The organism is Acinetobacter towneri, assembly GCF_001758345.1.
Lineage (GTDB): Bacteria > Pseudomonadota > Gammaproteobacteria > Pseudomonadales > Moraxellaceae > Acinetobacter > Acinetobacter towneri_A.
The window spans coordinates 1-82,010 of the sequence record NZ_MKQS01000015.1 but is presented as its reverse complement, the minus strand read 5'-3'; the positions used below and the strand labels follow the sequence as shown (position 1 = coordinate 82,010).

72 protein-coding genes, 2 rRNA genes, 3 pseudogenes and 1 riboswitch are annotated in these 82,010 nt (G+C 42.0%); of the genes and pseudogenes, 43 read left to right on the top strand and 34 right to left on the bottom strand.

Going from position 1 to position 82,010, the window contains the following annotated elements; all coding sequences use genetic code 11:
• The 6 genes from BJN41_RS09460 to BJN41_RS09435 form a co-directional block, all read left to right on the top strand.
• Positions 1-265, top strand: a 23S ribosomal RNA gene (locus BJN41_RS09460); the annotation flags it as partial.
• A 212-nt stretch (positions 266-477) separates the two neighbouring features.
• Positions 478-592: ribosomal RNA gene (gene rrf, locus BJN41_RS09455) — 5S ribosomal RNA — on the top strand.
• Positions 593-876: 284 nt separating this feature from the next.
• Entirely contained in the window at positions 877-2,226 is a 1,350-nt protein-coding gene (locus tag BJN41_RS09450) for an MFS transporter (protein ID WP_070154784.1), read from the top strand.
• A 423-nt stretch (positions 2,227-2,649) separates the two neighbouring features.
• Positions 2,650-3,858, top strand: a complete 1,209-nt coding sequence (locus tag BJN41_RS09445; RefSeq protein ID WP_070154782.1) for an MFS transporter — start codon at positions 2,650-2,652, stop codon at positions 3,856-3,858.
• A 194-nt stretch (positions 3,859-4,052) separates the two neighbouring features.
• Positions 4,053-6,425, top strand: a complete 2,373-nt coding sequence (locus BJN41_RS09440) for a YgiQ family radical SAM protein (RefSeq protein WP_070154780.1) — start codon at positions 4,053-4,055, stop codon at positions 6,423-6,425.
• Between the two features lie 345 nt (positions 6,426-6,770).
• Positions 6,771-7,307 carry a DUF2726 domain-containing protein gene (locus tag BJN41_RS09435; protein WP_070154777.1) on the top strand — a complete coding sequence of 179 codons (537 nt, stop codon included), beginning with the start codon at positions 6,771-6,773 and terminating at the stop codon, positions 7,305-7,307.
• A gap of 117 nt (positions 7,308-7,424) precedes the next feature.
• Here the strand turns inward: BJN41_RS09435 and BJN41_RS09430 are convergent, their stop codons facing one another.
• From BJN41_RS09430 to mdtD, 5 genes are all read right to left on the bottom strand, one after another.
• Complete coding sequence (locus BJN41_RS09430; protein WP_070154775.1) at positions 7,425-7,781, bottom strand: RidA family protein; 357 nt, start codon at positions 7,779-7,781, stop codon at positions 7,425-7,427.
• A 464-nt stretch (positions 7,782-8,245) separates the two neighbouring features.
• Positions 8,246-9,301 (bottom strand): DNA polymerase IV, encoded by a 1,056-nt coding sequence (dinB, locus tag BJN41_RS09425; protein WP_070154773.1) that lies wholly within the window; start codon positions 9,299-9,301, stop codon positions 8,246-8,248.
• 45 nt (positions 9,302-9,346) lie between these two features.
• Positions 9,347-9,607, bottom strand: coding sequence for a hypothetical protein (locus BJN41_RS09420; protein WP_070154772.1), 261 nt, complete (start codon positions 9,605-9,607; stop codon positions 9,347-9,349).
• A gap of 231 nt (positions 9,608-9,838) precedes the next feature.
• Positions 9,839-10,630 (bottom strand): GH25 family lysozyme, encoded by a 792-nt coding sequence (locus BJN41_RS09415; RefSeq protein WP_167562404.1) that lies wholly within the window; start codon positions 10,628-10,630, stop codon positions 9,839-9,841.
• Positions 10,631-10,709: 79 nt separating this feature from the next.
• Positions 10,710-12,101 carry a multidrug transporter subunit MdtD gene (mdtD, locus tag BJN41_RS09410; RefSeq protein WP_070154770.1) on the bottom strand — a complete coding sequence of 464 codons (1,392 nt, stop codon included), beginning with the start codon at positions 12,099-12,101 and terminating at the stop codon, positions 10,710-10,712.
• 183 nt (positions 12,102-12,284) lie between these two features.
• Here mdtD and BJN41_RS09405 point away from each other — a divergent pair, with 183 nt between their 5' ends.
• The gene (locus BJN41_RS09405; protein ID WP_070154768.1) at positions 12,285-14,171 is read left to right on the top strand and encodes a choice-of-anchor I family protein; all 1,887 of its coding nucleotides are present in this window, start codon (positions 12,285-12,287) and stop codon (positions 14,169-14,171) included.
• 162 nt (positions 14,172-14,333) lie between these two features.
• Here BJN41_RS09405 and BJN41_RS09400 read toward each other — a convergent pair whose 3' ends face one another.
• Positions 14,334-14,960: a TIGR00730 family Rossman fold protein gene (locus BJN41_RS09400; protein WP_026438242.1), complete on the bottom strand. Its 627-nt coding sequence runs from the start codon at positions 14,958-14,960 to the stop codon at positions 14,334-14,336.
• A gap of 333 nt (positions 14,961-15,293) precedes the next feature.
• Here BJN41_RS09400 and BJN41_RS09390 point away from each other — a divergent pair, with 333 nt between their 5' ends.
• From BJN41_RS09390 to BJN41_RS09375, 4 genes are all read left to right on the top strand, one after another.
• Complete coding sequence (locus BJN41_RS09390) at positions 15,294-16,877, top strand: TerC family protein (RefSeq protein ID WP_070154766.1); 1,584 nt, start codon at positions 15,294-15,296, stop codon at positions 16,875-16,877.
• A 141-nt stretch (positions 16,878-17,018) separates the two neighbouring features.
• Positions 17,019-17,486, top strand: a complete 468-nt coding sequence (locus tag BJN41_RS09385) for a YchJ family protein (RefSeq protein WP_070154764.1) — start codon at positions 17,019-17,021, stop codon at positions 17,484-17,486.
• Positions 17,487-17,551: 65 nt separating this feature from the next.
• Positions 17,552-18,196 carry a trimeric intracellular cation channel family protein gene (locus tag BJN41_RS09380; RefSeq protein WP_070154762.1) on the top strand — a complete coding sequence of 215 codons (645 nt, stop codon included), beginning with the start codon at positions 17,552-17,554 and terminating at the stop codon, positions 18,194-18,196.
• A 153-nt stretch (positions 18,197-18,349) separates the two neighbouring features.
• Positions 18,350-19,669 carry an MFS transporter gene (locus BJN41_RS09375; RefSeq protein WP_070154760.1) on the top strand — a complete coding sequence of 440 codons (1,320 nt, stop codon included), beginning with the start codon at positions 18,350-18,352 and terminating at the stop codon, positions 19,667-19,669.
• Positions 19,670-19,736: 67 nt separating this feature from the next.
• Here the strand turns inward: BJN41_RS09375 and BJN41_RS09370 are convergent, their stop codons facing one another.
• The gene (locus BJN41_RS09370; protein ID WP_070154759.1) at positions 19,737-21,473 is read right to left on the bottom strand and encodes a hypothetical protein; all 1,737 of its coding nucleotides are present in this window, start codon (positions 21,471-21,473) and stop codon (positions 19,737-19,739) included.
• Between the two features lie 329 nt (positions 21,474-21,802).
• Here BJN41_RS09370 and parC point away from each other — a divergent pair, with 329 nt between their 5' ends.
• Positions 21,803-24,022: a DNA topoisomerase IV subunit A gene (gene parC, locus BJN41_RS09365; RefSeq protein ID WP_070154757.1), complete on the top strand. Its 2,220-nt coding sequence runs from the start codon at positions 21,803-21,805 to the stop codon at positions 24,020-24,022.
• Positions 24,023-24,170: 148 nt separating this feature from the next.
• Positions 24,171-25,847: an AMP-binding protein gene (locus BJN41_RS09360; RefSeq protein ID WP_070154755.1), complete on the top strand. Its 1,677-nt coding sequence runs from the start codon at positions 24,171-24,173 to the stop codon at positions 25,845-25,847.
• 108 nt (positions 25,848-25,955) lie between these two features.
• Here the strand turns inward: BJN41_RS09360 and BJN41_RS09355 are convergent, their stop codons facing one another.
• Complete coding sequence (locus BJN41_RS09355) at positions 25,956-26,336, bottom strand: hypothetical protein (RefSeq protein WP_070154753.1); 381 nt, start codon at positions 26,334-26,336, stop codon at positions 25,956-25,958.
• Between the two features lie 104 nt (positions 26,337-26,440).
• Here BJN41_RS09355 and BJN41_RS09350 point away from each other — a divergent pair, with 104 nt between their 5' ends.
• Together BJN41_RS09350 and ppa are read left to right on the top strand one after the other, a co-directional pair.
• Positions 26,441-26,839: an MAPEG family protein gene (locus BJN41_RS09350; RefSeq protein ID WP_070154751.1), complete on the top strand. Its 399-nt coding sequence runs from the start codon at positions 26,441-26,443 to the stop codon at positions 26,837-26,839.
• A 124-nt stretch (positions 26,840-26,963) separates the two neighbouring features.
• Complete coding sequence (gene ppa / locus BJN41_RS09345) at positions 26,964-27,500, top strand: inorganic diphosphatase (protein ID WP_019838157.1); 537 nt, start codon at positions 26,964-26,966, stop codon at positions 27,498-27,500.
• 98 nt (positions 27,501-27,598) lie between these two features.
• Here the strand turns inward: ppa and BJN41_RS09340 are convergent, their stop codons facing one another.
• Positions 27,599-28,930: an OprD family outer membrane porin gene (locus tag BJN41_RS09340; protein ID WP_070154749.1), complete on the bottom strand. Its 1,332-nt coding sequence runs from the start codon at positions 28,928-28,930 to the stop codon at positions 27,599-27,601.
• Between the two features lie 1,142 nt (positions 28,931-30,072).
• Between BJN41_RS09340 and BJN41_RS09335 the strand changes: the two genes are divergently transcribed.
• Positions 30,073-30,855 (top strand): TorF family putative porin, encoded by a 783-nt coding sequence (locus tag BJN41_RS09335; RefSeq protein WP_070154747.1) that lies wholly within the window; start codon positions 30,073-30,075, stop codon positions 30,853-30,855.
• Positions 30,856-30,975: 120 nt separating this feature from the next.
• On the opposite strand, the gene BJN41_RS09330 is transcribed toward BJN41_RS09335, so the two are convergent.
• Together BJN41_RS09330 and BJN41_RS09325 are read right to left on the bottom strand one after the other, a co-directional pair.
• Positions 30,976-32,463 carry a YifB family Mg chelatase-like AAA ATPase gene (locus BJN41_RS09330; RefSeq protein WP_070154745.1) on the bottom strand — a complete coding sequence of 496 codons (1,488 nt, stop codon included), beginning with the start codon at positions 32,461-32,463 and terminating at the stop codon, positions 30,976-30,978.
• 72 nt (positions 32,464-32,535) lie between these two features.
• On the bottom strand, positions 32,536-32,763 hold the full coding sequence (locus tag BJN41_RS09325) for an accessory factor UbiK family protein (RefSeq protein WP_019838153.1): 228 nt from the start codon (positions 32,761-32,763) through the stop codon (positions 32,536-32,538).
• A gap of 275 nt (positions 32,764-33,038) precedes the next feature.
• On the opposite strand from BJN41_RS09325, the gene glnK reads away from it, so the two are divergent.
• From glnK to BJN41_RS09290, 7 genes are all read left to right on the top strand, one after another.
• Positions 33,039-33,377 (top strand): P-II family nitrogen regulator, encoded by a 339-nt coding sequence (gene glnK, locus BJN41_RS09320; protein WP_004650081.1) that lies wholly within the window; start codon positions 33,039-33,041, stop codon positions 33,375-33,377.
• Between the two features lie 62 nt (positions 33,378-33,439).
• Complete coding sequence (locus BJN41_RS09315) at positions 33,440-34,849, top strand: ammonium transporter (protein WP_070154743.1); 1,410 nt, start codon at positions 33,440-33,442, stop codon at positions 34,847-34,849.
• 139 nt (positions 34,850-34,988) lie between these two features.
• Complete coding sequence (nrdR, locus tag BJN41_RS09310; protein ID WP_004975665.1) at positions 34,989-35,447, top strand: transcriptional regulator NrdR; 459 nt, start codon at positions 34,989-34,991, stop codon at positions 35,445-35,447.
• A gap of 36 nt (positions 35,448-35,483) precedes the next feature.
• Positions 35,484-36,587, top strand: coding sequence for a bifunctional diaminohydroxyphosphoribosylaminopyrimidine deaminase/5-amino-6-(5-phosphoribosylamino)uracil reductase RibD (ribD, locus tag BJN41_RS09305; RefSeq protein ID WP_070154794.1), 1,104 nt, complete (start codon positions 35,484-35,486; stop codon positions 36,585-36,587).
• Entirely contained in the window at positions 36,584-37,876 is a 1,293-nt protein-coding gene (locus BJN41_RS09300; RefSeq protein ID WP_019838151.1) for a DNA adenine methylase, read from the top strand. Before ribD ends, BJN41_RS09300 begins: the two co-directional genes overlap by 4 nt.
• Positions 37,877-37,910: 34 nt before the next feature.
• A complete protein-coding gene (locus tag BJN41_RS09295) occupies positions 37,911-38,570 on the top strand; it encodes a riboflavin synthase (RefSeq protein ID WP_070154741.1) in 660 nt (219 codons plus the stop codon).
• Positions 38,571-38,693: 123 nt separating this feature from the next.
• Positions 38,694-39,239 (top strand): VTT domain-containing protein, encoded by a 546-nt coding sequence (locus BJN41_RS09290; protein WP_019838149.1) that lies wholly within the window; start codon positions 38,694-38,696, stop codon positions 39,237-39,239.
• Between the two features lie 108 nt (positions 39,240-39,347).
• On the opposite strand, the gene BJN41_RS09285 is transcribed toward BJN41_RS09290, so the two are convergent.
• The 4 genes from BJN41_RS09285 to BJN41_RS09270 form a co-directional block, all read right to left on the bottom strand.
• Positions 39,348-39,566, bottom strand: coding sequence for a hypothetical protein (locus BJN41_RS09285; RefSeq protein ID WP_026438238.1), 219 nt, complete (start codon positions 39,564-39,566; stop codon positions 39,348-39,350).
• A 143-nt stretch (positions 39,567-39,709) separates the two neighbouring features.
• Positions 39,710-40,330 (bottom strand): hypothetical protein, encoded by a 621-nt coding sequence (locus BJN41_RS09280; protein WP_070154740.1) that lies wholly within the window; start codon positions 40,328-40,330, stop codon positions 39,710-39,712.
• Between the two features lie 47 nt (positions 40,331-40,377).
• Positions 40,378-40,788, bottom strand: a complete 411-nt coding sequence (locus BJN41_RS09275) for a DNA polymerase III subunit chi (protein ID WP_070154738.1) — start codon at positions 40,786-40,788, stop codon at positions 40,378-40,380.
• On the bottom strand, positions 40,781-42,229 hold the full coding sequence (locus BJN41_RS09270; RefSeq protein WP_070154792.1) for a leucyl aminopeptidase: 1,449 nt from the start codon (positions 42,227-42,229) through the stop codon (positions 40,781-40,783). Before BJN41_RS09270 ends, BJN41_RS09275 begins: the two co-directional genes overlap by 8 nt.
• 158 nt (positions 42,230-42,387) lie before the next feature.
• Between BJN41_RS09270 and lptF the strand changes: the two genes are divergently transcribed.
• The 4 genes from lptF (at position 42,388) to BJN41_RS09250 (ending at position 47,439) form a co-directional block, all read left to right on the top strand.
• Positions 42,388-43,488 (top strand): LPS export ABC transporter permease LptF, encoded by a 1,101-nt coding sequence (gene lptF, locus BJN41_RS09265; protein ID WP_019838145.1) that lies wholly within the window; start codon positions 42,388-42,390, stop codon positions 43,486-43,488.
• A 1-nt stretch (position 43,489) separates the two neighbouring features.
• Positions 43,490-44,560, top strand: coding sequence for an LPS export ABC transporter permease LptG (lptG, locus tag BJN41_RS09260; protein ID WP_019838144.1), 1,071 nt, complete (start codon positions 43,490-43,492; stop codon positions 44,558-44,560).
• A gap of 143 nt (positions 44,561-44,703) precedes the next feature.
• Positions 44,704-46,251, top strand: a complete 1,548-nt coding sequence (gpmI, locus tag BJN41_RS09255; protein ID WP_070154735.1) for a 2,3-bisphosphoglycerate-independent phosphoglycerate mutase — start codon at positions 44,704-44,706, stop codon at positions 46,249-46,251.
• Positions 46,252-46,275: 24 nt separating this feature from the next.
• Positions 46,276-47,439, top strand: a complete 1,164-nt coding sequence (locus BJN41_RS09250) for a S41 family peptidase (protein ID WP_070154733.1) — start codon at positions 46,276-46,278, stop codon at positions 47,437-47,439.
• Between the two features lie 49 nt (positions 47,440-47,488).
• Here BJN41_RS09250 and BJN41_RS09245 read toward each other — a convergent pair whose 3' ends face one another.
• The 3 genes from BJN41_RS09245 to BJN41_RS09235 all read right to left on the bottom strand — a co-directional run bounded on the left by BJN41_RS09245 (position 47,489) and on the right by BJN41_RS09235 (position 51,240).
• Positions 47,489-48,922, bottom strand: a complete 1,434-nt coding sequence (locus BJN41_RS09245) for a sigma-54-dependent transcriptional regulator (RefSeq protein WP_070154731.1) — start codon at positions 48,920-48,922, stop codon at positions 47,489-47,491.
• Between the two features lie 69 nt (positions 48,923-48,991).
• Entirely contained in the window at positions 48,992-50,554 is a 1,563-nt protein-coding gene (locus tag BJN41_RS09240; RefSeq protein ID WP_070154729.1) for a sensor histidine kinase, read from the bottom strand.
• A 50-nt stretch (positions 50,555-50,604) separates the two neighbouring features.
• Positions 50,605-51,240, bottom strand: coding sequence for a response regulator (locus tag BJN41_RS09235; protein ID WP_004975702.1), 636 nt, complete (start codon positions 51,238-51,240; stop codon positions 50,605-50,607).
• Positions 51,241-51,455: 215 nt separating this feature from the next.
• Between BJN41_RS09235 and BJN41_RS09230 the strand changes: the two genes are divergently transcribed.
• Entirely contained in the window at positions 51,456-52,544 is a 1,089-nt protein-coding gene (locus BJN41_RS09230; protein WP_141730390.1) for a serine hydrolase, read from the top strand.
• 114 nt (positions 52,545-52,658) lie between these two features.
• Here BJN41_RS09230 and thrC read toward each other — a convergent pair whose 3' ends face one another.
• The 4 genes from thrC to xerD form a co-directional block, all read right to left on the bottom strand.
• Positions 52,659-53,798 carry a threonine synthase gene (thrC, locus tag BJN41_RS09225; RefSeq protein WP_070154726.1) on the bottom strand — a complete coding sequence of 380 codons (1,140 nt, stop codon included), beginning with the start codon at positions 53,796-53,798 and terminating at the stop codon, positions 52,659-52,661.
• A 57-nt stretch (positions 53,799-53,855) separates the two neighbouring features.
• Positions 53,856-55,160 carry a homoserine dehydrogenase gene (locus BJN41_RS09220; protein ID WP_070154724.1) on the bottom strand — a complete coding sequence of 435 codons (1,305 nt, stop codon included), beginning with the start codon at positions 55,158-55,160 and terminating at the stop codon, positions 53,856-53,858.
• A 199-nt stretch (positions 55,161-55,359) separates the two neighbouring features.
• Positions 55,360-56,175: a DsbC family protein gene (locus tag BJN41_RS09215; protein ID WP_070154722.1), complete on the bottom strand. Its 816-nt coding sequence runs from the start codon at positions 56,173-56,175 to the stop codon at positions 55,360-55,362.
• 123 nt (positions 56,176-56,298) lie between these two features.
• A complete protein-coding gene (gene xerD / locus BJN41_RS09210) occupies positions 56,299-57,216 on the bottom strand; it encodes a site-specific tyrosine recombinase XerD (protein WP_070154790.1) in 918 nt (305 codons plus the stop codon).
• A gap of 184 nt (positions 57,217-57,400) precedes the next feature.
• Here xerD and BJN41_RS09205 point away from each other — a divergent pair, with 184 nt between their 5' ends.
• The 5 genes from BJN41_RS09205 to ftsW all read left to right on the top strand — a co-directional run bounded on the left by BJN41_RS09205 (position 57,401) and on the right by ftsW (position 62,531).
• The gene (locus BJN41_RS09205) at positions 57,401-57,661 is read left to right on the top strand and encodes a FeoA family protein (protein ID WP_019838134.1); all 261 of its coding nucleotides are present in this window, start codon (positions 57,401-57,403) and stop codon (positions 57,659-57,661) included.
• On the top strand, positions 57,658-59,514 hold the full coding sequence (feoB, locus tag BJN41_RS09200) for a ferrous iron transporter B (RefSeq protein ID WP_070154720.1): 1,857 nt from the start codon (positions 57,658-57,660) through the stop codon (positions 59,512-59,514). The genes BJN41_RS09205 and feoB overlap by 4 nt, the downstream gene beginning before the upstream one ends.
• Before the next feature lie 32 nt (positions 59,515-59,546).
• Positions 59,547-59,798, top strand: a complete 252-nt coding sequence (locus BJN41_RS09195) for a DUF6587 family protein (protein ID WP_070154718.1) — start codon at positions 59,547-59,549, stop codon at positions 59,796-59,798.
• Between the two features lie 170 nt (positions 59,799-59,968).
• Positions 59,969-61,315 (top strand): UDP-N-acetylmuramoyl-L-alanine--D-glutamate ligase, encoded by a 1,347-nt coding sequence (gene murD / locus BJN41_RS09190; protein WP_070154788.1) that lies wholly within the window; start codon positions 59,969-59,971, stop codon positions 61,313-61,315.
• 19 nt (positions 61,316-61,334) lie between these two features.
• Positions 61,335-62,531 (top strand): putative lipid II flippase FtsW, encoded by a 1,197-nt coding sequence (gene ftsW, locus BJN41_RS09185; protein WP_070154716.1) that lies wholly within the window; start codon positions 61,335-61,337, stop codon positions 62,529-62,531.
• An 11-nt stretch (positions 62,532-62,542) separates the two neighbouring features.
• On the opposite strand, the gene BJN41_RS09180 is transcribed toward ftsW, so the two are convergent.
• The 6 genes from BJN41_RS09180 to thiC all read right to left on the bottom strand — a co-directional run bounded on the left by BJN41_RS09180 (position 62,543) and on the right by thiC (position 67,906).
• A complete protein-coding gene (locus BJN41_RS09180) occupies positions 62,543-62,782 on the bottom strand; it encodes a zinc-ribbon domain-containing protein (RefSeq protein WP_019838130.1) in 240 nt (79 codons plus the stop codon).
• 51 nt (positions 62,783-62,833) lie between these two features.
• Positions 62,834-63,754 (bottom strand): tRNA glutamyl-Q(34) synthetase GluQRS, encoded by a 921-nt coding sequence (gluQRS, locus tag BJN41_RS09175; protein WP_019838129.1) that lies wholly within the window; start codon positions 63,752-63,754, stop codon positions 62,834-62,836.
• A 2-nt stretch (positions 63,755-63,756) separates the two neighbouring features.
• Positions 63,757-64,284 carry an RNA polymerase-binding protein DksA gene (gene dksA, locus BJN41_RS09170; protein WP_019838128.1) on the bottom strand — a complete coding sequence of 176 codons (528 nt, stop codon included), beginning with the start codon at positions 64,282-64,284 and terminating at the stop codon, positions 63,757-63,759.
• Between the two features lie 211 nt (positions 64,285-64,495).
• A complete protein-coding gene (gene cpdA / locus BJN41_RS09165; protein WP_019838127.1) occupies positions 64,496-65,302 on the bottom strand; it encodes a 3',5'-cyclic-AMP phosphodiesterase in 807 nt (268 codons plus the stop codon).
• A gap of 10 nt (positions 65,303-65,312) precedes the next feature.
• Positions 65,313-65,933 carry an NUDIX domain-containing protein gene (locus BJN41_RS09160; protein WP_019838126.1) on the bottom strand — a complete coding sequence of 207 codons (621 nt, stop codon included), beginning with the start codon at positions 65,931-65,933 and terminating at the stop codon, positions 65,313-65,315.
• A gap of 77 nt (positions 65,934-66,010) precedes the next feature.
• Complete coding sequence (gene thiC, locus BJN41_RS09155) at positions 66,011-67,906, bottom strand: phosphomethylpyrimidine synthase ThiC (protein ID WP_070154786.1); 1,896 nt, start codon at positions 67,904-67,906, stop codon at positions 66,011-66,013.
• A 4-nt stretch (positions 67,907-67,910) separates the two neighbouring features.
• Here thiC and BJN41_RS15550 point away from each other — a divergent pair, with 4 nt between their 5' ends.
• On the top strand, positions 67,911-68,048 hold the full coding sequence (locus BJN41_RS15550) for a hypothetical protein (RefSeq protein ID WP_019838124.1): 138 nt from the start codon (positions 67,911-67,913) through the stop codon (positions 68,046-68,048).
• A riboswitch (TPP riboswitch) is annotated at positions 68,009-68,156 on the bottom strand. (Overlaps the previous gene by 40 nt.)
• A 99-nt stretch (positions 68,157-68,255) precedes the next feature.
• Here BJN41_RS15550 and BJN41_RS09150 read toward each other — a convergent pair.
• The 3 genes and pseudogenes from BJN41_RS09150 to BJN41_RS09135 form a co-directional block, all read right to left on the bottom strand.
• The gene (locus BJN41_RS09150) at positions 68,256-69,320 is read right to left on the bottom strand and encodes a hypothetical protein (protein ID WP_019838123.1); all 1,065 of its coding nucleotides are present in this window, start codon (positions 69,318-69,320) and stop codon (positions 68,256-68,258) included.
• 616 nt (positions 69,321-69,936) lie between these two features.
• Positions 69,937-70,581, bottom strand: a pseudogene (locus BJN41_RS09140) (transposase); the annotation flags it as partial.
• 15 nt (positions 70,582-70,596) lie between these two features.
• Positions 70,597-71,079, bottom strand: a pseudogene (locus tag BJN41_RS09135) (IS701 family transposase); the annotation flags it as partial.
• A gap of 163 nt (positions 71,080-71,242) precedes the next feature.
• Here BJN41_RS09135 and BJN41_RS09130 point away from each other — a divergent pair.
• Both BJN41_RS09130 and phoU read left to right on the top strand, forming a co-directional pair.
• Complete coding sequence (locus BJN41_RS09130) at positions 71,243-72,580, top strand: TolC family outer membrane protein (RefSeq protein ID WP_070154711.1); 1,338 nt, start codon at positions 71,243-71,245, stop codon at positions 72,578-72,580.
• Positions 72,581-72,734: 154 nt separating this feature from the next.
• Entirely contained in the window at positions 72,735-73,457 is a 723-nt protein-coding gene (gene phoU, locus BJN41_RS09125; protein ID WP_019838121.1) for a phosphate signaling complex protein PhoU, read from the top strand.
• Positions 73,458-74,005: 548 nt separating this feature from the next.
• Here the strand turns inward: phoU and BJN41_RS09120 are convergent.
• Together BJN41_RS09120 and argH are read right to left on the bottom strand one after the other, a co-directional pair.
• Positions 74,006-74,278, bottom strand: coding sequence for an oxidative damage protection protein (locus BJN41_RS09120; RefSeq protein ID WP_026438236.1), 273 nt, complete (start codon positions 74,276-74,278; stop codon positions 74,006-74,008).
• Between the two features lie 13 nt (positions 74,279-74,291).
• Positions 74,292-75,722, bottom strand: a complete 1,431-nt coding sequence (gene argH, locus BJN41_RS09115; protein WP_171257432.1) for an argininosuccinate lyase — start codon at positions 75,720-75,722, stop codon at positions 74,292-74,294.
• On the opposite strand from argH, the gene BJN41_RS09110 reads away from it, so the two are divergent.
• The 7 genes and pseudogenes from BJN41_RS09110 to BJN41_RS15155 form a co-directional block, all read left to right on the top strand.
• Positions 75,713-76,867 carry a sensor histidine kinase gene (locus BJN41_RS09110; protein WP_019838118.1) on the top strand — a complete coding sequence of 385 codons (1,155 nt, stop codon included), beginning with the start codon at positions 75,713-75,715 and terminating at the stop codon, positions 76,865-76,867. The genes argH and BJN41_RS09110 overlap by 10 nt on opposite strands.
• A gap of 67 nt (positions 76,868-76,934) precedes the next feature.
• Positions 76,935-77,675 (top strand): LytR/AlgR family response regulator transcription factor, encoded by a 741-nt coding sequence (locus BJN41_RS09105; protein WP_070154710.1) that lies wholly within the window; start codon positions 76,935-76,937, stop codon positions 77,673-77,675.
• 122 nt (positions 77,676-77,797) lie between these two features.
• Entirely contained in the window at positions 77,798-78,718 is a 921-nt protein-coding gene (gene hemC / locus BJN41_RS09100) for a hydroxymethylbilane synthase (RefSeq protein WP_070154708.1), read from the top strand.
• A gap of 21 nt (positions 78,719-78,739) precedes the next feature.
• Positions 78,740-79,519, top strand: a complete 780-nt coding sequence (locus BJN41_RS09095) for a uroporphyrinogen-III synthase (protein WP_070154706.1) — start codon at positions 78,740-78,742, stop codon at positions 79,517-79,519.
• Complete coding sequence (locus BJN41_RS09090) at positions 79,516-80,352, top strand: hypothetical protein (RefSeq protein ID WP_070154704.1); 837 nt, start codon at positions 79,516-79,518, stop codon at positions 80,350-80,352. The genes BJN41_RS09095 and BJN41_RS09090 overlap by 4 nt, the downstream gene beginning before the upstream one ends.
• Positions 80,353-81,546: a hypothetical protein gene (locus BJN41_RS09085; RefSeq protein ID WP_070154702.1), complete on the top strand. Its 1,194-nt coding sequence runs from the start codon at positions 80,353-80,355 to the stop codon at positions 81,544-81,546. It abuts the gene before it with no gap.
• Between the two features lie 9 nt (positions 81,547-81,555).
• A pseudogene (locus tag BJN41_RS15155) lies at positions 81,556-81,711 on the top strand (acyl-CoA thioesterase); the annotation flags it as partial.
• 8 nt (positions 81,712-81,719) lie between these two features.
• On the opposite strand, the gene BJN41_RS14805 reads toward BJN41_RS15155, so the two are convergent.
• A partial coding sequence (locus BJN41_RS14805; protein ID WP_031978708.1) for an IS30 family transposase occupies positions 81,720-82,010 on the bottom strand: 291 nt, incomplete at its 5' end.

The following is an 82,010-nucleotide window of genomic DNA, read 5'->3' as shown; positions in this document are numbered from 1 at the left end:
GAGGATCTGCTCCTAGTACGAGAGGACCAGAGTGGACGAACCTCTGGTGTACCGGTTGTGACGCCAGTCGCATCGCCGGGTAGCTATGTTCGGAAGGGATAACCGCTGAAAGCATCTAAGCGGGAAGCCTACCTCAAGATAAGATTTCCCCGAGGCTTTATGCCTCCTAAAGAGCCGTTGAAGACTACGACGTTGATAGGTTGGATGTGGAAGCATAGCGATATGTGAAGCTGACCAATACTAATTGCTCGTGAGGCTTGACTATACAACACCCAAACAGTTGTATATAAAGCATCAATYGATTTCATATTGATCTAACGATCARACRAAAACTTGATTTAGTTAAGGCTAAACAATAAAATTCAGACCCAATAGCCAACCTGTTAATAACTCATTTGGAACMAAGTAAGGCATTACATGCAAAAGCATCAAGCAAAAGCAATGTAACTAAGACCCGAACAAGTCCATAACAGTTGTGCTGGCGACAATAGCAAGAGTGAACCACCTGATCCCTTCCCGAACTCAGAAGTGAAACCTCTTCGCGCTGATGGTAGTGTGGGGTTACCCATGTGAGAGTAAGTCATCGCCAGCTCATTATTCAAACACCCTCAASTARCGTTGAGGGTGTTTTTTTATGCAGGAAAGAAAATATTAAGAGGAATAATCACATTTTATTGTTTTTAAAATAATAATAAATCCATAATTAATAAAAGGTTTTAGACTAATGTTGAATTTTTATTTTTCTTGTTTTGTGTGAAAGTTACACAATCTACTTAAATAGCAAAAGTGGGCATGGATGACTGATAAAAATGAAAGTCTTCACTGTAAAAATTGCTATTTAAGCTTACTGAAACACAAACTCACAGGAGGTGAGGAATGACACATCAAGCAATTAACGTGAATGATGTCATTGATCACGCAAAATTCAAACCATTTCATTTCAATGTCGTGGCATGGTGTCTATTGATCATTTTATTTGATGGCTATGACTTGGCAATTAATGGGGTCGTTTTACCCTTATTGATGGATGAGTGGGGCTTGAGTGCTGTTCAGGCGGGGATGCTCGCGAGTACTGCATTGGCAGGTATGATGTTTGGCGCGATGATTTTTGGTTCTTTAGCCGATAAAATTGGTCGTAAGAAAGTCATCATGATCTGTATCGTTCTGTTTAGTGGTTTAACCTTTGCAGGTGGCTTCGCCTCTAATCCAACTGAGTTTGCGATTTTACGTTTCTTGGCGGGTTTAGGCATTGGTGGTGTAATGCCAAACCTTGTGGCCTTAACTTCTGAATATGCACCTAAAACCATGCGTAGCACCTTAGTGACTACTATGTTTAGTGGTTATGCTGTAGGTGGTGTAATGGCAGCCTTACTTGGCTCATGGTTTACCCCAAGTTTTGGCTGGGAAATCATGTTCTTTATTGCAGGTATCCCATTGTTTTTATTGCCTGTGATTTGGAAATTCTTGCCAGAATCTTTAACCTTTATTGTCAAAGAAAATAAGCAAGATCAAGCCCGTCCAATCGTAGCGCGTTTAGCACCAGATTTAAAAATTACCCAAGACACCACTTTTGAATTGTATCAGGTTGGTGTGCCTGAAGCTGCTAACGTGGTGAGCTTGTTCAAACGCGGTCGTGCAGTGAATACTTTATTGTTCTGGTTAGCGTTCTTTACTTGTCTATTAACCATGTATGCACTCAGCAGCTGGTTGCCAAAACTGATGATGGCGGCAGGCTATTCTATGGACAACAGCTTAATGTTCATGATGGTGATGAACGTAGGTGCAGTCGTTGGTATCGTGGGTGGTGGTATTTTAGCAGACCGTTTCCACTTAAAACCTGTATTGATGTTCTTGGGAATCATGGGTGCATTGGTGATGAGCCTCATGGGCTTCCAATCTAATCAATTCTTACTTTACATCTTAGTATTCTTGGCGGGTGCAGCATCTATTGGTTCACAAATGTTGTTGTATAGCTATGTGGCACAATATTACCCACTTGCGGTACGCTCAACAGGTATTGGCTGGTCATCTGCCATTGGTCGTATGGGTGCGATTGTGGGTCCAATTTTAATTGGCGGCTTATTGGGTATGAATTTACCTGCACACTTCAACTTTATGGCAGTAGGTTTGCCAGTTTTGATCACTGCAATTGCGGTTGCCTTGATTATGAGTGAAGATGAAGCTGAGCAAATTAAAGCAGGCAAAGCAGTTGCTGCCAAAGCTTAAACTTGTAATGTGCTAAGTTCAAAAGTCCTCAACCTTGTTTGGGGACTTTTTGATTATGGGGTGTGTAAATAGAAAGTGATGATAGATAAAGTTATATACTCAAGACACAGATAAAAAGAAACCCCATCATCCTGACGGGGTTTCTTTGTATTTCGTGTTTAGGTATAACTCCTGTCGTACCTCACGATCCTGGTGCTCAAACCTATTATTGTTGTTTTCTGTTTGGGAAACATCCTGTCTCCTTATGCTTTAAAGAATACCGTAAGCTCAAAATACTGCCTAGCCTCATTTTGCTTCAGTGCATGTAAGCAAAAACTGACAAAGTGATGAATGATACTGACGCTGTTTTTGAGCAAACGATAAAATACCGAGCTTATTTTTGTGCATAAACAGGCGTATACTGATCGCGTGATTGGAGTAAATATGTCTGATTTAGCTGTAGCATCTCATGTTCAGTATGGTACCAAGCCATTTAAAGCCATTCTTTTTTCGTTGTTTCTAGCGGGTTTCGCTTCTTTTTCGACTTTGTACTGTGTGCAACCGATGATGCCAATTTTGGCCGATTTTTTTATGGTTACGCCGACCCAAAGTAGTTTTCCATTGTCATTTTCTACTGTAGCTTTGGCAATCGGTTTGCTTTTCACAGGTTTTATTTCAGATCGTTTTGGGCGTAAACCCATTATGGTTTTGGCTTTATTTTTAGCTGCCATTTTAGTAATTCTGAGTGCTTTACTTCCAATCTGGTCATTCTTTTTAACCACACGAATTTTTATTGGCATTGCTGTGAGCGGTGTTGCTGCAGTAGCTATGACTTATATTGGTGAAGAAATTCGACAGCAAGACATTGGTTTTGCCATGGGGTTGTATATTTCGGGTACGGCCATTGGCGGCATGGGTGGACGTCTAATTGCTGGGGTCTTGGTCGATTTTATTTCTTGGCAAGCGGCAACCTTAATTATTGGTGGTTTGAATTTACTGATTGCAATCACCTTTTATATGTTACTGCCCTCATCGAAAAACTTTACAGCGTATCCGATTCGCTTCTCGCGGTTTAGAGACGCTTTTGTTGCCAATTTAGCAGACCGTAAATTAAGAATCCTTTTTTTACAGGGCTTTTTGCTGATGGGTTGTTTCGTTAGTATTTTCAATTACATCAGCTATTATTTACTAGCTAAACCATTTGAGCTTTCCCAAGTTTGGATTGGGGTGATTTCAATTGCCTATTTGGCGGGTATTTATAGTTCGCCGCGTGCAGCAAGCTGGGGCAATCGTATGGGGCGTGAACGTGTGTTGCCTATGGTGATTGTCCTCATGTTGATTGCATTGTGGTTGATGTCGATTGCACATTTAGCTGTTGTATTGGCTGCCTTAGTGTTATTTACCTTTGCCTTTTTTGCTGCACATTCTACTGCCAGTAGTTGGGTGTCGATTCAAGCCCTGCAGTATCGTGCAGTGGGATCATCATTATATTTATTTAGCTACTACATGGGTTCGAGTTTGCTCGGCAGTGGTAGCGGATTGATTTGGGAACAATGGGGATGGTCTGGTCTGACATGGGTGATGACTGCAGTCTTGGGTGTGGCGCTTTATGGTGCGTGGCGTTTAAAGCTTAAACCAACAGCGCTGCGATAAGCATTCAGGATTATTGCTTTCGGCGTAGCCGTTTATGCTTTTCTTATTTAGATACAAACTTAGGATATAAAAATAGTTTGCTGATTTTGTGTGTTTTTTAATCAAGCAAGATGAATGGAATTCATGCTAAAATAGTCGGCTTTCATCTTTGATCGACTTCTGATCTTCCATTTCCCAGCCGAGAATTGCCAGCCATGTCTACTGCTTATACTGCTCAGACCGCACCCAAAGCGTTGTTTGATTATGACAAATATTGGGCGTCATGTTTTGAGCCTGCGCCATTTTTGCCGATGTCACGCGAAGAAATGGATCAGCTGGGTTGGGATGCCTGTGATTTTATTTTAGTTTGTGGTGATGCTTATATTGATCATCCCTCTTTTGTATCGGGCGTGATTGGTCGTGTGCTTGAGGCGCAGGGCTTTCGTGTTGGGATTATTGCCCAACCAGACTGGACCAATGTGGAATCTTTTCGGGTTTTAGGGAAGCCGACCATTGCTTGGGGTGTCACCGCAGGCAATATGGACTCGATGATCAACCGCTATACCGCAGACCGTAAAATCCGTTCTGATGATGCTTATTCACCAGACAATCAGCCGAATAAACGTCCTGACCGTGCGGCTACGGTGTACTGTCAGCGTTGTCGTGAAGCCTTTCCAGATGTGCCTGTTTTACTGGGCGGGATTGAAGGCTCGTTGCGTCGTATTGCACATTATGACTATTGGTCGGATAAAGTTCGTCGCTCAATTTTAATGGATTCTAAAGCCGACTTATTGATGTACGGCAATGGTGAGCGTTCGATTATTGAAGTGATGCACCGTTTGGCTAAAGGTGAAAAAATCCACGAAATTACAGATGTACGTGGTACAGCATTTATTATCAATAAACATAACCGTGCGTCTAAAGCTCAATTTGTTGAAATTGCATCTAATGATGTAGACAGCGTAGGCCGCGTCGATCCAATCATTAACCCTTATGTGATGACCGAAGATTTAGACGGTTGTGAGATTGAAAAAGATAAGGGTAACAATCTTGCGCAATATCAAAATTTCCAGAAAGATCTGGTCAGCAATCCAATTGTTCGTGAAGGCGATCAGCTAGATGCAGATACACAGATTGTTCAATTACAGCCTGCTTCTAAAGCAATTAAACACAAATTGCCACCACGTGAATTGGCAGTGATTCGTTTACCATCTTTTGAGGAGGTGGTGAATGATCCTGTGCTGTATGCGCATGCTAACCGTATTCTGCATTTAGAAACCAACCCAGGTAATGCCCGAGCGTTGGTACAAAAGCATGGTGAACGTGATGTGTGGTTGAATGCACCACCTATTCCATTGACCACTGAAGAAATGGACTATGTGTTCGATTTACCGTATGCACGTTTGCCGCATCCAGCTTATGGTAATGCACGTTTCCCAGCCTTTGACATGATCAAGTTTTCGGTCAATATCATGCGTGGTTGTTTTGGTGGTTGTACATTCTGTTCAATTACCGAACATGAGGGACGGATTATTCAAAACCGTTCTGAAGAATCGATTTTGCGTGAAGTCGAAAAAATTCGTGRTACTGCCCCTGGGTTCACAGGCATTATTTCAGACTTGGGCGGTCCAACGGCCAATATGTATCGTTTGCACTGTAAAGACCCAGAAATTGAAAAGAATTGCCGTAAACCATCCTGTGTATTCCCAGGCGTATGCCAAAATTTACATACCGACCATGCGCCATTAACTCAGTTGTATCGCAAAGCGCGTGAGTTGAAAGGCATTAAGAAAATTCTGATTGGTTCAGGCTTGCGTTATGACTTGGCGGTGTTGAACCCTGAATATGTTCGTGAGTTGGTGACGCATCACGTGGGCGGTTATTTGAAAATTGCGCCTGAACATACCGAAAAAGGTCCATTATCTAAGATGATGAAACCGGGCATCGGAACTTATGATCGCTTTAAACAGATGTTTGATCGTTTCAGTAAGGAAGCAGGTAAAGAGCAATATTTGATTCCGTACTTTATTGCTGCGCATCCGGGTACCACCGACTACGACATGATGAATTTGGCCTTATGGCTGAAAAAGAATGGTTTCCGTGCCGATCAGGTGCAAACTTTCTATCCATCACCAATGGCGACGGCTTCAACCATGTACTACACCGGTAAAAACCCACTGGCTAAAGTGGCGCGTTATACTGAAAACGTAGATATTGTAAAAGGCGAAAAGCGTCGTCGTTTGCATAAGGCTTTCTTGCGTTACCATGACCCAAACAACTGGCCGTTGTTGCGTGAAGCTTTAAAAGAAATGGGGCGCGCTGATTTAATTGGGAACTCTAAACAGCACTTGATTCCAACCTATCAGCCGCAAGGCACAGATGGACAGTATCAAACGGCACGTAAGAAAAACTCGACTGTCGCGGGTGATTCACAAAAACGTACGGGGCAAAGTGGCAATCGTGCTCAGAACAGTAATCGTTCGAAGAAAGGACAAATTTTGACCCAGCACACAGGCTTGCCGCCACGTGAAACAGGTGAAAAACGTCCATTTTCACACAAGAAATCTAAGCCAAAATCGAAAGCTTAGTACTTAAATTAAGGTCCATCAAAAGGCGCTGCGGCGCCTTTTTTTGTTTGCTTTTCATTTCATCGGAATTGTTCGACAATCGAAATGCTTAAGCATTGCATAGTTTTTTAAGCATGTTATACAGTACAGACATACAAAGATAAAAAGCACGCTGCTATATGCTACAGCGCTTAGACAAAAGGCTAGCTTGTGAAACAAAACGTCTGTTTCTATGATGGTTTTGTGAGTGTTGCATGTAGTTTCATAAATTGAATGCTTAAATAAAAAAGCGTGTTATATACTGATTTGATGAAAAAATTGGCATGAAGCCGAAACAACTATAAAAATGATTTTAAGGATTGAATAATGACAATTTATATTTTGATTGGGGTTTTGATACTGATTTCCTTTCTCTTGATGGCGGTTAAGGGCTTGGAAAATAGAGAAAAACCTCAAGACAGTGCGCTAAAGCAACGTGCAATTTTTAGCTTAAATGAACAGCTGACGTTTACACGTTTGCAGGAAATTTTACCTCAACATACCATCTTGGCGCATGTGTCTTTTGATGCCTTGCTGACCACGAAATTTTCACGCACTCGCCACAAATACCGCAATATGATTGCCGATTTTGTGGTGTTGGATGCCAATCATCAGGTCGTTGCAATTGTGACCTTATATGATCTGTTGATGTTGAAACGTAGCCGCAATGCACAATACCAAGATGAATTGTTGCGTTTAGCGGGCTATAAAGTCCTGCGTTATGAAGAGGTGCCTGAATATCACGAATTGCGCGAAGCATTTGGGCAGTCATCGTTTACAGATTTAGATGATTTGGATACTGCGTTAAAAAAGTATGATTTTATAGCGCATTCTGTACGCCATAAAGTGAAGGTATTGGGCTAAACGCTTGCCGCTAAAGTCACTAGATAGACAATATGAATCAGCATGTCGCCATGACATGCTGATTTTTTTAATTGGCTGTGACTCTTGATTTAATCGTGTCTATTTTACGTTGGGTTGCTATTCAGGTTTGACTGCAACCACAGTCATCTCAACCAAAACGTCAGGATGGTATAACTTGGCTTCTACGCAGGTACGCGGTAAAGCTTGTATATCTGCCACCCAAGCATCCCAAACTTGATTCATTGCGGCATAATCGCGCTCAATGTTTTTTAGAAAAATCATCACCGACATGATGTGACTTTTATCTGTACCCGCATCTGCCAGTAAACGATCAATCAGGGCAAGTGTTTGTTGGGTTTGCCCCACAATATCTTGTTGTGTGTCTTCTGCCAGTTGCCCTGCCAAATGGACTAAATTTCCAGAAATTGCAATTTCAGAATAACGTTTTTGAATATGTAGACGTTGAACAGCCATTGGGTGTAATCCTCGCGCCAAGCGATTAGGTATAAAAAGCGTGAGGTATTATAGAGGCAGGCAAGCACGTGGAAAATATGCAGGCAGTAGTCTGCTAAAAAATAAAAAGTAATCGAATGGAAAATACGAGGAAAAGAGAGATGCGGTGTCAAAGCAGCGAAGTGCCAAGCGCAGAGTTGTCCTGTAATCTTCGGATTTGATCGTCACGCCAATCACAGGACAAGTATGCCAAAAGTAATGGTGATTTTTGACATCTCAGCGTATATACGGATAAATATATCGCGCGTATAGATTACTCTAAAAAGCACAACTGTGAAGGGTAAATAGTCTAATTTTTATTCTTTTGGCTGAAATTTATACAAAAATTAGCTTAAGTAGCCGTTGGTAAGTATAGGCTTGCTATGTTTTATGTAGAGCAGCAAGTTTACAGCTTTAATATCCGTGATATTTATAAGTTGTGATATTTACAGTAAAGATAGTTGCACTTGCGCATCGGCAGGGCTGAGTTGATACAGACCAACACCAATTAAACGGAATTGATCCTGTGTGGGAATATGCATTTCGTTGAGCAAAAGCTGCAGGACTTTTTCAAGATCATTTTTACTTTCAAGTGGCTGTTTAAAACTTTTGCTGTGTTGTAAGACCTGAAAATTTTTGAGTTTTAATTTGACCGATATACCACGTGCAACATATTGTTTTTTTACTAAACTATGCCAAACCTGATCAATCAAGCCAGACCAGTAAGCTGCACATTCGGCTAAGTTTAAGTCATCATCAAAGGTGATTTCTTTGGAAATTTGCTGGCGCTCACGTTCTGCCTGCACAGGACGTTCATCAATCCCTTGGGCAAATAAAAACAGGCGTTTTCCATATTTGCCAAAATGATGAATCAACAGGTTTTCTTCAATGTGTTGCAAATCGCCTAAGGTATTTAAATTCAAGCTTTTTAATTTTTCCTGCGTGACTTTACCTACGCCTGGAGTTTTCTTTAAGGGTAAGTCCTGAATAAACTGCTGCACTTGACTGGGTTTAATCACGCAAATGCCATTGGGTTTATGCCAGTCCGAAGCAATTTTGGCTAAAAATTTATTCGGTGCGACACCTGCCGAGGCCGTTAAACCTGTACTTTGAAAAATATCTGCCCGAATCCGCATTGCGACTTCAGTTGCGCTTGGAATACCTTGTAAATTTTCGGTGACATCTAAATAAGCTTCATCTAAAGACAAGGGTTCAATAAGTGGTGTATAACGCTGAAAAATCTGATGAATTTGTGTGGAAACCTCACGATAGAGTGCAAAATTGGGTTCGAGTACCACCACCTGCGGGCAGCGTTTGCGGGCTTGTGCCATCGACATGGCAGAACGTAAACCAAACTCACGCGCAGGATAGGATGCCGCGGCAATCACAGCTCGAGGATGATGCGAAGCAATCACCACAGGTAAATGCTGCAATTCAGGACGACTGCGCAGCTCAACAGAGGCATAAAAGGCATCCATATCAATATGAATGATTTTCCGCATGGCACAAACTAGATGAAGCGTTTAGATTTCAACAGTATCGCATGTTTAGGAAGTCGGTTGTAGCATCGGAGCAAGCGGATAAGGCGTGTTGCTATTCAGCAAAATCACCTGTGTCGATTGCTGTTCTGCATAGTCGATCAAACGCTGTAAACTCCGTGGGCTATGGTCGGCAATGCGGGGCAAAAACTCTAAAGGGCGCGCTAAAGGCTGGAAAAAATTATCCCAATCGATTGGAATCACAGCATCAGGACGCAATGTCCCCGCAGTTTCGTCTAAATAGTGAGGGGCGACTAAAAAATCTATCAATTAGAATCTAGTTTTCGCCATCATCAAACAATAGTGTAGATACGCCAAAATAAGGTACCTTCAAAGTAGAACTTAAAGTTTTTGTTGGATATTGCCATGCGGAAAATTACTCCAGTTTACTCGCAGGTTGTAATAGGTAAAGCAGCGTGAATCCTGAAAAATGCAGAGCGCGAGAGCAGCCCTTTAAGCAATTTCATGATGGTATTTTTTTATTGTGATACGGCTAGCATGTTATTTTTTCTGGTTCGGTTCAAATCTTGTGGGTTGAATCGCGTTGTCTGTTAAAAAACGCTGCCATTGTTGGGGGGTTCCATAAAAAACATTCAGGTCAACTGGTGTGTGAATACCTTGTATTTGACCCCGATTGGTATGTTGCCAAAACAGCCATTTTGGCTGACCTGCCAGTTGTGGTTTACCCTGATATTCTCTGACCCAAAGAGGCGTTTGCTTGAAACTTTCAGTCAATACCATATTGTAAAAGGCTTTGGATACATAAAAAATCGGTTGTTTTTCATAATGTTGATATAGCGCATCATGCATGATTTGAATTTCGTGCAGTAACTGTTCTTTGCTATAGGTGTTGATGCAGTTGCTGTCATATTCCAAGTCAATTACAGGTGGTAAACTGTCGGATTTTTTTGGAACAGTCGCAATAAAGTTTTCTGCTTGGATTGTTCCATCACGGCATAAGCGATAAAAATGATAGGCACCGACCAAAAAACCATGTTCACGGGCTTTGAGCCAGTTATCCTGAAATTTACGGTCTTTAAAATCGCCTCCTTCAGTGGCTTTTAAATAGACAAAGGCATATTTTTGTGGGGAAATTTTTTTCCACTGAACATCGCCTTGATGATGTGACACATCAAAGCCTTGAATCGGATATTCTTCGGCTACCGCAGGTTGCTGGCGCAATATGCCCAAATACAATAAAACCGCCAAAATAGTACTGCCGAGTACTGCAATCATCATACGATAGTGCGGTGTAAAAGCTGAGTTTATAGCTCGATTTGGTGGTTTGCGCATGTTGGAAAAGCTTCGCGGGGCAATGTCATATCATAACGCGCAGTGCGGTGTAGCACCATGCGCTTTCGGTAATGGCGTTTTAAACAGCCGTGTGTTTAGGAATATTCCAAAATACTAAAAATGCCAAAATATTTAATACACCCAAACAAATTAAAGTGGCATGAAAGGCACTCACTAACTGTTCTGCACCGTAATAGGCACTAAACATATTCACCAAAGTACCTGCTAATGCCACGCCAATACTCATCGACAGCATCATAATCATGGATAAAAAACTATTGCCGCTGCTGGCTTCTTGTTGAGGTAAATCTTTGAGCGTAAAGGTATTCATAGCTACAAATTGCAATGAATTGAGTACCCCAAATATAAAGAAATGTAAGGTACGTAACCAAACTGCGGTTTCGGCAGTGGTGAGCGCAAAACTGGCAATACAGGCACCGACCAATAAAGTATTGGTCAGCAAAAACTGCCGATAGCCAAAACGTTGAATTAAAGGTCGAATGATCGGTTTAGATACCAAAGAACCAAGCACAGTCGGGATCATCATCAAGCCCGTGATAAACGGTTCAAAACCAAAAGCCACTTGCAGCATGATCGGCATGATAAAAGGCATGGCATTGCCCCCGAAACGGGCAAAAAAGTTACCTAAAATACCAATGGCATATAAGCGATTTTTAAATAAATCGCTGCGGAATAAGGCATTTTGATGGGTGTGAGCATGGCGAGCATAGCATGCTGCTGCAATACCGCCAGCCAGGATTAACGCTAAACTCCAAAGCAGATTATGGTGTGGATTGGCAAAATTTTCGATGCCTAAAGATAAGCCCGCCATCGCCACAACTAATAGGATAAACCCGAGAAAATCAAAGTTTTTAACCTCAGTTTCAGTCACATTCGGCATGGCTTTGATACAAATCCAACAGCCCAAGATGCCCATCGGAATATTGATGAGGAAAATCCAGTGCCACGTGGCGACTTCGACCAACCAACCGCCCAGCGTTGGGCCAATTAAGGGGCCAATCAACCCTGCCAGACTCATCAGGCTCATGGCAGATAAAAACTGGGTGCGTGGAATAATTTTGAGCATCGCCAAGCGCCCGACAGGCAAGAGCAATGCACCACCGATGCCTTGAATCACCCGATAAAATAGTAATTCATTCAGACTCGCTGCAGCGGCACAACCCAAAGAGGCAAGGGTAAAAATAATAATCGCTGCAAAATAGATGTTGCGAACTCCAAAACGATCTGCCAGCCATCCACTTAATGGAATACACGCTGCCACCGAGAGCACATACGCCACTACCACACTGTGCATCCGCAGCGGGTCTTCCTGCAGGCTATGTGCCATTGCAGGGATTGCTGTATTCACAATGGTGGTGTCGAGCGCCTGCATAAAAAAGCCAATTGAAACCAGAAATACCAAAAGGCGGTATTCAGGATGCAGGGCTTGATGGGTCGGTGTTTGGTTCATAACTCGGCAAAATGGACATTTGGTCTAGTTTAAACCATTTTGCAATCTAACGGACTGCATCTGAAAAAACATGAAAAGTGTTCTAAAATTCAAGAAAATGCCATGAAATTGTCATTTATTTGTCACCGATTATTCACTTTGAGTTTGTAAGTTGGGTGCATTTAGAAAAATGATGAGTAATTTATGAAAACGCAAATTTCTGCATTAATGTTGGCTTTATTGTCTGTGGGGATGGTGGGATGTAATGATGATAATGATCCTATTCCTGTAAAAGAAGAAGTGGTAGAAGCAACACCAACTACAATTAGTTTGGAGCGTTTAGGGGAATACGATGCACAAGTTTTTGGTGCGAGTGCTGCGGAAATTCCTGCTTATGATGCTGAAAGCAAACGTTTATTTGTAGTCAATGCGAAAAATGGCGTGGTCGATGTACTGGATTTAAGCAACCCAAGTGCACCTGTTAAGCTGAACAGCTTGGATGCCAAGACTCATTTAGCGAATTCTGAAGTCAATAGTGTTGCGGTACATCAAGGTATTGTCGCTTTAGCTGTTCAGGCAACACCTAAAACTGATAAAGGCATCGTGGCATTTTTTAAAGCCAAAGACCTGAGCTTTATCAGCAAAGTTGAAGTCGGTGCATTGCCTGATATGTTGACTTTTACCCCAGATGGTAAAAAAGTTTTGGTTGCCAATGAAGGTGAGCCAAATGAAGGCTATGCGATTGATCCAGAAGGTTCGATCAGTATTATTAATCTGACTGATATTAACAAGCCTACTGTAAAAACTGCAGATTTTCAGGCATGGAATATACGTAAGCAGGAATTGCTTGATGCGGGCGTGCGTATTTTTGGGCCAAATGCGACTGTCGCACAAGATTTAGAGCCTGAATATATTGCGGTGAGTGACGATGGTAAAACTGCTTGGGCAAGTCTACAAGAAAACAATGCCATTGCTGTGATTGATTTGACCCAAGACCAAGTGGTCGATATTTTCCCGTTGGGTTATAAAGACTTTGGCTTAGCTGCAAATGCTTTAGATGCTGGTGATCGTGATTGTGTTGTGGGTAAACAAGATTATAACGGTAAAACGATTACAGCCTGCGCTAAAGATGAGGGATTGATTAATATTCAAGCTTGGCCTGGTTTATACGGCATGTATATGCCAGATGCAATTGCGCAATATCAAGCCAATGGACAAAGCTATTTGGTCACTGCCAATGAAGGCGATGCGCGTGAATGGTTGGTTGATGAAGACTTATATTTTGGTACAGATGATTTAACTCAAGGTTATGCAGAAGAAATTCGTGTTAAACACTTATTTAATAATAAAGGCTTCCGTAGCAATGGCGATTATGCTGCGCATTTACGTCTATTAAAGTCAGGGGTTAAAGGTGCAAAACTTGATTCAAGCATATTTAAAGCATGTACCACTACAGATCCCAATGAAGTCTGCGCAGATAATTTAATTAAAGATTCACAATTGGGTCGTTTGACGATTACTTGGACACAAGGTTACAAGAAAGATGCAAATGGTGAGCCTGTGCTAGACAGCAATGGTTTAATGACTTATGACAAATTATATGCTTATGGTGGCCGCTCGTTCAGTATTGTAGATCCTAAAACCAAGAAAATTGTTTGGGACTCAAAAAATGACTTTGAACGTAAAGCTGCTGAATTATTTCCAGAATACTTTAATACCAATCATGAAAAATTAAGTGCAGATGATCGTAGTGACAATAAAGGTCCTGAGCCGGAAGGCATCGCTTTAGGTAAAATTGGTCAAAAAACCTATGCCTTTATTGGGTTGGAGCGTATGGGTGGCATTATGGTGTATGACATTACCCAGCCGACACAAGCATCATTTGTTGAGTATTTTAATGATCGTAAGTTTGGTGAAACCCGTACATCGTTCGATGCAAAAGGTAATGTAGTGACTGTTGAAAATTCAAATCTCGGCCCTGAAGGTTTAATCTTTATTGCAGCCAAAGACTCGCCTAACGGCAAGCCACTTTTGGTTGTGGGTAATGAAGTCAGCGGAACTACTGCTGTGTACCAAATCAAGCTTAACTAACAGTATTTCAAGTACTGGAAATGTATGAAAGTTAAAAACGTATGACCCATTAAAGAGAGCACTTCGGTGCTCTCTTTTTATGCTGTAAAACCAATGAACAGTAAATAAAAAAAGTGAGTCACCGACTCGCTTTCTCTGCTATTTGATGCATCAAAAAAAAGTTTAACCCACAAAATGAGGTGGAGCATCCAAATTCTTTAAAGCATTAATAATTTTATGGGAGTGGTTACACACAATTAGTTTAGCGCGGTGTTGCGGTGGTAAAAAACCTTCGTGCACTGCATGGTCTAACTGCTGAATCAGCGCATCATAAAAGCCATTTACATTATATAAAATCATGGGTTTTTGGTGCTGATTTAATTGACCCCAAGTGGCTATCTCCAAAATCTCTTCAAACGTGCCCAAACCACCTGGTAAAGCGACAAAGGCGCTAGCACGTTCTGCCATCATCGCTTTACGTTCATGCATACTTTTGACTACGTGTAATTCAGTTAAATTACTGTGGGCAATTTCATAATCGAGCATAAATTCAGGTATCACTCCTACAGCTTGCCCACCGTGTTGCACCATGGTGTCGGCAACCAAACCCATTAAACCAATACTCGCACCACCGTAAACCATGCCAAAGCCTTGTTCGGCCAGTTTTCTTGCCAGTTGTACTGCTTTTTCCTGATAAATTGGGTTATTGCCAGCGCGCGAACCACAATACAGAGCAACCAAAGGTTGGGTGGTAAGGGGAGAGGGATGATTAATAGAAGTTGATTGAATCATTCTTGATACGCTATTCATTTATTTTCTTCACCATAGCATGTTCTTTTTGTCGGCTCTAGCTTAGTGCCCAAATATGACAAACCCGTCAATATGCAGTGTTCAATTTGCAAAGATTTGTGAAAGTGCTGCATGGGTGTGGACGATGTCTAAAAAAGGGGATGAATCTGAGCGCAAACTTTCCTATACTCAAGGCTTGTCTTACAACTATAGAATCGTCATGGACAGTGGCAGTTGTCGCACCGAACGAATATTTTTTAATGTAATGTTAAGCCTCCAAGGGCCAGCCAAGTTGGTTTTAATACAGGATATGTTTTTGGCGTATTCCGCTTCAGATATTCAGGAGAAGAACAGATGATCTTTGAATGGATGTCTGACCCCGCTGCGTGGGTTGGGTTATTGACCCTGATTGTGCTTGAAATTGTACTGGGTATTGATAACTTGGTGTTTATTGCCATTTTGGCAGAAAAACTACCGCCAGAACAACGCAATACTGCACGGGTCGTGGGCTTGATTCTTGCCTTAGGCATGCGCCTGATATTACTCGCATCTATCGCATGGGTGGTCACCCTGACCCAACCACTGTTCCATATTTTTGAACATCCTTTCTCTGGACGCGACCTGATTTTACTGTTTGGTGGTGTATTCCTATTGTTTAAAGGCACGATGGAACTGCGCGAACGCATTGAAGGCAAACCTGCACTAAAAGAAGAAAATCCTGTACATGCGACTTTCTGGATGGTGATTGTGCAGATTGTGGTGCTAGATGCAGTGTTCTCACTCGATAGCGTGATTACCGCTGTGGGCATGGTGCAGCATTTATCGGTCATGATGATTGCGGTGATCATCGCAATTGGCATTATGCTGTGGGCTTCCAAAGCGCTCATGGACTTTGTCAATAAACATCCTACCGTGGTGATTTTATGCCTGTGCTTCCTGATGATGATTGGTTTCTCATTGGTGGTGGAAGGCTTTGGCTATCACATTCCAAAAGGCTATTTATATGCCGCCATCGGTTTCTCGGTGATGATTGAATTCTTGAACCAAACTATCCGCAGAAATCAGGAAAAAACCGTGACCACCACCGATTTACGCTACCGTACTGCTTCGGCTGTGATGCGGATGTTAGGTGGCAAAAGCCAAAACACCACTGAAAGCAGCCATGTGAATGAAGATGTTTTGGCTACCCGTGCCTTTGCCGATGAAGTCTTTGACGAAGAAAATGGGGTCTATCATAGTGTGATGGTGCAAGGGGTATTGGGTTTATCTGAACGTCCTGTAAAGTCGGTCATGACGCCACGCCCTGAATTGGAATGGATTGATTTAGACGAAGATGAAGCCTCAATTCGTAGCCAGTTATTAAGCATGACCCATTCACGGGTGATTGTGGCGCGCGGTGAACTGGATAATATTTCGGGTATTGTCCTGACCCATAAAGTTATGAATCAATACATTGAAACAGGGGTGCTGGATTTTGAAACACATTTGCGTGAACCTGTGATTGTGCATGAAAATGCCCAAGTTTTGATGGTGATGGAGCAATTGCGTCAAGCACCGCTGCAAATGGCAATTGTGCTGAACGAATACGGCTCGATTGAAGGCGTTGCCACACCTATTGATATTTTGGAAGCAATTGCGGGCGAATTTCCAGATGAAGATGCACTCGAAGCCAGTGCTGAAAGTTTGGAAGATGGCACATTATTGCTAGATGGCTCTATCGACATTCGCCACGTATCTTTATTATTGGGTCGTGATTTGGTGGATGAAAGCGAGCAATATTCAACTTTATCTGGCTATATTTTATTCCATTTGGGACGTTTGCCTGAAAACGGTGAGAAGCTACTTTCCGATGGTTATATTTTTGAAATTGTGACCATGGATGGACATAAAATTGAAAAAGTGCATTTGATTCAACAGGAATCTTCAAGCGCATCATAAACTGAACGCCAAACTGCATTTCAGTCTTGTGCTTCCGCTAAAATAGCCTGCATTGTCAGGCTGTTTTGGGGCTGTTGCCATTGCAAATATAGACGAAGTGTCAACAGACCCTATTATTGATTTAAATTTCTGGAATTTTCTATGCATCACTCGGCATGTCCGTGCGGGCAAGGCGATTATCAATACTGCTGCCAACCTTTACACGTGGGGCAGGCACATGCAGAAACTGCGAGCCAACTCATGCGTTCACGCTATAGTGCTTTTGCCTTGCAACAAATTGATTATATTGTACAAACTACTGCGCTAGGACAACAGGCAAGTCTGAATGTTGACGCAATTACAGATTGGAGCAAGTCGAATCAATGGTTAAAGCTCGAAGTGCTGAATAGCAATGAAAAGCTAGATAAAAACCACGCCCAAGTTGAATTTAAAGCCCATTATCATGATGCTAAGCAGGCGCAAATTCACCATGAAGTTTCCCATTTTGTGCAACATCAGGCACGTTGGTATTTTTTGGATCCGACCACAGGGCAACAGCCGACCATGAAACAGCCGTGTATTTGTGGTTCGGGTAAAAAATTTAAGCAATGTTGTGCGCGATTTTTATAACTTTATCTTGGTTTTTCGCTTATGATAACGCACATCTTTTGACCTAGTGAAAGAAGGGCAAGTCCATGTTGTTGTTGATCATTTACTTAATCGCGATTACCGCAGAAGCGATGACAGGCGCATTGTCTGCAGGGCGTCGCAGCATGGACTGGTTTGGTGTCACCTTAATTGCTTGTGTCACCGCATTGGGCGGTGGTTCGGTGCGAGATGTATTGTTGGGGCATTATCCACTGACTTGGGTCAAACATCCTGAATATTTGGTGCTGACCTGTATTGCAGCTTTTATCACCATTTTAATTGCCAAATGGATGCGTCATTTACGTTCCATTTTCTTGGTGCTCGATGCTTTAGGTTTAATTGGCTTCACCATTATTGGTTGCCAAATTGCTTTGGAAATGGGGCATGGTTTTGTAGTGTCTGCCGTTGCAGGTGTTTTAACAGGTGTGTCAGGCGGGATTCTGCGTGATATTCTGTGTAACGATGTGCCTTTGGTGTTCCGTCGTGAGCTATATGCCAGTATTTCTTTTGTTTCCGTAATTTGCTATTGGTTGTGTATCGAAATCGGTTTATCGCTTGAATTAACCGTGATCGCAACACTTATTTTTGGTTTTACCTTGCGTTTGATTGCGATTTATTTTGGCTTAGAAATGCCTAAATTTATTTATCAGGATGATGATGAACATTCAGCATCCTCTAAAGATGAAACCTAATTGGTTATAAGAACAGTATTGAACATAAGTGAACCGATCACCAGATCGGTTTTTTTAATGCTATCCACATTCTGCCAACTCATAGTATAAAAATACAACAGTAGCTGTGTGTGGCATCGCCCATATCCTTTTAGCCAACTTAAAGAGTGTGTTATGGATTTAATTTCACGTGTGCAACGTCTACCCATTGGAAAATTCCACTATAGTCTACTGGTGGTGATTGGTCTGGGCTGGATGTTTGATGCCATGGATACAGGACTGATCTCCTTTATTTTGGCAAAAATGGCAGAAGACTGGAGCATGACCCCTGCCGAAAAAGGCATGGTGGTGTCGATTGGTTTTGTCGGAATGGCCATTGGGGCAGTCTTTTCAGGTGGTCTGGCCGATAAAATTGGACGTAAAACTGTATTTGCCACCACCTTGGTGATTTACAGTCTAGCTACTGCCGCTTGTGCCTTTGCACCGAATTTAACTTGGTTACTGGTCTTTCGCTTTATTGTCGGTTTAGGTTTGGGCGGGCAGCTTCCCGTAGCGGTGACTTTGGTCAGTGAATACATTCCTGCGCATGTGCGTGGGCGCTTTATTGTATTGCTGGAAAGTTTTTGGGGCTTGGGGTGGTTATGTGCGGCATTAGTTTCTTATTTTGTGATTCCAAAATTTGATTGGCATACAGCATTTTTAATCGGTGGTTTGCCTGCCTTATATGCCTTGGTTATCTGGAAAAAAGTCCCTGAATCTATCCCATATCTGATCAATCGTAGTCGTATTGCCGAAGCACATGCACTGGTACAAAAGTTTGAGCGTCAATGTGGGGTAGAGGTCATTGAACAAATTGAAGTTCAGCCTGTTGCCGCCAAACAGCATATTTCTTTTACTCAATTGTGGTCGGGACCATTTGCGCGTCGTAGTTTAATGCTGTGGCTGATTTGGTTTGGCATTGTCTATTCCTATTATGGCATTTTCACTTGGTTGCCTAGTCTGTTGGTGCAGCAAGGCTACAGCATCGTACAGTCATTTGAATATGTGCTGGGCATGATTTTGGCGCAATTACCTGGTTATATTGCAGCCGCTTGGTTGGTCGAAAAATTAGGGCGCAAAGCCACACTAGCAGGTTTTATTGGCATGTGTGCCGTATCGGCGTACTTCTTTGGTCAGGCGGATAGCGTGGCGATGATCATGTTCTGGGGCTGTTTGATGTCGTTCTTCAACTTGGGCGCGTGGGGTGTGCTATACACCTATACCCCTGAACAGTACCCAACCAATATTCGTGCTTTTGGCTCAGGTTGGGCTTCGGCGATTGGACGTATGGGTGGTATTGTCGCCCCAATGGTGGTCACCCACATGATGGTCATGCAAAATGGCTTTAGTTATGTTTTTATGATGTTTACAGCGGTTTTATTGGCCGTTGCTGTGGTGATTGTGGTGTTGGGTGAAGAAACTAAAGGCAGAACTTTAGAGTCGATAGGTTTGTAAGCTTAAAATAAACCCATCTTCCAACTTGAAATGACAGTAAGCGTAAACCTGTTTGAGGAATTTACGCTTACTGGCTCCAAGGTTTAGCAGTCAGAACGAATTCCTGATTTAAAGCCAAGGCGATATTTTGCATGTTAAAACTATGCCGATCTTCAGGAAGTTGTAACAATAATGGTAAGCGTGTTATACCATTTTCACCATTGGCAAAAGCATAGTGACGGATTTTAGGGTCAATTCTGCTAATGAGATTCTTGGCTTCTAAATAAACACTTTGTTGGGTTGCCTGTTTTTGAATACTAATAATTCCAATATAACAGCGATCTTGAATATCAATCAGGCTCTTTTTTAGCTTCTCTATTTTCACCTGATTATTTTCAGATTTTTTCAGCAAACGTTTAAAAAATCCCGCTTTTTCATTTGTTTGAATTTCTCGTTCGAGACTACGTATTTGTTGTTGTATATGGCGGCTCTGTTCAATCGCAGCATTCACATGCTCTCTGATCTTTTGAACAGGGGCGATTACCGCATTTAAATGTTGTTGATAGTGATATTCATCTTCAAAGAGCACAAAAACTTGTGCGCGACGCTGTACCAATAAATGCAAATATGCAATCAAACGATATTTAAAGCCGCGGGCGTAGGGATTAAATTGCAACATGGGTTCTTGAGATAAAGCTTCAAACTGATGTAAGAGTTCAGTCATTAAACGTTTCAGATTTAAATAACAAAACTCTAATTCATCAGACTGTTGCACACTTTGTTTTAAACCTCTTGCAAATGGTTCAAGCACTTGCAAACAAAGGTCTTTTTCTAAGCAATCTAAATGCTCTTTGACTAAATAATCTGTAGAAAAACCTTGAATATCCACCACTTTTTTCATTTGTGGTAAAAGTTGCTCTTGCTTATATAGGTGTAAAGATTCAATCAACTCCACAATATGCGGATTCATTTGACGTTGAATGCCGATAATTTGTGTCATTTGCTGTTTAAAATTTTCAATATAATCAATTTGATCTAACTTTTTCGGATCAAGAACTAAACCACTAATATAGAATTTATTTTCTACGCCAAAGTTTTCTTCTGTTAAAAAGCGTCGAATGGAATAAGCAGATACACGGCTGTCGTAGGAACTACTCACAATAAAATAGTAATCTGTAGCATCGATAATTTCAAAGTCACGAACATGCAGTTCATGAACAAAGTAATCCTGAAAAATTGATGGTTTTTGTTGTGCATATTCACTTGGTAAAATATAAGCAAACCAATTGCCCAAAATTTCACTTTTCATAAACACTTCAAAGATAAAACTACGAATTTGTGCTTGATCTAGATTGCGATGGTTAGTTGTAACGCTGAAGTCTAAATCACGAATAATTAAAGCAGCATCATATAAAAACGCTTTTTTGAGTAAAAGTTGGGCTTGAATATCCTGTGGCTCATGTAATTCAATTTGATTCATTTCATGAATCACCGTTTCTAGAAAATCGGCGATTTGAAAGTCGGTTTGGTAGGTTTCTAAATAGTCAAAGCTACTTTGTACGTTTTTGGCGAGTTGTAATAATTCTGGATGCTGTGTGTACTGTGGAATGTCTTGCAGACGGATGTAACCATGAAATTCAAAGGTTGCTGTAAGATAATTCCAGTGAATATTTTTGAGTTTTAAGTATCGTTCTTCTATTTTTTCATGCAGTTCTTTAGGTGTGGCGGAAAGAATTGCGTTTAGCTGCTGCTGCCATTTATTATCAAGAATAGGATCAATTTGTTTTAACTTTACCCGAAGCTGATAAGGAATATAGGTCTGCATAGCGAAATCCAAAAGAACCGTTACAATAAATTTAAACTTTAAATAAAAAACTGCAGTGTGTTTTATATCACAAAAACAGCATTTACATTGATAAAAATAAAGGAATTTTTATGTAATAAGTATTGTTTCAAACATCTGTAACGTGTCAATAGACCCTCATAGAATGACTCGTTATAATTTTATATTGCTGTTTTTTATAAAATGAATATTTTTACGGCATAAGACACAAATTGTCTCAGAGCATTCCTACTAACTCTTGTGCAGGATGCTGCTGCGGCATAGCATAAGCCGATTGATACAAAAACAAGTGATTTAGGACGACAGGTTTTATGACAAGCCTCGCGCATCATGCAACAGAAAACCGTTCCGTAGCAGAATTTACTGAACGTGCATACCTTAACTATGCCATGTACGTGATTATGGATCGTGCATTACCCCATATCAGCGATGGTTTAAAACCTGTACAGCGCCGTATTGTGTACGCCATKAGTKAGCTTGGACTCAAACACAGTGGCAAACCAAAAAAATCGGCACGTACCGTGGGGGATGTATTGGGTAAATACCATCCGCATGGTGATTCTGCTTGTTATGAAGCTATGGTGTTGATGGCGCAGCCGTTCAGTTATCGTTATCCATTTATTGAAGGACAGGGTAATTGGGGTTCGCCCGATGATCCTAAATCCTTTGCGGCGATGCGTTATACCGAAGCCAAACTATCGCAATATAGTGAAGTACTTTTGGCTGAATTGGGGCAAGGTACTTGTGACTGGCAAGATAACTTTGATGGCTCATTAAAAGAACCTGTCAATTTGCCTGCGCGTGTACCGAATATTTTGCTGAATGGCACCACCGGTATTGCAGTAGGGATGGCGACCGATATTCCACCGCATAACTTGCGAGAAGTGGTGAAAGGCACAATTGCCCTGATTCGCAACCCAAATTTAACCGATGAAAAAGTTGCAGAATATATTCCTGCGCCTGACTTACCAACCAAAGCTGAAATTATTACCCCGCCTGAAGAATTGCTGAAAATGCAAAGTACAGGTCGCGGTAGTTACCGTATGCGTGCGGTGTACAGCATTGAAAAAAATGAAATCGTGATCACAGAATTGCCGTATCAGGTTTCGGGTTCAAAAATCATTACCCAAATTGCTGATCAGATGCAGGCGAAAAAACTGCCGTTGGTGAGCGATGTGCGTGATGAATCAGACCATCAAAACCCAACCCGTTTGGTGATTGTACTGCGTTCCAACCGTATTGATGCCGAAGCAGTGATGAGTCACTTATTTGCCACGACTGACTTGGAATCGAGCTATCGTGTCAATATGAACATGATTGGCGCAGATGGTCGTCCGCAGGTGAAATCGATTCGTCGTATTTTGCTGGAATGGATTGAGATTCGTAAAAATACCGTCACACGTCGTTTGCAATATCATCTTAATAAAATCGAAAAGCGACTGCACATTTTGGCAGGTTTGCTGATTGCCTATTTAGATATTGATACCGTGATTCGGATTATTCGTGAAGAAGATCATCCTAAAGCCGAGTTGATGGCACATTTTGGTATTGATGAAATTCAGGCCGAAGCCATTTTGGAATTAAAGCTACGTCATCTGGCCAAGCTTGAAGAAATGGAAATTCGCCGTGAACAAGAAGAATTGGAAGCACGTGCCGCCATTATTCGTGAACAACTGGCTAATCCTGAATCATTGAAAAATTTAATTATCAGTGAGTTAAAAGAAGACGCGAAAAAGTTTGGTGATGATCGTCGTTCACCGATTGTATTGCGTGCCGAAGCGACTGCAATTAATGAACAAGATATGCTACCTGCCGACCCTGTAACGGTGGTATTGTCTGAAGCGGGCTGGATTCGCTGTGCTAAAGGGCATGAGGTTGATGCGGAAAATCTAAATTTCCGTGCGGGTGATCAATATCTCAGTCATGCACAAGGCAAGTCTAATCAGCGCGTCTATATTTTAGATGATACGGGGCGTAGTTATGCGTTGCCAATTAATAGCCTGCCTTCGGCACGAGGTTTGGGTGAACCATTAAGTTCAAAACTTGCTCCTGCCAGTGGTGTTGGCTTTAAACAATTGCTGATTGCCGATGATGAGGCTGAAATTCTAGCAGTCAGTAGTAAAGGTTATGGTTTTAAAACACAGGCCAAACAGTTAGATACCAGTGCTAAAGCAGGTAAAGCATTCCTGTCTTTGCCTGAACAATCGACCGTGATGAACTTGCAAATGATTGAACACGCGAGTCATGTTGCACTGCTCAGTTCAGCAGGGCGTTTACTGGTGATTGAGCTGTCAGAATTGCCAATTTTGAACAAAGGTAAAGGTAATAAATTGATACAACTTGAGGAAAAAGATCAGTTGGTGTCTATGTTACCTTTAAGTTTAGATGAAACAATTCAAGTATTTGCAGGACAGCAACAACTCAAACTCAAAGGTGATGATTTGCTGAAGTATGTGGCGAAGCGCGGCACGAAAGGTCATCTCTTACCACGCGGTTACCAAAAAGCAAATAAACTGTTAATTCAAAGATAATACTAGCGTTTTTTAAGCAAAATACGTTATATATGGTTTGTGTTCGTGAAAATGGATGCAATACAGGGCATAAACAAGCAAACAACGACGTCTTGTATTGAGAAAAATAGTTTAAAACTAAGGATTACTGATTGGAGAAATTGGCATTATGGATAAGATTTGGTTTGCTGAATACCAAAAGACAGGAATTCCAGAAACTGTAGAACTGCCTGCAGAAAATACGTCACTCGTAGACATTTTTGAACGTAATTTCCAAAAATTTGGTTCACGTGATGCCTTTATCTTTATGGATAAAGTTTTAAGCTTTAGTGAACTAGAAGAAGCTAGCCGTAAATTTGCAACTTATTTACAAAGTTTAGGTTTGGCACCAGGCTCGCGTGTTGCGGTGATGATGCCGAACGTACTTCAATATCCAGTAGTTGCATTAGGGGTGTTGCGTGCAGGCTTAGTATTGGTGAACGTGAACCCACTTTATACTTCACGTGAGTTAGAGCACCAATTAAATGACTCTGGTTCTGAAGTTTTAGTGATTATCGAAAACTTTGCATCGGTTTATCAGGCAATTATTGGTAAAACTCCTGTGAAGCATGTGGTTGTTGCTTCTGTGGGCGATATGCTAGGCGCATTAAAAGGTACGTTGGTGAATTTTGTTTTACGTTCAGTGCGTAAGCAGATTCCAGCATGGAACATTCCGGGTCACATTAAATTTAATGCGGCAATATCTAAAGTGAGCCCAAGCAACTACAAACGTCCTAACTTAACTTTAAGTGATACTGCTGTGTTGCAATACACAGGTGGTACAACAGGTGTATCTAAAGGTGCAGAATTAACGCATCGCAACCTTGTGGCAAACATGCTGCAATGTGATGGTATTTTCCAAAGTAAATTTGGTGCGAAAGATGGTCAGCCAGATGATCGTATTTTCTGTGCATTGCCGCTTTATCACATTTTTGCATTTATGGTGTGCGCGCTTTACGGCATGTACAAAGGTCAAGCAAACGTATTGATTCCAAACCCGCGTGATTTACCTGCGGTAATGAAAGAATTACGTAAATATCAACCGACTTTCTTCCCTGCGGTGAATACCTTATTCAATGCACTTGTGAACAATGAAGAGTTTAAACAGCTTGATCACAGCCGATTGAAAATGGCGATGGGTGGTGGTATGGCCGTATTGCCTTCAACTGCTGAAGCATGGAAAAAAGTCACAGGCACCAACATTATTGAAGGTTATGGCTTGTCTGAAACTTCACCCGTTGCAACGGCTAACCCACCTACATCTGACGAATTTAGTGGTACGATTGGTATTCCATTGCCATTAACTGAAGTGGCTATTTTGGATGATGACGGCAATGAAGTTGCGCTGGGTGAGCAAGGTGAAATTTCAATCCGTGGTCCACAAGTCATGAAAGGCTATTGGAACCGTCCAGATGAAACCGATAAAGTGATGATTAATGGTTTCTTCCGTACAGGTGACATTGGTATCATGGATTCACGCGGCTATGTGAAAATTGTAGACCGTAAAAAAGACATGATTTTGGTATCTGGCTTTAACGTTTATCCATCTGAAATTGAAGAAGTGATTTCGAAGCATCCGAAAGTCTTGGAAGTAGCAGCAATTGGTGTGCCAGATGAAAAATCAGGTGAAGTGCCAAAACTATTTGTGGTGAAAAAAGATCCATCATTGACCACTGAAGAAGTATTAGCATTCGCTAAAGAGAACTTAACTGGCTATAAACGCCCACGTTATGTGGAGTTTATGGAAGAATTGCCAAAATCGAACGTAGGTAAAATCTTGCGTAAAGATTTGCGTAAAACAGCGTAATTCATGTTGCTTTGAAACAAAAACGCCTCTGAAAACTCAGGGGCGTTTTTTATATGCTTATAAAAATAGATAGCTTCTTGTTCAATACAGACGAAGTGTCACCAGACCTTATTCTTTCATCAACCAACGGTCAAAGTAGCGACGCCCAACACCCACAATACCCAAGAAAATAAACATCGCACCAAATTGGCGACTAAAACCTGATTGATTAAAACTGCCATAACTTAAAATATTATCAATTAAGCAGTACACCACAATCACGATAATCCAGTGCCATAACGGTAAACGCTTAATCCCCACCGCATAAAACGCCACCCAAAGCACAACAAAGCTAAAAATGGTCGACCATACGTTCATGTTGGCACAAATTACCGTCAATAAAAATGCCACAATAGGCAACACAATTTTTAAAACACGATCCACTCGCAGTTGATGTTGGCGTTGCTTTTCAAGTATATCTAGCATTTCCTTTTGATCTGGGCTGACCATAATGGATCCTTTATACAATTGCTGAAAACATGCTATTTAACAAAATTTATTCCAGATATGCCATGTTATGATAAGTTCTCAATACAGTTTATGAGAAAAAATTGATGCAAAGCATAAGTGGAATTGTTTATCTGATTATTATTGCATGCCTATTGCCCTATGTTTTTACCGTAGTGGCCAAAATGGCAGGCGGTTTTAAACGTGAAGATAACCAAAATCCACGTGAATTTTTAGCTAAAACTACAGGTTTGGCTGCACGTGCCAACGCCGTACAACAAAACAGTTTTGAAAGCCTGCCTTTGTTTATTGCTGCAGTGCTCATGGCGGAATATATGGTCATCCCACAAGTGGTGGTGATGATGTTTGGTATTGCTTATATTGTGCTGCGCATTATTTATGGAATTTGTTATTTAGCCAATTGGGCGACACTGTGTTCAATTGTTTGGATGTTGTCTTTACTTTGCCCAATTTGTATTTTACTGATGGTGATTAAACTGACCTGATCAAGTCAGGTGTGAAAATATGTATTTTTACCTTGCAGATGTATAATCACGCAGTAATTCAGGACAGAAAACCGGTATAATTGACGCGGTTTTAAAAAGATTTAACTTGTATAAGAGTGATGCTATGAGCTACAGCAATATCCCTGCGGGTAAAGATGCACCAAATGACATCTATGTGATCATTGAAATTCCTGCCAATGCAGCGCCAATCAAATACGAAATTGATAAAGATTCTGATGCATTATTTGTAGACCGTTTCATGGGTACAGCAATGTTCTACCCAGCGAACTACGGTTATGTACCAAATACACTTTCATTGGATGGTGATCCGCTAGACGTATTGGTTGTGACTCCACACCCAGTAGAGCCAGGTTCTGTGATTCGTTGCCGCCCAGTGGGTAAACTGAACATGGAAGATGATGGTGGTGTTGATGCGAAACTGGTTGCAGTTCCGCACGAAAAATTAACCCCAATTTATAAAGATGTTCAAGAATATACGGATCTTCCACCATTATTGATCAGCCAAATTGAACACTTCTTCCAACACTATAAAGACTTAGAGCCAGGCAAATGGGTGAAGTTAAGCGGTTGGGAAGGTGCTGATGTTGCGAAACAAGAAGTATTGAACTCAATTGAAGGCTACAAAGCTGCAAATCCATAATTTGCGTAGCCTGTTCAGCATTCAAATGAAAGCTGAAATGTAAAAAAACCTGCACATATTCTGTGCAGGTTTTTTATTGGTTTTGCTATTCCGAGAAATTAGAATAATTTCACAGGAATATCTAACCAGATACGCCATTCGTTGGTTGAGCCAATAGCATTACTGACGTAATTTCCTTTCGCATTGTTATACGTATCGCTTGCACGTAAGTAAGAGTGACGTAAGCGTAAGCTTGCATCTTTGAATGCACCCGATTGAACCGTATATTTCACTTGGTTAAAGAATTCATGTTCTTCAGCTTGGTCGATAATTTGTGCTGGATTATTTTTTTCGGCTACATCAATATCCCAACCATAAACGAATGCTGTTGTCCAGTTTAGACCTGGGAGACCATAGTTTTTAAAATTATAGTTGTACTGTAAGCCAACAGATTTTTCATCGTTACCATTAAAGTCGGATAAGTATGAGTTTGGTACATAAATGCTTTGTAGACCATCTGCGTTGTAAGCATAGTCGTAACCTATGTTGCCGGCATTATCTTGGTACGCAAGCATCAAATTGTGTGCGTCCCTGTTATAGCTTGCAGATACACCCCAAATCGAGTTAGTCAATTCTTCAGTTTCAATGCGTGGATCAGTTGTTTCTGCTCCAACTTTCCATTTGGTATTGTAACCCATTGCATCTAAAGTTACGCTCGCACCATTTGCTGTAGGGAAGCTATAATTCACATTCCCATAGTGACGATCTAATTTATCTTTAACGTCTACCCCATAATAAGAGGCATTAACTTGGTCGTTAAACTTGTATTTCGCGCCCCAGAAAATAGCACTGTCCAAATTTTGTTGGTCTGAGCTGATGTCATTTGACCATTGGTTTTTAGTGAATTTACCACCGATTAACGTCAAATCTTTAATTTCGTTACTTTCAATATAAAGACCAGTGTAGTATTCAGGTGTTAAGCGTGCTGTATTGCTTGCAATTACTGGAATTTCAGATACTTGCGTACCATATTTAGCTGTTGTATTTGATACACGTGCTTTCACATAAGCACCACCACGTGCCCAGTGATCGTAAGCATCTTTGGTGCCATCAGCATTTAACTGATCATGTACAGGAATCATTTGATTGCCAGTATGCCCATTTTTGCCTAATTTAAATGAAGCATCACCAACAACACCCACACCAAAACCGACTACACCTTTGGTAAAGCCGGAATCTAATTTGACAATTGCAGTTTGCGCAAATGAACTTGTATCTGTACCAGGTTTTACATCTTTATAATCACGAGTTAAATAACCTGTACGGAATAAAACCGAACCGTTTGCGTCTTCTACAAAGCCTTTAGATTCACTTTGTTCGCTAGCAAATGTAGTTGAAACAAGCGCTGCGTTGATCAGCAACGCAAGTGTTAATTTTTTAGATTGCAGCATTGGGAGATGGCCTCATGCAGTAAATGTGTAGTTGAAACGTAGGCGAATTGTATCGCTATTTAGGCGCGAAAATATCACTTTTAAAGCACTTATGACACTAAAGTTAAGCATTTTTTCGATAAACTGTGGGGTCATTAAAAATATCGACTTTTCAAAAGTTGAATAAATATTTTATTTTTTAGTAAAAACATAAACATATTTAAACTTACTGAATCACTGAAACATAGCCAAATACAGCGCATCTGCAACTTTATTTGTAAATTGTACATTAAAAATACAGTTTGTTTAGTTTTTCAACAGCTTAGTGTATGATGAAAGGGCGTAAAACACAGCATAAACCTTTAAATAGGGTTAAGTTTTTCCAGTGATGTGGTTATCTTTTAAGTCGAATTTTGGGCAAGAGATAAGTGGAGAAATAAATTTATAAATCTTTATTTGAATTAAGAGTATAAAAATTAAATTTTTATTTAAGCTTTGAGTAATAGCTTTTGGCTATTACGGATTTCATGTGAAACATCTGTGTTTAGTTTTGGGCGTTACGATGAAAACAGAACTGTTTAAGAAGATGTTTAATACATAACTTTTATATGGTCGTTGGCTTGCGAAAATTAAAATTGATCTATCGTTTTGGTCAATGAATTATTTTTGATGTGAAGATTTAAGTGTCACGTCACATATTGATGTCAAATTTTGGTGCAGAAATATAGTGCAGTTTAGGACAGGATTTCTGTCTGTTCACTGAGTTTTGATAGTTGATAGCGCTAGGAGGAGCAGAGGATAGGCATGACTTTCGATTGTTTGATCAGGATAGGCTTGTGATTCTTGACTGCACTTTTTTAGGCATGTGATTTAGCTTTATTGCTATGCAAGGATGCAAAAAATAATCATACCGCTGTGCAAATCAATGTTTAAAGTGTAGTCCTTATATAAGATGAGAGTTGATGTACATCCAAAGTCACTGTAATTAAAATAAAAAACTATAAGAAATAATCAATATATAACAATGGCTTAATCTCAATTTTTTGAGTTTTAATGCTTAATCCCTGTTCGAAACTCTAACGTTGGCATAGGGCTTGCAATTCCCTCAATGAGTCAAGCAAAAAATAGACAACGCATCTTATCCGATGCAGGGGGAATCTAAAATGAAATTCGTACTTCAAACACTTTCTTTGGCGATGGTCGCAGCTACATCTAGTCTCAGCTTTGCTGCAGAAAATACAGCAGGTATGTCCTTTAGCGGGACAGCAGCCTTGACCAGTGATTATCGTTATCGTGGTTTAACCCAAACATTCAATGATCCCGCAGTGCAAGCAGGTTTCTTACTGAACCATGATTCTGGGGTGTATGCAGGTGTGTGGGGTTCCAATGTCGATTTTGGTGGTACGGCACATTTAGAGCTTGACCCTTATATTGGCTATACCACAAGCCTAGATTATTTTGCCAGCAAACCTGTTTTGGATGTGGGTTTGTGGTATTACGCCTACCCAAGTGAGAGCGATTTAAACTGGCTTGAAGTCTATGCAAAATTAGGTTTTAGCGATGTTTTATTTAAAGATGCCAACTTATTGACCGCAATCAACTATTCCAATGATTTCTTAGGTGGTGACACCGATGCCTGGTATTTCAATGCCACTTATACCGCACCCATTGGAAGCACGGGCTTTTCTGGGGTTGCCGGATTAGGTTACACCCAAGCAGATGACTTTGATTTTGGGGATAATAGTGACAGCTATGTAGATTGGAAAGTCGGTGTGAGCTATAACTTTGCTTCAGTTGAAGGCTTATCTGCTGAATTGGCTGCTGTAGGAACTGATATTGATACAGGTGGTTTAGATACGACCAGTGATCCCGTTGAAAATTGGTCTCATGTACGTAAACGTGGCGTTGAAACAGGAGCCGTATTCACGTTAACTAAAGCCTTCTAAAGATACGGCTACGACGATAAATAAAAGCTCCAGTACGGAGTGAAACTTAAAAACAATAAAAACAACTCGCCCATTGTAGAGGCATGGCAATGGGCTATTTTTCATTTCTTAGACTTTCAATCAGGTTTCATGGGCACGATAAGACAGTGCCTCACTCAAATGTGGACTTTGAATCTGTTCACTTTGGGCTAAATCTGCAATGGTACGCGCCACTCGTAATACCCTATGATACGCACGTGCCGATAAATTCAAACGCTGTTGTGCAATGGCTAAAATATTTTGGGCAGTATTATCTAAGCTTGCAAATTGCTCTAATTGTTTGGGGCTGAGTGCCATGTTGAGACACTCTTGACGTTGCAATTGTCGTGTATATGCTTGAATGACACGGCTTCGCACGGTTTCAGAATTTTCGACAGGTCGAGTGTCCTGCAATTCATGTGCTTGCAGAGGTGGTACATCAATGTGTAAGTCGATACGATCCAACAACGGCCCTGAAATACGGTTTTGATAGCGTTTAATACTTTCTGCTGAACATTGGCAGCGCACATCCTGATTAAAAGCATAACCACAAGGACAAGGATTCATGGCAGCAATCAGTTGAAAGTTGGCTGGGAAGGTAATTTGCCGAGAGGCGCGGGAAATCACAATTTCTTTGGACTCTAAAGGTTGGCGCAGTACTTCTAACACTTTTTTATCAAATTCAGGCAGTTCATCTAAAAATAAAACACCTAAATGTGCCAAGGTAATTTCACCTGGTTTGGGATATGAGCCTCCACCGACCAATGCCACAGCAGAAGCGGTATGGTGCGGTGCACGAAAGGGACGCTGTCCAAACGTATGCGGGCTATTCGCCACAGAATAGATGCTGGCAACTTCTAAATTTTCCTGCATATTMAATGGCGGTAAAATACTGGAAAGCCGAGATGCCAATAAGGTTTTACCTGTACCGGGTGGGCCTTTAAATAGCAGTGAATGTCCACCTGCTGCTGCAATTTCCAAAGCGCGTCGTGGGCGCAATTGGCCTTTCACATCGACTAAATCAAATGCGGAGTGTGATAACTGTGGCTGTGCAGTCGCGATGACTTTATCTAAAAGCTGGCTTTGTGCCAAATGTTCGCAAACTTGTTTTAAATGTGCGGCGGCAAAGACTTCAAAGTCTGGCAGTTGTGCAGCTTCTTGTGCGTTTTGTTCAGGTAAAACCAAACGATGCTGTGCCTGTTGGCAGGCAATCGCAATACTGAGTGTGCCTGTAGTGGGGCGTAATTGACCATCTAAAGCCAATTCTCCAATAAATTCTAAACCGTCAGTACTCTGTTCGGGCAATTGTCCCGATGCAATTAAAATACCTAAGGCGATGGCTAAGTCTAAACGCGACCCATCTTTGGGCAAGTCGGCAGGCGCTAAATTAATGGTCAGACGTTTGGTCGGAAATTGAAAACCACTATTAATAATGGCAGAGCGTACCCGATCTTTACTTTCACGTACGGCAGCTTCGGCTAGACCAACTATGGTTAAAGATGGTAAACCTTGACTTAGATGGACTTCAACTTCAATTGCAGGGGCGTGCAAGCCGAGCAGCCCCCGCGTATACACTTTGGCAAAAGACATTTTTATTATGATCCGTTTTGGTGCGTTATTTTTATAATGTTTGGTTTTTGTACTTAAGCACTCAATTGGTGCTTATTTTTTGAGTTGGATTTTCTGTTCTAGTACTTCAACCTGTTTTAACAACTCATTTAAACGTAAGTTGGCATTATTGAGCGCAGTACGTTGGCGGTCTAGCTCATCTTGCGAGACCAAATCCATTTTTGTCACGGCTTCATTCAGCAAAGCACGTAAATTATGTTCTAAATCTTTTTTGGGTTGTTCAATTTGTTCCAAAATGGCTTGTAATAAAGTTTCAATCATTGTTGTTTCCACACAGATGGACAAAGGTAGGCAGTGTAGCACTGGTCTTGAATAGACTATAGCATTTCAGACGAAATATGGATTTATTCGATGAGTAAAATCGTAAATCTTCTAGTAAATATGTCTATTTTTTGAAGATCAAAACCATATAAATGTATAAAATAAGGTATAAAGAAAACTCATGTCACGGTTTCTAATTTCCCCCGACCTTAGAACTTTGGCATGGAATTTGAACATAAAACCTTACTGGTGAATTAAGCCGAAGGAAAACAAACATGAAGCTCGTAACTGCAATTGTAAAACCCTTTAAATTAGATGATGTGCGTGAAGCATTATCTGAAATTGGTGTTCAAGGGATCACCGTAACAGAAGTCAAAGGCTTCGGTCGCCAAAAAGGTCACACCGAACTTTATCGTGGCGCCGAGTACGTCGTTGACTTCTTGCCTAAAGTTAAAATCGAAATCGCAATTAGCGATGAAATGGTCGATTCGGTGATTGAGTCAATCACTCGTGTTGCTAGTACAGGCAAGATTGGTGATGGCAAAATCTTTGTAACTAACCTCGAACAAGTCATCCGTATTCGTACAGGTGAAACGGGTGCAGATGCTGTTTAAAAGATGGCATGAAGTTTGCTGAGTACCTAATAACTCACAAAAACAAAGGTCGGGGGACACAAATGAAAAAAATGCTACTCGCGCTGAGTCTATCGGGCGCACTTCTTGGTGGTTCTGTTGCTTGGGCTGAAGAAGCCGCAACAGCCACCGCACCAACTTCAGATGTTGCAGTGCTTGAAACTGCCGAAACATCTCCTATCGAAACAACAAATGCAACAGAAGTTGCAGCTGTAGCAGAAGTCAGCACGCCTGAATCTGCTGAACCAGAAGCTGTATTAGATACAGGCGATACCGCTTGGATTTTAGTTTCGACTGCTTTAGTTTTACTCATGACCATTCCTGGTTTGGCACTGTTTTATGGCGGTATGGTACGTAAGAAAAATGTACTCAATACTATGGCTTATAGCTTTGTAGCAGCAGCCGTGGTCAGTATTGCCTGGGTGGCAGTGGGCTATAGTTTGGCTTTTGGCGAAGGCAATGCCTTTATTGGCAGCCTGGATAAAGTCATGCTGGCAGGCATTGGTACAGATGCTTTAAGCGGCAGTATTCCTGAAATTCTATTTGTGATTTTCCAAATGACTTTTGCCATTATTACTGTGGCCATTATCAGTGGTTCAATTGCAGAAAGAATGAAGTTTGGTGCCTTTGTTGCCTTTATTGCGATTTGGGTGGTCGTGGTCTATGCACCAATTACCCACTGGGTATGGGGTGGTGGCTGGTTAGGCAATGATGGTGCACTCGACTTTGCTGGCGGTACAGTCGTTCACATCAACTCAGGCGTGGCAGGTTTGGTGGCTGCATACATGTTGGGTAAACGTATGGGCTTGGGCCGTGAATCTATGGCTCCGCACAACCTGACTTTGACTGTACTGGGTGCGAGTTTACTTTGGGTGGGCTGGTTCGGTTTCAATGGTGGTTCTGCATTAGGCGCGAATGGTGCAGCGGGTTATGCCTTAGTTGTGACTCAAGTGGCAGCCGCAGCCGCAGCAATTGCATGGCTTGTGGTTGAAAAACTGGTACGTGGTAAAGGTTCTGTATTAGGTGCTGCATCGGGTGCTATTGCAGGTTTGGTCGTGATTACACCAGCAGCAGGCTTTGTGACTGTCGGTGGTGCATTAGCGATGGGTTTAATTGGTGGTGTCGTATGTTTCTGGGGGATTACTGCCTTAAAACGCGCCTTGAAAGCCGATGACTCTTTAGATGCCTTTGGTCTTCATGGCGTGGGTGGTATTGTTGGTGCAATTTTAACCGCCTTTTTTGCCAGCGAGTTTATTATGGGCGATGCTGCACCAAGCAACCTAATGAGCCAACTTTGGGTGCAAGTTGAAGGTGTGTTAGCGACTATTGCTTACTCAGCTGTACTGACTTTCATCATCTTAAAAGTAATTGATCTAACAATCGGTATTCGTGTGGCTGCAGAAGATGAGCGTATGGGACTCGACTTAAGCCAACATGGTGAGCGTGTCGAATAATCCACACAGCACATAATCAATATATTGTGTAAAACAGCCCTTTGGGGCTGTTTTTTTTCTATATATTGCGTAAAACTCTACAAAGTTGAGAAATTTTGCTACACTGCATTTTCATTCAAATTTGTGCAATTTAACCGCTATGCATTGTCCATTTTGCAACGCTGCAGACAGTAAAGTGATTGACTCACGTTTGGCGGCAGAAGGCTGTCAAATTCGCCGACGTCGTGAGTGTATTGGCTGTGGTGAACGCTTCACCACTTTTGAAAGTTATGAAGTGGTCATGCCACGTGTGATTAAATCGGATGGGAAAAGTGAACCCTTCGATGAAGCCAAGCTACGTCGTTCATTGATGCATGCTTTGCAAAAACGTCCTGTGACCCAAGAGCAAATTGAAACGGTACTCAGCGACATTCAATTACAAATTCGCCGTTTGGGTGAGCGTGATGTGAAATCACGTACCATTGGTGAAATTGTGATGCAGGCTTTATTTGCATTGGATCACGTGGCGTATGTGCGTTTTGCTTCAGTGTATCAGGACTTTCAGGATGTCGAAGCGTTTCGCCGTCAAATTGAACAAATGCAGTTACGTGAGCAATAAATTCTCATGTCAGCAAAAAGCAGACAACATCTGAATATGACTGAATTCACTTCCAATTTACCTCCCAATGATCTTTTTTGGATGCGTCGTGCGATTGAGTTGGCACGTTTGGGGCAATACAGCACCAAACCTAATCCAAATGTCGGCTGTGTGATCGTTAAAGATGCACAATTATTGGGCGAAGGGCATCATCCGCGTGCAGGACAACCGCATGCTGAAGTGTTTGCTTTGCGTCAAGCGGGTGAACAGGCACGTGGTGCAACTGCCTATGTAACTTTGGAGCCGTGTGCGCACTATGGACGCACTCCACCTTGTGCCAAAGCGTTGGTCGATGCAGGCGTGGTCAAAGTGGTAGTCGCTTGTCCAGACCCAAATCCATTGGTAGCAGGTAAGGGCGTTCAAATTTTAAAAGATGCGGGTATTCAGGTTGATGTCGGTGTGGCAGAAGCTGAAGCGCGTCAGTTAAATTTAGGCTTTTTAAAAGCCATGGCTACGGGCATGCCCTATGTGCGTTTAAAAGTAGCTTCAAGTTTGGATGGTCGCACGGCAATGGCTTCGGGTGAATCTAAATGGATTACTGGCACAGCTGCCCGTGCTGATGTGCAGCATTGGCGGGCAATCTCTGCTGCAGTATTAACGGGTATCGACACAGTGCTGGCCGATGACTGTCTGCTTAATGTACGCCACTTAGCGAGTGTAGATGACACTCACAGCGTGGTACAACCCAAACGGATTATTTTAGATCGCCAAGGCCGTTTGCCTTTGAGCGCACAAATTTTGCAGCAGCCTGAAACGGTGATGGTGATGGGACCATATCGTGCAGAGTTGGCAGCCTTAGGCGTGATACAATTGGCGGTACAGCCTTTAGAAACCTTACTTGCCCAATTGGTACAGCAACATCAAATTTATGATGTATTGATTGAAGCGGGAGCAACCTTATCGACTGCTTTCTTGCAGGAAGGTTGGGTAGATGAAGTGATCAGCTATGTGGCACCTACATTGTTAGGGAGCTCGGCTCGTACCATGTTTAATGCAGAATTTGAGCAGATGTCAGAGCAACTTCGATTTAAACTTTACGATGTCACTCAATTGGGTGATGACGTGCGCCTTAGGTTAATTCCTTCTCAAGAGACACTATGAGTTCAGAGTCAACGGTTTATCATAAACGCCGTCATGCGGCACGCACTACTGATGAGTATTTATTTCATCAGTTAGTGCCTTATTTGGGCAATAAACGCCGTTTGCTGCATCTGATTTTAGAAGCGCTTGAACAGACAGGAACGCTGCATCCTAAAAATGGTCGTGCCCCAATTTTTGCCGATTTTTTTGCAGGTTCAGGAGTGGTATCACGTTTGGCGCGCCAAAATGGTTATCGCGTGATTGCCAATGATTGGGAACCGTACAGCCATGCCTTAAACCATGCGATTTTGGCCTGCACTGAAGCACCTGCATTTAAAGAATTAGGCGGCTATCAAAAAGCCATTGATTATTTGAACCGTTTGCCTGAAGTCAAAGGCTGGGTGACGCATAATTTATGTCCGCGCAATGACGAGATTTATGACCCAAGTCGTGACCGTTTGTTCTTTAAACGTCGAAACGGCATGCGCATAGATGCGATTCGTCAACAAATTGCCACGTGGCAAGCGCAGGGTGCCATTGATGATGTCGAAATGTCAGCATTATTGGCACCGTTGCTGTATTCTGCCAGTTTTGTCAGTAATACCAGTGGCGTGTTTAAAAGCTTCCACCATGGCTGGGGCGGCAAAACTCAAACTGCGCTCGAACGAATAGAATCGTTATTGTGGCTCACGCCAAGCCGTTTTTGTGACATTGGCGAAGCCAATAAACCTGCTGCAGAAATGTGGTGTGTCGATGCACAGCATCTTGCCAATCAAATGAGTGGTTTTGAGGTGGATGTGGCGTATTTAGACCCACCGTATAATCAACATGCTTATAGCAGCAACTATCATGTCTTAAATGCCTTAACCTTATGGGATCAGGTCGACTTACCAACCCCAGACACCAAAGGCTTTAAAAGTGGTATTGACCGTGCATGGCGCAAAGAACGTCCAAGTCCATACAACTCATCCAAACATGCCAAAGAGGCGTATGAAACCTTATTGGACACCATTAATGCACGTTTTATTCTAACCAGTTATTCTACTGATGGTAATATTAGTGCCACAGACTTGTTACAAGCCAATTTAAAACGCGGTCGAGTGACGTTATTGACCCAAGATGTTCCGCGTTATCGCGTGAGTAAACAGCGCCAGTCCGAGCGGGCGCGCGTACTAGAATTTATTGTGATTACTGATACGCATGCCAAGTCCGGCCCACCTATTCGCCAGTTATTAGGACAACTCTACCACTTTGCAGAATTGGGTGGTGTAGATACCTCAGGCGTGAGTACCCAATTGGCGTTGTGGTAAATCCACAAATCCTCAGTGAATGAGAGAGAAGATTATGTTTACAGGCATTATTGAAAGTTTAGGTAAAGTAGAAAGCCTGCAAAGTGTGGGCGGTGATTTACGTTTGCGTATTCAGACCGATTTGGATATGTCGGATGTGCATTTGGGCGATTCAATCGCCACCAATGGTATTTGCCTGACTGTGATTGAATGGGGTGACAATTGGTATGCCGCAGATGTTTCCCGTGAAAGTTTAAACCGTACCACTTTAGGCACATGGAAAGTGGGGCAGCCTGTGAATGTTGAAAAAGCCATGCTGCCGACCACACGTTTTGGTGGGCATATTGTAAGTGGTCACGTTGATGCAGTCGGTGAAATTACATTGGTACGTGAAGATGCACGTTCGATTTACTATGAAGTAACCGCACCTGCAGAAATTGCCAAATACTTGGCAGAAAAGGGTTCGGTGACAGTTGATGGGATTAGCCTGACCATTAACCATTTACGCGGTAATGTCATTAGTCTGAATTTAATTCCGCACACGGCAGAGCGTACCAATATTGGCACATGGAAAGTTGGTAGCAAGGTCAACTTAGAAGTGGATGTCTTGGCACGTTATATTGAGCGTTTGCTCCTGGGCGATAAAGCGGCAGAAACAACGCAGCAGTCCAAAATTAGCATGGAATTCTTGTCAGAAAATGGCTTTTTAAAATAAGCACTGAGCCGAATGAAATTTAAACAGTCTGATTGAAAAATTAGACTGTTTTTTTGTTTTTAGGGATAATTAAAGAGATATAGATAGTTTTTTCATCATAAACACCCCTTTGGCTTAATGTAGATGATTGATTTTTTAATGAATTTGGAACACTGGCTGCCATTATTACTCGATAATTATGGTCTGTGGATTTATGCCATTTTGTTTCTGATTATTTTTGCAGAAACAGGTTCCGTGTTTATGTTTTTTTTACCAGGCGATAGTTTGCTGATCGCCATTGGTGCCTTGTGTTCCACCACCGATGTGGTGCATTTGCACTATATGGGGGTTTTGCTTTTTGTCGCTGCGGTCTTGGGGTATAGCGTCAACTATTACACTGGACGAATTCTAGGTGTGAAGTATTTCCATCAACATTCACGTTATTTCAAACCTGAATATATTGTAAAAACCAACCATTATTTTATGAAACATGGTGGCAAAACTATTTTAATGGCGCGTTTTATACCGTTTGTACGTTCATTTGCACCATTTGCGGCAGGGTCTGGGCACATGCCTTTGGCGACTTTTAGTTTTTATAATGTGGTGGGTGCTGCCGTGTGGGTTTTTTCTTTAATGGCAATAGGTTATGGTTTGGGCAATATTTTGTCTTGGTTGGGTGATTGGATTTAATTCCTAATGTTTCCTATTTTCTTATTCTAAATCAACAGCGATAACTCAAAAAAACTGATTGACGACCACAAAAAAGCCCACCGTGTGGACTTTTGGTCTGGTTCAGTTTTAGTGTTTGGTGACAATTAATTCTGTACCACCTAAGCGCGAGCTAAAAGTATCGTTTGTTTGAATTGAAAACTTACCCTTTTCCGCTTCTTTAGACAAATAAATGCTTAATGATTGGAAATCTGCACGACTGATCCATAAATCCTGAGCACGAATACTGCACTGTTCGCCCGTATTAAGATGGTCGATTTTGCCTGAAATTTTCGTCAAGATATCCATTTGAAACCCGAGATTGTCAAAGTTATTAAAGAAGATAAAAGCTGAGAATTCAACTTTTTCTGGATGACAATCATGAGACAAAATTATTTCATTTTGATGACACTTGATTTAAGGCTATGGGCGAATAGGGGGTAAAAGTAAATTTATTCTTTAGAAAAACTTGAATTTTTTAAGATATAGTCAATTTCTTCTTGAGCTGCGGCATGCAGTCGCGCACGAAAGACCGTGACCGCCTGCTCAATTTGAGTTTCGGCTTCTAGCTCTAAGCGCAAACGTACACTTTCAAGTTCAGAGGTAATTTTATCATCATTTACTGCAGTTGCGGCTTGGTTAAAAGTCACTGTAGGTAATTCAGGATTTTGCTCATAACGCGCCGTATAGTTTGAAATTTCCTGATCCAGACTTTGACGCATCAGCTCAAGTACTTGAGTTTGTTCTGCGAAGCGTTGTACTTCATCTTGTTGTAACTGTGCAGCATAAGCGGCTTGTTCTGCACGACGCTCTTCTAATTTGAGTTCAAGTGCCAATTGGCGACGTTGGCGTGCTTCTTCAATCAAACGTGCTTTTAGGTCAGCATAGGCTTGTTCAATTTTTTCCTGTGATTGTTGCTGAGCACGCTGATCTTCTGCAATCCACTGGTGTAATTGTGTTTCAGGTTGCAAGACCTCACAAATTCGATGCAGATCATCCATAAATGTCTGGCGCACAGCCTGAGGCGCAGTTAACCAGCGCTGTTTAAAATCTGAGCCGACATTTAAAGTCACTGCATCTCTCCTTATTCCGAGCTATATTTTTTTTAAAATTTTTAAAATTAAAGCTTAAACGTCTGTGGTTCTATGCCCAAACGTCGATATTGTTTGAATTTTTCACGTCCAAGCACTTTTGCTTCTTCGTGATTTTCAATAATCTCAATAATGTGACTAAATTTTGCATAGGCTTCAAGTGCCTGACTGTTAAAATTAAACACAATCCAGTCTGATTGCTGCGGTAGTTCGGCTGAAATACATACGCTAGCCTGTTTTTGGTTAATACCATGCGGAATAAAACTACTGGCATCAAAACTCCACAGATGTTCGTCCAATGTTTGCTGTAACTCTGGGTTAGGGCAATGCAGCCAAATGCGGGCGGCCTGTTGCCGCAAAATTTTGCGGCATAAGCGGCAAGTGCTTTCCACCTGCCGCTCTGGACTTTTTTCAAACAAATAAAAGCTGACTTTAGCCATTATTGCCTGCACGTTGTGCGAGGAACTGCATCAATAATGGTACAGGACGACCTGTTGCGCCTTTATTGGTGCCTGAATTCCATGCAGTGCCTGCAATGTCTAGGTGTGCCCAGCGATAGTCACGGGTAAAGCGTTGCAAGAAGCATGCTGCAGTCACTGCGCCTGCTTTAGGCCCACCAATATTGCCAATATCGGCAAATGGTGAATCCAGTTGTTCTTGATAATCGTCAATCACGGGCATGCGCCATACACGGTCAAATGCGGTGTGTCCCGCAGTCTCCAATTCCGCCGCAAGTTGGTCATCTGGGGTAAACATGCCTGTAAGTACCGAACCCAATGCAACTACGCAGGCGCCTGTTAACGTCGCAATATCAATTACCAAAGCAGGGTTGAAGCGTTTTACATAGGTCAGGGTATCGCACAGCACCAAACGACCTTCGGCATCGGTATTTAAAATTTCGATGGTTTGACCGCTCATACTGGTCACAATATCACCTGGGCGAGTGGCTTTGCCTGAAGGCATGTTTTCTGCTGCAGCAATCGTACCGACCACATGAATTGGCAAACGTGCTTCGCACAGTGCGCGCATGGTACCCAAAACTGAAGCAGAACCACACATATCAAATTTCATTTCGTCCATGCCTAAGCCAGGCTTGAGTGAAATGCCGCCAGTATCGAAAGTAATCCCTTTACCGACTAAGACCACAGGTGCTTCGTCACGCTGCGCTTGGTATTCAAGGCTAATGATGCGCCCAGGACGGTCTGAACCCTGACTGACTGCAAGGAATGCACCCATGCCCAATTCGGCCATTTCTGCTTCATCTAAAATGGTGACTTTGAGCAGATCTGGGTATTCTGCCGCAAGTGCTTGAGCTTGTTCTGCCAAATATTCAGGGAAACAAATATTGCCCGGACGGTTGCCCAAGTCGCGTGCCATGTTTTGACCCGATTGCATGGCTTCAATTAACTGCAACTGATCGGCAGTCAGTGAGCTGTCCTTGGCAATTAAGTTGATTTGTTCAAGCTGAAATTCATTTTTTTTGCTTTTATATTCATCAAAAGCATAAGCTGCTTGGGTCAAGCTGAGTGCAAATACATAATGCAGCTCGTTAGGCAGAGCAGATAAGTCAATGCTGATCTGTTTAAATTTTTTTTGTGAAGATTTGATAATGCTTTGTGCAATTTTTGCCAGCTTTGCGGCTGGTAATTCTTCAGTTTTGCCCAAACCGATCAAGTTGCTATTGGCACATTCGGCAACGCTAGCCAGCAAACTTAAACTTTCATTGAAGCCTGCTTTAAATTGTGTTGCATGAATAATGCTGTCTAAATCTTTGATTTGATAAGCAGCAGTTGCTTGTAGCACATGTTCTGCAGCCACTAAAATTGACAAAGATTCACTCGCGCTGTGTTCTTGGAATGATGGACTTAAGCTAAATTTAATCACTGGATTTTATGCCTATCTAGATGTGCAAACTATGCAACCATTGAAACATTTTTATGCGTCGAGTTTCAATGTATAACAAGGCGATAGGTTTTATATTTTCAACATTCAGGTAAACTAACGCGAATTGGATTCCCTCACATTTTGGAAGAAATAATTTGATTATTCGGCGTTATTTGGTCAAGCAAGTTGTGTCGACATCCTTGGTTGTGATTGCCTTACTGACTTTGATCATGATGGGTGGTCGCTTGATCAAGTATTTTGGCGTGGCGGCACAAGGGCGTTTGGATGCGAGTATTTTATTCAGCATCATTGGCTATCGCTTGCCTGAATTTTTGACGCTGATCTTACCTTTGGGTTTCTTTATTGGCTTGATGTTGGTATTTGGTCGTTTATATGTCGACCATGAAATGGCAGTGCTCAACAGCAGTGGCGTGAGTCGGCATCAATTGGCACGTTTATTGGTGCCAATGACGCTAGGATTTTTGATCGTCCAAGGTTTTTTAATGCTGTGGGCATCACCGTGGGGACTGCGTCAGTTTGAAGCACTGACCACCAGTCAAGCGGTACGCACAGGTTTTGACTTGGTGCGACCCAAAGAATTTATTTCTTCAGGGCCATATACCATTTACGCAGGTGATCTATCCGAAGACCGTAAAAACCTGAAAGATATTTTCTTTTATCAACGTGCAGAAAAAGCAGGTCGTCCCGATGTGATGATTTTGGCAAAAGAAGCGACACGGGTAGAATTGGAAAATGATCCTGCCAATGTGGTGGATTTGGTTGGAGGGCGTCGTTATGAAATCTTTCCAGGCACAGCCAAGTATTCACAGGCAGAATTCCAAAGTTATCGTTTACGTTTAGAAAATGACAAAGAAGCCAAATTTGAAAGTGCTGAAGTAGAAGCCTTAACCACCTCGCAACTGTGGAAAAACCGTGCAGACCCTGTGGTTGCAAGTGAACTGGGATGGCGTATTTTTGTGCCTTTTGCGATTGTAGTGGCGTTATTTTTAGCCGTGGCATTGTCAGAAGTTAGCCCGCGTCAGGGACGTTATTTAAAACTGTTTCCTGCGTTGTTAATTTTTGCCAGTTTGATTGTGGCGCTCATGGCGGTTAAAACCCGTATCAGCAAACAAGAAATGGGTATGCTTGCTTATCCGTTGGTGTTGTTGGCTTATACCATTGCCGCAGCCTTGTTCTCACGTAAACAAAAATTGGCACCTAAAATTAAGCAGCAAATTCAGCGAGTGAGGTCTTAAGATGTTGGCACGTCGAATAGTTGCAAAACACGTTACCAAGACCACTGCACTGGCGATGTTTGGTGCTACCGCAATTTTATCGGGTTTGCAGGTGTTATTTAGCTATTTGGGCGAACTGGGCTCGCTCAATGAAAACTATAGTGCATGGCAGGCATTGCTGTATGTACTGTGGGGTGCGCCTAATTATCTCTATGAAATTTTGCCTATTTCTGCCCTGATTGGTGCTGTATTGGGTTTGGGTACGTTAGCCTCTAACAGTGAATTGATTGTGATGCGTTCTGCGGGGATTAGCCTGTGGCGTATTGTGGGATGGGTCATTCGTTCCGCTTTGGTGCTGGTCGTTCTGTCGTTTGTACTCAGTGAGTGGGTGATCCCGTATACCAACGAACAGGCCAAGAGTGTTAAAAGTCATCGAAGCGTAGCGGAGTTGGGTGAAGTCCGTGGTTATTGGTCACGTGAAGGTAATCGTTTTATTTATATTGATTATGCCAATGCCCAAGGTCAACTCAAAAACGTGCAAGTGGTCGATTTTGATGATCATTATCGCTTGCGCGGCACATTGTCTGCAGATCAGGGACAGTTTGTTAAAGATGGCAGTTGGTTGCTCAATCAAACTGAACAGATGGATATTTTGCAGGCGGGTAACGCTACTTTAGCCAAAAATAGCCAGCAAGCACTGGCTTTAGCATTGCAACCTAAATATGTGCACATGGTCACTATTGACCCTGAAGATTTATCCCCAAGTCAATTGGTGAGTTTCATGAGTTATATGCATGAATACAGTCAAGTGCCAAAAACTTATCAACTGGCGTTCTGGCAAAAACTTGGTGCGCCCTTTGCTCTCATTGCTTTGGTGGTGATTGCTTGCTCCTTTATTTTTGGGCCGTTACGTCAGCAATCTATGGGTTTTCGATTGGTAATTGCCTTATTTGTGGGCTTAACCTTCTTTTATTTGCAAGATTTCTTGGGCTATGCGAGCTTGGTCTATGCACCATCGCCTGCGTGGTTCGTGTTTATCCCTATTATTCTAATGTTTGTCATCGGCGGTTATTTACTGCATCGTGCGCGTTAAGTGCGGCCGATAATGCTACATTTGCGTGTGATTGGGTAAATCTATCTGAATCAGTGACGGAACCCATCTTCTGAACATAGAGTCTTGACGCAAAATTCGTTAAGATAGCATGATTAATTTGTAGACGAAAAAGAGTATTGATTATGGCGGATGCAACTGCTGGCAAAATCMCTCACGTATTGGTGATTATGGATGGTGTGGGTCATCGCGAAGCGGTCGAAGACAACGCTTTTTTAGCAGCGAAACGACCAAATTTGACTGCTATGCAGGAAAAGCATCCGCATGGTTTGATCTCTGGTTCAGGCGAAGATGTTGGCTTGCCAGACGGTCAAATGGGGAACTCTGAAGTCGGTCACATGAACTTGGGTGCAGGACGTGTTCTGTACCAAGACTTTACCCGTATTACCAAAGACATTCGTACCGGAGCTTTCTTTGAACATGAAGTGTTGGTCGATGCGGTAGAAAAAGCCAAAGCAGCTAACGGTGCAGTGCATCTGCTAGGTTTATTGTCTGAAGGCGGTGTGCATTCGCATGAAGATCATATCGTGGCGATGGCAGAATTGGCATTAAAACGCGGTGCAAAAGTTTATCTACATGCCTTTTTAGATGGCCGTGATACGCCACCMAAAAGCGCGCAGCCTTCTTTGGAAAAACTGGACGCATTATTTGCACAATATCCAAATCAGGGTCGTATTGTCAGTCTGATTGGTCGTTACTATGCGATGGATCGTGACAACCGTTGGGATCGTGTAGAACAAGCGTATCGTTTACTTACCGAAGGTGAGGCCGTACGTACTGCCGCAACTGCAGTTGAAGGTTTGGCAGCGGCTTATGCGGCAGATGAAAGCGATGAGTTCGTTAAAGCCACTCGTATTGGTGAAATTGCCAAAATTCAAAATGGCGACAGCGTGGTGTTTATGAACTTCCGTGCTGACCGTGCGCGTGAACTGACCAAAGCTTTTGTGGAACAGGATTTTGCAGGTTTTGAACGTAAAATTGTGCCGCAATTGTCTAAATTTGTGATGCTGACCCGTTATCAAGCCAGCATTGCTGCGCCAGTGGCATATATGCCAGAAGACTTGAAAAACTCGATTGGTGAATATTTATCAGACTTGGGCAAAACGCAATTGCGTATTGCCGAAACTGAAAAATATGCACACGTGACATTCTTCTTTAGTGGCGGTCGTGAAGATGAATTTCCAGGTGAAAAACGCATCCTGATCCCATCGCCAAATGTGGCAACCTATGACTTAAAACCTGAAATGAGCGCTTATGAAGTAACCGATGAACTGGTTGCAGCCATTAACTCAGGTGAATATGACTTGTTGGTGGTGAACTATGCCAATGGCGATATGGTAGGTCATACTGGTGTGTTTGATGCAGCAGTCAAAGCGGTTGAAGCAGTGGATACCTGCTTGGGTCGTGTCTATGAAGCGGTGATGGCGAAACAGGGTCACATGATTATTACTGCTGACCATGGTAACGTCGAACAAATGCAAGACTATGACAGTGGTCAGGTACACACGCAACATACCACTGAATTGGTGCCATTCATTTATGTAGGCCCAACACAGGCGAGTATTGCAGAAGGTGGTGTGTTGGCAGACGTTGCGCCAACTTTACTGAATTTGATGCAATTGCCTGTCCCTGCAGACATGCAAGGTCGTAACTTAATTTGCCTACAGGCATAACCCTCGATACAGGTAGGTGATGGAATGACGGCTCACAAAATTTATGCGGTTGTGTTGGCAAGCGTGTTGTGTGCCAGTCATTTGAGTGTTTGGGCTGCGCCAGATTTGGAGTTGGATGGCCCTACACTACAACAGGACTATGTCGATGTGCCTGTAGAGTCAATACAGGAATTTGTGCAAATCTATGGCATTGTCAAAGACAACTATGTGACTGAAAAAAGTGATGATGCCTTGTTTCAGCAAGCCATTCGTGGCTTGGTGAGCGGTTTAGATCGTTATTCACGCTATTTAACTGCCGAAGAATATAAACAGCTTTTACAATATACCGAAGGCGATTTGGCCTCGGTTGATTTTAGTTTGCGCTATGATGTTGCCCAGCAACACTGGGTGATTCAAAATTTAAGTACCAATGCCGACTCGGCTAAACAAGGGCTAAAAAATGGCGACAGCCTCTTTAAAATTGATAACCAAGAACTGAAAAAGCTGAGTCCAGATCAGGTCAATAACCTACTCACAGGCTCGGTGGGATCGACTGTAAGCGTACAACGTGCGGTTAATCAGCCTGAAATTATGTTGGTTCGCAACAAAAAAGTAGAAACTGATCTTCAGGCACAGATGCTTTCTAATCAGGTCTTGCTGTTAAAAGTACGTGTGTTTCAGCAAGATACCGCCAATGAAATCAAACGCTTAATTGAAGAACATAGCACGCCACGCTTAAAAGCTGTCTTGATTGACCTGCGCAATAACCCAGGCGGCTTACTGTCTGCTGCGGTGGAATCTGCCGATTTATTTTTAAATCAGGGTGTGATTGTATCGACCAAAAGTCGTTCTGAAGGCGATCAACAATTTCAGGCATTACCAAGTTTTGAATTTCAAAATTTAAAAGTCGGTGTGTTGATTAATCATCGCTCTGCATCTGCTGCTGAAGTCTTTACGGCTGCTTTAAAAGACCATTCACGAGCGTGGGTAATGGGCGAAAAAAGTTATGGCAAAGGGGTGGTGCAAAAGCTGTTTCCACTCAGCGATGGTGCTGCCTTACAAATGACAGTTTCGCATTATTACACACCACGTGAACAGATGATTGAAGGGGTCGGGATTCATCCGAATCAGCAATATATTCAAAGTCCTGAAATGAAAGAAGAGGCTTATCTTGAGCACGTGGCAGATTTACTGCTGAGCCGCCGTTAAGCTTCATCTGAGTAAAACGCATTTTTAGACAGTCTTCATTGTTTAGCGTTTACTCATCTTCAGTATCTAATCCAAATTTTTTCAGACGATAACGTAAAGAACGGAAAGACATGCCCAATTTTTTTGCCGCCAAGGTACGGTTCCAATGGGTGAGGTGTAGTGCGTTCAGTAAAATGTTTTTTTCTACTTTTTCCAAATAGGCTTCTAAACCTTCTTCAGGCAGTTTACGTCCTGTCAGCAATACATCTGTCACGATCTGCTGCGAGATTTCTGCTACAGGCTGTGGTTCAGCGGTTGCTATATTGCTTATGCTGAATTGGCGTAAGGGTGCAGTTTGTAAATGTTTGAGATCAATAACATCCTCATCACTCAGGGTAATGGCACGTTCAATTATATTGCGTAATTCACGCACATTGCCCGGATAGTATTGCTCTAATAAAAATTGCTGGGCGCGTGGCGTCAGTTGTTTGGCAGGAATACCCCATTCTTGCGCAACTTTTTGAATGAAGTGGTCTGCCAATAATAGAATATCTTGTCCACGTTCACGCAGGGCAGGCAAGACCAAATCCATCACGTGAATTCGGAAGAATAAATCCTGACGGAAACGTCCTTGCTGAACCAAACTTTCTAAGTCCTGATGGCTGGCGCTGATCACTCGAAAATCGACATCAATTTCGCTATCTGAACCCACAGGACGGATGCGCTTTTCCTGAACGGCACGCAGCAGTTTGACTTGCATACTCAGTGGCAGTTCGGCAATTTCATCTAAAAATAAGCTGCCCCCATGTGCGGACTGAATTAGACCTTGTTTGTCTTGAGTCGCGCCTGTAAAGCTGCCTTTTTTGTGTCCAAATAGCTCGCTTTCCATGAGTTCGGTGGGAATCGCGCCGCAGTTAATTGCAATAAATGGTCCTTCGTTGCGGTTGCTTAAGCGGTGAACCAAATTGGCTACAACTTCCTTTCCCGTACCCGATTCGCCTGTAATAAACACAGGCGCTTGCGAGCGCGCAATTTTTTTGATGGTACTGCGTAATTGCTGAATAGGCAAAGACTGCCCAATCAACATTTTATATTCGAGCTGATCTTGGCTGTGATGATCGGTGGTGTCGAACGGTTTGTTCAGTGCTTTTTCAAGGAGTTGCTGTAAATGTATTTGATTGACAGGCTTACTGACAAAGTCAAATGCACCCGCTTTTAAAGCAGCAATTGCAATATCCATATTGCCGTATGCGGTCAACACGGCAACAGGCACATTTGGATATTGTTCGGTAATCCATTCAACCAGTTGTAAGCCATTGCCATCGGGCAGGTTTAAGTCGGTTAAGCAAGCATCATACTGATGTTCTGCCAATAACTGCTTGGCTTTTGCTAAACGATACGCGACATGGGTTTGAATCCCCATGCGTGCCAAAGTCATCTGCATGAGGGTACAAAGGTCTTCTTCGTCATCGACCAATAAAACCAAAGGTTGAACAGCGTGCATATTTTCCCCAAAACCACACAAAATTAAATCAAAACCACAGCAACAAGATTGATCCAATATCAATCGTGTTTATTCAATGGCGCGTAGACATTTCATCCTGAAACATGCGCCTTGTTCTTGTTCTACATAGCTCAGCTTGGCTTGATTGGCCTCGCAAAAACTATGCGATAAATACAATCCTAAACCAGTTCCATTGATTTCGGTACTGAAAAATGGCTGGAACAGATAGAGGATATCTTGACTGGCGACACCCGCACCAAAATCCCGCACATCTATATAAATATAAGTTGCTTGCGGATAGACCGTAATCTCAATAGGTTGGTGTGCAGTATTGTGTCGAATAGCATTACGAATCAGGTTAATCAGCACTTGGCGAAATTGTGATTCATCAAACATAATGCTCAGTGGTTCGGTCAGTGTAAGTTGAATTTGACTCGCTGCATCAGGTAAATCTTCCTGAATGAATTGCGGAAAAAAATGATTGAGCTGAATCGCGACAGGTGTAGTTTGTTTGTTTTTAACCATGCTCAGCGTATCATGAATAATTTTATCAATTCGTGTCGCTTGTTTGCTGATCATGTCGCACAGCAATTGTTGCTGGGCAGCATCACTGCCTGTAAATAAATTATTGGCTTGTACAATCGCTGCCAAAGGATTGCGAATTTCATGCGCAATACTGGCAGAGAGTTGTCCTAATGCGGCTAATTTAAGTTGCTGTACTTGTTGATTAATTTTACGTCCATCTTGCAGCACCAATAAAGTCAGCGTTTGATGTGGCACTTTGAGTTTTTGGACCTGTATGTGCACATGAAAATGACTCAGTTGAGATTCGAATTGAAATTTTTCTCCATCATGCAACTGATCAAATTTGAACAGATCAAATAAATCGGGCTGAATTTTATACAATGGATAAGTCGCGTGTGCATATTTGGGATGGATTCCGAGCAGATGACAGGCGGCAGGGTTGCTAAGGACGACATGGCAATTGTCATCTAAAACCAAATAGCCCATTTCGGTTTGTTCTAAAATATAACGGTTGATATTTTGTAGGCGGTTTAATTCCAAAGACTGTGAAAAGTTTAGATTCTCCAAAAGTTGGAAACGTCGTACAGCAATACGTCCGCTGCCATAAACCACCCCAAATAAAAATGCCAAAAGCGCACTTTGACTAATATTATTGAGTGATGAAAAGTCCAGCAAACTCCCAACAAAGTGTTGATAAATCACCATAATCATCGCGATTAGAGTGATTGCTAAGGCTTTACGCTTTTGCAGCAAGAGTGAAGCCGCAAAAATCGTGATCACAAACAGTAGGCTTAAATATAAATTGGGTCCATCACTGGCAAAAGTCAGGCTACTCAGCGCGATAATATCAACAGCAAAAAATAGGGTCAGTTGTTGCGTGATTTTAAAGGGGATGGATTTATAGCTGATCAGTTGCAAGCAGTTAAAAATAAAATAACAAACCAAGGTGTACAGATATAAACCTGGGTACTGATATTGTGTGCCAAGCTGCTGAAAGGTGAGTAGGGTAATCAGCAGCAAACAAAAGGCAATCAGCATTCGGTAAGTACCATACCACATGCCAAGATGATACTGATTTAACTCAGAATATTGTTTTAATTCTGGCATATTATAAAGGTCTTATTTTTGCATCAACAGCGTTGAAAACTCTTGAACATTTAGGGTTTAATCAGTCCATAACGAATGGCAAGGTGGGTCAGTTTGACATCACTATCAATATTTAATTTTTCGAAAATACGGTAACGATAGGTATTTACGGTTTTTACACTGACAAACAACTTATCGGCAATTTCTTGTGCGCTAATACAGTTCACCACCATCATTGCCACTTGCATTTCACGTTCTGAAAGACTATCAAAAGGCGATTGTTGTGTGTCAGATAAGTATGAACTTGCCAGTTGTTCGGCAATATCGGCACTAAAGTATTTACCGCCCTGCATGACTTTTTTAATGGCACGTACCATTTCACTGACAGGTGCGCCTTTGGTGATATAGCCTTTTGCACCTGCTTTCAGCAATAAAGAAGGGTAAGGTTCTTCTGCCAAACCGCTCACCGCCAAAACTTTGGTGTCTGGAGCAGTTTGTAGCAGACGACGTGTGGTTTCCACACCCCCAATTCCTGGCATGTTCACATCCAACAACACTACATTGGGGTGATGCTGACGCACTAAGGTAATCGCTTCTTCTCCGGATTCAGCTTGTCCAATCACTTGCACATCGGCATGGTCTTCGAGCATACGGCAAATCCCAGTACGTACCAATTCATGATCGTCGACTACTAAAACTGTGATCACCTACACTCTCCCTTTGAAAAAATCATCTTTTTTGTTACATAAAGCAAAATTAGCTTGCAATGAAACGACAAAATTAGCAATGCTATTCTTAATCTAGAATGAAAAGTTCTGCACACTATGGTGTTAAAAACGATTCATTATTGTATTTTTAAATGTAAGGCATATTTGAGGTAATACGCAAATGTATCTTACCTCCCTGAGTTGAGTAAGCAGTCGTGAAAAATTCTAAGAAGTCGTTAATGCATGTGCTGGTCGCATCTATGATGTTCAGCCTAAGTTCTGTCAGTTTTGCTGAACTTGTCATCAATCCTTCCTCTGGGAGCGACGGTCAGGCGACCTTAAGTTGGTCTTCAGAGCAAGCCGATCAACTCTTAAATGGAGATCTAGAAAGTACAAGTGCAAGCACCCAGACGAGCCTAGAGAGCTTTGTTGAACCTACACCGCCAGGTTCAACGAAAATTACCACGACAGTACGTAGTAGCAATGGTGTTGCACCTACTTCGGCTGCACCTAAAACAGTCCGTATTTTAGATACGTCTGCTTATAGTAGCCAACCGTCAGTCAATGCACGTGCAGCTTTGGTGATGGATGCACAAACAGGTGAAGTGCTGTATAGCAAAAATACCAATGTGGCATTACCGATTGCTTCTGTGACGAAGGTAATGACTGCAGTGGTGACCTCTGATGCGCGTTTGAATATGTCTGAACAAATCACTTTGCRATCGATCGATTTTGCAGGTGCGGCAGGTAAAAACTCAAGTTCAACCTTGCGTGTGGGCGACAAGTTAAATCGTGCTGAAGCGTTACTGTTTGCATTGATGAAATCTGAAAACCCTGCTGCTGCCGCGTTGGCACGTACTTATCCAGGTGGGAAAAATGCCTTTGTAGCGGCAATGAATGCTAAAGCGCGTGAATTGGGTATGCATTCTACTCGCTTTACCGAAGCAACAGGCTTAGACCCGCGTAATGTATCTTCTGCGCGTGATTTGGGTATTTTGGTCAGCACCGCTTCGCAATATGGTTTGATCCGCCAATTCTCAACCACGCCAACCTATGACTTTAACTTGGGTTATCGTGTTTTAAAATCTAACAATACCAATGCACTGGTACGTAATGGTGGTTGGAATATTAATCTGTCTAAAACAGGCTATATCAATGAAGCAGGGCGTTGTGTGGTGATGCATACCACTCTAAATAACCGTCCTGCAGTGGTGGTGCTTTTGGGTGCAGCTACTTCACAAGCACGTACCAATGACGCCACCCGCTTAATGAGCTGGGCAAGTCAGTTACCTAAACGTATTTAAGCGAACATTCAGCTTTAGTGGTGCGATGCTCACAATTAAGGCTGAAAAATCTGAATAGAAAATAAACAAGAAAAAACCCTGCCAAAGCAGGGTTTTTTTTTGACATTTCAAATTTTACATATTTGAAAGAATCGAGTCTTTTACTTGTTGCATGGTAGCATCAATAGAGAGCATCACCGCATCTGCACATTGTTTCATGGCAGTGTCAGGATCTTTCAGACCGTTACCTGTTACGGTACATACAATCACAGAACCTTCTTTAATTTTACCTACTTTGATGTCACGCATTGCACCACCAATTGATGCAGCAGATGCAGGCTCAACAAATACACCTTCATACATTGAAAGCATGCGTTGAGCTTCTAAGATTTCAGCATCAGTGAGCTCATCAAACCAACCTTCTGAATCGCGTACAACGGCTTTAGCATGGTTCCAGCTTTGTGGATTACCAATACGAATTGCAGTTGCAACAGTTTCAGGGTGTTCTACAGGCGCACCTCGTAAGAATGGCGCAGCACCAGAAGCTTGATAACCCACCATGACTGGGCGACCTTCAGGGTTTGGACCTGTGAATTTGTCCGTTGCTGCGTCATAGATCACTTGCTCGAATTGATCGGCAGGTTGGTTGGCAACTGCTTCGGTATAACCCATCCAGTGTGCAGTAATGTTTCCTGCGTTACCTACAGGCAAGCAGTGGTAATCTGGTGCACGACCTAACTCATCTACAATTTCATACGCAATGGTCTTTTGACCTTGTAAGCGGTAAGGGTTGATTGAGTTCACAATGGTCACAGGTGCATGGTCAGCAATTTCTTTGACTAGACGCATACCATCGTCAAAGTTACCGCGGATTTGCATGGTGATAGCACCGTACATCATCGCTTGTGCCATTTTACCCATGGCAATTTTGCCTTCAGGAATTAAAACGAATGCTTTGATACCTGCACGGGCAGCATAGGCAGCAGCTGCAGCAGAAGTGTTACCTGTTGATGCACAGATAATGGCTTTTGAACCTTCTTCAACTGCTTTAGTGACTGCCATGGTCATACCACGGTCTTTAAATGAACCTGTCGGGTTTAAGCCTTCATACTTCACATAAATTTCAACATCTTTACCAATAATGCGTGGAATATTCTCAAGCTTAATCAGCGGTGTGTTTCCTTCGCCTAGAGAGATTGCACGTGTGGTTGAAGACACTGGTAAACGGTCACGATAACGGTCAACTAAACCAGTATAACGATTGGCATTCGACATGATGATGTTCCAATTGTGTGTAGAGCTTGGCAAGGGGAAATACTCCCCTTCACCCGATTAATTATCAAGCGATTCTAAACGAATTCGTACAATTTCGCCATGAATGGTTGGCAATGCTTGAATTTGTTGTAACGCTTCATCCATTTTCGATTCTAGGACTGGGTCAGTCAGAATTACGATAGGAATAAGGTCTTTTAAGCGTGATTGCTGCATGATGGCATCAATACTGATTCCCGCACGGCTTAAAATCGTGGTCACATCGGCTAGTACGCCAGTTTGGTCTTCGGCATTAATGCGAATGTAGTAACCCGTAGTCATTTCTTCACGGCTTAAAATTGGCAAGTCGGTTAAGGCTTCAAATGCCAATTGTGGAATTGTACCAGCGCCATCTTCGGTATAAGAAATGTCACGGACAATATCAATGACATCGGCAACCACCGCAGAGGCTGTTGGGCCTGCACCTGCACCTGCGCCATAATAGAGCGTTGGACCCACTGCATTGGCTTGTACCAAGACCGCATTTTTTACGCCGTTAACATTGGCAATTAATTCTTCTTCAGGAATTAAGGTTGGGTGAACACGCAGTTCAATGCCTTTTTCGGTACGACGGGCAATCCCTAAGTGTTTGATGCGGAAACCGAGTTCTTCGGCATATTTCACATCTTGTGCGGTCACTTTGCCAATACCTTCGGTAAAGACCTTGTCAAACTGTAGCGGAATACCAAATGCGCATGAAGCCAAAATGGTCAGTTTGTGTGCAGCATCAATACCTTCAACGTCAAAAGTCGGATCGGCTTCGGCATAGCCTAATTCTTGTGCTTCTTTCAGTACATCTTCAAAGGCACGACCTTTTTCGCGCATTTCGCTTAAAATGAAGTTACCTGTACCGTTGATGATGCCTGCCAACCATTCAATTTTGTTGGCAGCCAAACCTTCACGGATGACTTTAATGATTGGAATGCCACCCGCAACCGCAGCTTCATAGGCAATTTGTACGGCATTATCTTCAGCCGCTTTAAACAGCTCATTACCATGTTCTGCAAGTAGGGCTTTGTTGGCTGTCACGACCTGTTTGCCGTGTTTCATGGCTTCCATGATCACGTCATAAGCAGGGTGAATACCGCCCATCACTTCAACAACTACGTCTACATCGGGTTGACGGACAATGTCCATCAGGTCTGAGCTTTGCTTGACCGATTCAGGCAAGTTTAGGTCAGGACGCGGACGGCGTGTTCCTACATAAGTGATTTCAATTTCACGACCGGTGCGACGTCTAATCTCAGCAGCATTTTCTTTTAATAGTTTAAGGGCACCACCACCCACAGTACCAAGACCGAGGATTGCCAGACGAACTGGTTTCACGTCACACTCCATATTTTAATAACTTTAAGCAAGTCTAGATCATAGCTAAAAAAACGCGCTGACTCTAGGGCAGATCGCACTTATCTTTACCGTATAAAAAAAAGTAAAATAACGCATAAGAAATCGTTATTTATAATGGCTCTATAGATGCTGCATCTTGGTTTATCGGAATGATGCAGGATCCACAGAAACTCTATTTTTAGTTGTCTAAACGCTTGATCAATTCAGCGGTAGACATATAGCCGCCTAAATATATGCCTTCGGCATTATAAATTGCAGGTGTGCCATTTACGCCCATATTTAAGCCCAATTGATATTGAGCACGAACAGGGTTTTTACAGTTGGCAGGCGCAATTGATGCACCATTCATAACCGCATTAAAGGCTGCATGACGGTCTTCGCTACACCAGATCGCTTCCATGTTCGGCATGTGCTGTTCGCCACGTGGCCAAGCAATATAACGGACTTCAATGCCTTTGCCGTTCATTTCATCCATTTGTTCATGCAGACGATGGCAATATGGGCAGCTGACATCTGTAAATACATAAATGACGTGTTTGGTTTTGCCTTTGGCAGGAAAGACCAGTAAATCTTCTTGCTTTAATTCAGCAAAGATTTTTTTGTTCACACCTGCTTGTAGGTTTTCACTGACGTTATGCAGTTCTTTGTCACCTAAACGGATCACATCACCCTGAATAATGTATTTGCCGTCACTGGTGGCATAGACCGATGACATGCCTTCAAGACTCACCCAAAATAAATTTGGAACTTCCGTGGCTTTAATGTCGGTAATTTTGGCGTTGATGCCTGCGGTTTTAAAATGTTGTTGCAAGGTCGTGCTTAATCGCTGTTGTGCATTGCGTTCAATTAGGGTTGATGCTTCACCCGTAGCAGGGGCACTAGCGGTAAGCGTGGTTTGTTTTTTATCGTCGTTGTTTGCATTTGAACATGCGGTGATTGCAAAAGCACTTGCCAGTGAGCAGGCAATCAAAAGTGTCGAGCGGGTAAATGTCATAAACAACCCTTTCTTGTTGGCAAAAAATAGAGCGCTAGCATAACAAAAAATATTCATGATCGTTAGACTCTGTTGCTATTTATAAAATGGCAACAGAGTCTATGCTTCTACGTGGTTTTTATTTTAAGCCCGTGGATGATATTGGGCATGCAATTGCTGCATACGGATTTGTGCGACGTGGGTATAAATTTGTGTGGTGGATAAATCGCTGTGTCCAAGTAGCATTTGTACCACGCGTAAATCTGCCCCATGATTGAGTAAATGTGTGGCAAAGGCATGTCTTAATGTGTGTGGCGATAACTCGGCCTGAATCCCTGCTTGCAGAGCATAGCGTTTAATGGCATACCAGAAATTTTGACGGCTCATGATGCCGCCATGCACCGTTAAAAATAGATAATCGGTGGCACTTTTATACAGTTGTGGACGTGACTCGGTTAAATATTTTTCTATCCACTCACAAGCAACTTGTCCCATAGGCACCAAACGCTCTTTATTACCTTTACCTACAATTCGTAAATAGCCTTGTTTTAGGTTGATCAATTCTAAACGTAAATTCAGTAACTCAGTAACCCGTAAACCGCAAGCATATAAGACTTCTAGCATGGCACGATCTCTTAATCCTAGTGCAGTGTTGATATCTGGGGCGTGAATTAAAGCTTCCACATCGGCTTCAGATAAATCTTTGGGTAAGGCACGACCTAATTTTGGAGTTTTATGCGCAGCAACAGGGTTGTCAGAACGTAGTTTGTGTTCTCTTAAAAATTTATAAAAAGAACGTAGCGCAGATAGGCAGCGCGCAATAGAGCGGGGGCTTTTTTGTTGTTTGGTGAGTTCGATGAGTACATCCGAAATATCGTCATGATCCCATTCAGGCATAGCTTTGCTGACATAATTGCTGCACTGAATTAAATCGGACAAATAGGCATTGCGAGTATGCGGGCTAACACTTTGTGCAATTAAATCGTTGCGATAGCCTTCCAAAAAACTCAAAGTTTCAGGAATTAATATTGCAGCAGGAATACGAGGTTTTTTGTTTAGCATAGGCATCACAGAGAAAATCACAAAATTAATTGAGAAATTTGATAATAAGCAGCGTTATTTTCTACTCTAATCCAATTCAGCAGGGCTGTCGATGTGATATAAAACATTCAAATGTAAGTTGACCTTATTTGTTAATTGTTCTCATTTGCGTATATAATGGGCAAAATAGTATAGGAATTTCACGGTGCGTTTGTCAGAACTCAAAGCAAAACAAACAGCCATCATCCGTCAGGTACTTCGGACTGCCGATGGTGCAACATCCCTAAATGATTTGGTTGCGAATCGCTTAGAAACGTTAGGCTTTGTGCCTGGGACGCCTGTGCAGGTGATCACTAAAGGTATTTTTGGTGGAGATCCAATCTTAATTCAAGTGGGATTTACCCGTTTTGCCTTGCGCAAAGTAGAAGCTCAACGCATAGAAATTGAGCAAGGAGCATCTGCATGAGTGATCCCTTACGTATCGCACTTGTAGGGAATCCAAACTGCGGTAAAACTTCTTTATTTAACCATTTGACAGGGAAGCGTCAGAAAGTTGCAAACTATGCGGGTGTTACCGTAGAGCGCAAGCTTGGGCAGTTCAGCTTGCCTTCAGGGCAGGCGGTGCGGGTTTTAGATTTACCTGGCACTTACAGCTTAGAAGCCACCAGTCCCGACGAAGCCATTACCCGAGATGTAGTACAGGGCAAAATTGCTGAAGAAGGTCAGCAAGATGCATTTTTGTGTGTGGTCGATGCGACCAACCTAAAACTGCATTTGGGTTTAGTGCTTGAAATGATTGAGTTGGGACGTCCAATTTTATTGGTGCTCAACATGATGGATGAAGCACGCCGCCGCGGGATGCAAATTAATACGCAAAAATTGTCTGAGCGTTTGGGTGTGACTGTGGTGGAAACTGTTGCGGTGCGTGATTCAGGTATTCAAAATTTAATGCACGCCTTAGATCAGGGCAAATTTGCTGTTCCGCAGACAGAATTGACAGGCCTAACAGGCAGCCAGCATCAGCGTATTCAAACCATTTTGCATGATGTAGTGCAGTTTGTAGATGAAGAAGACAAACGCTCTGATTTCCTCGATAAAATCTTTTTACATCCTGTATTTGGTTTAGTCAGCCTTGCGGTGATGATGTTTATTGTCTTCCAGGCCGYATTTGCTTGGGCTGCACCGTTTATGGATGGCATCGAAAGTTTATTTGGCTGGCTAGGTGAAGTGATTGGCGAAAACATTAGCCATCCCTTACTGAACAGCTTAATTGTGGATGGCATTATTGCAGGTGCAGGCGGTGTAGTGGTGTTCTTGCCGCAAATTTTAATTCTGTTCCTGTTTATTTTAATTCTGGAGGAATCAGGCTATTTGCCACGTGCCGCATTCTTGCTCGATAAACTGATGTTTAGCGCAGGTTTGAGTGGTCGTGCCTTTATTCCATTGCTGTCTAGTTTTGCCTGTGCAGTTCCAGGGATTATGGCCACCCGCAGCATTGCCGACCCACGCGATCGTCTAACCACGATTATGGTCGCGCCGTTAATGACTTGTTCTGCTCGCTTACCTGTATATGCCTTGCTCATCGCTGCATTCATTCCCAATCAAACCGTCTGGGGTATGTTTAATTTACAAGGCCTAGTGCTATTCAGTCTTTATATGGCGGGTATTTTWAGTGCCTTAGGCGTATCTATTKTGCTTAAATTTTTGCAAAAAGATAAATCTGAGCATGTCTTGCTGATGGAACTACCAAGCTACCGTTTTCCAGACCTAAAAAGTGTATGGATTGGTTTGTTGGATCGCGCCAAAATTTTCTTAAAGCGTGTCGGTGGTATTATTTTTGCGCTGTCGATTTTATTGTGGTTCTTGTGTACCTTCCCGCAACCGCCTGAAGGTGCGACCCTGCCTGCAATTGACTACAGTTTTGCAGGGATGCTGGGGCATGTGTTACAGCCAATTTTTGCTCCAGTTGGGTTTAACTGGCAAATTGTGATTGCCTTGATTCCTGCGATGGCAGCGCGTGAAGTGGTCGTGGCTGCCTTAGGCACAGTCTATGCCTTATCTGCAGTGAATGAAGATGCTATGTCTCAAGGCTTGGCTGCATTAATCAGTGGCGGTGGCGAACTGGGTTGGTCATTGGCAACGGGTTTGTCGTTATTKGTGTGGTTTATTTATGCACCGCATTGTTTGGCGACTTTGGCCACCGTAAAGCGTGAAACAGGTTCATGGCGTACAGTAAGTTTTATGACGGTGTATTTATTTGGTTTGGCTTATTTCATGTCATTTTTGACTTATCAAACAGCATCTTATTTTTTGGGCTAAGGCTATTTTAGGCTTCACAGGAGAATACAAACATGATTGAAATTCTGATTGTTGCTGCATTGGTGCTGTGGAGTGCTGTGGTCGTCTTTAAAAAAGTCTTTCCTCAAACCTCTAGCGCAGTTTTTCTAAAACTGTCCAATTTCTGTGCTGAAAAAGGCTGGCATGGCTTGGCCAAGTGGCTAAAACCTGCAGCAGCGGCAGGCTGTGGTGGTAGTTGTGGTTGTGATCATTCAGACCAAACCGCAGAAAAGAAAGTTGAAGTTCAAGCGGTGAAGTGGAAATAGAGTTGATTCACTGTAGGGATATTCTTTTTTAAAAAACCGTCAGCATTATGACGGTTTTTTTACGCACTGACACAAAAAATTTGCAGAAACTGCAAACAGAAAAAGCATTCAAAACAGCAAAGTGCTACCATTTTGTCAGTTTCAAAATTACCGCACAAAATGGGGCAAAAATGTTAATACAACGTGGTGGATTAAAAGTCGTTGCAGGGCTTGGTATTTCGGGTGTTGCAGCCGTTAATTTCTTACATCATCAGGGTTACCGCGTTGCTGTGACAGACTCTCGCCCCACACCTCCAGGACATGATCAAATTCCAGCCGAGGTTGAAACTCGTTTTGGGGAGTTTGATCAGGATTTATTGCTGTCTGCAGAAGAAATTGTGATTAGCCCTGGGCTAGACCCAAAATTACCTGAAATTCAGTCTGCGATGGCGCAGGGTATTCCTGTGGTGAGTGAAATTCAAATATTACGTCGTGCAACCGACAAACCTATTGTGGCTATTACTGGTTCAAATGCGAAAAGTACCGTGACCACGCTCATTGGTTTAATGGCAGAGCAGGCGGGTAAAAAGGTAGCTGTGGGTGGTAATTTAGGCCGTCCTGCGTTGGATTTGATTAAAGATGATCCTGAGCTGTATATATTGGAACTCTCCAGTTTTCAGCTAGAAACCACATCGAATTTAAATGCAGAAGTGGCGGTGGTGCTGAATATGAGTGAAGATCACTTAGACCGCCATGGCGATATGCTGGGTTATCACACTGCCAAACATCGTATTTTCCAAGGTGTCAAAAAAGTAGTGTTTAACCGTGATGATGCCTTGAGCCGTCCGTTAGTACCCGATCAAACCCCAATGCAAAGTTTTGGCTTAAATGCGCCTGACCTAAACCAATTCGGTTTATTAAAAGATGATGATGGCAGCATGTGGCTAGCACGTGGGCGTGAGCGTTTATTGAAAAGTACCGAAATGTATATTCAAGGTACGCATAACATTGCCAATGCCTTGGCTTGTTTGGCTTTGGGTGAAGCCATTGGTTTAGCTATGCACAGCATGCTGGAAACGCTGAAAACCTTTAAAGGTTTGGAGCATCGTTGTGAGTTCGTCAAAGAATTACATGGGGTGCGTTATTATAATGACTCCAAAGGAACCAATATTGGTGCAACTTTGGCGGCCTTAGATGGCTTGGGCGCAGCAATTCAGGCACAAGGTGGCAAGGTTGCGATTATTTTAGGTGGGCAAGGCAAAGGGCAGGACTTTACTGCGCTACGTCAATCATTGCAACAATATGCCAAACTGGCAGTGTTGATTGGTGAGGATGCTACGAAAATTGAAACAGCAGTTGCGGGAACAACCCAACTCTTAACTGCAGATACCTTGCAACAAGCCGTTGAAATCTGCCAACAACATACACAGGCGCATGATGTGGTGTTATTGTCACCTGCATGTGCAAGTTTTGATATGTTCTCGGGCTATCCAGAACGTGGTCACAAGTTCGTTGCTTATGTCAACGCACTGGTATAACAACAATAAGGTGTGAGATATGGCTGGCTTTGCTCAGACAACAATCAATAAACTCAATCAGGTCTATGATCGCTGGTTACCCAAACTGCCAGCGGAAGTGAATGTACGCAATGTACTGATTTTTAGCGTACTAGCGTTGTTGTGTATTGGCTCAATCATGGTGGCGTCGGCTTCGATGCCTTATGCCGAGCGTATGCATGAAAATGCCTTTCACTATGTATTGCGTCACGGCATTTCAATTGTGGTGGCATTGGGAGCTGCCGTGGTTGCCTATCGAGTGCCGCTGAATACCTGGTTTAACAACACCTTTTTTCTGTGGATTGTGACCATTGCTTTGTTAGCTGCAGTCTTGTTGGTGGGTACTGAGGTCAATGGTTCTAAACGCTGGATTCGGGTCGCAGGCTTTACCTTGCAAGCGTCCGAAGTCGCTAAAGTGATGATGGCTATTTTTACCGCTGACTATGTGGTACGCCGTGCCGAAGAAGTGCGTAATAACATTAAAGGGTTGATTCGTCTTGCTGTGATTATGGCAGTCACGGTAGGTTTGGTGATTGCAGAGCCTGACTTGGGGGCGACAGTGGTGATTGCCTTGACCATGTTGGGGGTGTTCTTTTTAGCGGGTGCACCATTAATTCAGTTTGGTATTGCTTTTGGGGCGATTATTGCCGCCTTTGTGTTTTTAGTGGTATTCGAACCTTATCGTTTTGAGCGTTTAATGTCGTTCTCAAACCCATGGAATGATCCTTTGGGTGTCGGCTATCAGTTGTCTAATGCTTTAATGGCATTTGGACGCGGTGAATGGGTAGGGGTAGGTTTGGGGCATAGTATCCAGAAAATGTCCTATTTGCCTGAAGCACATACAGACTTTATGTTGGCTGTCTTGGGTGAAGAATTTGGTTTCTTAGGCATTTTGGTGGTGCTGTGCTTCTCTTTTGCGATGCTGATTGCCTGTATTAAAATTGGTCATCGTGCCCTAAAAAACCAGTACTTACGTGCAGGGTATTTGGCTTATGGTATCAGCATTATTTTCTTATTGCAGATTATGGTGAACGCGGGCATGAACATGGGCATGTTGCCGACCAAAGGTTTGACCCTGCCTTTTATTAGTTATGGTGGTTCATCGTTAATTATGTGTGCAGTGATGGTGAGTTTGATTCTGAAAATTGAAGCCAACACGCACGAGATTAACCCAAGCCGTGAGGAATCGAATTTCTAGAATTTATTCTTCTATTTCGCTTCTTGCTGAGTATGGTGCAACACCATGCTTGGCATGACTGTGCCACAATGTAAACACTTGACCGTGGTGTTTTGCCGTCTAGACACAGGGAACAAGGCAATAAAAAATAAGGAAAAATATTGTCGTTGCTGTCTGAGTTCATAGTTACTGCAGGTGCGGCAAACGGGGCATTTAAATTGCTTTTTTTCGACTACTTTGGTTTTAGGTCCCACACCAAAAATAAAAAACATAACACAACCTCAACTGATCAATTCACTTTGAGCATAACTGAATTTTAAGTTTTATAAATAATAGCCGTGTAAAGTTGTACCTGTAGGAATACGTGAAAGATCCCATTGTTGAATGGCTTGTGCGAGCATCCGTGCAGGCGTGTCTAATTCGACAGCAACCTGATTTAATGCGCTTAAGGCGGCCTGTAGTAACTTTGGCGCTTGGGCTAAATCTAAAGCTTGTGCCAAGTTCTGTTTAGACAGTTTTTGCCCTTGCGCATTCATGGCTAAAGGCAGGTGCGTGTATGTGAGTTGAGGGTAGCCTAACAGTTGTCCCAAATAGATTTGTCGTGCTGTGTTGTCGAGTAAATCTGCACCACGAACCACATGGGTAATGCCTTGCAAATAATCATCCACCACTACTGCCAATTGATAATTGATAATGCCATCACGCCGTTTCAGGACAAAATCGCTCAAGTCTTGTGCAAGGTTGGAACATTGTTTTCCTTGCAAGCGGTCTTGAAAGCAAATTTCTTGGTCTGTGACTTTGACCCGAATCGCTTGATTGGTAAAATCTAAGCCTAAATTGCGGCAAGTCCCTGCATAAATATGATTGGAGCCAAGCATTTTACGGGTGCATTGACAGGCATAGACCAAGCCGCGTTGCTGCAATTGTTGTAATACGGCTGCATAGAGATCAAGTCGATCTTTCTGGAAAATAATTTCGGCATCGGGTTCAAATTGAAAGGCATCTATACAGCGCAAGATATTGCTTTCACTGCCTGGGTAGATGCGTGGAATGTCAGTATCTTCAATACGTACCAACCAAGTGCCGTGCTGAGCTTTGGCATCGCAATAACTGGCAACGGCAGTGATAAGAGAGCCAAAATGCAAAGGGCCAGTTGGCGATGGTGCGAACCGACCTGAGTAGCGTGTCAGCGAAATATGATCTCGCTGACGCGTATGCTCCGCTAAGGAATTTTCAACAGTCACAATTAACCGTTATTTTGCTTCTCTTTGATCTCTGCAAAAGTTTTACAGTCAATACATAGTGTTGCCGTTGGACGTGCTTCTAAGCGACGCAAACCGATTTCGATACCGCAAGTTTCACAGAAACCATAATCATCGTTTTTAATCGCTTCAATAGATTGTTCAATTTTACGAATCAATTTACGTTCACGGTCACGAGTACGTAATTCAATCGCAAATTCTTCTTCTTGTGTCGCGCGGTCATTTACATCAGGCAAAGCTGTATTTTCGTCTTGCATGGTGTTGAGTGTACGATCTACTTCTGACATTAACTCTTCTTTCCACGCCATGAGAATTTGACGGAAATGTTCGAGTTGTCCTTCAGACATGTATTCTTCATTCTTTTTCGGCTGATAAGGTGCAATACCAAATAAGCTAGCTGTAGAACCACCCTCTAAAGCCTTTGGCTTCGCCTTACGCACGCGTTTTGTAGCTTTTTCTTCTACAAGATCTGTTTGTTCGTCCAAGACTTGATTTAGGTTGTCATTCGCCATGTAGGACATTCCTCATCATATGCGTAAGATTCATACGCGAAAAATATGGTGATATGCAAGTGTTTTTATCCACTCCCTCAGAAAGAATTCTTTCTTCGGGGGACGTCATCATATAGACTTTTTTTGATTCTGGATAGTCTTTGATGTTTGGATGTGTTATCGCATTTTTTGTTGAAGGCATAAAGTAAAGCAAAAAAAATAAAATGGAAAGTTAATAACCTGAAATTTCAAAATTTATTTGTTGTTCGAAATGCTCAACCCGATGCACTTGGGTGCTATAACTGCCATCTGCATTCAAATGTAACACACGGTAACCTGGTGCTTCAGGTCCAAGCGCAAAGTGCTGGCTATGCGGTTTAAATTGCACACAGGTTGAAGGCGTAGAGTAAAACTGAATCCCTTGCCATTCATTGAGTGAGTCTTGATGAACATGCCCGCACAGTAACAATTTGACGTTGTTGTGTCGTGCCAAGACATCAATTAAGGATTCGGTATTTTTAAGTTTATGCTGATCAATCCAGTGGGACTGCATATCAAAAGGGTGGTGATGACAGGCAATAATTACCTGCTGATGGGCATGTTGCTGTAAAAGCTGATCTAATTGTTGTAATTGTGCTGCATCCATCCAACCATCGATCCGACCTTTGACCGCAGTATTGAGTAAAATGACACTCCAATTACCCAACTCAATTGCATGAACTTCATTGGACTGTAAATGAAATGGAAAAATTGCTATATCATCATGATTACCCGGAATCTGGAAATGCGGTGTATTTAAAGTCTGCATAAACTGCAAATAACGCTGATAGGTTTCAGTAACGGGTATTTGTGCTAAATCGCCCGTATGGAAAATAGCATCAAGCCGCGGGTATTGCTGTTGAATATCATGCATCACCGCATGAAAGCTACGTTCAGGATTCATATGCACAAACTCTAAATCTTCCTGATTCATGAGGTGCGTATCGGAAATTTGTACAATGGTCCAGCGTTGCTGCTGATTGTTTGAGATTAAAGTCATGCCTGACCCCTTAGACATCCTTTACGGTTTTAATTTGTTGTTGTAACCATTGCAATGCCATGATGACAGGTGCATTTTTTAGCCGACCATTGGTTAGCAAGTTTGGAATTTCCCGATAATCAATAATGTGTAATTGAATGTTTTCTCCTTCATCAGGCATACCAAACACGCCACCTTCCTGTGGTAAGGTGGTGTTCGCACTATATAAGTGGAACAATTCTGCGCATGCCCCTGCAGATGGATAAAAACTGAATAAATGTTGTAATTCTTTTAACTCGCAGCCCGATTCTTCTAAAGCTTCACGACGAATACAGCTTTCAGGTGATTCATCACCATCTAGCACCCCTGCAATCACTTCAAGTTGCCAAGGTGAGTCGTGATCATCAATTGCACCAATGCGGAATTGTTCAATTAGGGCAAATTTTTGTTGTGCTGCATCATAAATGAGTACCCCAGCCGCTTCAGGACGTTGAATGAGTTCACGCTGAAGGACTGGGGTATAGGTGGTTTGATTAAACAAGCGATGACTCAGGCTGACTTTTTCAACCTGAATAAAACCACGATACAGGTATTCACGCTGGTGAATCTGTGCATCGTGTTGTCCATAAGTTGCTTGTTGAATAATCTTCATAAATTCTCATCAGGATGAGCAAAGCATAATTTCATCCTAGCTGAGATTTTATTGAATACAAACGCTTTTTAAACAAATTAGAGCTTATGGTACAATTTTTGACCATGTTCCTGATAAGCGGTTTTCATGGCTTTGAGACCTGATTCGACCTCTGCATCCACTTGCTCCGTTTTGGTCGCAGCATTTTGATTTTGTGCATAATCTCTCACGTTTTGCGTGATTTTCATCGAACAGAACTTCGGTCCACACATCGAACAGAAGTGTGCAGATTTATGCGCTTCTTTCGGCATAGTTTCATCATGCATGCTGCGTGCAGTATCTGGGTCAAGGCTCAGGTTAAACTGATCTTCCCAGCGGAATTCAAAACGTGCTTTAGATAGGGCATTGTCACGGGCTTGTGCACCTGGATGACCTTTGGCAAGGTCAGCCGCATGGGCTGCAATCTTATAGGTGATGATGCCGTCTTTGACGTCTTTTTTGTTCGGTAAGCCTAAGTGTTCTTTCGGCGTGACATAGCACAGCATCGCAGTGCCGTACCAACCAATCATCGCTGCACCAATTGCAGAAGTAATATGGTCATAACCCGGTGCAATATCAGTGGTTAATGGGCCGAGTGTATAGAATGGTGCTTCTTTACAGACTTCAAGTTGCAAGTCCATATTTTCTTTGACCATGTGCATTGGCACGTGACCCGGACCTTCAATCATCACTTGCACATCATGTTCCCAAGCGCGGTGGGTCAATTCACCCAAAGTCCGCAGTTCGCTGAATTGTGCTTCATCGTTGGCATCTTGAATACACCCCGGACGTAAACCATCACCCAAGCTGAACGATACATCGTAAGCTTTCATGATTTCGCATATTTCATCAAAGTGCGTGTAGAGGAAGTTTTCTTCATGATGCGCCAAACACCACTGCGCCATGATTGAACCGCCACGCGATACAATACCTGTTAAGCGATTGGCTGTGAGTGGTACATAACGCAATAACACACCTGCGTGAATGGTGAAGTAATCTACACCTTGTTCAGCTTGTTCAATCAGGGTGTCTTTAAAGATTTCCCAAGTCAGGTCTTCAGCAACACCGTTTACTTTTTCTAAGGCCTGATAAATAGGAACAGTACCAATTGGTACAGGTGAATTACGGATAATCCATTCACGGGTTTCATGGATGTTCTTACCTGTCGATAAGTCCATGATGGTATCTGCGCCCCAACGGGTCGCCCAAGTCATTTTTGCGACTTCTTCATCAATACTTGAACCTAGTGCCGAGTTACCAATATTGGCATTGATTTTTACCAAGAAATTGCGACCAATAATCATGGGTTCACATTCTGGATGGTTAATGTTGGCAGGAATAATTGCACGACCTTCTGCCACTTCCTGACGTACAAATTCAGGCGTGATTTCAGTGAGGTTTTTAGCCCCAAAGTTTTGCCCTGGGTGCTGACGCATATCGACACCTTCGCGTTGGCGTTGGTTTTCACGAATCGCGATATATTCCATTTCTGGAGTGATGATGCCTTGTTTGGCATAGTGCATTTGGGTGACGTTTTTACCCGCTTTGGCACGGCGCGGCTTTTGAATATGGGCAAAACGAATCTCTGCAGTTCGGATATCGCGTAAACGCTCTTGCCCAAATACAGAGCTGAGGGTTTCTAGTTTTTCGGTGTCTTGACGCTCTTCAATCCATCTTTCGCGAACGTTTGGCAAACCTTTGTTTAGATCAATTTCAACATTAGGATCGGTGTATACACCTGAAGTGTCATACACCATAAGTGGTGGATTGTGCTCACCGCCTAAACCTGTTGGGGTGTCGGTCAGTTCAATTTCACGCATTGGTACCTGAATGTCTGGGCGTGAGCCTTGAATATAGACTTTTTTTGATGCAGGCAAAATACGGGTTAAATCTTTGGCATCTTGCTCGTGTTGAGCAGAAATGTCAGCAGGGGATAGATTCGTTAATTGGTTCATTGCAATGATCCTGAAGAATGAAATCAACGAATCAAGCACGACCAAAAACATTGCAATTGAGTGGTTGAAACTTTTACAGCTCAACATTAACCGTTTGGCGAGGTTTTTAGGTGGCTTGATTCCTACGCAGGTTTTAACCTGATCAGGTTCAACGGTACTTGAGTTTAAATCTGTGTTGCAGGCCACTGAGCAAGCAACAAAGAATGGACACAATCTCAGCGAGGAATTACTCGCGCTCCGTCAAGCTGTATAAATAGTAGCACGTTGTCGGTATAAAAGCAGACTTCACGTGGCTTTTATTCTCTAGCACTTCCTGACAAGGCTTTGAGGCTTGAGTGACTTTGGACAATTAACGAGTAATGCAAATGGCGTCGCTAAAGCAATCACGTTTAGCATCGATTGAGATATTTTTTAAATTTAAATATTGATTCAACTGTGCATGGACCAAGGCATAATCACCGTAATCACGCTGTTCACGTGCAGTGGGCTGTACTGCAATTTCAGTGAGTCGTTGTTCACTGCTCATGTGTATAAAAGCAAGAAATTTACGCGCTTGTTCTGCTAAGGGTGATTTTTGCAACTTTACCAGTTTTTTAACTTCAAATAATACGGCGGGTTGGATACTGGATTCATCGACATAGTCCTGTGAAACAGGATTATTGATTGTGCCTTTAAACAGCAGCATGGCATACACTTTGGCTAGGTAACGTGCATCGCGTATAAAGTGACTTTTAGGATAACGCTGCACGTAATCTTCCCAAAATAAGGCGCGTTCAGCCAAATCGGTAGCATCAAGGGTGAGCCCACCATCACGCAAACTATGCTGCATATTGTCTTTAGCCATTCTTTCAATAAAAATCTGCTCGGCATCGGGCATGTACGGGGCAAAAATAATGGCTAAATATTGCGGGCTACGGCGATAAACCTGTTGTGCTTCACCAGCATCGTATAGCTCTAAATAGGCTTGTCCTTTGTGTTTCAATAAATATTGATCGCGTAAAGCAAAGTTTTCAAAATGACTTTGCTGAATGGTCGGATGCTGTGCCATATCAAAAGCATGTTGATCAAAAGCTGCTTGTTCTGCAGCGCTGCGTTCCACATGCAAAAAACGCTGATACATTTGGGTCGAAAGATTAAGCAAATTTAATTGCTCATTTAAAGGCAGCAAGGGTAGGCAGACTTTTAAATCCTGATTGATTTGTTCTAGCGCAAACGTGGTGCGAGTATTGTCAATTTGCTGCATATTGTGCTGAATGTTTTCACACATTTGGGTCAAATCTACAGGTTCGCTAGCACTGGTCTCTACCTTTGGTGGTTCAGGTACGGGAGGTGTATCTGAATTTTGGCAAGCGAGCAAACACAGACAACTCCCAAGCAGCAGGGCAAGTTTACTGGCGTGAAGAAATTTAACCATTACAGCAATTCAACATGAGTATTCATTCATCATCTAGTACCTTCATTTCAGGCACAATGGATTCCAAAAATTCAAAATGAGTCATTCATACCAAAATTCTAAATTTCAAATATTCTCTGCGAAGCACACAGTTTTAGAAACTTGGATCGAAGGACGAAGGGAGAGCTTGTATTGTAAAGTCAAAGCCACGGAGTACATTGTAGTATTCTGCTAGAGTTTGGTTACATGACTGTGAGTAAGTACCACTTTATGCAGCGATTGTTAGTATGTGTATGGCTTTGCTTATGTATTGCAATGAATTGAAATAATATGAAAAATTTTCAAAATTAATTAGGACTTACGCACTATTATTTAAAGATTCTCTGTGGTAGCAGATGATTTTTATCGAGAATAAAGTCATCAATGAAGTTTTTGATAACTGGTCTAAATAATTTCTTCTGCCAACGATATACATTTTCAAAGATCCGCTCAAACTGGTTCTTTTGTATCTCGACGTAGGCCATCAAGGCTGAAAAAATATGATTCAAAATCAGTTTAGATCGTCTTACTTGAAACTTTTCAATATGACAAACCTGTTTAATCACCCGGTGATATTGCTCTATTTTCCAATGACTTGAATGTAATTCATGAATTTCTTCTGCCAACGATATACATTTTCAAAGATCCGCTCAAACTGGTTCTTTTGTATCTCGACGTAGGCCATCAAGGCTGAAAAAATATGATTCAAAATCAGTTTAGATCGTCTTACTTGAAACTTTTCAATATGACAAACCTGTTTAATCACCCGGTGATATTGCTCTATTTTCCAATGACTTGAATGTAATTCATGAAAACCCTCAAAGGACAATAAATCATCTTCATCTTGATGCACAATATAAAACCTCTGCTGTTCTTTTAACTGAGTCTTAAATAATTGTACAAAGCCAAAATCTTTGAGCCAGACCACTTGACCCTGATGGAAATTTGGCAATAAACGCAGTTGAAACCATTGTCCTTTTTCTGGGGAAACCTTACGGTTACAGTCGATACCAAACATAAATCGAATACCATATTTTCTTATGGTTTTTAGATTTCCAGTCGATGAATACCAACTATCACCTGTAATAAATTGAATCTTTGCACCCCAACTGAGTACTTCACTTAACATATCCATAAAGTAATCATTCTTGGTTTTACTTTCAGATTTGTCATAAATTCGGAAATTAATTGGAATATTTTGACCATTTTGATCTGTCGCATACAAGGTAATGAGATTAATACCCTATGAATACCAACTATCACCTGTAATAAATTGAATCTTTGCACCCCAACTGAGTACTTCACTTAACATATCCATAAAGTAATCATTCTTGGTTTTACTTTCAGATTTGTCATAAATTCGGAAATTAATTGGAATATTTTGACCATTTTGATCTGTCGCATACAAGGTAATGAGATTAATACCCTTGACGGATCGGTGGTGTTTGCCTGACCAAAAATAGCTAACCAAGTCCATATGTTGACTATATGGTTTATCTAAAACAGTATCATCAATACTGACTATAAGTTTATTATTATCAATATKTTGAATTGATTCTTGATATAGGTCGTGAGGTGTGTAGTCTTCACGCTCTAGAAAGCGATTTACACTATCATGCGAGATATTATAAGTCTCGGCAAGTTGTGTGCAGCTAATAGAGTTCGGTTCTGTCATGAGAAAGCCCATATAAATGGGTAATGTACAAGTTGCTGTAGAAGCATGTTTAATTCGTCTGATCACAGATACTTTATAAAGTATTTTAATACTTTTTTGAATCCGTCAATGCGTAAGTCCTATTAATGAAAATCATACGAAAAAAATGCAAATTCGCTTTAGTATGGGCGGTGTAAAAATACATTGCAGTAGGATTGATGAATTTACACAGTGGGTTGATCGAATAATAATGAAAAAAATGATGTTAGTGACATGCTTATGTTGGATGAGTTCAAGCGCTTTTGCTTTGGATTTAATGCAAGCCTATCAGCGTGCTCAAAATAGCGATCCAACTTGGCGCGCACAACAATTACAATATCAGGCCGATCAATTGAATTTAGGGCTTGCGCAAGGCAATTTACTGCCAACTGTGACTCTGTCGGGCAATATCACCCGTAAAAGTCAGGAAATGAGTCGAGTCAATATTGCCAGTTCCTCGCCAGAGCTTTTAAGCAGTTCATCTTCAACTTCACGTCAAGTCGCGTTAACAGCACGTCAGCCTTTATTTCGTTGGGATGCTTGGCAAGCCCTGAAACAAGTCAAAACCTCGTTAAGCCTGAGTGAAGTCACCTTACGTTTACAACAACAGCAACATATTTTGAATGTATCAGAAGCGTATTTTAACGTGCTGCGACAACAGTCTTTAACAACAGCATATTTACAAGAAGAAAAAGCTTTGCTTGAACAGCTCAATATGATGAATGCCAAACTGCGCGAGGGTTTGGTAGCTAAAAGTGAAGTTAGTGAAGCCAATGCACAATATCAAAATGCACGGGCAAACCGGATTGCCACACATGTGCAGTTGGTTTTGGCACAAGAGCAGTTGGCACAATTGATTGGACCGTATCACGAAAGTTTGGCAGTTTTACGAGATGACTTTCAATTTCAAAAACCTGTGCCTGAAAGTTTAGAGTCATGGTCACAATTGGCACAAACTCAAAATTTGGCCATTCAGCAGGCACGTTTACAGCGACAATATGCCGAAGATGCACGTCGAGTTGAGCAAGCGGCACGTTATCCGCAGGTAGAAGCTGTGGGCAGTTATGGTTATGCCAAACAAAGCCCTGAAAGTATCATGTCGCCCGATGGTCAGTTTGATCAGGTCGGGATTGAGATGAACTGGAATGTGTTTAGCGGTGGCCGGGTCAATAAAAATGTGCAAAAGGCAGCAGTTTTGGTACAAAAGTCTGAAGCTGAATTAGATGCTGCGATTCGTAAAGCCAATACCGATGTGAAACAGGCGTATTTACAAGTCGAAACTGATCAAGCCAAATTGCAGGCGCGGCAAGCTGCAATGAATTCTGCAGATTTGGTGGCACGAGCATCCAAAGCGCAATATCAGGAAGGTTTAAAAACTATGGTAGATGTACTGTTGGCACAGCGTAACGCCTTTTCTGCCAAACAGGATTATCTCAATGCGCAGTATGATTATTTAAAGCATGTGCTACAGTTAAAAGCAGCAGTTGGGCAGTTGATCGAACAAGATGTACAGGAAATGAATGCTTGGTTGATTCAGAAATCTGCATAAAATCATTTTGTCATCTGTATAAGGTATGTTGTTTAAAGACGGAAACGATCAGACTTGAGAGTTTGGTGAGAAAATGTCATAAAAGCGTCATCATTGCTATGCTTTAATATTCAATTATTGCTTCAGTCTATCCTTTTGTTGTGGAGTGTATTCCTTGAGTACGAATAATCCTGTGTTAAGTCACCATATTTCTTCTCAGTTCAATGAAGATTTACAGGATGTAAATACCAAATTTATGACCATGGGTGGTTTGGTAGAGCAGCAGGTTGCCAACTCGATTCATGCACTCTTGGATACCGATGCAGCTTTGGCGGTAGAAGTTCAGTTCCAAGATAATGCTGTCAACCGCATGGAAACCGAAATTGATGAAGCCTTAACATTAATTTTGGCGCGCCGTCATCCTGCCGCAATTGACTTGCGTATGGTGATTGCCATGTCTAAAGCCAATACTGACTTAGAGCGTATTGGTGATGAAGCTGCAAAAATTGCCCGTATTGCTCAAAACTTATGTGAAGAAGGCGGTTCACCACGTGGCTATATGGAAACACGTCATATTGGTAACCAGGTGCGTGTCATGATTCATGATGCACTAGATGCTTTTGCGCGTTTAGATGTCGATCAAGCACTACGTGTTTTACTTGCCGATGCTGATATTGATCGTGAATATCAATCTGCAACACGTACCCTGATGACCTATATGATTGAAGATCCACGACATATTTCACGTGTGATTAATGTGATGTGGGTTTTACGTTCATTAGAGCGTATTGGTGACCACGCACGAAATATTTCAGAGCAAGTGATTTATATGGTGAAAGGTTTGGACGTACGTCATACCAGCGTTAAAGAAATTGAAGAAAAAGTACAGGAACGCTAAGTACAGTTTTTTTGAATATTCAGCCTCATCGGACGATGGGGCTTTTTTTTGCTTAAATTATTCTTCTAGATTTTGGGTGATCTTTAAGATTTGAAACAGCCTGAATTTTGGATAAAAAAATCTCAGACTTTGGGGGAAATCTGAGATTGAAATCGAGAATATTTATTATAGCGAGAGATCCTTGCTTATCTCCTCAAAATAAGTATAGAAAAATCACACGCAAGAATCATGTGGTATATTGTAGTGGAATGTAGCGTTTTATGTACAAATGTATTTTGGAATTACATTGTTATTCGTGTGATTTATTTTTTATGATTTTATTTGAAATCATCGCCTAAGCCACTATTTTTAGGGCTTAAAAATGTAAATGTTCATCTTTAAAAAATCAGCAACAGCTTTCATTTTTTGAATCTTCTTTCAGTTGTTTTGCTGCATGGCAGTAGGTCATGCAAAAAAAGGCATAAAAAAGAGCCTTCGTGAAGACTCTTCTTTGGTATTAGTGCGTGATCTCAGTATCGCATGATGCAAGTGCAAATACTGGTTTGGAATTAGTTTTGAGGTTTTAAACCTTCAGCGACTTCTAAGCTAGCATCATTGTTCAGGAATTTTTCACGCTGTTCTTCAAGAAACTTTTTCGCATCGGCCTCAAACACATTTAAACGCTTTTCGTTAATGAGTGTAGTTTGGTGTTTGAGCCATTCTTGCCATGCCTGCTTAGACACGGTTTCAAACAGTTCTTGACCTTTTGCACCTGGAAATGGTGCAAAATCCATCGCATCCATTTCCTTTTGATATTTACGACAAAACACTTGTTTAGACATAGCGACTTCCCGGTTAGGCATAAAGTTGGGCAAGACGTGCTTGAGCACGTTCAATTGCTGCAGCGACTTGTGCAGGTGCAGTACCACCAATATGATCACGTGCATTTACAGAAGCTTCAAGGGTTAAGGCTTTTTCAAATACATCGGCTTGAATCAAGTCAGAGAATTGTTGTAATTGCGCTAAGCTCAGTTCAGACAGGTCTTTACCTTCTTGAACACCCAAGGCTACGGCTTTACCTACAATTTCATGCGCATCACGGAAGGCTACGCCATTTTTCACCAAGTAATCTGCAAGGTCGGTTGCGGTAGAGAAACCACGCAATGCTGCTTCACGCATTTCTGCAATATTCGGTACTAAGGCAGGAATCATGTCGGCAAATGCCATGAGCGAGCCGCGTACAGTATCAATTGCATCAAACAATGGTTCTTTGTCTTCTTGGTTGTCTTTGTTGTAGGCAAGCGGTTGACCTTTCATCAGGGTCAATAGACTCATTAAATCACCATAAACACGACCTGTTTTACCACGCACCAATTCAGGCACGTCTGGGTTTTTCTTCTGCGGCATAATAGATGAGCCAGTGCAGAAACGGTCGGGAATATTCACAAATTTAAACTGTGCCGATGTCCACAAAATCAATTCTTCAGACATGCGCGACAAGTGCATCATAATTAAAGATGCAGCGGCGTTAAACTCAATTCCGAAATCACGGTCAGATACGGCATCTAACGAGTTTTCAGATACAGCTTCAAAGCCCAATAATTCTGCGGTAAAAGCGCGGTCAATTGGGTAAGTAGTCCCTGCTAAAGCAGCAGAGCCTAAAGGCATGCGATTAACACGCTTACGGCAGTCAATTAAACGCTCAGAGTCACGTACCAGCATTTCAAACCACGCCATAAGGTGATGACCAAAAGTCACAGGCTGTGCGGTTTGTAAATGGGTGAAACCAGGCATAATGGTATGGGTGTTTTTGGCTGCCAAGCTCAAAATGCCGTGTTGTAATTTTTTTAATAATTCTAAAATGGCATCAATTTCGTCACGGACATACAAACGAATATCGGTTGCTACTTGGTCGTTACGGCTACGACCTGTATGTAATTTTTTACCTGTAATGCCAATACGCTGAGTAAGACGTGATTCGATGTTCATGTGGACATCTTCAAGATCAATACGCCATTCAAATTGACCTGCTTCAATTTCAGCCTGAATGGTATTTAAACCTTGAATAATATCGTCACGCTCTTCAGTTGTAAGTACGCCTACTTTGGCAAGCATCGTTGCATGCGCAATTGAGCCAGCAATATCTTGTTTATAAAAGCGTTGGTCAAATTGAACAGATGCTGTAAATTCAGCAACAAAAGCATCAGTCGCTTCAGAGAAACGACCGCCCCACATACCCGAAGTTTGGGCTTGTGACGGATTTGAGGAATTAGAAGATGTGGTCATATCGGCTCAATAAAGTAAAAAGCGGTGATTTGGACAAGAGTATAACAAATTCAGATTCACTTGCCGAAGAACAAGCCAATCAAACTTATGCTGATACGCAGGCAGAACAACATGAGCTGTATTTTTTTACGAAAATAGGACGTTGGCAATATCTAATTGAATTATTTATTGGCAGTAATGCCTTGGCGATGGTCTTGGCATTGGCTGAAGCTCAAGGTTGGCACGGCTTAAGTTTTGCTCGGGTGCTGCAATACGTGCTTTACATCAATTGGGTGGTGTTATGTTTTGCGGCCTTGGTGGAATTTTTTCAAGCACGTTTTTTACGCATGGGCTTGAGTTTATCTTTTTTGGTCAGCTTTTTGCTGCTGCAAGGCATCGTGTTGCTGACCACACTCAGTTTAAATACATTGTTGCATTTTGGGCAAAAATTTCATCTACAACAATTTGGTATAGATGATCTGTTACATGGTGTCGGACTGCATTTGAGTTATGGTGTATTATTGGGCGCATTTTGCTTTCGGTATATTTATGTACGTGAACAGGCAATTCAGCAACAGCACAGTGAATTACAAGCGCGGGTACATGCCATGCAGGCGCGTATTCATCCACATTTTTTATTCAATAGTTTAAATAATGTGATTAGTCTCATTGCCATAGATCCCGATAAAGCCGAGCAAATGCTGCTCAATTTATCACGTTTATTTCGTGCCAGTTTGCAAGAATTAAAACTGGTAAGCCTGAAAGATGAAATTGAACTTTGTCAGCGATATTTAGATATAGAACAAATTCGTTTAGGTGAACGACTGACCGTAGAATGGAAAATTGAACAACCGCAACTGCTCAGTCAGGTACAAATTCCCTTATTAACTTTACAACCCTTGTTAGAAAATAGTATTTTTCATGGAGTTGAAAAAGTTTTAGCAAAGAGTACGATAAGTATATTGATCGAAATATTGCAAAACCAAGTCAATATTGTCATTACAAATCCGTATGTCAGCGATAAAATAAATTTAAGACAAGGACACGGTATTGCGCTACAAAACGTGAAACAGCGTTTACAGGCTTATTATGGACGAAGTGTCACTTTTCAAAGTTATGCAGGGAAAGGTATGTACACAACGGTATTGCAATATCGCTATAAATAAAAATTGTGATTGTTCAAATTTTTCTTAACTTGATAAAAATAAAGTATTCAAATCATAAGGAGGGGAAATGGACATCCTAATTTGTGATGATGAGCCTCTAGCAAGAGAGCGATTATCACGTTTGGTCACTCAATTGGGGCATCATGTAGTAGCAACGGCAGCTCATGGGCAACAGGCGATTGAACTGGCAGATGAACATCAGCCGGATGTCATATTATTAGATATTCAAATGCCGGGAATGGATGGTTTAAGTTGCGCTCAACATTTGCGTGAGCTTGACCCAACGCCAGCCATTGTGTTTTGTACCGCCTACGATCAACATGCACTTGAGGCATTTAAGTCCCATGCGGAAGGCTATTTGTTAAAACCTATTATGCAACAGGAATTGCAACAGGTTTTAGATCATTTAACAAAACTCACGCAAGCGCAGATGAGTCATTTAAAACAAAAAGAAAATATGGACGAATTAAAAATAAAACGTCACCAAATTGCTGCGAAAACCTATCGTGGTGTAGAGTTGGTGCCTCTAGAAAATATCTATTATTTTTTAGCCGATCAGAAATATGTCACGGTGCGTCATAAAAATGGCAGTGTCTTGATTGATGAAACGCTGAAAGATTTAGAAAGCGAATTTGGTGATCAATTTATTCGCATTCACCGAAATGCTTTGGTCTCGATTCAGTTTTTGGAGGGGCTAGAAGTGGTCAATTCAGGACAGTATCAGGTGCGTTGCCGCGAGCTAGATGAGCGTTTGGCTGTTAGTCGACGACATTTACCTTTATTGCGAGAACGCATCCAAAAACTCTAATTGATCATTCTCATCGCAGATGAATACGCAACAGATTGATAAATCAGTAAAGAAATAGGCTTGCATTTTTAGGGGATCAGGTTAAGTTTAGATGAACTTATTTATCTTGCTTAGCTGTTATGATGAAAACCCTGAAAATTGCCACTCGACAAAGCCCGCYTGCGTTATGGCAGGCTGAACACATTCGTGCCCGCTTAGAGGCGATGCATGCCGATTTAACTGTTGAGTTGGTGACTTTTGTCACACAGGGCGATAAAATTTTAGATACCCCACTGGCAAAAATTGGGGGGAAAGGCTTATTTGTCAAAGAATTAGAAGCTGCTTTAATGGATGGTCGTGCCGATTTAGCCGTACATTCCATGAAAGATGTACCCATGGCATTGCCTGAAGGGTTAAGCTTGGCGGTCATTTGTGAGCGTGAAGACCCGTTCGATGCCTTTGTATCGAACCATTATGCCAGTTTTGCAGATTTACCACAGGGCGCTAAAGTCGGAACCTCAAGCTTGCGCCGCAAATGTCAAATTTTAAAAGCACGTCCAGATTTAGAGATTATTGATTTACGTGGCAATGTGGGCACGCGCCTGTCTAAGCTAGATGATGGTCAGTATGACGCAATTATTTTAGCCAGTGCAGGATTAAGGCGTTTGGGCTTGGCAGAGCGCATTCGCCATACTATTCAGCCGGATGTGAGCCTACCTGCAGTGGGGCAAGGGGCTTTGGGTCTGGAATGTCGTAGCCAAGATCAGGCGGTTCTGGATTTGATTTTGCCGTTAATGCATGCTGAAACCACTGTGTGTGTACGTGCCGAACGTGCTTTTAATGCTTACTTAGAAGGCGGTTGTCAGGTACCAATTGCAGGCTATGCAACTTTGCAGAATGGTCAATTGCAGATTGAAGGTCGTGTTGGTAGTGTCGATGGGCGAACCATTCTTAAAGCTGTGCAACATGGTGCACCTGAACAGGCTGAAATGCTAGGTGAAGAATTGGCAAAAGCTTTATTGGCACAAGGTGCGGGTGAATTACTGAAAGCCTTGTATCAATAGTCCATATTGCGCCAGAAGCCCATGCTATTCATTAATACCCGACCTAAAGATCGTGCAGAGGTCTTAACTCAGGCTTTGCAACAACAGCATATTGAGGTCATTGACTTGCCCTTGTTGCAGCTTACTGCACAGCCGTGGTCAGAGCAACTGGCTAATTTATACACTCAGTTGCCACATACACATATTATTGTGGTGGTCAGTCCTACTGCAGTCGATATTGGGATGAAATATTTAACCCAAAGCCAAATATCCTTGCAGGATTTGCAACATATACGTTGGGTGGCTGTGGGTGAGAAAACTGCAGAAGTTTTACGCGGATATGGTGTTCATAGCGAAGTCCCGCAGGTTGAAACCTCCGAAGGGATGCTGAGTTTGCCGTGTTTGCAAAATTTAAAAGTGGGCACACAAATTGCTTTTTGGCGTGGTGAGGGCGGTCGGCAATTTATGATGCAAACGCTGCTTGATCAGGGGATGCAGATCCATAATTTTGTGTTGTATCGGCGGGAATGTCCTGCCAGTTCTATTGGAAAAATGCAGGCAGTACGCGCACGTTTAATACAATCTTCAGAATTTATCATGATGATTAGCAGTGAAGCCAGTTGGTTAAACTGGCTGAGCTTGATTCAGCAGGAATTTGATTTACTGAACAGAGGATATTATTGGGTATTAGGTGATCGTTTAGAGAAAATTTTACTCGATTATCAAACGCAGCATCATGCAAAATATAAAGTATTGAAGTTGACCCATTTAAAAACAGAATTAATATTGCAGCACATGATGCTCATGCAAGGAAAGCTATGAAAAAACTGGTTGTGATCGTGATGTTGATTGCGTTGATTTGGATCGTTAAATTAAGTTTTGATGTGATGCAAGTTTCGACGCAACAACAGCAACTCAGTCAAAGTTTGCATTTAGTAGAAAAAAATATTGCCAATTTAAATGATCAACTGGTGGCTTTACAGCGACGTAATTATACACAAGGTGCAGCAGAACAGCCCGCAGTATCCAGCGCTGCGCCGCAAGAAGATGCTATTCAGCCAATGGAGATGGTGGCGCAGCAATTGGACTTGGTGGAATTTTCCTTACAACAACAACAGTTTCACTATGCGACTGAAAAACTGGCAAATTTAGATCGTGAGTTGAACGAATATGCTTTAGCCCCTGCTTTGAAACAAAGTTTGCACCAAGTCATTCAGCAAGATCAGAAACAAATTCAACAATTCATAACAACACGTGATGCGCAATATCAACAAGTAAGTCAGTTGTTGCAGCAATTAGATCAACAATTAAAACAGCAAGCTCAACAGCCTGAGCTGAACCCTGCCGATGTCGATGATCGTTTTTTTTGGCAAAAATGGCTGAGTATTGAATCTGCCAAGCAACCTGCGACACAGTTGATGCAGCGCCAGATTATTTTAAAAGAAGCACAATTGCGTCTATTGCTGGCTCGACAAATCTTTATACAAGGTCAATATGTGCAATATCAACAAGAAGTGAATGACATTATTCAGTTATTACAACAATTGCCTGATCAGAAAGCACAGCAATTGGTTCAGCAATTAGAAAAAATTAAAAATTTAAATATCGTTCCAACGCCAAGTTTAAAAACACGTGCTTTATTGGGGGCGGTATAAATGAAACAGATTTTACTCGCCTATGTGGTGGTCAGTATTGTACTGGTCGCTTTGCTGAGCGTACTGAGTTATGGGTATGGTTCAGGCTATGTTTATGTGTATTGGCGCCAATGGCAATTACAAACCAATATTTGGTTGTTGTTGTTCTTTTTCTTATCGATCAGTGTTTCACTACAAATTTTATGGTTGTTGTTAAAGCGCTATTTTAGCCGTGAGCAGCGTAAGGTTGAAACAGTATTTAACTTTAAAAATCTGCATCCTTATGAGCAATTCGCGGTCATTTGGTTGCTAGATGCTGCAGAAGATCAACACCAGTTTATTCGACAGGTGTTTGCCCAGTCAGGCTTGCTGAAAGGGGTGATGGAAGCACGTATGTACTCCATTCAACAGCAATATCCGCAAGCATTGGCTGCTTTAAATCAAAGCAGTGCCATGGCGTTTGAGTTGGCAGAAATACAGCGTATTGAAATTTATTTGGCGCAGCAACAACCTGAACAAGCTTTGACGCATTTAGAGTTTTTGAATCAGCACGAATTATCGCCGTGGTTATTTAAAGTCAAAACGGCTTATCAAAAGCGTCTAATTGCCTTGTGGGGCGAATTTGCCACGCAATATCCTTGGCATTATTTACGTTCGACCAAATACGGGCATTTAGATGCAGACACCAAGCAAAAGTGGCTGACTGAGTTATTAACCCAATTTGAGCAGGCTGATGCAGAAAATTTACAGGCTTTGCAGCAGCGTTATAGTGATTTAAGTGAGCAGATTTTCAGTCAGTCTTATGCCATTCAGGTGTTGTGGTTGAAGTTATTGTCGCGTCTGCCTGATTTGGCCGCACAACATGAACGTCTTGCGGTACAGATGTTGAGTGAACAGTTTAATCAGGAAGTGTTTTATTTATGGTTCCAACAGCAGTTGTTAAAACAACAACCTGATTATGCCAAAATTGAAAAGCAAATAAATCTGTGGGAACAGAAATACCCTGCATTACCTGTATTTAGTTTTGCCAAATGGCATATTTTTACAGCAACAGCGCGTTATTCAGAAGCCGAGCAATTACTGGATTTATATCCTGAACACGTATTAATGAGTTATTTAAGAGTTAAATCTAATTTAAAAGATCAGCCTGAATTATTAAAACAGTTAAATTTAATCTTTGAAAATAATTCTAATTTTGTCGAAATTAAAATTTAAGGGTGAGTTGTGTTAACACTAGCAGATTATCCAATTGTTTTTGAGCAGCGTGTTGCATGGGGAGATATGGATGCTTTTGGGCATGTCAATAATGTGATCTATTACCGTTATATTGAAAGTGCGCGTTTATATTATTTAGACCATTTAAAAATTTTACAGCAAGATGGGCGAATTCAAACATGAGGTGCGACAGTTTGAAAAGTCTTATGATAATCAACAAGCTGAGCAAATTTCTCTAATGGTGTAAGCCAATCTAACGCTTTTCTAGGACGAGTATTCAGTGACATGGCAACTTGATTTAAATAATGCTGATCTGCCTGATTTAAATCAATCCCTTTAGGTAAATATTGCCTAATTAAACCATTCATATTTTCGCATGTGCCTTTTTGCCAGGGTGAATGTGGGTCACAGAAATATACATCTATGCCTAAATCTTCTTCAAGTATTTTATGTTCTGCCATCTC

Excerpts from the sequence above, each read along its gene's own strand:
- BJN41_RS09450 (WP_070154784.1), top strand. The coding sequence starts at position 877 with ATGACACATCAAGCAATTAACGTGAATGATGTCATTGATCACGCAAAA.
- BJN41_RS09445 (WP_070154782.1), top strand. The coding sequence starts at position 2,650 with ATGTCTGATTTAGCTGTAGCATCTCATGTTCAGTATGGTACCAAGCCA.
- BJN41_RS09435 (WP_070154777.1), top strand. The coding sequence starts at position 6,771 with ATGACAATTTATATTTTGATTGGGGTTTTGATACTGATTTCCTTTCTC.
- BJN41_RS09430 (WP_070154775.1), bottom strand. The coding sequence starts at position 7,781 with ATGGCTGTTCAACGTCTACATATTCAAAAACGTTATTCTGAAATTGCA.
- dinB (WP_070154773.1), bottom strand. The coding sequence starts at position 9,301 with ATGCGGAAAATCATTCATATTGATATGGATGCCTTTTATGCCTCTGTT.
- BJN41_RS09415 (WP_167562404.1), bottom strand. The coding sequence starts at position 10,630 with ATGCGCAAACCACCAAATCGAGCTATAAACTCAGCTTTTACACCGCAC.
- mdtD (WP_070154770.1), bottom strand. The coding sequence starts at position 12,101 with ATGAACCAAACACCGACCCATCAAGCCCTGCATCCTGAATACCGCCTT.
- BJN41_RS09405 (WP_070154768.1), top strand. The coding sequence starts at position 12,285 with ATGAAAACGCAAATTTCTGCATTAATGTTGGCTTTATTGTCTGTGGGG.
- BJN41_RS09400 (WP_026438242.1), bottom strand. The coding sequence starts at position 14,960 with ATGAATAGCGTATCAAGAATGATTCAATCAACTTCTATTAATCATCCC.
- BJN41_RS09390 (WP_070154766.1), top strand. The coding sequence starts at position 15,294 with ATGATCTTTGAATGGATGTCTGACCCCGCTGCGTGGGTTGGGTTATTG.
- BJN41_RS09385 (WP_070154764.1), top strand. The coding sequence starts at position 17,019 with ATGCATCACTCGGCATGTCCGTGCGGGCAAGGCGATTATCAATACTGC.
- BJN41_RS09380 (WP_070154762.1), top strand. The coding sequence starts at position 17,552 with ATGTTGTTGTTGATCATTTACTTAATCGCGATTACCGCAGAAGCGATG.
- BJN41_RS09375 (WP_070154760.1), top strand. The coding sequence starts at position 18,350 with ATGGATTTAATTTCACGTGTGCAACGTCTACCCATTGGAAAATTCCAC.
- BJN41_RS09370 (WP_070154759.1), bottom strand. The coding sequence starts at position 21,473 with ATGCAGACCTATATTCCTTATCAGCTTCGGGTAAAGTTAAAACAAATT.
- BJN41_RS09360 (WP_070154755.1), top strand. The coding sequence starts at position 24,171 with ATGGATAAGATTTGGTTTGCTGAATACCAAAAGACAGGAATTCCAGAA.
- BJN41_RS09355 (WP_070154753.1), bottom strand. The coding sequence starts at position 26,336 with ATGGTCAGCCCAGATCAAAAGGAAATGCTAGATATACTTGAAAAGCAA.
- BJN41_RS09350 (WP_070154751.1), top strand. The coding sequence starts at position 26,441 with ATGCAAAGCATAAGTGGAATTGTTTATCTGATTATTATTGCATGCCTA.
- ppa (WP_019838157.1), top strand. The coding sequence starts at position 26,964 with ATGAGCTACAGCAATATCCCTGCGGGTAAAGATGCACCAAATGACATC.
- BJN41_RS09340 (WP_070154749.1), bottom strand. The coding sequence starts at position 28,930 with ATGCTGCAATCTAAAAAATTAACACTTGCGTTGCTGATCAACGCAGCG.
- BJN41_RS09335 (WP_070154747.1), top strand. The coding sequence starts at position 30,073 with ATGAAATTCGTACTTCAAACACTTTCTTTGGCGATGGTCGCAGCTACA.
- BJN41_RS09325 (WP_019838153.1), bottom strand. The coding sequence starts at position 32,763 with ATGATTGAAACTTTATTACAAGCCATTTTGGAACAAATTGAACAACCC.
- glnK (WP_004650081.1), top strand. The coding sequence starts at position 33,039 with ATGAAGCTCGTAACTGCAATTGTAAAACCCTTTAAATTAGATGATGTG.
- BJN41_RS09315 (WP_070154743.1), top strand. The coding sequence starts at position 33,440 with ATGAAAAAAATGCTACTCGCGCTGAGTCTATCGGGCGCACTTCTTGGT.
- nrdR (WP_004975665.1), top strand. The coding sequence starts at position 34,989 with ATGCATTGTCCATTTTGCAACGCTGCAGACAGTAAAGTGATTGACTCA.
- ribD (WP_070154794.1), top strand. The coding sequence starts at position 35,484 with ATGACTGAATTCACTTCCAATTTACCTCCCAATGATCTTTTTTGGATG.
- BJN41_RS09300 (WP_019838151.1), top strand. The coding sequence starts at position 36,584 with ATGAGTTCAGAGTCAACGGTTTATCATAAACGCCGTCATGCGGCACGC.
- BJN41_RS09295 (WP_070154741.1), top strand. The coding sequence starts at position 37,911 with ATGTTTACAGGCATTATTGAAAGTTTAGGTAAAGTAGAAAGCCTGCAA.
- BJN41_RS09290 (WP_019838149.1), top strand. The coding sequence starts at position 38,694 with ATGATTGATTTTTTAATGAATTTGGAACACTGGCTGCCATTATTACTC.
- BJN41_RS09285 (WP_026438238.1), bottom strand. The coding sequence starts at position 39,566 with ATGGATATCTTGACGAAAATTTCAGGCAAAATCGACCATCTTAATACG.
- BJN41_RS09275 (WP_070154738.1), bottom strand. The coding sequence starts at position 40,788 with ATGGCTAAAGTCAGCTTTTATTTGTTTGAAAAAAGTCCAGAGCGGCAG.
- lptG (WP_019838144.1), top strand. The coding sequence starts at position 43,490 with ATGTTGGCACGTCGAATAGTTGCAAAACACGTTACCAAGACCACTGCA.
- BJN41_RS09250 (WP_070154733.1), top strand. The coding sequence starts at position 46,276 with ATGACGGCTCACAAAATTTATGCGGTTGTGTTGGCAAGCGTGTTGTGT.
- BJN41_RS09245 (WP_070154731.1), bottom strand. The coding sequence starts at position 48,922 with ATGCACGCTGTTCAACCTTTGGTTTTATTGGTCGATGACGAAGAAGAC.
- BJN41_RS09240 (WP_070154729.1), bottom strand. The coding sequence starts at position 50,554 with ATGCCAGAATTAAAACAATATTCTGAGTTAAATCAGTATCATCTTGGC.
- thrC (WP_070154726.1), bottom strand. The coding sequence starts at position 53,798 with ATGTCGAATGCCAATCGTTATACTGGTTTAGTTGACCGTTATCGTGAC.
- BJN41_RS09215 (WP_070154722.1), bottom strand. The coding sequence starts at position 56,175 with ATGACATTTACCCGCTCGACACTTTTGATTGCCTGCTCACTGGCAAGT.
- xerD (WP_070154790.1), bottom strand. The coding sequence starts at position 57,216 with ATGCTAAACAAAAAACCTCGTATTCCTGCTGCAATATTAATTCCTGAA.
- BJN41_RS09195 (WP_070154718.1), top strand. The coding sequence starts at position 59,547 with ATGATTGAAATTCTGATTGTTGCTGCATTGGTGCTGTGGAGTGCTGTG.
- murD (WP_070154788.1), top strand. The coding sequence starts at position 59,969 with ATGTTAATACAACGTGGTGGATTAAAAGTCGTTGCAGGGCTTGGTATT.
- ftsW (WP_070154716.1), top strand. The coding sequence starts at position 61,335 with ATGGCTGGCTTTGCTCAGACAACAATCAATAAACTCAATCAGGTCTAT.
- BJN41_RS09180 (WP_019838130.1), bottom strand. The coding sequence starts at position 62,782 with ATGTTTTTTATTTTTGGTGTGGGACCTAAAACCAAAGTAGTCGAAAAA.
- dksA (WP_019838128.1), bottom strand. The coding sequence starts at position 64,284 with ATGGCGAATGACAACCTAAATCAAGTCTTGGACGAACAAACAGATCTT.
- cpdA (WP_019838127.1), bottom strand. The coding sequence starts at position 65,302 with ATGACTTTAATCTCAAACAATCAGCAGCAACGCTGGACCATTGTACAA.
- BJN41_RS09160 (WP_019838126.1), bottom strand. The coding sequence starts at position 65,933 with ATGAAGATTATTCAACAAGCAACTTATGGACAACACGATGCACAGATT.
- thiC (WP_070154786.1), bottom strand. The coding sequence starts at position 67,906 with ATGAACCAATTAACGAATCTATCCCCTGCTGACATTTCTGCTCAACAC.
- BJN41_RS15550 (WP_019838124.1), top strand. The coding sequence starts at position 67,911 with ATGATCCTGAAGAATGAAATCAACGAATCAAGCACGACCAAAAACATT.
- BJN41_RS09150 (WP_019838123.1), bottom strand. The coding sequence starts at position 69,320 with ATGGTTAAATTTCTTCACGCCAGTAAACTTGCCCTGCTGCTTGGGAGT.
- BJN41_RS09130 (WP_070154711.1), top strand. The coding sequence starts at position 71,243 with ATGAAAAAAATGATGTTAGTGACATGCTTATGTTGGATGAGTTCAAGC.
- BJN41_RS09120 (WP_026438236.1), bottom strand. The coding sequence starts at position 74,278 with ATGTCTAAACAAGTGTTTTGTCGTAAATATCAAAAGGAAATGGATGCG.
- BJN41_RS09110 (WP_019838118.1), top strand. The coding sequence starts at position 75,713 with ATGTGGTCATATCGGCTCAATAAAGTAAAAAGCGGTGATTTGGACAAG.
- argH (WP_171257432.1), bottom strand. The coding sequence starts at position 75,722 with ATGACCACATCTTCTAATTCCTCAAATCCGTCACAAGCCCAAACTTCG.
- BJN41_RS09105 (WP_070154710.1), top strand. The coding sequence starts at position 76,935 with ATGGACATCCTAATTTGTGATGATGAGCCTCTAGCAAGAGAGCGATTA.
- BJN41_RS09095 (WP_070154706.1), top strand. The coding sequence starts at position 78,740 with ATGCTATTCATTAATACCCGACCTAAAGATCGTGCAGAGGTCTTAACT.
- BJN41_RS09090 (WP_070154704.1), top strand. The coding sequence starts at position 79,516 with ATGAAAAAACTGGTTGTGATCGTGATGTTGATTGCGTTGATTTGGATC.
- BJN41_RS09085 (WP_070154702.1), top strand. The coding sequence starts at position 80,353 with ATGAAACAGATTTTACTCGCCTATGTGGTGGTCAGTATTGTACTGGTC.